General features: G+C 60.3%; 90 protein-coding genes and 4 pseudogenes (2 of these 94 cut by a window edge). 40 read left to right on the top strand and 54 right to left on the bottom strand.

What is annotated here, in order from left to right; all coding sequences use genetic code 11:
• The 4 genes in view from LAC65_RS07505 to LAC65_RS07490 are tightly spaced (at most 49 nt apart) and all read right to left on the bottom strand, a layout consistent with a single transcriptional unit that may run on beyond the window.
• On the bottom strand, nucleotides 1–560 hold the 5' portion of the coding sequence (locus LAC65_RS07505) for a sugar-binding transcriptional regulator (RefSeq protein ID WP_039385931.1). The gene continues 391 nt to the left of window position 1, outside the view; the window shows 560 of its 951 coding nt (coding positions 1–560); it begins with the start codon at nucleotides 558–560; its stop codon lies beyond the left edge, outside the window.
• Between the two features lie 49 nt (nucleotides 561–609).
• On the bottom strand, nucleotides 610–1,572 hold the full coding sequence (locus LAC65_RS07500) for a sugar phosphate isomerase/epimerase family protein (RefSeq protein ID WP_039384364.1): 963 nt from the start codon (nucleotides 1,570–1,572) through the stop codon (nucleotides 610–612).
• Nucleotide 1,573: 1 nt separating this feature from the next.
• A complete protein-coding gene (locus LAC65_RS07495; RefSeq protein ID WP_224144852.1) occupies nucleotides 1,574–3,112 on the bottom strand; it encodes a glycerol-3-phosphate dehydrogenase in 1,539 nt (512 codons plus the stop codon).
• Nucleotides 3,105–4,673, bottom strand: a complete 1,569-nt coding sequence (locus tag LAC65_RS07490; protein ID WP_039385928.1) for an FGGY-family carbohydrate kinase — start codon at nucleotides 4,671–4,673, stop codon at nucleotides 3,105–3,107. The genes LAC65_RS07495 and LAC65_RS07490 overlap by 8 nt, the downstream gene beginning before the upstream one ends.
• Nucleotides 4,674–5,095: 422 nt before the next feature.
• Here LAC65_RS07490 and LAC65_RS07485 point away from each other — a divergent pair, with 422 nt between their 5' ends.
• The 5 genes from LAC65_RS07485 (at nucleotide 5,096) to LAC65_RS07465 (ending at nucleotide 10,355) form a co-directional block, all read left to right on the top strand.
• Entirely contained in the window at nucleotides 5,096–5,746 is a 651-nt protein-coding gene (locus LAC65_RS07485) for a DUF2291 family protein (protein WP_039384362.1), read from the top strand.
• Nucleotides 5,743–7,281: a sugar ABC transporter ATP-binding protein gene (locus LAC65_RS07480; protein ID WP_052246491.1), complete on the top strand. Its 1,539-nt coding sequence runs from the start codon at nucleotides 5,743–5,745 to the stop codon at nucleotides 7,279–7,281. Before LAC65_RS07485 ends, LAC65_RS07480 begins: the two co-directional genes overlap by 4 nt.
• 22 nt (nucleotides 7,282–7,303) lie before the next feature.
• The gene (locus tag LAC65_RS07475) at nucleotides 7,304–8,359 is read left to right on the top strand and encodes an ABC transporter permease (protein WP_039385910.1); all 1,056 of its coding nucleotides are present in this window, start codon (nucleotides 7,304–7,306) and stop codon (nucleotides 8,357–8,359) included.
• A 70-nt stretch (nucleotides 8,360–8,429) separates the two neighbouring features.
• A complete protein-coding gene (locus tag LAC65_RS07470) occupies nucleotides 8,430–9,374 on the top strand; it encodes a D-ribose ABC transporter substrate-binding protein (protein ID WP_039385896.1) in 945 nt (314 codons plus the stop codon).
• 120 nt (nucleotides 9,375–9,494) lie between these two features.
• Complete coding sequence (locus tag LAC65_RS07465) at nucleotides 9,495–10,355, top strand: DeoR/GlpR family DNA-binding transcription regulator (protein ID WP_039384361.1); 861 nt, start codon at nucleotides 9,495–9,497, stop codon at nucleotides 10,353–10,355.
• Nucleotides 10,356–10,464: 109 nt separating this feature from the next.
• Here the strand turns inward: LAC65_RS07465 and LAC65_RS07460 are convergent, their stop codons facing one another.
• The 3 genes from LAC65_RS07460 to LAC65_RS07450 all read right to left on the bottom strand — a co-directional run bounded on the left by LAC65_RS07460 (nucleotide 10,465) and on the right by LAC65_RS07450 (nucleotide 12,829).
• Nucleotides 10,465–11,538 (bottom strand): acyltransferase family protein, encoded by a 1,074-nt coding sequence (locus LAC65_RS07460; protein ID WP_039384360.1) that lies wholly within the window; start codon nucleotides 11,536–11,538, stop codon nucleotides 10,465–10,467.
• Nucleotides 11,539–12,003: 465 nt separating this feature from the next.
• Entirely contained in the window at nucleotides 12,004–12,246 is a 243-nt protein-coding gene (locus LAC65_RS07455) for a hypothetical protein (protein WP_139239670.1), read from the bottom strand.
• A 43-nt stretch (nucleotides 12,247–12,289) separates the two neighbouring features.
• Complete coding sequence (locus LAC65_RS07450) at nucleotides 12,290–12,829, bottom strand: hypothetical protein (RefSeq protein ID WP_039384358.1); 540 nt, start codon at nucleotides 12,827–12,829, stop codon at nucleotides 12,290–12,292.
• 184 nt (nucleotides 12,830–13,013) lie between these two features.
• On the opposite strand from LAC65_RS07450, the gene LAC65_RS07445 reads away from it, so the two are divergent.
• Nucleotides 13,014–14,201, top strand: coding sequence for an esterase (locus LAC65_RS07445; protein ID WP_082032658.1), 1,188 nt, complete (start codon nucleotides 13,014–13,016; stop codon nucleotides 14,199–14,201).
• Here the strand turns inward: LAC65_RS07445 and LAC65_RS07440 are convergent.
• The 5 genes and pseudogenes from LAC65_RS07440 to opgC form a co-directional block, all read right to left on the bottom strand.
• On the bottom strand, nucleotides 14,187–14,621 hold the full coding sequence (locus tag LAC65_RS07440) for an ATP-binding protein (protein WP_052246490.1): 435 nt from the start codon (nucleotides 14,619–14,621) through the stop codon (nucleotides 14,187–14,189). The two genes, LAC65_RS07445 and LAC65_RS07440, sit on opposite strands and share 15 nt — an antisense overlap.
• 10 nt (nucleotides 14,622–14,631) lie before the next feature.
• On the bottom strand, nucleotides 14,632–14,964 hold the full coding sequence (locus LAC65_RS07435) for an STAS domain-containing protein (protein ID WP_039384356.1): 333 nt from the start codon (nucleotides 14,962–14,964) through the stop codon (nucleotides 14,632–14,634).
• On the bottom strand, nucleotides 14,954–16,192 hold the full coding sequence (locus LAC65_RS07430) for a PP2C family protein-serine/threonine phosphatase (RefSeq protein WP_224144851.1): 1,239 nt from the start codon (nucleotides 16,190–16,192) through the stop codon (nucleotides 14,954–14,956). The genes LAC65_RS07435 and LAC65_RS07430 overlap by 11 nt, the downstream gene beginning before the upstream one ends.
• 10 nt (nucleotides 16,193–16,202) lie before the next feature.
• Complete coding sequence (locus tag LAC65_RS07425) at nucleotides 16,203–17,075, bottom strand: hypothetical protein (protein ID WP_039385872.1); 873 nt, start codon at nucleotides 17,073–17,075, stop codon at nucleotides 16,203–16,205.
• A 55-nt stretch (nucleotides 17,076–17,130) separates the two neighbouring features.
• Nucleotides 17,131–18,353, bottom strand: a pseudogene (gene opgC / locus LAC65_RS07420) (OpgC domain-containing protein).
• Nucleotides 18,354–18,667: 314 nt separating this feature from the next.
• On the opposite strand from opgC, the gene LAC65_RS07415 reads away from it, so the two are divergent.
• From LAC65_RS07415 to LAC65_RS07390, 6 genes are read left to right on the top strand one after another with little or no spacing between them, the layout of a single operon-like run.
• Entirely contained in the window at nucleotides 18,668–20,491 is a 1,824-nt protein-coding gene (locus tag LAC65_RS07415; RefSeq protein WP_039384354.1) for a glycosyltransferase family 2 protein, read from the top strand.
• Nucleotides 20,481–21,824, top strand: coding sequence for a DUF3131 domain-containing protein (locus LAC65_RS07410; RefSeq protein ID WP_039384349.1), 1,344 nt, complete (start codon nucleotides 20,481–20,483; stop codon nucleotides 21,822–21,824). Before LAC65_RS07415 ends, LAC65_RS07410 begins: the two co-directional genes overlap by 11 nt.
• A 59-nt stretch (nucleotides 21,825–21,883) precedes the next feature.
• Nucleotides 21,884–23,371: a DUF3131 domain-containing protein gene (locus LAC65_RS07405; protein ID WP_224144859.1), complete on the top strand. Its 1,488-nt coding sequence runs from the start codon at nucleotides 21,884–21,886 to the stop codon at nucleotides 23,369–23,371.
• A complete protein-coding gene (locus LAC65_RS07400; RefSeq protein WP_039384347.1) occupies nucleotides 23,356–24,753 on the top strand; it encodes a DUF3131 domain-containing protein in 1,398 nt (465 codons plus the stop codon). The genes LAC65_RS07405 and LAC65_RS07400 overlap by 16 nt, the downstream gene beginning before the upstream one ends.
• A 10-nt stretch (nucleotides 24,754–24,763) precedes the next feature.
• A complete protein-coding gene (locus LAC65_RS07395; RefSeq protein ID WP_052246488.1) occupies nucleotides 24,764–27,460 on the top strand; it encodes a response regulator in 2,697 nt (898 codons plus the stop codon).
• Nucleotides 27,460–29,664 (top strand): glycoside hydrolase family 2 protein, encoded by a 2,205-nt coding sequence (locus LAC65_RS07390; protein WP_039384344.1) that lies wholly within the window; start codon nucleotides 27,460–27,462, stop codon nucleotides 29,662–29,664. The genes LAC65_RS07395 and LAC65_RS07390 overlap by 1 nt, the downstream gene beginning before the upstream one ends.
• 33 nt (nucleotides 29,665–29,697) lie before the next feature.
• On the opposite strand, the gene LAC65_RS07385 is transcribed toward LAC65_RS07390, so the two are convergent.
• Nucleotides 29,698–30,249 carry a YbhB/YbcL family Raf kinase inhibitor-like protein gene (locus LAC65_RS07385; protein ID WP_039384342.1) on the bottom strand — a complete coding sequence of 184 codons (552 nt, stop codon included), beginning with the start codon at nucleotides 30,247–30,249 and terminating at the stop codon, nucleotides 29,698–29,700.
• A gap of 106 nt (nucleotides 30,250–30,355) precedes the next feature.
• Between LAC65_RS07385 and LAC65_RS07380 the strand changes: the two genes are divergently transcribed.
• A complete protein-coding gene (locus LAC65_RS07380; protein ID WP_039384340.1) occupies nucleotides 30,356–34,765 on the top strand; it encodes an ATP-dependent helicase in 4,410 nt (1,469 codons plus the stop codon).
• Here the strand turns inward: LAC65_RS07380 and LAC65_RS07375 are convergent.
• A complete protein-coding gene (locus tag LAC65_RS07375; RefSeq protein WP_039384337.1) occupies nucleotides 34,747–36,858 on the bottom strand; it encodes an FUSC family protein in 2,112 nt (703 codons plus the stop codon). The two genes, LAC65_RS07380 and LAC65_RS07375, sit on opposite strands and share 19 nt — an antisense overlap.
• 302 nt (nucleotides 36,859–37,160) lie before the next feature.
• Nucleotides 37,161–38,273: a lactonase family protein gene (locus LAC65_RS07370; protein ID WP_039384335.1), complete on the bottom strand. Its 1,113-nt coding sequence runs from the start codon at nucleotides 38,271–38,273 to the stop codon at nucleotides 37,161–37,163.
• A gap of 199 nt (nucleotides 38,274–38,472) precedes the next feature.
• Between LAC65_RS07370 and LAC65_RS07365 the strand changes: the two genes are divergently transcribed.
• The gene (locus LAC65_RS07365; RefSeq protein WP_039384332.1) at nucleotides 38,473–39,498 is read left to right on the top strand and encodes an NADP-dependent oxidoreductase; all 1,026 of its coding nucleotides are present in this window, start codon (nucleotides 38,473–38,475) and stop codon (nucleotides 39,496–39,498) included.
• Nucleotides 39,499–39,608: 110 nt separating this feature from the next.
• Nucleotides 39,609–40,349: a nitroreductase family protein gene (locus LAC65_RS07360; RefSeq protein ID WP_039384330.1), complete on the top strand. Its 741-nt coding sequence runs from the start codon at nucleotides 39,609–39,611 to the stop codon at nucleotides 40,347–40,349.
• 37 nt (nucleotides 40,350–40,386) lie between these two features.
• On the opposite strand, the gene rluF is transcribed toward LAC65_RS07360, so the two are convergent.
• The gene (gene rluF / locus LAC65_RS07355; RefSeq protein WP_039384328.1) at nucleotides 40,387–41,268 is read right to left on the bottom strand and encodes a 23S rRNA pseudouridine(2604) synthase RluF; all 882 of its coding nucleotides are present in this window, start codon (nucleotides 41,266–41,268) and stop codon (nucleotides 40,387–40,389) included.
• 164 nt (nucleotides 41,269–41,432) lie between these two features.
• Between rluF and LAC65_RS07350 the strand changes: the two genes are divergently transcribed.
• Nucleotides 41,433–42,155 (top strand): HPP family protein, encoded by a 723-nt coding sequence (locus tag LAC65_RS07350; protein WP_039384326.1) that lies wholly within the window; start codon nucleotides 41,433–41,435, stop codon nucleotides 42,153–42,155.
• A gap of 8 nt (nucleotides 42,156–42,163) precedes the next feature.
• On the opposite strand, the gene LAC65_RS07345 is transcribed toward LAC65_RS07350, so the two are convergent.
• Both LAC65_RS07345 and LAC65_RS07340 read right to left on the bottom strand, forming a co-directional pair.
• On the bottom strand, nucleotides 42,164–43,135 hold the full coding sequence (locus tag LAC65_RS07345; RefSeq protein ID WP_039384324.1) for a sugar-binding transcriptional regulator: 972 nt from the start codon (nucleotides 43,133–43,135) through the stop codon (nucleotides 42,164–42,166).
• A gap of 68 nt (nucleotides 43,136–43,203) precedes the next feature.
• Entirely contained in the window at nucleotides 43,204–43,977 is a 774-nt protein-coding gene (locus LAC65_RS07340) for a triose-phosphate isomerase family protein (protein ID WP_039385861.1), read from the bottom strand.
• Nucleotides 43,978–44,257: 280 nt separating this feature from the next.
• Here LAC65_RS07340 and LAC65_RS07335 point away from each other — a divergent pair, with 280 nt between their 5' ends.
• Together LAC65_RS07335 and LAC65_RS07330 are read left to right on the top strand one after the other, a co-directional pair.
• Entirely contained in the window at nucleotides 44,258–44,713 is a 456-nt protein-coding gene (locus LAC65_RS07335) for an RpiB/LacA/LacB family sugar-phosphate isomerase (RefSeq protein WP_039384323.1), read from the top strand.
• A gap of 140 nt (nucleotides 44,714–44,853) precedes the next feature.
• Nucleotides 44,854–46,320 (top strand): catalase, encoded by a 1,467-nt coding sequence (locus LAC65_RS07330; RefSeq protein ID WP_039384321.1) that lies wholly within the window; start codon nucleotides 44,854–44,856, stop codon nucleotides 46,318–46,320.
• Nucleotides 46,321–46,384: 64 nt separating this feature from the next.
• Here the strand turns inward: LAC65_RS07330 and LAC65_RS07325 are convergent, their stop codons facing one another.
• On the bottom strand, nucleotides 46,385–48,739 hold the full coding sequence (locus LAC65_RS07325; RefSeq protein ID WP_039384319.1) for a membrane-bound PQQ-dependent dehydrogenase, glucose/quinate/shikimate family: 2,355 nt from the start codon (nucleotides 48,737–48,739) through the stop codon (nucleotides 46,385–46,387).
• A 615-nt stretch (nucleotides 48,740–49,354) separates the two neighbouring features.
• On the opposite strand from LAC65_RS07325, the gene LAC65_RS07320 reads away from it, so the two are divergent.
• The gene (locus LAC65_RS07320) at nucleotides 49,355–50,323 is read left to right on the top strand and encodes a GT-D fold domain-containing glycosyltransferase (RefSeq protein ID WP_039384317.1); all 969 of its coding nucleotides are present in this window, start codon (nucleotides 49,355–49,357) and stop codon (nucleotides 50,321–50,323) included.
• A 187-nt stretch (nucleotides 50,324–50,510) separates the two neighbouring features.
• Nucleotides 50,511–51,839, top strand: coding sequence for an MFS transporter (locus LAC65_RS07315; protein ID WP_052246487.1), 1,329 nt, complete (start codon nucleotides 50,511–50,513; stop codon nucleotides 51,837–51,839).
• 576 nt (nucleotides 51,840–52,415) lie between these two features.
• Here the strand turns inward: LAC65_RS07315 and LAC65_RS07310 are convergent.
• The 14 genes from LAC65_RS07310 to LAC65_RS07245 all read right to left on the bottom strand — a co-directional run bounded on the left by LAC65_RS07310 (nucleotide 52,416) and on the right by LAC65_RS07245 (nucleotide 65,765).
• The gene (locus tag LAC65_RS07310; RefSeq protein WP_039384315.1) at nucleotides 52,416–53,711 is read right to left on the bottom strand and encodes a PQQ-dependent sugar dehydrogenase; all 1,296 of its coding nucleotides are present in this window, start codon (nucleotides 53,709–53,711) and stop codon (nucleotides 52,416–52,418) included.
• Entirely contained in the window at nucleotides 53,708–54,130 is a 423-nt protein-coding gene (locus tag LAC65_RS07305; RefSeq protein ID WP_039384314.1) for a DUF2231 domain-containing protein, read from the bottom strand. The genes LAC65_RS07310 and LAC65_RS07305 overlap by 4 nt, the downstream gene beginning before the upstream one ends.
• A gap of 111 nt (nucleotides 54,131–54,241) precedes the next feature.
• Entirely contained in the window at nucleotides 54,242–55,078 is an 837-nt protein-coding gene (locus LAC65_RS07300; protein ID WP_039384312.1) for an MBL fold metallo-hydrolase, read from the bottom strand.
• Nucleotides 55,079–55,334: 256 nt separating this feature from the next.
• Nucleotides 55,335–55,841: a protein disulfide oxidoreductase gene (locus tag LAC65_RS07295; RefSeq protein WP_113655473.1), complete on the bottom strand. Its 507-nt coding sequence runs from the start codon at nucleotides 55,839–55,841 to the stop codon at nucleotides 55,335–55,337.
• Nucleotides 55,838–56,557, bottom strand: a complete 720-nt coding sequence (locus LAC65_RS07290) for a DsbA family protein (protein ID WP_203025453.1) — start codon at nucleotides 56,555–56,557, stop codon at nucleotides 55,838–55,840. The genes LAC65_RS07295 and LAC65_RS07290 overlap by 4 nt, the downstream gene beginning before the upstream one ends.
• Nucleotides 56,557–58,560 carry a protein-disulfide reductase DsbD family protein gene (locus tag LAC65_RS07285; protein ID WP_039384283.1) on the bottom strand — a complete coding sequence of 668 codons (2,004 nt, stop codon included), beginning with the start codon at nucleotides 58,558–58,560 and terminating at the stop codon, nucleotides 56,557–56,559. The genes LAC65_RS07290 and LAC65_RS07285 overlap by 1 nt, the downstream gene beginning before the upstream one ends.
• 49 nt (nucleotides 58,561–58,609) lie before the next feature.
• Entirely contained in the window at nucleotides 58,610–58,969 is a 360-nt protein-coding gene (locus LAC65_RS07280) for a hypothetical protein (protein ID WP_039384282.1), read from the bottom strand.
• 104 nt (nucleotides 58,970–59,073) lie between these two features.
• Nucleotides 59,074–61,389: a pyrroloquinoline quinone biosynthesis protein PqqF gene (gene pqqF / locus LAC65_RS07275; RefSeq protein ID WP_039384280.1), complete on the bottom strand. Its 2,316-nt coding sequence runs from the start codon at nucleotides 61,387–61,389 to the stop codon at nucleotides 59,074–59,076.
• Nucleotides 61,389–62,528 (bottom strand): pyrroloquinoline quinone biosynthesis protein PqqE, encoded by a 1,140-nt coding sequence (gene pqqE / locus LAC65_RS07270; protein WP_039384272.1) that lies wholly within the window; start codon nucleotides 62,526–62,528, stop codon nucleotides 61,389–61,391. The genes pqqF and pqqE overlap by 1 nt, the downstream gene beginning before the upstream one ends.
• Nucleotides 62,515–62,793 (bottom strand): pyrroloquinoline quinone biosynthesis peptide chaperone PqqD, encoded by a 279-nt coding sequence (gene pqqD / locus LAC65_RS07265; protein WP_039384271.1) that lies wholly within the window; start codon nucleotides 62,791–62,793, stop codon nucleotides 62,515–62,517. Before pqqD ends, pqqE begins: the two co-directional genes overlap by 14 nt.
• Before the next feature lie 4 nt (nucleotides 62,794–62,797).
• Nucleotides 62,798–63,553: a pyrroloquinoline-quinone synthase PqqC gene (gene pqqC / locus LAC65_RS07260; RefSeq protein ID WP_039384270.1), complete on the bottom strand. Its 756-nt coding sequence runs from the start codon at nucleotides 63,551–63,553 to the stop codon at nucleotides 62,798–62,800.
• On the bottom strand, nucleotides 63,547–64,473 hold the full coding sequence (gene pqqB, locus LAC65_RS07255) for a pyrroloquinoline quinone biosynthesis protein PqqB (RefSeq protein WP_039384267.1): 927 nt from the start codon (nucleotides 64,471–64,473) through the stop codon (nucleotides 63,547–63,549). The genes pqqC and pqqB overlap by 7 nt, the downstream gene beginning before the upstream one ends.
• 55 nt (nucleotides 64,474–64,528) lie before the next feature.
• Nucleotides 64,529–64,600, bottom strand: coding sequence for a pyrroloquinoline quinone precursor peptide PqqA (pqqA, locus tag LAC65_RS07250; protein ID WP_010617686.1), 72 nt, complete (start codon nucleotides 64,598–64,600; stop codon nucleotides 64,529–64,531).
• 139 nt (nucleotides 64,601–64,739) lie between these two features.
• Nucleotides 64,740–65,765: a dipeptidase gene (locus LAC65_RS07245; protein ID WP_039384263.1), complete on the bottom strand. Its 1,026-nt coding sequence runs from the start codon at nucleotides 65,763–65,765 to the stop codon at nucleotides 64,740–64,742.
• Nucleotides 65,766–65,915: 150 nt separating this feature from the next.
• Between LAC65_RS07245 and leuA the strand changes: the two genes are divergently transcribed.
• The gene (leuA, locus tag LAC65_RS07240) at nucleotides 65,916–67,628 is read left to right on the top strand and encodes a 2-isopropylmalate synthase (RefSeq protein ID WP_039384260.1); all 1,713 of its coding nucleotides are present in this window, start codon (nucleotides 65,916–65,918) and stop codon (nucleotides 67,626–67,628) included.
• Here the strand turns inward: leuA and LAC65_RS07235 are convergent.
• Together LAC65_RS07235 and LAC65_RS07230 are read right to left on the bottom strand one after the other, a co-directional pair.
• Nucleotides 67,549–68,331, bottom strand: coding sequence for an AraC family transcriptional regulator (locus LAC65_RS07235; RefSeq protein WP_039384257.1), 783 nt, complete (start codon nucleotides 68,329–68,331; stop codon nucleotides 67,549–67,551). The genes leuA and LAC65_RS07235 overlap by 80 nt on opposite strands.
• The gene (locus tag LAC65_RS07230; RefSeq protein ID WP_039384255.1) at nucleotides 68,324–69,196 is read right to left on the bottom strand and encodes an NAD(P)-dependent oxidoreductase; all 873 of its coding nucleotides are present in this window, start codon (nucleotides 69,194–69,196) and stop codon (nucleotides 68,324–68,326) included. Before LAC65_RS07230 ends, LAC65_RS07235 begins: the two co-directional genes overlap by 8 nt.
• 205 nt (nucleotides 69,197–69,401) lie before the next feature.
• Here LAC65_RS07230 and pqqU point away from each other — a divergent pair, with 205 nt between their 5' ends.
• The gene (pqqU, locus tag LAC65_RS07225; RefSeq protein ID WP_175540464.1) at nucleotides 69,402–71,510 is read left to right on the top strand and encodes a TonB-dependent receptor PqqU; all 2,109 of its coding nucleotides are present in this window, start codon (nucleotides 69,402–69,404) and stop codon (nucleotides 71,508–71,510) included.
• 33 nt (nucleotides 71,511–71,543) lie between these two features.
• On the opposite strand, the gene LAC65_RS07220 is transcribed toward pqqU, so the two are convergent.
• Complete coding sequence (locus LAC65_RS07220; RefSeq protein ID WP_039384252.1) at nucleotides 71,544–72,101, bottom strand: isochorismatase family protein; 558 nt, start codon at nucleotides 72,099–72,101, stop codon at nucleotides 71,544–71,546.
• Nucleotides 72,082–72,663 (bottom strand): helix-turn-helix domain-containing protein, encoded by a 582-nt coding sequence (locus LAC65_RS07215; RefSeq protein ID WP_039384250.1) that lies wholly within the window; start codon nucleotides 72,661–72,663, stop codon nucleotides 72,082–72,084. Before LAC65_RS07215 ends, LAC65_RS07220 begins: the two co-directional genes overlap by 20 nt.
• A gap of 95 nt (nucleotides 72,664–72,758) precedes the next feature.
• Between LAC65_RS07215 and LAC65_RS07210 the strand changes: the two genes are divergently transcribed.
• The 4 genes from LAC65_RS07210 to LAC65_RS07195 all read left to right on the top strand — a co-directional run bounded on the left by LAC65_RS07210 (nucleotide 72,759) and on the right by LAC65_RS07195 (nucleotide 80,721).
• A complete protein-coding gene (locus LAC65_RS07210; protein ID WP_039384248.1) occupies nucleotides 72,759–73,937 on the top strand; it encodes a benzoate/H(+) symporter BenE family transporter in 1,179 nt (392 codons plus the stop codon).
• A 150-nt stretch (nucleotides 73,938–74,087) separates the two neighbouring features.
• Nucleotides 74,088–75,416, top strand: coding sequence for an SrfA family protein (locus tag LAC65_RS07205; RefSeq protein WP_039384246.1), 1,329 nt, complete (start codon nucleotides 74,088–74,090; stop codon nucleotides 75,414–75,416).
• Between the two features lie 2 nt (nucleotides 75,417–75,418).
• Nucleotides 75,419–78,361, top strand: coding sequence for a virulence factor SrfB (locus tag LAC65_RS07200; RefSeq protein WP_039384244.1), 2,943 nt, complete (start codon nucleotides 75,419–75,421; stop codon nucleotides 78,359–78,361).
• Complete coding sequence (locus tag LAC65_RS07195; RefSeq protein ID WP_039384242.1) at nucleotides 78,358–80,721, top strand: virulence factor SrfC family protein; 2,364 nt, start codon at nucleotides 78,358–78,360, stop codon at nucleotides 80,719–80,721. The genes LAC65_RS07200 and LAC65_RS07195 overlap by 4 nt, the downstream gene beginning before the upstream one ends.
• Here the strand turns inward: LAC65_RS07195 and LAC65_RS07190 are convergent, their stop codons facing one another.
• The 3 genes from LAC65_RS07190 to LAC65_RS07180 form a co-directional block, all read right to left on the bottom strand.
• Nucleotides 80,722–80,991, bottom strand: coding sequence for a barstar family protein (locus LAC65_RS07190; RefSeq protein ID WP_039384240.1), 270 nt, complete (start codon nucleotides 80,989–80,991; stop codon nucleotides 80,722–80,724).
• 2 nt (nucleotides 80,992–80,993) lie between these two features.
• Nucleotides 80,994–81,455: a ribonuclease domain-containing protein gene (locus LAC65_RS07185; protein ID WP_039384238.1), complete on the bottom strand. Its 462-nt coding sequence runs from the start codon at nucleotides 81,453–81,455 to the stop codon at nucleotides 80,994–80,996.
• 87 nt (nucleotides 81,456–81,542) lie between these two features.
• Nucleotides 81,543–81,890 carry a helix-turn-helix domain-containing protein gene (locus LAC65_RS07180; RefSeq protein WP_039384236.1) on the bottom strand — a complete coding sequence of 116 codons (348 nt, stop codon included), beginning with the start codon at nucleotides 81,888–81,890 and terminating at the stop codon, nucleotides 81,543–81,545.
• 288 nt (nucleotides 81,891–82,178) lie between these two features.
• Here LAC65_RS07180 and LAC65_RS07175 point away from each other — a divergent pair.
• Together LAC65_RS07175 and LAC65_RS07170 are read left to right on the top strand one after the other, a co-directional pair.
• Nucleotides 82,179–83,324: pseudogene (locus LAC65_RS07175) on the top strand (efflux RND transporter periplasmic adaptor subunit).
• Nucleotides 83,325–83,339: 15 nt separating this feature from the next.
• Nucleotides 83,340–86,492: an efflux RND transporter permease subunit gene (locus tag LAC65_RS07170; RefSeq protein WP_039384235.1), complete on the top strand. Its 3,153-nt coding sequence runs from the start codon at nucleotides 83,340–83,342 to the stop codon at nucleotides 86,490–86,492.
• Between the two features lie 81 nt (nucleotides 86,493–86,573).
• On the opposite strand, the gene LAC65_RS07165 is transcribed toward LAC65_RS07170, so the two are convergent.
• On the bottom strand, nucleotides 86,574–87,059 hold the full coding sequence (locus tag LAC65_RS07165) for an RrF2 family transcriptional regulator (RefSeq protein WP_039384233.1): 486 nt from the start codon (nucleotides 87,057–87,059) through the stop codon (nucleotides 86,574–86,576).
• 159 nt (nucleotides 87,060–87,218) lie between these two features.
• Entirely contained in the window at nucleotides 87,219–88,418 is a 1,200-nt protein-coding gene (locus tag LAC65_RS07160) for an MFS transporter (RefSeq protein ID WP_039385840.1), read from the bottom strand.
• A gap of 200 nt (nucleotides 88,419–88,618) precedes the next feature.
• Here LAC65_RS07160 and tus point away from each other — a divergent pair, with 200 nt between their 5' ends.
• Nucleotides 88,619–89,548: a DNA replication terminus site-binding protein gene (gene tus, locus LAC65_RS07155; RefSeq protein ID WP_039384232.1), complete on the top strand. Its 930-nt coding sequence runs from the start codon at nucleotides 88,619–88,621 to the stop codon at nucleotides 89,546–89,548.
• Nucleotides 89,549–89,571: 23 nt separating this feature from the next.
• Here tus and fumC read toward each other — a convergent pair whose 3' ends face one another.
• On the bottom strand, nucleotides 89,572–90,969 hold the full coding sequence (gene fumC, locus LAC65_RS07150; protein WP_039384231.1) for a class II fumarate hydratase: 1,398 nt from the start codon (nucleotides 90,967–90,969) through the stop codon (nucleotides 89,572–89,574).
• Between the two features lie 191 nt (nucleotides 90,970–91,160).
• Between fumC and manA the strand changes: the two genes are divergently transcribed.
• The 3 genes from manA to add all read left to right on the top strand — a co-directional run bounded on the left by manA (nucleotide 91,161) and on the right by add (nucleotide 95,117).
• Nucleotides 91,161–92,345 (top strand): mannose-6-phosphate isomerase, encoded by a 1,185-nt coding sequence (gene manA, locus LAC65_RS07145; RefSeq protein ID WP_039384230.1) that lies wholly within the window; start codon nucleotides 91,161–91,163, stop codon nucleotides 92,343–92,345.
• Between the two features lie 119 nt (nucleotides 92,346–92,464).
• Nucleotides 92,465–93,964, top strand: a complete 1,500-nt coding sequence (locus LAC65_RS07140) for a YdgA family protein (protein ID WP_224144850.1) — start codon at nucleotides 92,465–92,467, stop codon at nucleotides 93,962–93,964.
• A 154-nt stretch (nucleotides 93,965–94,118) separates the two neighbouring features.
• Nucleotides 94,119–95,117, top strand: a complete 999-nt coding sequence (gene add / locus LAC65_RS07135) for an adenosine deaminase (RefSeq protein ID WP_039384227.1) — start codon at nucleotides 94,119–94,121, stop codon at nucleotides 95,115–95,117.
• Nucleotides 95,118–95,153: 36 nt separating this feature from the next.
• Here the strand turns inward: add and LAC65_RS07130 are convergent, their stop codons facing one another.
• The 5 genes from LAC65_RS07130 to LAC65_RS07110 all read right to left on the bottom strand — a co-directional run bounded on the left by LAC65_RS07130 (nucleotide 95,154) and on the right by LAC65_RS07110 (nucleotide 100,804).
• Complete coding sequence (locus tag LAC65_RS07130; protein ID WP_039384225.1) at nucleotides 95,154–96,194, bottom strand: oxidoreductase; 1,041 nt, start codon at nucleotides 96,192–96,194, stop codon at nucleotides 95,154–95,156.
• A gap of 65 nt (nucleotides 96,195–96,259) precedes the next feature.
• Entirely contained in the window at nucleotides 96,260–97,183 is a 924-nt protein-coding gene (gene araC / locus LAC65_RS07125) for an arabinose operon transcriptional regulator AraC (protein WP_039384223.1), read from the bottom strand.
• Between the two features lie 54 nt (nucleotides 97,184–97,237).
• On the bottom strand, nucleotides 97,238–98,224 hold the full coding sequence (gene araH / locus LAC65_RS07120) for an L-arabinose ABC transporter permease AraH (RefSeq protein WP_039384220.1): 987 nt from the start codon (nucleotides 98,222–98,224) through the stop codon (nucleotides 97,238–97,240).
• Nucleotides 98,225–98,241: 17 nt separating this feature from the next.
• The gene (gene araG / locus LAC65_RS07115) at nucleotides 98,242–99,762 is read right to left on the bottom strand and encodes an L-arabinose ABC transporter ATP-binding protein AraG (protein WP_039384218.1); all 1,521 of its coding nucleotides are present in this window, start codon (nucleotides 99,760–99,762) and stop codon (nucleotides 98,242–98,244) included.
• Between the two features lie 58 nt (nucleotides 99,763–99,820).
• Nucleotides 99,821–100,804 (bottom strand): arabinose ABC transporter substrate-binding protein, encoded by a 984-nt coding sequence (locus tag LAC65_RS07110; RefSeq protein ID WP_039384216.1) that lies wholly within the window; start codon nucleotides 100,802–100,804, stop codon nucleotides 99,821–99,823.
• 367 nt (nucleotides 100,805–101,171) lie between these two features.
• Here LAC65_RS07110 and LAC65_RS07105 point away from each other — a divergent pair, with 367 nt between their 5' ends.
• Together LAC65_RS07105 and araA are read left to right on the top strand one after the other, a co-directional pair.
• Nucleotides 101,172–102,857 carry a ribulokinase gene (locus LAC65_RS07105; protein WP_039384214.1) on the top strand — a complete coding sequence of 562 codons (1,686 nt, stop codon included), beginning with the start codon at nucleotides 101,172–101,174 and terminating at the stop codon, nucleotides 102,855–102,857.
• Between the two features lie 12 nt (nucleotides 102,858–102,869).
• On the top strand, nucleotides 102,870–104,372 hold the full coding sequence (gene araA / locus LAC65_RS07100; protein WP_039384213.1) for an L-arabinose isomerase: 1,503 nt from the start codon (nucleotides 102,870–102,872) through the stop codon (nucleotides 104,370–104,372).
• A 505-nt stretch (nucleotides 104,373–104,877) separates the two neighbouring features.
• On the opposite strand, the gene yjfF is transcribed toward araA, so the two are convergent.
• Genes yjfF through LAC65_RS07085 form a run of 3 tightly spaced genes read right to left on the bottom strand, consistent with a single transcriptional unit; the run spans nucleotide 104,878 to nucleotide 108,345 of the window.
• A complete protein-coding gene (gene yjfF / locus LAC65_RS07095; RefSeq protein WP_039384209.1) occupies nucleotides 104,878–105,864 on the bottom strand; it encodes a galactofuranose ABC transporter, permease protein YjfF in 987 nt (328 codons plus the stop codon).
• The gene (gene ytfT / locus LAC65_RS07090; RefSeq protein ID WP_039384208.1) at nucleotides 105,861–106,877 is read right to left on the bottom strand and encodes a galactofuranose ABC transporter, ATP-binding protein YtfT; all 1,017 of its coding nucleotides are present in this window, start codon (nucleotides 106,875–106,877) and stop codon (nucleotides 105,861–105,863) included. The genes yjfF and ytfT overlap by 4 nt, the downstream gene beginning before the upstream one ends.
• Entirely contained in the window at nucleotides 106,870–108,345 is a 1,476-nt protein-coding gene (locus LAC65_RS07085) for a sugar ABC transporter ATP-binding protein (RefSeq protein ID WP_052246486.1), read from the bottom strand. Before LAC65_RS07085 ends, ytfT begins: the two co-directional genes overlap by 8 nt.
• A 49-nt stretch (nucleotides 108,346–108,394) precedes the next feature.
• Here LAC65_RS07085 and LAC65_RS07080 point away from each other — a divergent pair.
• Nucleotides 108,395–109,092 (top strand): IS1 family transposase gene (locus tag LAC65_RS07080; RefSeq protein WP_223429336.1). Its coding sequence is split into 2 segments (ribosomal slippage): nucleotides 108,395–108,644 and nucleotides 108,644–109,092, totalling 699 coding nucleotides; the frame shifts between segments, so codons are not numbered across the junction.
• 128 nt (nucleotides 109,093–109,220) lie between these two features.
• On the opposite strand, the pseudogene ytfQ reads toward LAC65_RS07080, so the two are convergent.
• From ytfQ to LAC65_RS07065, 3 genes and pseudogenes are all read right to left on the bottom strand, one after another.
• A pseudogene (gene ytfQ / locus LAC65_RS07075) lies at nucleotides 109,221–110,063 on the bottom strand (galactofuranose ABC transporter, galactofuranose-binding protein YtfQ); the annotation flags it as partial.
• 16 nt (nucleotides 110,064–110,079) lie between these two features.
• A protein-coding gene (locus tag LAC65_RS07070; protein WP_223429336.1) for an IS1 family transposase occupies nucleotides 110,080–110,777 on the bottom strand; the annotation gives its coding sequence in 2 pieces (ribosomal slippage) (nucleotides 110,080–110,528 and nucleotides 110,528–110,777; 699 coding nt in all).
• Nucleotides 110,778–110,831: 54 nt separating this feature from the next.
• Nucleotides 110,832–110,954, bottom strand: a pseudogene (locus LAC65_RS07065) (sugar ABC transporter substrate-binding protein); the annotation flags it as partial.
• A gap of 619 nt (nucleotides 110,955–111,573) precedes the next feature.
• Here LAC65_RS07065 and ydgT point away from each other — a divergent pair.
• The 5 genes from ydgT to rsxC all read left to right on the top strand — a co-directional run.
• Nucleotides 111,574–111,789, top strand: coding sequence for a transcription modulator YdgT (gene ydgT / locus LAC65_RS07060; RefSeq protein ID WP_039384201.1), 216 nt, complete (start codon nucleotides 111,574–111,576; stop codon nucleotides 111,787–111,789).
• Nucleotides 111,790–111,791: 2 nt separating this feature from the next.
• The gene (locus LAC65_RS07055) at nucleotides 111,792–112,235 is read left to right on the top strand and encodes a DUF2569 domain-containing protein (RefSeq protein WP_039384199.1); all 444 of its coding nucleotides are present in this window, start codon (nucleotides 111,792–111,794) and stop codon (nucleotides 112,233–112,235) included.
• A gap of 123 nt (nucleotides 112,236–112,358) precedes the next feature.
• Nucleotides 112,359–112,940 carry an electron transport complex subunit RsxA gene (gene rsxA, locus LAC65_RS07050; protein ID WP_039384196.1) on the top strand — a complete coding sequence of 194 codons (582 nt, stop codon included), beginning with the start codon at nucleotides 112,359–112,361 and terminating at the stop codon, nucleotides 112,938–112,940.
• A 1-nt stretch (nucleotide 112,941) separates the two neighbouring features.
• On the top strand, nucleotides 112,942–113,520 hold the full coding sequence (rsxB, locus tag LAC65_RS07045; RefSeq protein WP_039384193.1) for an electron transport complex subunit RsxB: 579 nt from the start codon (nucleotides 112,942–112,944) through the stop codon (nucleotides 113,518–113,520).
• Nucleotides 113,513–115,343: the 5' portion of an electron transport complex subunit RsxC gene (gene rsxC, locus LAC65_RS07040; protein WP_039384190.1), read on the top strand. The gene runs 458 nt beyond the window's last position; only the first 1,831 of its 2,289 coding nucleotides appear in the window; its start codon is at nucleotides 113,513–113,515; its stop codon lies beyond the right edge, outside the window. The genes rsxB and rsxC overlap by 8 nt, the downstream gene beginning before the upstream one ends.

The raw sequence follows: 115,343 nt of genomic DNA, 5'->3' as shown, positions 1-115,343 counted from the left end.
TCTTCAGTGTTCGCAAAGAACGGCACCGGCATCATGTAAGACTGCGCGCCGGTTTTGGCGGCGATGCGGTGCATAACATCATGCGGGTTGAGCGCATAGTTGCGCGTCAGGCAGCCCAGCAGCGACACAAAACGCGCCTGTGGTGCCTCAAGGCGCGCCAGCTGATGGATCGCCGCGGAGAGGGTACGGCCATGCCCCAGCCCGAGCGTAATCGCGGGCGCGCCGAGCAGCAGCTGGCGCAGATAGTCCGCGCCAGCCATCCCCAGCGCCCGCACCGGCAGCCCGGTCTCACCCAGATCGGGCGCAACCTGACAAAACCGCAGGCCAAAGTGCTGACGCAGCTTATCCTCCAGCGCCACGCAGTCGAGAATATCGCCATCAATGGTGATTTTTACTGCGCCTTCCGCCACCATGCGCGCAATCAGGCGGTGCGTTTTTACCGAAGGCAGCCCCAGTCGTTTAGCGACCTCAGCCTGAGTCAGGCCGCCTACGTAGTGCAGCCAGGCCGCACGCAGCGCCAGAGAGTCATCACGATCGGCAGAAGCAGGTGCGGATTTCATGTCTTTGTCCATTCAGAGTAGAAGACGACGCGGGCTCCGGCCCGCGTGTTTAGCTGTGCGCTCCGGCGGGCCGGTGCGTCGCCAGATGCAGGTCCGCCACGCCGGTTTCAATATGGCTGGCCCAGAAAGCCACGCTCTCTGCGATCTCCGCCACGGCGCGACTGTCGGTGGGCTCGCGCTCTTTGAAACTCAGCTCCAGGCAGATTTCATTATCCTGCGCGCCACCACGCGCCAGCGCCTCCAGCAGCGGCTGCGGCTGAATACGGCCGCCGTCATTGTACTGCATTGTAAACGGACGATGCCCGCCTTTATCCATCATGCTCTGCTTGATATGAATGATCGGTGAGCAGCGCGGCACCGCTTCGGCCCAGGCGTAAGGATCGTAATCCTGCGGATCGGCCGAGGTCACATCACCGTGATCAATATCCGCCATCATCCACATTGGCAGGGCAAAATCGCGCTGGCTCAGGCGCTGCTGCAGTGCCAGCGCGGCGGGAATGGTTTCGCCAAACTCGCGCGCCACACTCATCGGCTCCCAGAAAAGATATTTCAGCCCCGCCGCGCGCGCATGTTCAGCGACCTCCTGCCAGCAGTCAGTGGCGATATCGATAAGCGTTTCGCGGCGCTCTGCGTCCCGGAAGTCGCGCTGCGTAAAAATGGCAAATTGCGAGCCGATAGCCACACCGCCCAGTTCAGCGGTGATATCCGCAAAGGTTTTGAACCAGTCAATATAGTAGCGGCGCACCGCAGCATCGGGATGACCAAAGTGGTTCAGTCGCCCGTAGGGGCCGGTCATACCGGAGGTGACGCGCACGCCGGTGGCGTTCAGCGCCTGCTGCATACGACGCGTCATTGCGGTTATCGTCGCGGCAGGCCAGCCCGGATTGATAAATTCATGGGTCAGCTGCAGGTCGCGAATGCGGATCTGTTCCGCCACCGTGATAATTAAGTCGTGCGGATCGGCAAAGCGGTTAACCAGCGGATTCGTATTAAGCGAAAGAGTCAGGGCCATATCAGTTCTCCTGTCCGGCACGGGCGCGCAGCGGGATCACGCGCGCGGAAGCCGATTCAAACCAGGTGATGAACGCATCGCGCTGCGCCGGGGTAAGGTGCAGCTGATGTTTAGTGCGCCGCCACAGAATATCCTCCGCCTGCTGCGCCCACTCGTGGTCAGCCAGATAGCGTGCTTCTGCTTCATACAGCAGTCCGCCAAAATGGCGTCCCAGATCGCTCAGCGCCGTTGCATCTGCCAGCAGCTGTGCGATGCGCGTTCCATAAAGACGGGCGTAGTGTTTACGCAGCGGCTGCGGCAGCCATGGCCAGCGCGCTTTGCACTGTTCAAGAAAGGTTTCAAAGTCGGCGTCAGCCATATCGCCTCCCGGCAGCGTGGCCGCACGCGTCCAGTCAGCGCCCATCTGCGGAAAGAAGGGGGCTAGCTTCTGCAGGGCGTGCTCTGCCAGCTTGCGGAATGTAGTGATTTTCCCGCCGAAGACGTGCAGCAGCGGCGCATCCTGCTGGTTATCGAGGTCAAACACGTAGTCGCGCGTCACCGCGGAGGGGTTGCCTTTGCCGTCGTCAAACAGCGGACGCACGCCGGAGAAGCGGGTAATAACGTCAGCCGGGCGCAGCTTAACTTTGAAGTAGCGGTTAACGACGTCTAACAGATACTGTTGTTCCGTATCGTCGGCGGTCACCGCTTCCGCTTTGCCTTCCCACGGAATATCCGTCGTGCCAATCAGCGCTTTATCGCCTTCATAAGGATTGATAAAAATCACGCGCTTATCGGTGTTCTGCACCAGATACGCCTGCTGACCCTCCCAGAATTTAGGCACGATAAGGTGTGAGCCTTTCACCAGACGCACCCGGCGCTGGCTGTGGCTCTGCGTCACGTCGCTGACAATGTCCAGCACCCAGGGTCCCGCCGCGTTGACGATTGCCCGCGCAAACAGCGTGCGGCGCTCGCCGCTGCTGACATCTTCAAGGGTTATCTGCCACTTGCCGGCCAGGCGCTGTGCGGCAACGCAGCGCGTGCGCGGCAGAATGGTTGCGCCACGCTCAGCGGCATCCAGCGCGTTCAGCACCACCAGCCGCGCGTCATCGACCCAGCAGTCGGAGTACTCAAACCCTTTTTTATAGCTGTCGAGCAGCGGGGCGCCTTCGGGATCGCGCGTCAGATCGAGTGAGCGCGTACCGGGCAGTTTCTTACGGCCGCCCAGATGGTCATAGAAGAAGAGGCCGAGCCGTACCAGCCAGGCAGAGCGATCGGAGGGGCTGTGCGGCAGCACAAAGCGCATCGGCCAGATAATATGCGGGGCAGCATTCAGCAGCACTTCCCGCTCAATCAGCGCTTCGCGCACCAGCCGGAACTCATAATACTCCAGGTAGCGCAGGCCGCCGTGCACCAGCTTCCCGGAGCGGGAGGAGGTGCCCTGCGCCAGATCGTCTTTTTCACACATCGCCACCGACAGGCCGCGACCGGCGGCATCGCGGGCGATACCGGCGCCGTTAATGCCGCCGCCAATAACAAACAGATCCAGCATAGTGTCACTCATGATTGACTCCGTTACAGGTATTCAGCGCCTGCCAGCAGGCCGGCAGATCGCTGCGGATCTGCTGATAATGAGGAAACAGCGCGTCATAGCGCTGCATCAGATCGGGCTGCGGCGTTTCCGGCGCGTCAAGCAGCGGGCGGACCCAGGTTTCGGCACACGCGGCCATAGAAGAGAACGCGCCCACTGCAACCGCGGCCATCATTGCCGCGCCGGCCGCGCCCGCTTCTTCACGCTGACTGATACGCACCGGGGCACCGATAGCCGCCGCGAGGATCTGCCGCAGCGGTGCTGAACGCACCGCACCGCCGGTCAGACGGATCTCGCCGGGCCGATCCTGACCCATCGCCTGGTAGCAGTCGCGCGCCGCCATACCAATTCCCTCTACCACGCCGCGCACCAGGTCTCCAAAAGTGTGCTGATAGTGCAGGCCGGTAAAACCGGCACGCGCGCTGGCATTCACGAAGGGACCGCGTTCGCCCGCCAGTGAAATATAGGGATGAAACAGCAGCGTGCCGGGTGTGGTGTGCGTCAGCCAGCTATCAATCTGCGCCACCAGCCGGGCGTGATCGGTTTCGCAGCCAAAGCTCTGCAGCAGGTCTCCGGCGACATTCAGCAGCCAGTCCAGATTCAGCGTCGAGGCCATATTGGTCTGAACCTGCGTGACATAACCGGGCCACGGCAGCGGGATCACGTAGCCGGTCTGCGCCGGATTGAGCCAGACATCATCAACAGTAACGCTGCGCAGATGGACGCCGGTTGAACCCACAATCGAACAGGCGGTATTGGCCTCGCCGGTGTGGACGCCCGCGCCCAGCGCCGTCATCGCCATATCCACATAGCCCAGCACTATCGGGGTCCCGGCCCGCAGGCCCGTCAGCGCTGCCGCCTCGCGGGTCAGGGGATGCGTGGTCTCTGTGCCCTCAACAATCTCCGGCAGCAGATGACGCCGGTGCGTCAGCCCCAGCGCGTCAATCACGGTGTCGTCATAGCCGGCGTGACGAAAGTTGCCAAAGGTAAAACTCGCCTCAGACGGGTCGGTGGCGCGTACACCGGTCAGGTTAAGATAGAGCCAGTCTTTGCAGTGCAGCGCGACGTCAGCCTTTGCCAGCAGTTCAGGAAAGTGCCTGTCCATGTGTGCCAGCTGCGCCCCCTGCTGGCAGGTATTGAGTCCGGTGCCGGTTGCGCTAAAGCGCGCCTGCGCCAGCGGGTGCTGATTCAGCGTGGCCACCGTGGGGGCCGCCCGGGCATCGAGCCAGATCCAGGCGTCACCCACTGGCCGATCTTCCGCATCCACCAGCCAGCTGCCGTCCCCCTGAGCCGTCACGGCTAACGCCACTACGCGGGCGGCCAGGTTGTCGATATGGTCGCCGAGCTGACGCAGGGCGCTGGCCGCATCCTGCCAGGTTTGTGACATCGACTGCTGCGCTGCGCCACCTGCTGCGCGATAATAGCGGTTACGTACCGACGCGCAGGCCAGCTGTTTGCCGGTCAAATCAAAGGCTACCGCCTTGACCACCGAGGTACCTGAATCCAGGCCCACAATGATATCGCCACTCTCCACCGACACCTCCACCTGGTATGTGCTGCGGGCTGCCTGCGATCCCGCCGTATGCCGTGTTAACGGCGTGTGATTATTATGCTGCTGCTAGTGATACTTCTTTTCTCACTTAGATAACATATCTTTCGTATTAAATTTCAATCCAGGTAAAATATTTCATCCCACTTAGCGAGCAGGATCACGAAATCACCGCCCAACTGAGTCACCTCCAGACAACTTATCCTCGCCAGCATCCCTGACATAAGGGAATTTAAACCTTTATCAGCGGTTGCGGTTCAAACAGCGATCCAGATCGCTCTCCTGAAAAAATCGCCGCCGGGCTGTTGACATTTTAGTCACATCAGCACAATTCTCATCACATTAGTTATCACATATATAACACAGCCAGCGTTAATTCCGGGCTGTTAACCCGATGAGGTGTCGTTATGTCTGATGTTTCAGTGCTCGCACACCAGCTTGACCGGCAGCGCAGGCGTCGCCTGCTGCTGACCGCCGTGCTGAGCTGTGCCGTCATAGCCGGCATTGCTCTGGATACCCACGTTGTCAGAACCGACGCCGCCGGGCAGACGCAGCAGGGCTTTTCACCAGACAGCTGGGCGGAACAGCACTTTCCTGAGGTGAAGCAGAGCGTGGAGCGTCGCGCCGTTGCGGCGCAAACGCTGGCCGCAGCGCTGCAGGCGAACCAGCAGGCCGCCGCCGCGCAGTATGGTGTCGGCTCGCCGCTGCCGGTGATCCCGGTCAGGCTGGAGGGCGTGGTGCAGCCGGGAGAGAAGGGGATTTTTCCGCTGCAGGTCGCCGGCGTGCCGGAGAGCCTGAAAGTACGCCTGCAGACCGGGCCGGCCCTGAGCGGTACCGATCTGCGCGACGCCAGCGGCACTATTCAGTTCGGCGATTTTACCAACCAGATTGAGTATCAGAACGCCGGGGCAGCGCTGAACCGCGCCATAAAAAAAAGCGTTCTGGAGAAGCTTGACCGCAACGCGCTGCCGGGCAAGACCGTGGAGGTCATCGGGGTGTTTCGCCTCCTTAATGCCAGTAACTGGCTGATCACACCGGTCAGCGTGGAGGTTAAATGAAACCCTTTCCTGTTAATCCGGCGCTGTTAAAAGGTGAAGTGGTGCTGCAGGCGCGTAACGTCAGCAAGGTGTATGGCTCAACGCATGCGCTAAAAGGCGTGAACTTTGAGATACGCCGCGGCGAAGTCACCACGCTGTTTGGTGAAAACGGCGCCGGCAAGTCGACCTTAATGAAGATTTTATCCGGCGTGATTACGCCAACATCCGGGGAAATTTTGCTCAATGGCGAAAGTAAGCTATTTCACTCCGCCACCGAGGCGCGCGGCTGCGGTATCTCGATTATTCATCAGGAGCTGAATCTCGCGCCCAATATGAATGTCCGTGACAACATCTTCATGGGACGCGAAATCATGGGGGCTACCGGCGTTGACTACGACGAAGAGGCACGGCTGACCCGGCACCTGATGGCGGCGCTCGAAGAGGATATCGATCCGCTGACGCCGGTCGAGAACCTGCGTCTCGGCCAGCAGCAGATTGTGGAGATTGCCCGGGCGCTGTCGGTAAATTCGCAGATCCTGATCATGGATGAACCGACCTCGGCTCTGAGCGCCGCCGAAGTCCGGGTGCTGTTTCAGGTGATCCGCGATCTCACCAGCCAGGGCGTCGCCATCGTTTATATCTCCCATCATCTGGAGGAGGCGCTGGAGATCACCGACCGCGCCGTTGTGCTGCGTGACGGCGTGATGACCGCCTGGGCAGAGCGCAGCGATATCGATCTTGAGTGGATCGTACGCAACATGGTGGGGGAGCATTTCGATCTCGGCTCGCCGCCGCAGGGTTACGCCTTTGGCCCGCCCGCGCTGACGGTTGAGAACCTGACGGTGAAGAGTAAAACCGGCATCCGGCTGGTAGACAACCTGTCGCTGACCATAAAGGCGGGCGAGATAGTCTGTATTTATGGCCTGATGGGAGCAGGGCGCACGGAGCTGCTGGAGTGCATTGCCGGACGTATCGCGCAGAGCAGCGGCGATATCCGGCTGCAGGAGACGGAGATTAGCCGCTTATCTCTGGCGCAGCGTATCGCTATCGGGCTGGCGCTGGTGCCGGAAGATCGGCAGCGCGACGGACTGGTACAGACCATGAGCGTAGGGGAGAACCTGTCGCTGGCCAGCATCGGTGAGTTTGTCCGGGGGCTGATGCTCTCAGCCCGCCGTGAAAAGCAGCTGGTAAGCGATACCATCCGCAACGTCACGGTGAAAACCGCAGGCGGTGACGCGGCAATCGGATCGCTCTCTGGCGGTAATCAGCAGAAAGTTGTGATTGGCAAGATGCTGGCGACGCGGCCCAACGTGCTGCTGCTTGATGAGCCAAGCCGCGGCATCGATATTGGCGCCAAAGCAGAAGTGTTTCGCCTGCTGGCAGAGAGTGCGAAGCAGGGGCTGGCGGTGGTTTATACCACCTCCGAGGTTGGTGAATGTCTTAGCATCGCTCACCGCATCGTGGTGATGAGCAAAGGACGTATCTCCGCCATTTTCGACGCCAGCGTGAGTAAAGAGCGCATCATGGCGGCGTCGGGTGAAGCACTGGTGGCATAACATGAAAAACGGAGTGAAAAGTATGACCGATCAAACGCAAACGCTGGCCACCTCGCCCGCGGCGAATGCCTCCCGCAGTACAAAACAGCTTAACCTGGCCCGCCTGCTGCTGGAGGGGCGCGCCTTTATTGCGCTGCTGGTAATTATCGCGACGTTTTCGTTTCTGTCGCCTAACTATTTCAGCGGAGCTAACTTCCTGACGATGGCGTCACACGTGGCGATATTCGGCCTGCCCGCTATCGGTATGCTGCTGGTGATCCTGAATGGCGGCATCGATCTCTCCGTCGGCTCTACGCTGGGACTGGCTGGCGTAATGGCGGGCTTTATGATGCAGGGCATCAGCCTTGAGGCGCTCGGCGTGGTGCTCTATCTGCCGGTGTGGGCCGTGGCGATCCTGACGCTGGTCGTGGGCGCGCTGGTAGGGCTGGTGAACGGCGTACTGATTGCCATCTGCCGCGTACCCGCCTTCGTGGCCACGCTTGGCACTATGTATGTGGCGCGCGGCATTGCGCTCCTGATGACTAACGGTCTGACCTATAACAAGCTTTCCGGTAGTGAATCACTGGGCAACACCGGCTTTGACTGGCTTGGGTTTAACCGGCTGTTCAATATTCCGGTTGGCGTGCTGGTGCTCGGCGCGGTGGCGCTGGCGTGCGGTTTTCTGCTGAGTCGTACCGCATTTGGCCGCTGGCTTTATGCGTCAGGCGGCAATGAGCGTGCCGCCGATCTCTCCGGCGTGCCGGTGAAACGCGTGAAGATCAGCGTTTATGTGCTGTCAGGCATCTGTGCCGCGATGGCAGGGCTGGTGCTCTCTTCGCAGCTGACTTCTGCCGGTCCGACGGCAGGCACCACCTACGAGCTGACGGCGATTGCAGCCGTGGTCATTGGCGGCGCGGCGCTGACCGGCGGGCGCGGTAACGTGCGCGGCACACTGCTGGGAGCATTCGTGATTGGCTTTCTCTCTGATGGTCTGGTGATTATCGGCGTTTCTGCCTACTGGCAGACGGTGTTTACCGGGGCCGTGATTGTACTGGCCGTGTTACTGAATACGCTGCAGTACGGGCGACGCAGCCGCTGAATTGCGCGCGCCGCTGCGGTGCGCGTTTATCCGTAAAAAAAACCTGTCCCCTGATAATAACGGAGTCACTATGTTTACCAAACGTCTTATTCTTGCCGCTACCGTCGCCATCAGCACCTTTGCTGCACCAGGCTGGGCCGATAAGGGTCTGATGACCATTATCGTCAACGATCCCTCTAACCCTTACTGGCTGACGGAGGGCCAGGTCGCGCAGAAAGCGGCTGAAAAACTTGGCTACAGCGCCAAAGTCAGCGCCCATAAAGGCGATACCAATGCGGAAAGCCAGCTGATTGATACCGCCATCACCAATAAGTCTAAAGCGATCATCCTCGATCCGGCCAACGCTGACGGCTCCATCGGCTCGGTGAAAAAAGCGATTGCCGCTAATATTCCGGTGTTTGTCATAAACGCAGAGCTGAATCAGAGCGGTCTGGCGAAAGCGCAGCTGGTTTCAAACAACGCGCAGGGTGCCGCCGCCGGCGCCATGGAGTGGGTGAAGCAGGTGGGTGACAGCGGTAACTATGTTGAGCTGGTAGGGCCGCCCTCTGATAACAATGCGGCAACCCGCGCCAACGGTTTTGATACCGTACTGTCGCAATATCCCGATCTGAAAAAGGCGGGGCAGGAAGTGGCGAACTGGGATCGCACGCAGGGCTTTAACAAGATGCAGTCGCTGCTGCAGGCGAATCCGGATATCAAAGGCGTGATCAGCGGTAACGATGAGATGGCGCTGGGCGCCATTGCGGCTCTGAAACAGGCCGGTAAACTGGGGCAGATCACGGTCGGGGGCTTTGACGGCACGCCGGACGCGGTCGATGCGGTGAAAGCCGGCACGCTGGCCTATACCGTTATGCAGCCGGTGGCGCTGTTTGCACAGAAAGCGATTGAGCAGGCAGATACCTTCCTGAAAACCGGAAAAACCGGCGCACCGGCTGAAAAACAGCTGTTTGACTGCGTGCTGATCACCAAAGAGAACGCCGGCAACTTCATTTCACCGTTTGTGCTTAAACAATAACCGCAGCAGCCCCGGCTGGCCGCAGCTGGCCGGGGTGCAGGCGATTGGTTATTTGCATTAATGGGTATAACGCGCTGTAATTACAACTAATCCTGCATTTTACTCCTCTCCGGAACCTATATGGCGCATAACCCACACGACACGCTGCCTGGTGTTTTCACGGCGGATACGCTGCCCGGCGACAGTCGCCAGGCACGCCAGCAGGCGCGCCGCCAGCTGATCGCAGAAGCGGTCATGGCCGAGGGCGCCGTGCGAATCGAAGATCTGACCGCGCGGTTTGGCATCAGTCTGATGACCGCACACCGTGATATTGATGAAATGGTCGAACGCGGCCTGCTGCATAAGTCGCGTGGGGTGGTATCGGCTACCTCAACCAGCCTGGTGGAATCGAGCGATATCTATCGCGCCACGCGCCAGCTGGAGGAGAAGCAGGCGATTGCCGAAGTTGCAGCCAGCTATCTGGAGCCAGGGCAGGCGCTGTTTCTGGATGATTCCACCACGGTATTTCAGCTGGTGCGGCAGCTTTACGCGAAAGCGCCGCTGACGGTGATCACCAACTCGCTGACCCTGATGAACGAGCTGCGTAACGGGCGGGATATTACCCTGATGGGGTTGGGCGGGCAGTATCACCCCTGGTGTAACGCGTTTATGGGGCGCATGACGCGCGAAGAGATCGCCTCGCTGCGCGCGGATATCTTTTTTGTCAGCATGTCCGCCATTGTGGATGACGCGGTGTTTCATCAGTCAGCAGAGACGGTAGAGACCAAGCGCGCCATGTTTGAGTCGGCACAGAAGCGTATTCTGCTGATGGATCACACCAAGTTTGGCCGGCGCGCGCTGCATCGCTTTGCCGATTTGCGCGAGTTTGACGTGGTGATTGTGAATCAGGGCACGCCGCTGCCGCTGCTGCGTCGCATGCAGGATAACGGCGTCAACGTGGTGGTCGCACCAATCAAGCGCGCCGCTGGCAGCCCGGAATAAACCGGGCTATTTAACATAATACTAAACCCTCTCATCTGCCAGCCAGGCGTAATCAGCGGGAAAACACCCGACGGGGAGGGATATTCAGCTCTCTGGCACAGCTGTTCAGTCAGCTTTTTTGCACAGAGAACCAGCTGTAACAGCTATCGGCCAGCTTTTTACCTGCGCGGATAGCGTAGCGTTCGACATAGCGAAACAGCAGTGCGGCCAGTGCGATACTGCCGCTTACCGACAGCGCAAAGATCAGCAGCTTTGTGCCTGCACTGGCGTCAGCCGGCAGCTGGTTGAGCAGCACGCGGCGCAGCGGATAGTGCACCAGATAAAGAGAGTAAGAGATGTTGCCGAGGAAATTCAGCACCGGCTGCGGCGCTGACTCTCGTCCGTCACTGAGCAGAATGACGCAAGCCATGATAATGGCGGCGAGCCAGTAGCCGCCGTGCAGACCAAATGGCTGCGGGCCTGTCAATAATGCGATACCTGCCGCGGCGGCGAGCGCCAGCCAGACAATGCGTCGTCCGCGGGTGCGCAGCGCCGGCATGTTGCCGCTGACAACCAGTTCAGCCAGCAGCATGCCGGTAATAAACTCAAATACAATGGTATTGCTGATGAGTTTGATCCACGCCTGCCACCAGGCATTTACCACCAGGTCCGGAGACGCCTGAGAGGAGAGGGTAATGCTGCCGTTATAGGCCAGCTGAAAACCGACGGAGGCAACGATAAACATCAGGCTGCAAACCAGACTGCGCTGACGATAGCTGATACACATCGCCAGCGTGAACAGCGTATAGAACAGCACTTCATAGGTCAGCGTCCACGGTGGTCCCAGCGCGCTATAACCAAATACCGGTCCGGTGCTGCTGTAATCCTGCAGGCAAAAGTAGAGCACGCAGCCCATCTGCTGGAATCCGCGTTCGTTATACACCAGCGTCCACGCCGCCAGCCAGACCAGAAAAAACACCGGCCAGATGCGAAAGAAACGCTTAATCAGAAAAGGCAGCGGACGTTCAGCGGATTGTGCCGTAATAAAGGTCATGATAAAGCCGCTGATGATAAAGAAGATATCGACGCCCAGCGCGCCCGGAATATGCGCCGCCATACCATCCGGTAACAGTAACGCGTTATGCGCAACAACAACCAGCAGCGCGGCCAGCCCGCGCAGATACTGAACAGAAAGGATCTTCATTTAACACATCCTGTGGCCGATCGGGTTGTCCGAGGTACTTTGTCAGAAAGTACCACGATAAAAGATGACGCATGAATACATGCTAATTGAATCCCGCCGGGCGGTCGCCGGATTTATGCGTGAGCCGGGGTCGGGCGCAGGTTCTTTTACCAGGGGGCGGGCGCATGTTCACCAGGAGCGCATTAATGCGCCCCCTACAAAATTCGCCGGAGCGCCCGGATAACACGTCATCATTCAACGCACGCCCATAAAACCCGTAGGGGCGCCATTAATGGCGCCCAGGCCCGCGCGGTTGTCGGATCCGGATCGCATACGGTTTTGTAGGGGCGCTATTAATGGTGCCCAGGTACATGCGGCCGATTCTGTATAAATGTCTATTCTGCGATAGATTACCGGCCACCACCAAAGTGCACATAATGTATATTATGTTAAATGATGGATTTCATCCGCAACGACGCAATGACCTCAGACCTCTGTCAGACCGTTTTCCCTGCTACCCGCCTCACCTCTTCCGTTGAGATCATTAGCCTTCTGCTTTTTCTGCTGCAGTCGCCGCTGCTTATCCTGGCGAATACGCTCCACATACTCTTTCATGTCCGCTGCTTTAACCGGTAACGCTTTCTGCCAGAATGCTGCCGGCACATTATAGCTTTCCGGTTCAGCTGCAAATATTGCCATCAGCTGTTCAACGATACGGTACAGTGCCATCTCATACCGCATCAAAATTCTTCAGGATAACTTTTACGCCGCTCTACGCCACTTCAGCTGACGTGTCGATCAGCGCCTGCAGGCGCTGGCGATAAGCGGTGTCGAACTGCGCCGGCACGCGACGAATATAATCAAATGCGTGTTCAGCCGCCTCACCGCTCAGGCTGGCGAGATGCGCGAGCGCCTCGCAGCTGGGGATTAAGCCTTCCTGGTGCTGATAGCGCGGCGGCAGCGCGGTCCAGATCACCGCATCAAGGCAGCGATCCTGCGCCCAGTCGCTAAGCACACCCGGCGTATGCTGCGGCTGCAGCAGTATGCCGACGCCATCTTCACGCTCATCAGGGATCGCCTCGCGCAGACGCAGTGCCGCCACCGCTTCCGGCAGCGAAACGCTCGCCAGTACTGCCCAGTAAACGTTAACTGGTGCCGCGTTCATACAGAGCGCCGTAGCCAGTTCACCGCCATCGCCAATACGACAGAACTCCACCGGCAGCGCCGGACCATCCGCATGCCACTCGCCGGCCACCGGCAGTTCACCAGGTTTCCAGATCAGTGACCCCCATGCTAAACAGGCTATTTTCACCGCTGTCCCCCTATTAATGATGTTATTTAACGCGTGAGCACCCGTTATTAAAGGTAGCGCAGTTCGCGATTCCCGCTACGCTTCCTGCAAATTGCCTGCAGCTCTCACACTTTTCTCGCCGTTTCTCTCACTTTCAGGCGGCCTGTGCCACACTTGCAATACCGTCTATTGGTAAGGAAAACTGATGCGTTATTCTCTTATTGCCCTGGTCTGCACCGCGCTGTGGAGCGCCGGAGCGGGTGCGCAGCCTCTGCCGCAGCGCCCGCCTGATACGCTGGTCCCTGAACAGTATCTCTCCGCAGTTAACACCGATGACAGCATAACCTGGCGACTCTGGGCACCCTCTGCAAAAGCGGTGGATGTGGTCACCGGCGCCACGCCTGACCGCTATGTCGCGCATCCCATGACTAAGGATGAGCGTGGTATCTGGCGCTTTACCAGTGAACCGCTCGCCCCGAGCCTGTATGAATATTTCTTTAACGTAGATGGCTTTCGCAGCATCGATACCGGCAATTCCCTGCCCAAACCACAGCGACAGGTCAATACCAGCCTGATTCTGGTGCCCGGCAGCCTGCTGGATACGCGTCAGGTCCCGCATGGCGAAATCCATACCCTGACCTGGCACTCAGAGGTGCTGAAGCGCGAGCGACAGCTGGCGGTCTGGGTGCCACCGGGCGCGGCGGACGCCGCGGATCCCCTGCCCGTGCTCTATTTCTATCACGGCTTTGGCGACACCTCGCTGTCGGCGGTAACCCAGGGACGCATCCCGCAAATCATGGATAACCTGCTGGCGGAAGGTAAAATTGTCCCGATGCTGGTGGTGATCCCGGATACGGAGACGGATATCAGCGATGCCATCCCCGAGACCTTTGCGCCCGCCTCCCGGCGTGAAACCTTCTATCCGCGTAACGCGCAGGCAGCCGATCGTGAGTTAACGCAGGAGATTATGCCGCGTATCGCTCAGCGCTACCGCGTGCGCAGCGAGGCTGGCGGCCAGGCGCTGGCGGGCCTCTCTCAGGGCGGTTACCAGGCGCTGGTCAGCGGTATGCGGCATCTGGATCGGTTTGCCTGGCTCGGCATCTTCAGCGGCGTCACCACGGAAACCGTGCCTGACTTTCGTGTTACCGCACAGCTGAAAAAGCCCGCCGCAATCAATCGTCAGCTGCGCCTGTTTGCGCTGGCGGCAGGTGACGAAGATATTATCACCGGCCGGGATATGACCGGACTGCAGGCGCTGCTGGAGCAGCAGAAAATCCGGCATGAGTGGCACAGCTATGCCGGTCTCGGGCATGAGATGGATGTCTGGCGTCCGGCTTATATAGCGTTTGTCCGGCAGCTGTTTAAACCTTCAGACGCCTCAGACGCCCGGTAGCGCCCGCCACAGCGTCAGCTGGTTCTCTGCCGGCTGACGCTGATAACTGACCCGATCCACGCTGGCGTAAATCAGCGGCCAGCCCCGGCCGCCCTCAGCCAGCAGAGCGATGTCATCAAAACCGCGCTGCGCGCGCTCCATAAGTGCCTCAGGCACCGGTTGCCCGCTATCGGACAACGTGACGGTGACGCCCTGCTCATCACAGGAAAAATGCACCCGGTAGTGCTGCTGCGCATCATCCTGATAACCGTGGCGGATAATATTGCTCGCCGCCTCGCACAGCGCCAGATCGAGCGGGTAGATCCAGCTCTCCGGCAGCTGCAGCGGCTGCAGAAAACGACGCAGCGCGTTGCCGAGACGGGTCAGGCTGTTGAGCGTAGCGGGCAGCGTCAGCATCTCTGCGGCCATTGCGTGGTGCATAAGCCCCTCCTTATTGCAGCGTACGCAGCGCCTCTTCGCGATTGGCGCACAGCGTAAAGACCCGGTCCATCCGGGTCAGCGTGAACATACTTTTGATGTTGCTGTTCAGAGCACACAGCAGCAGCTGGCCGCCGTTAAGTGATTTCAGGATAGAGATCAGCGCGCCCAGACAGCTGCTGTCGATAAAATCCACGCGTGAAAAGTCGAGGATGAGCGCGCGCGTGCCCTGTCGCATCTCCTCCAGCACCTGCTGCTTAAAGGGCAGCGCAACGGCGGCGTCCAGTCGTCGTACCACCGGGGTCAGAATGCGGGTGTTATCGACGGTGTCAGATTCAAACTTCATGTGCAGACTCCTGTTCGTCCGGGTTCAGATGTTCAATGACCAGCAGCGAGATATCGTCGCCTGCCGATGCGGTACTGTCAGCGGGCAGGTCACGCCAGCGGTTAAGCTGCTGGTGCAGCGTCTGCAGCAGGCTCTCTGCCGGCTGGCAAGCCTGGCCGGCGAGCAGCGCCTGCAGCCGCGCCATGCCAAACATCTCCTGCTGTGGATTTTCACACTCTGTAATGCCATCGCTGTAGAGGCAGAGCCGCTCGCCGGGGGCCAGCGTAAAACTCACCTCCTCCCAGCTCAGATCGTTAAGCAGCCCGACCGGCGCACCGCCCTCACCGACGATGCGGATTGTGCCATCGCGCGCCACAATCAGCGGTGGCGGATGCCCGGCCTGACAGAGTCGTCCGGCACCGCTCTGACGATCAATCGCGCCATACACCATAGTGAAATAGCTGGTTACGTCGCTGCTTTGCGCCACAAAGCGCTCATTCAGTATCGCCACCACGTCGGCGGGCGGCGTAATCGTCTCGCCGCTATAGAGAAACCGCTCTACCGTACGGCCATGCAGAAACTGGCGCGCCACCGCTACCGACATCATTGCCGCCGACACGCCATGCCCGGAGACATCCACGCTGTAAAAACCGAGCGCCTGCCCGTCCAGCGGAAAAAAATGAAAAATATCGCCCGAAACCCAGGCCGAAGGTATAAACAGCCAGTCGGCAAACCAGCCGGCGTGATGAATGGCGTGCGGCGGTAATATGCTGCGCTGCAGCGCGGCGGCAGCCTGCAGGTCGGTCTCAATCTGCTGCAGCGCCTGCTGCAGGCTCTGATTGCGGCTCTCCAGCGTCGACTCCAGCTGCAGAATGCGCTCTCCGGCATGCAGGCGCGCCTGCAGCTCGACCCGGTTTACCGGTTTACGCAGAAAATCATCCGCACCGGCGGCGAAGCCGGCGCGTAGATCGTCGGTGCTTTCACGTACCGTCAGCAGGATCACATAGATATAACGCTGCCGGAACTGCTGGCGCACCTGACGGCACAGCGTCAGCCCGTCCATGACCGGCATCTCCCAGTCGCTGATCAGCAGATTAACCGGATGCTGCCGCAGCAGCGCCAGCGCCTGCTCACCCTCTTCAGCTTCCAGCACGTGATAGCCCCACTGCCGTAGCAGACCGGCCAGCAGCTTACGCCAGGTAAGCGCATCATCAACAATCAGTACCGACTGGGCGGAAACGGGCTGCATATATACCTTCCTAAAACGGCAGGAACCAGATCAGAGATACCGTGCCTTCACGAAACTTTGCATTCGCACTGCTTCTGCCGGGAAAGCGGGTACCGCTATAGTTGCTGTACTGCAACGAGAACGAGCCAGGCGTATAGCCGGCATAGCCAAAGCTGTAGCTGTAATCTCCGTTCCACGGCTGCTGCTGGCTGGCGTGCGGATACCAGAACGCGGTGGCGCGGACGAAGAAGTGCTGTTTAAAGGTGTAACCGCAGCCGCCCAGCATGACCTGCTTGTTGGCGCGCAAATCGTTATCCGCCAGCGAATAGTAGCGCGGCACCCAGCTGTAGCCGAGCTGGCAGGTCAGCGCATCCCCGTCGTTAATCAGCAGGTGACGCTCAAGGGGTTTGGGCAGCGAAAATTTATAGGCAAACGTAAATGCCCCCTGCTCAAAGTAGGTAAAGCGCTTAGTGCCGGAGGGAAACAGATGGTTATCGCCATAGTTGCTGTAGACCAGGCTAAAGGTGTTGGCATGCCAGTCGTCATAGCCGAAGCTGTAGCGAAAATCGGTGGTGTAGCGGTCAAAATCGGTGATCGGTGCGCGCAGGGTAACGTTAGCAAACCAGTAGCTGTAAGGTGAATACTGCAGGCTCAGGTTCAGCAGCTGATTGATCTTCTTTTTTTGCTGCGCAGATTCAGAGCCGTTCGGGATGGTCAGCCACTGCTCTTTCAGCCCGCTGGAAAAACTCAACGCGCCGGAGAAGGTATCTTTGTTACCGGAAAAGAGTCGTCCCCAGCGGCTGGTAAACACGCCCGCCTGAATCGGTTCACTGCTCTCTGCTCCAGCCCCTTTATCAGAGCCGGTCTCTGCCGCTGAGGCGTCAAGCGTGCCTGCCACCAGCATAATCACACCGCACGTTATCCCTGTCCGCTGCCCGAATTCCATCTGATATCTCCGATCAATTAGGAATAAAACGCCCGCCAATCTCTTTTTTAGCCATCCACCACAGCAGGCCGAGTGCGCCCAGATGGATAGCGGTGTTACGCAGCCACGCCTGCTGCCACAGATCAAAAGTGACAAACTGGCTGACGCCCAGCACCACGAACACGTGCAGGATAAAGGTGTATAGCGAATGCTGACCAAGCGGGATCAGAAACCAGCCCGCCACTTTATTGATGGGCCACCAGCAGCGGGTAAGGATCAGATAGACCAGCAGAATCAGGCAGAAGTCGTTGATGACCCGACACGGTCCCAGCGCGTTCTTGGCGGCGAGATGGTGATAAAACCAGTTAAAATCGGCGGGCGGGATGATGTGCAGCAGCAGCGCCGGCGGCATAAACGGATTGGTATGGTTCTGCGCAACAAACATCATCACCAGCGCATAAATCACCATCAGCGTGATCACCACATAGCCTGCCGGGGTGCGCGCCAGCGAGGTCAGCTCATCTTTAAACCAGCCGCAGCACATGCCCAGCACGTAGATCAGCTGCCACGCCAGTAAGGGAAAGGCGAATTCAAACTCGGAAACCGTCAGCCGCAGCGGCCAGCGCTGGTAAGCGAGATAGCCAAGCAGCGAAGCAGCGAAGCAGCGATAAGCCAGCCCGCGCGTCGCGTCTGCAGCAGCCAGAGGAACAGCGGGCTGACCAGCAGCAGGCAGATATAGAGACCCAGGATCTGCGTCTGATGAGGGCCTATCTGCAGGTAAAGCACAATATTAAACCAGGTCTCTTTGATCTGCGGCGTAGCGGGAAACAGCGCCCAGACCGTACCGGAATAGCGATCGACAAAGTGCGTAACCTCAAAGGTGTTAATCAGCGGCAGCGCGGAGAGCAGCAAAATCAGCAGCACAATGACGATATTCACCAGATAGATCTTCCCGGCCCGCCGCCATAGCGTCCAGCCAATCGTCAGCAGCACCTCTTTTTGCAGCCGCTGCCGGTTGAGCATGCCGAGCATAAAGCCGGAAAGGATGACAAACCCTTCAGCCCCCGTAGTCAGGCCAAACCGCTCCCAGATAAAGATATTGATCGCAGAGAGCAGTTCAGTATGAGCCACGACCATCATCACCAGCGCAATCCCGCGCAGCATATCAATACGCAGATCGCGCCGGCCAGGCACGGCATAACGCCATGTCTGCGGCACGGTGACAGAGGTTGCAGCCGCGGCGACAGTTTCGCTCATAACGCATTAGCCCTGCTGATAAAGGATGAGTAAAAACATTAATATAATATATATTTCAGATGTAAGGAAAAGTGTAGCCCCACTGTGTAATAAATCACCTTTTAGCAAATATAGCGCTAAATAAGCTGTTAAAACCGCAGTTTGCCAGCTATATCTTTTCTTATATCGTCATGTTCTGTAAACGTCAGCAACAGAAAGCCGGACGCAAATAATAAATTTTAGTGATCTGTTTTAATATTATTCATTCATTTAGCTTGCCTTAACGCGTTCACCAGGTCAGATGCCCTTTTTTGCAGGATGTGAGACAGGATGCCATGGACCACTACTTTTCCCGTTTTGAACAGCGTCGTCCCCCTCCGGCGCTGCAGACACCGCGCTGGGTTGTTATCTGCTGGCAGGTGCTGGCCGTTGCCGGACTGATTCTGGGCGCAAACTACATTCGCTGGCGCTGGATGTCCTCGCTGAACCCTGATGCGCTCTGGTATGCGGTGCCGCTGGCGCTGGCAGAGACCTGCGCCTGGTTTGGCACACTGCTGTTCACTATCAACATCTGGCAGGAGAAAGATCCGCCCTGTCCGCCTGCGCCGGAGGAGATTAACCAGTGTCTACTGCCGGCGGAACAGTCCGCATCGCGTCCCATCCGGGTTGACCTGTTTATTGCGACCTACTCTGAAGATCCGGAGCTGGTCAGGCTGTCGATTCAGGATGCCTGTAAGGTGCACTATCCCGTCCCTCTTGACTGCCGGGTGCACGTGCTGGACGATGGCCGCCGTCCGGAGATGCGCGCGGTGTGTGAGCAGGAGGGCGTAAATTACATTACCCGCGACAACAACACCGGGTTCAAGGCGGGTAATATCCGTAACGGCATGGAGCACACTGACGGCGACTTTCTGGTGATCTGCGATGCGGATACCCGGGTTTTCCCCACGCTGCTGGTGCACACGCTGGGCTATTTCCGCGATCCGGACGTCGCCTGGGTGCAGACGCCGCAGTGGTTTTATGACCTGCCTGAAGGTGAGCGTCTGCCGGCATGGCTGCGGCGCCGGACCGGCTGGCCCGGCTGGCTGCTTGGCAGCCTGAGTGAAAAGCTGTTTGGCCCGCTTACCGTGGGCAGCGATCCCTTCTTTAACGATCCGCGTATGTTCTACGACGTGATCCTGCGCCGCCGCAATGCGGCCAACGCGGCGTTCTGCTGCGGTGCCGCCTCTGTCCACCGGCGCGAAGCCGTTATGCAGGCCGCCCTGCGCAGCTACGCGTTTAACGTGGAGGAAGAGATTGCGCGCTTTACGCAGGATATCCGCGATGAGGAGACGCGTCAGGCGCTGTCACAGGCGATGCGACCGCACATTATTGCCGACACGGAGCTAACGCCCTATAAATTCCACGTCTCTGAAGATATCTATACCTCAATCGTACTGCACGGTGACGCCGGTCGCCGCTGGCGTTCGGTGATGCATCCGGGCATTGAATCCAAAATGCTCTCGCCGCAGGATCTGCTGACGTGGATGATCCAGCGCTTTAAGTACGCTGCGGGTTCGCTGGATATTCTGTTTCATGACAAAATTTTCAGCCGCCGCCGCTTTAAGCTGAGCGCGGCACAAACGCTGATGTATGGTACAACGTTCTGGTCCTACCTGGCCTGCATCTGGAACACGGTGTTTCTTATCTCGCCGCTGATCTATCTGTTTACCGGTATTCCGCCGGTGGCCGCTTACTCAACGCCTTTTTACCTGCATTTTCTGCCGTTCTTTATCGTCTCTGAGCTCGCCTTTATGTTCGGCACCTGGGGGATCTCCGCGTGGGACGGTCGCGCCTCTTATCTGGCGTTCTTCTCTGTCAACCTGCGGGCGCTCGGTACGGTGCTGCGCGGGGAAAAAATCAAGTTTCACGTCACGCCAAAGGAGCGGCAGAGCGGGCGTTTTCTCTACCTGGTGAAGCCGCAGCTGGCGATTGTGGCGCTGACGCTGCTCGGGCTTATCTGGGGCGGTATACAGGTAGCGCGCGGCAACGTCGATGACCCTTCGGGTTACGTCATCAACATTTTCTGGGGAGCCGTCAACATTGCGGCGATGCTGCCTATGATTATGGCTGCGCTCTGGACGCCGCCGGCACAGGAGACGGCAGACCATGAGCCTTAAAGCGGGACTCTATAGCGCACGCAGCTATCTCACCATTCTGATCGGCTTTCTGATCGGCTTTGCCATTGTGCTGTGGGTTGAACATCAGATGCCCACCCGCACGGAAACCACCGATGGAATTATCCTCAGCGAAAGTTTTCCCGCGCTGCCGGAGACGCGCGAGCTGACGTTTGAGGAGGCGGTGTGGGCACGCGTGGCGTGGCAATACTTTGTCAATAACACGCAGCCCAACGGGCTGGCTAACGCGGAAGCGGATAACCCCTGGCTGAGCCTGTGGAGCAGCGGCAGCTATCTGCTGGCAACCATTGCTGCCCGCCAGCTGGAGGTGATTGACGCCGCTGAGTTTGACGACCGCATCGGCTCCGCGCTTGAGGCGCTGGGCAGGCTGCCGCTGCAGCCGGATAAACTTCCCGCCGCTTTTTATCAGGCTGAAACCCTGACCCCGCTCGACCAGGATCCGGCGCGCCCCGGCTCCGCTATCGATATGGGCCGTCTGCTGATGCCGCTGCAGATCCTGCTGTGGCGCTATCCGCAGCACGCTGCCGCCGTACAGCAGCTGCTGGCGGGCTGGCAGCTGAATGCGCTGCTGCAGAGCAGCGGTCCGCAGGGTGCCAGCCTGCCGGTCAATCGCTGGGTGATCCGCAGCGACGACCCGCGCGGCAGCTACGGCTACCGTCTCTATGCGGGCAGCGTGCTGCGGCTGATCAACAGCACCGCGGGACTGGCGGTCAGTCAGCCGCCGGACGGACTCAAGATGATTGAGATCGAGGGGCATGCGGTGCCTGATGAAGGGATCCGCACGCCGTGGGGCAAGCAGCCGTCGCTCATCAGCTCGCCCTATCTGCTGACCGGGCTGGAGCAGGGATTTGACGCGCGCAGCGGTGAGATCAGCTGGCGCATTATGCAGATCCTGCAGCAGCGCACCGGCAAACCTGACTCACGGGGGGATATCAGCGCCGACTATGCCGAACAGGCACCCGATTTCAATGCGGCGCTGCCGGGCCGACAGCCGCAGCGCGGCGCACCACAGCATACCGTCGCCCCGCTGCCCAACCAGGCGCTGCTCTCGGTCCGTACCGCCTTTGCCTGGTATGCCCTGTTCCGCAATCGCTGGAGCGACGCGCTGCGCCAGCAGATGCTGCCGCTGCTGGTGCCCGGCAAAGGCTGGCAGGCGGGATTTAACCCTGACGGCAGCGTGAACGCTGCCCTGAATGCCGATACCAACGCGATGGTGCTGGAGAGCCTCTCCTATATCGCCCACGGACAGCTGCTCTGCCTGGGCTGCCTGTCTCAGCCCCCCGCAACCGCACGCAACAAGGAGCAAGAACGATGAAAGTGCTATCGCTACAACACGCTGGCCTGGCGGGGCTGACGCTGCTGCTGACCCTGTGGATGCTGCCGCTGCAGGCGGCCGTCAGCCTGCCCGCCTCCGACTATAAAAGCCGCCACGGCGAGCTGACCGCGCGGGAGATGCAGGTGGCGCGCAACGCCTGGTCCTATTTTGTCGCCAACTATCAGCCCACTACCGGTCTGGTGAACGCGGTGAATAAATACCCCTCCACCACCATGTGGGACAGCGGCTCTTACCTCGCCGCGCTGACGGCAGCACGCGAGCTGGGGATCATTGATAAAGCGGAGTTTGATCGCCGCTTTCTGCAGTTTATCGCCACGCTGAACAAGCTGGTGCTGTTTCAGAACCAGGTGCCAAACAAAGCCTATAACACCATTACCGGGCAGAAAGTCGATTACCTGAACAAACCGGGCGAGATAGGCTTCTCCGCTATCGATATTGGCCGCATGCTGCTCTGGCTGAAGATTATCAAAGAGCGCTATCCGGAACATGGCAACAGCATTGATAACGTCGTGCTCGGCTGGGACTTTACCCACGTGGTGGATGAGTGCGGCACGCTCTATGGCGCCTATCTCGATAAGCAGAAGCAGCCTCAGTACGTACAGGAGGGCCGGCTTGGCTATGAAGAGTATGCGGCGGCGGGCTATCAGCTGTGGGGATTTACCACCTGTCAGGCGAGCCGGCCTGAGCCTTATGCGCTGGCGGATATCTACTGCGTGCTGGTGCCCTACGACTCGCGCGATCCGCGGCTGACCAATCAGCATAACTACGTGGTCACCGAATCCTATCTGCTGCATGGCCTGGAGATGGGCTGGGACAACAGCGACGATCGTGAAGCGCGCCCCAACAACCACTCTCATCCGTGGATGAAGAACTTCGCCGATCGGGTCTATCAGGCGCAGGAGAACCGCTACATGATCACCGGTACCCTGACGGCGCGCTCCGAACACCAGCTCGATAAATCCCCCTACTTTGTCTATGACACCGTCTTCAGCGACGGCTTCAACTGGAACACCATCACCGATAAAGGCCAGTATGTGCCCAATGTGGCGGCTGTTTCGCTGAAGGCCGCACTCGGCATGTGGGTGCTGTGGAACTCCCCTTATACCGATCGCCTGTTTGACGCGATTGAAAACGCCGATGAGAAAGACAAAGGCTACTACGAAGGGCTCTATGAGAATGGCGACGGCCCGATCAAAGAGTTCACCGCCAACAACAACGGCATCATGCTGGAAGCGCTGCTGTTCAAAAAACAGGGCAAGCTGCTGCGCTTTAACACTAACGATGCGCGCAGCCGCAGCTATGCGCCCTCCCTGTGGGAAAAGCGCCTGGTAGATCTGTTTGAAGAGAACAACACGCGTCGCAACCGGCCTTTCCTGGAGGTGACGCCCGGCATAAAAACCTGGTGCGATCAGAGCGGGACCGCCGTGCGCAGCGCACCGAAGTGCAGCGCCTGCAAATGCGCCCGCTGCGACAGCAGTGCGCCCGTTAAACTTCCGCCGGTAGCGACCTCATGCCTAAAACCCTAGTGCGTATCACCGGTCTGGTCGTGGCTCTGCTGCTGGCGCTCGGGGCCTGGCTGCTGCTGCGTCACGAGGGAGACGGCTGGCGCTGGCTGGTGAACGGCGGCTGGCACACCACCGCCCGCACCGGCGCGCTGACGCCTGAAGAGCAGCGCTGGGCCGCGGTGGCCTGGCGCTACTTTGAGAATAACAGCGAGGCGAACAGCGGTCTGGTTAGCGGCAGCGACCGGCGGCCGGTGGTCAGCCTGTGGCAGATGGGCGATACCCTGATTGCGCTCACGGCTGCGCGCGAACTGCAGCTTATCGACGATCGCCGTTTTGACCACCAGCTCAGTCAGCTGCTCGGCAGCCTCAATCGCCTTCCGCTCACCCAGAGCGGCGTGCCCAATCTGCTTTATAACAGCCGGACGCTGTCGATGGTGGGCTACAGCAATACGCCACAGGTGATCGGCTGGTCCTCACGCGACATGGCGCGTCTGATGATGGCGCTGCAGGTGGTCGCAACGTTTCACCCGCAGTACGGGGAATATCTGCAGCGCATTATCCTGCGCTGGAACTTCTGCCCGGTGGTGGATAAGCAGGGCCAGCTCAGTGCGGGCATGTGGCAGCAGCAGCAGATGCGCATCCAGCCAGAGGGGCGGCTGGGCGACAGCGAATACAGCGCCGCTGGTTTCGGGCTGTGGGGCTTTGCTAACCAGCAGTCGCTGCAGCCTCCGGCGCAGCACGTCATTATCGACGGGCTGGCGCTGGATATCGACAGCCGCGATCCCCGCACCACCTGGACGCCCGCCGCCCTTACCACGCTGCCCTGGGTGCTGAGCGGAATGGAGTATGGCTGGCAGCTGCCGGGCGCCGACCGCGCGCAGATCCGGCAGCAGCGCCAGCGCGCCAGCCTGGTCTATCAGGTGCAGGAGCGTCGCTGGCAGCGTCAGGGCATTTTAACCGCCCGCAGCGATTTCGCCCTGAACGTCGCGCCGTGGCACGTCAACGACACCATTTTCGCTAACGGCTACGCCTGGAACACGCTGACCGATGACAATAAATGGGTGCCGACGCTGGCGCAGGTCTCCACCCGCGCGGTATTTGGCCTCTGGGCGCTCTGGGACACGCCGTTTACCGATGCGCTGATGCGCACCACCCGGCTGCAGTACGATCCGGCGCGCGGCTGGTATGAAGGCCGCACCGAGGCGACCGGGGAGTACAACCGCGCTATCACGCTCTCTACCAACGCCACGGTACTGGAAGCGCTGCTTTTCAAAACCCACATGAAGCCGCTGATCGACAGCAGAAATAGCGAGAACCGCCAGTTTTTCCGTCAGCAGCTGGCCGATCCGTTCCGTGTGCCGCAGCGCTGTCTGCCGGTCACCGCCCCGCTGGCCGAAGAATAAGGAGAAACTGATGCCGGAAAGCCTGTTACCCAAAGCGCTCGATTCCCTGCGCGCCGCGGTGCTGATGTATGACGCACAGGAGCGGCTGGTGGCGTATAACCAGCAGGTAGTCTGTTTCTACCCCGGAATGGAGCAGCGGATCCGCGTCGGCATGACGCTGACCGAGCTGGCGCAGGATTTTATCGCTTCCGCCTACATGACAGAGGATGACCGCAGCCGTCAGGCGATGATCGATAACCTGATAAGCCGCTGCCGGCTCGACAATCACAGTGAGATGCGGCGCATCGCTAACCGGCAGGTGTTTGTCCAGCATAACCGCACGCCTGAAGGCGGCATCGTCAGTCTGCATATTGACGTCTCGGGCTATACGCTGATTGACGCATCGCGGCGGCAGCTGCACGCCGACTTTGTGCTGGCGGCAGAATCGACCCAGATTGGCATCTGGGACTGGCAGCAGCAGCACGATCTGCTGCAGGTCAACGATGCGCTGCTCAATATGCTGGGCTATCCGCGTGAAACCTGGCACTACAGCGCCACTTTTCTCGATACGCTGCTGCACCCGGACGATCGCGAGCCGCTGCAGCAGCTGTTTGCCTCCGCCAGCAACAAACAGCTGCCGGTATTTGAACGGGAAATTCGCCTGCTGCACCGCAGCGGCAACTATCGCTGGATGCTGCTCTCCGGTCAGGTAGCCAGCGTCACGGTCAGCGGCGAGACGGAGCGCGTCATTGGCACGCTGCAGGATATTACCAAGCGCAAAGAGGCAGAGCAGCTCTCGCTGCAGGTGATTGCCGCTGCGCACGCGGCCAATGAAGCCAAAAGCGCGTTTCTGGCGAACATGAGCCATGAGATCCGCACGCCGATGAACGGCATTCTGGGTATGACCCAGCTCTGTCTCGACACCCGGCTGACTGCGGAGCAGCGCGAGTACATGACGCTGGTCTATCACTCAGCCCACACCCTGCTGCGCATCATTAACGATATTCTCGACTACTCCAAAATAGAGGCGGGAAAAATTGAGCTGGATGAAGAGCGGTTTGAGATCCGCCCGTTCCTGCACGCCGTGGCGCGGCCGCTGATGCCGGCCGCCAGCGAAAAAGCGCTGGAGCTGCTGATTAACGTCACCCCGGATGTTCCCGCCACCTTTCTCGCTGACACCGTACGCCTGCGCCAGATCCTGACCAATCTCATCAGCAACGCGCTGAAGTTTACCCATCAGGGCGAGGTTGAACTGGCCGTGACGCGCGATGCCACGCACAACCGGCTGCGCTTTCAGGTGCGCGACACCGGCATCGGTATTCCACCGGAGAAGCAGCAGCTTATATTTGAATCGTTCAGCCAGGCAGACACCTCGACCACCCGCAAATATGGCGGCACCGGGCTCGGGCTGACCATCTCTGCCCGGCTGGTGGAGCGGCTGGGCGGTTCGCTGACCGTACAGAGTGAACCGGGGCGCGGCAGCACGTTTACCTTCTCTCTGCCGTTGCCGGCAGAGACAGAGAGCGATCCGGTGCGGCATTCGCCGCGCCTGGCACCGTTACCGGTACTGGTGGTGGATGACAACGCCACTAACCGCCATCTGCTGAGCGACATGCTGCGCAATATGGGTCTGCGGCCCAGCCTCGCCGCCAGCGCCGCCGATGCGCTGGCGCTGCTGCAGGCGCAGCCGGACTTTCCGCTGATCCTGCTGGATGCGCAGATGCCCGATCGGGATGGCCTTGACCTGGCGCGGGAGATCCGGGCAAACCCGCAGCTGGCAACCAGTCAGATTATTATGCTCAGTTCAATGAGCCGGGCGATGGATGCAGAACAGCTGCGGCAGCTCGGCGTGAATAAGTTTCTGGCTAAACCGATCGATCAGCGTGAGCTCTATGACGCGCTGGCGGGTGCCTCCGGGCAGCGCCAGCCCGCCAGCAGTGCGGAAAGTGCGCCGGTCAGCCCCGTGGCCGACCCCGCCACGCAGGCGCTGCGCATTCTGCTTGCCGAGGACAATCTGGTGAATCAAAAGCTTGCCGCCCATTTCCTCACCCGGCTCGGTCATGAGTTCGCCATCGCCGGTAACGGGCTGGAGGCGCTGACGCTGCTGGAGCAGGATGGCTGGGACCTGGTGCTGATGGATCTGCAGATGCCGGAGCTGGATGGTGAAAAAGCGACGCGTCTGATCCGCGAACGTGAAGCCGCCGCATCGCCGCCCCGCCACCAGCGCATCATTGCCATGACGGCGCACGCGATGAAAGGCGACCAGGAGTACTGCCTGCAGAATGGCTTTGATGGCTACGTCGCCAAGCCGGTGAGCCAGGAGATGCTGCATCAGGAGATCAGCCGGGTCATGGCGCTGCCTGACCCGGCGGCAGGCGACACGCCTGCGCCAGCCGGCAACGCCGCCGCGCTGGCGCAGCAGCTTGGGCTGGACGCGACGCTGCTGCACGAACTGCTGCTGCTGTTTGCCGATTCGCTGACGGAGATCGAAACGCAGCTGCTGACCGCGCTGAGTGAAGGCGACTGGACGAGCGCGTCACGCCACTGCCACAAGCTGCGGGGCGAAGCCGCCATATTTGGATTCACAGACTTAACCCATACGCTGCAGGCCGCTGAAACGCAGATCCGCCGGGGTGACGCCATCGATGCCGCCCGGCTGCGCGCAAACCTGATACAAGAGTGTACGCAGGTGCGTCAGCAGCTGCGTGCCCTGCTGGAGGAGAAGTGATGCGTGGTTTACTGCCCCTGTTACTGATAGTCAGCCTGCCCGCTGCCGCGGCCAGTGAGGCGCCGGTCAGCTGGTCGCTGGCCGGCCAATGGCGCGTGCATGACGCAAATATCCCCGGCTTTGAGGGCTGGCGCGAAGCGGACAGCAAATGGCCGACGCTGCGCGTCCCCGCCAACTGGTATAGCGCCGGTCGCGATCATCAGGGCGCGCTCTGGTACCGCCATGAGTTCTCTCTGCCGTCGCTGCAGGCGGACCAGCAAGCAACGCTGGAGTTTGACGGGGTCGATTACCTGGCTGACGTCTGGCTCAACGGCCGGCGGCTGGCGCAGCATGAGGGATATTTCCAGCGCTTTGCTGTCGATCTCACTGACAGCCTGCGCCGCTACAACCGGCTGGCCGTGCGGGTCGACAGCCCGCGCGAGGCGACGCCGGGCACCTGGCCGCTGCACAAGAACCTGATGAAAGGGATCCTGAACCAGCACGATACGCGTCCCGGCGGGGCCTGGAGCGATCGCGGTCAGGAGGCGAACTCCGGCGGCATCTGGGCGCCGGTGCGGCTGCGCATCAGCCGGGGGGCAACGATCGATCGGCTGATCCTGCGTCCCGACTGGTCTCAGGGGCTAACGCAGCCGCAGCTCTCTGCCGGGCTGCACTACCGCGCCCCGGTCGCGGCTGACGTCACGCTGACCCTGCGCGCCGCACCGGATAACTTTCCCGGCCAGGCGTTTGAGCTGCAGCAGCGCGTGCGGCTGGAGGCGACCGGCGATACGCCCGCGCATCTGCAGGTCACGCTGCCGATGCCGGCGGCGCGGCTGTGGTGGCCGGTGGGCTACGGCAAACCCCATCTTTATCAGGTCAGCGCCACGCTCCGTGACGATCGCGGCGTGATGGATCGGCGCAGCAGCCGCACCGGTCTGCGCAAGGTGGAGGCGCTGGAAAATAATCAGGGCTGGCGCATCAACGATCGGCGGGTCTTTGTTCGCGGCACCAATTACATCGGCTCGCCGTGGCTCAGCACCATGAACAAAGCGCGCTATCTGCGCGATTTTACGCTGGTGGAGAAGATGAACGCCAACGCTATCCGCGTGCATGGTCACGTGGCGGGCCGGGCGCTTTATGAGGCGGCTGATGAACGCGGTCTGCTGATCTGGCAGGATGTGCCGCTGCAGTGGGGGTATAATGACTCTGCCGCCTTTGCGGATAACGCGGTGGCGCAGACCCGCACCATGACCGCACAGTTTGGCAACTCGCCGGCTATCGTAGTCTGGGGCGGCCAGAACGAGCCGCCGTTTAACTCGCCGTGGATGGAGAAGCGCTTTCCCGACTGGCATAAAGATCTTAACCGCACCCTGACCCGGCGTGTGGCAGAGGCGCTGGCGGAAGATCGCAGCCGCATTGTGCATCCTTACTCTGCTGTGGAGGAGCACTACTGGGCAGGCTGGTATTTTGGCACGCTGAATAATCTGCTTGAGACGGCGAAAACGGCCACCGTCACGGAGTTCGGTGCGCAGGCGCTGCCCGATCTGGCCACCCTGAAGAGCATCATTCCGCGCCGCGAATGGTGGCCAGCCTCAACCGAACCCGGCGATCCGCTCTGGACGCGCTGGAAATATCACAATTTCCAGCCGATCCAGACGTTTAAAAACGCGGGCATCAGCCGGGGCAAGAACATCCATGACTTTATCAAAAACACCCAGCGCTATCAGGCGCAGCTGGTCGCCGTGGCTGCCGAGAGCTACCGGCGGCAGCGCTTCCAGCCGGTGACCGCGTTGTTTCAGTTTATGTTTGTGGAAACCTGGCCCTCAATCAACTGGGGCGTGGTGGATTACCTGCGTCAGCCGAAAGCGGGCTATTACGCCCTGCAGCGCGCCTACCAGCCGCTGCTGCCCTCTATCGATCCCCATACCCTGAACTGGCAGGCCGCCAGACCTGGCGCGCTGTCACTCTGGGTGATTAACGATCTGCCGCAGGCGTTTCCGGCGCTTACGCTGCGCTGGCGCGCCACTCAGCAGGGTCATCTGCTCGCGCGCGGTGAACGGCAGGTCGCGGCGGCGGCTGATACCGGCAGTAACGTGCTTGATGTGCCGCTCACCCCCGTCAGCGCTACTCCGCTGCGGGTGCAGACCTGGCTTATCGACGCACAGGGTAAAACGCTGGCAGAAAACCAGCTGGAGCTGGAGGTGGCACCCGCCGACGCCAGATAACTGCCCGCCCGGCACGGCAGCGGGCATGGCGGTTTACTCATCGTTGGTAAAGCGACCGACGCGGGTGGCGCCGGCGAGCGCGTGACCTTTAAGCTGAGCGATCAGCGCATCATGCGTCAGCCCGGCCGGCAGCCTGTCCGGCGGCAGATCGGTGGCGATAATCACAAAGTTGTAGTGATGCATGCCGCTGCCCGCAGGCGGACAGGGTCCATAGTAGTGCGCCGTGCCTGGGCTGTTGGTGCCGCCGGTATAACCGGTTCCCCTGCTCAGCTCGCCGCGCGCAAACTGCTGCCGCTCCGCCGGAATGTTATAGGCGACCATATGCACCACGCCCAGCCCTTTCGCACCCACCGGATCGGTCATCAGCAGCGCAAAGCTGCGTGTGCCCGGCGGCGCATCGCGCCAGCTGAAGGCGGGTGAGAGGTTCTCGCCGCTGCACGCCGGATTGCCCGGTTTATTGCCGGCAAACGCCTTCTGCAGCATACCGCCATCCTGAAAATCGGGCGACTGCAGGGTAAATACCGGCGCGGCCAGCGCGCTGACCGGCAGCGCCAGCGCCAGTAACGCCATTTTTACGCTGTTCATAACAAGCTCCCGTAATAAATCGCTGAGCATCAAGTATATAACCTGTTCAGCCGCGCGCGGGCGACTACACTGCTAATCGCGCCCTCTTACCCGCAAGGAGTCCGGGATGTCTGTCCCACCGCTGTCGCACTTTCTACCCGCCACGCGCCTGTGGTTTACACAGACGTTCGATCAGGCGACGCCGGTTCAGCAGGCGGCCTGGGAGGCGATCGCCGGCGGCAGCCATACGCTGGTTGTGGCGCCGACCGGCTCCGGCAAAACGCTGGCGGCGTTTCTGCACGCCATCGATGCGCTGTTTCGCGAGCGCAGTCCGGATGCCGCCGTTGCGCACGAAGAAACCACGCGCGTGCTTTATATCTCGCCGGTTAAAGCGCTGGCCGCCGACGTGGCGCGCAACCTGCAGCTGCCGCTGGCGGGCGTCAGCGCATGTCGTCAGCAGCAGGGCGAGCCGGCCATCACGCTCCGTTGCGGGATCCGCAGCGGCGATACCCCGGCGCGCGAGCGGGCAGCGCTGCGCCGCCATCCGCCCGATATCTTAATCACCACGCCGGAGTCGCTCTATCTGCTGCTGACCTCGCAGGCGCGCGATACGCTGCGCGGCGTCACCAGCGTCATCGTTGATGAAATTCATGCGCTGGCGGGCAACAAACGCGGCGCCCATCTGGCCCTGTCGCTGGAGCGGCTCGATGCGCAGCTGGCCCGGCCGGCGCAGCGTATCGGGTTATCCGCAACGGTAAACCCGCCGGAGACCGTGGCGCGCTTTCTGGCCGGTCGCCGCCCGGTCACTCTCGTCAATCCGCCGCTGCCGCGCCCGCTGCAGCTCCGCGTCACGGTCCCGGTGCCGGATCTCACGGCTCCCCCGCCGCTGCCGGGGAGCGAAAGCGAAGCCGGCGCGCTCTGGCCGCATCTGGAAGCGGGAATACTGGCCGCGGTGCTGCGCCATCACACCACGCTGGTGTTTACCAATTCGCGCGCGCTGGCAGAGAAGCTGACGGCGCGCCTTAACGCCCGCTGGCAGCAGCAGCAGCGCGATGACGCTGCAGAGATTGCACGCGCGCACCACGGCTCCGTTGCCCGGGAGCAGCGCCTGCTGATCGAGAGCGCGCTGAAGAGCGGTGCGCTGCGCTGCGTGGTGGCCACCTCCAGCCTGGAACTGGGGATCGATATGGGCAGCGTCGGACAGGTGATTCAGGTCGGTACGCCGCCGTCGGTCGCCAGCGCCCTGCAGCGCACCGGACGCGCCGGACACCGGCCGGGCAGCACGCCGCAGGGGGAATTCTGGCCCCGATCGCGCAGCGATCTGCTGCAGACGGCGGTGATCGTCACGGCGATGCTGGCGGGCGAAACGGAGCCGCTGACCGTGCCGGAAAACCCGCTGGATATTCTTGCCCAGCAGACCATCGCTGCCGCCGCCATAGCGCCGCTGGAGGCTGGCCGCTGGTTTAAGCAAGTCACGCGCAGCGCGCCTTTTCTGACGCTGTCGCGGCACGATTACGATGCGGTGCTGGCGATGCTGACAGGACGCGACGACACTGACGCTTTCGCCCTGCTGCGCCCGCGGCTGATCCACGATCCGCAGACGGATCGCATCACGGCCCGGCCCGGCGCAAAGCTGCTGGCGATTATGCACGCCGGCGCCATTCCCGATCGCGGCAGCGTCAGCGTGATGCTGCCGGAGGGTGAGGCGCAGGCCGGTACCCGCCGCGTGGGCGAGCTGGATGAGGAGATGGTTTACGGCTCGCGCGTCAATGACATCGTGACGCTGGGAGCCACAACCTGGCGTATTCAGCAGATTATGCGCGACCGGGTGATTGTCACACCGGCACCGGGACGCACCGCACGGCTGCCGTTCTGGCAGGCGGATGCGCCCGGACGCGCCGCATCGCTCGGCGCGGCGCGCGGCCGCTATCTGCGTCAGGCCGCAAACGGCACGGCAGAAGACCCGGCGCTGGACGCGCACGCCCGGCGTAATCTGCAGACGCTGCTGCGTGAGCAACGGATGGCGACCGGACAGCTGCCGGACGATCGCACGCTGCTGATTGAGCGCTGTGCGGACGACAGCGGCGACTGGCGCATTATTCTGCACTCGCCGTGGGGCAGACGCGTACACGCGCCCTGGGCGCTGGCGCTGGCCGATCGGCTCGCGGAACAGCACGGCATAACGGCTGACGTGGTCGCCAGCGACGACGGCATTGTGACGCGTCTGCCGCCGCATGCCACATTTTCACTTTCCGACTGGCTGCAGTTTACGCCGGATGAGTTACAGCAGCGGGTCAGCCGCGCCGTCAGCGGATCGCCGCTGTTTGCCGCCCGCTTTCGCGAATGCGCCGCCCGCGCCCTGCTGCTGCCGGGTCAGCGTGCCGGGCAGCGCACCCCGCTCTGGCAGCAGCGGCTGCGCGCCGCAGAGCTGTTTGACGCCGTGCGGCCGTTCCCGGATTTTCCGCTGCTGCGGGAAACCGCGCGTGAATGCCTGCAGGATGTCTATGATCTGCCCGCGCTGCAGCAGCTGATGGCGCAGATCCGCGCCGGAGAGGTGCAGCTGCGCGAGATGACAACTGACGCGCCCTCGCCCTTCGCTGCCGCGCTGCTGACCGGCCATCTGGCTGACGCCGACCGCCGGGCGGTGCCGCAGGCTGAGCAGCTGGCCGCACTGCTGGCGCTGGATACGTCACTGCTCAGCGAGCTGATCGGGGCGCTGCCGCCAGAGCAGCTGCTGGACGCAAACGTCATTGCGCAGACGGAAGCGCTGCTGCAGCGCCTGACGCCAGCACGCCAGGCTACCGGCGAGGAAACGGTGGTGGATCTGCTGCGCGAACTGGGGCCACTCAGCGCCGGAGAGATAGCCCGGCGCTACCGGGGCGCGTCGCCGCTAGCTGACGTACTGGAGACCCTGCAGCAGGCGGGCCGGATCCTGCCGGTTACGTCTGGTGCGCAGGCCTGTTTTGCGGTCGCAGAAGATGCCGCCCGCCTGCAGGCGCTCTCCGGTGGCGGCAGCGCAGTGCCGGAGAGCGCGGTTCGCCCGCTGCAGGGGCTGGTCAGCCGCTATCTGCAGACACACACGCTGGTAAGAGCCAGCCAGGTCGCCCGGCATTTTGGCCTCGACGCCGGCACGGCAGAGAGGCTGCTGGCGGAGACGCCGGGTGTCGTCAGAAGCGAACCCGCCTCCGGCGGGGTGCAGTGGATCGCCGCGCCGGTATTCCGGCGTCTGCGGCTGGCATCGCTGCAGGCGGCGCGTGAGGCGACCCAACCCGCTGCGCCGGCGGCATGTGTGCAGGCGCTGACGGAGCGCCACGCGCTTACCGCCCCGCTCAGCGGTACAGAGGGTTTGCGCCGGGTGATCGCGCAGCTGGCCGGCGTGGCCCTGCCTGCCGGGCTTTGGGAGAGCCAGATTTTTCCGGCGCGTATCGCTGATTACCAGCCCGCGCTGCTGGATGAACTGCTGGCGAGCGGCGAGGTGCTCTGGCGCGGCAACCGCGCAGCCGGCACGCGACAGGAGCGGGTGGAACTCTGCCCGGCTAACGCCGCTGCCGCAATCATGACGCCACCGGCGGAGACGCAAACCGTGACGATGTCACCTCTGCAGCAGCGGATCGTGGCGCACCTGCAGCAGCACGGCAGCGCAACCTTCCGGCAGCTGCAGCTCGCTGCAGAAAGCGACGCCGGTGAGGGTGCGTCACCGGAAACCGACGCGGCGCTGTGGGATCTGGTGTGGCGTGGCTGGATCACGTCGCAGAGCTGGCAGCCGCTGCGGATGCCGCCGCTGCGCAGCAAACCGCGTCCAGCACGCCGTCGCCGCATGGCCGGACGCCATTTTGGCGCGGCACCCGGCGGCGCCGGGCGTCCGGCCCTGGCCGCCACCGTGACGCTGCCCGGCAGCTGGACGCTGCTGAATATCAGACCGGCGTCCGATACGGTGCGGGCGCTGGCGCTGACCCGCGCCCTGCTGGACCGCAGCGGCGTGGCAACGCACGGCGCCGCCCGCAGCAGCGCGATCCCCGGTGGTTTTCCGGCGCTGCAGCCGGTGCTGCGCGCGATGGAGGATGCCGGACACCTGCTGCGCGGGCGCTTTGTCAGCGGCATAGGGGCCGCGCAGTTCGCTGAGCCGGCGCTGATTGAGCGTATCCGTCAGCTGCAGCGCGCGCCGTCCGCTGCGACGCTGGCGCTGGCTACGCTGGATCCGGCTAATCCGTTTGGCACCCTGCTGCCGTGGCCGCTGACCCTCTCCGGGACGAAACCGCTGCGGCGCAGCGGCAGCTGGGTGGTGCTGTTTCAGGGAGAGCCGCTGCTCTGGCTGCCGCCCGGCGGTAAACAGCTGCATACGTTTATGGCCGGTATATCGCCGGAGATCCTGCAGCAGGCGCTTGGCGCGCTAGCCGCGGCCCTCCGGCGCGAGCCGCGCCTGCGCTTTACGCTGGAGCAGATTGATGGTTCTCCGGCCAGCCAGTCGCCGCTGACGGCGCTGCTGAAACCGGCAGGCTTTGCGCGCGTACCGGGCGGCTACAGCTGGGATGGCTGAGCGCGCAGGCGCAGAGCGTGCTGCTGCAGGGCGGCGCGCTGGCCGGCGGTCGCCTCCGGCCACGCCAGCTGCGGAAACAGATAGAGCCGGACGCTGAACAGATGAAACAGCGGCGTAAACAGGCGTTCATCGTCCAGCGCCAGCGCTTCCAGCTGCAGCAGCAGCAGATCAAGCGTCTGCTGCAGTTCAGCGTGCGGGGCGCTCTGCAGCGACTTCAGCCGCTGCTTCAGAAAGCGTCCCAGCTCATAGAAAAACGCCCCGCTGTCGAGCAGATAATTACCCAGCAGCACCCGGTGCCGCGCGTAGTAATCGAAGCTGTTGACGCCCAGCCACACCTCATTAAGCAGCATACCGGCGCTGCTCATATCCGACTGCGGATCGAGACGCAGACGCGGCAGCACCATGTTGACCTTATCCAGCATCAGGCTGATAAAGCGCTGCCGGGCCGGCAGGGATGAGCCGTTGCGCTCAATCTCCTTAATAAAGCGCAGCAGCTCGCGCAGTCCGCGCCGCACCGCGCGCCGCGCACTCCACGACGGCCGCTTGTTGCGCATAATGGCCGTGGCGATCGCGGCAAACAGGACACCGGTCACCGAGGCGATGGCGTTATTCACCAGCAGCACCAGATCCGGCTTCAGATGGTGACCAAAACCGATCAGTCCCGGGATCTGAATCGCCACGCTCAGGCCAATCAGGTTGGTTGCCGGGCGGGCGATTGTCAGCGCCAGCATAATAAGCCCCGGCGCCATGCAGATTATCAGCGCCTCAAACGAGGTCGCCTGCGGCAGCAGCAGCGCGACATACACCAGGCTGATACCAATGGCGATCAGCACGCCGCGCACGAACAGCTTCATTGAGGTGAGCGGCGTATCGAGGCTGGCGAAAAAAGAGCTCAGGATCGCCGCCATAACCGGGGCAGACGCACCGTCGCGCCACCCGCTTCCCATCCACAGCAGGCAGCTGCCAAAGGTGGCGCAGAAAGCGGTCAGCGCCGAAAGACGGATAAGCCCGCGATCAAAGAAGCGGTGGGTGCGTCTGCCGCGCGCCAGTGCGGTGTCACCCGACAAATCGCTCACCATGCCACTGACGCTCTGATACGCCCCGGCGATGCGCACAAAGTCGATCATGCGCTCCAGCAGCCCGCTCAGCAGCAGGCAGTGTTCCACCGGCAGCTCGCCGGCGCGCCACGCCGCGTTGATCTGCGCCTGCCGGTGGGTCAGCTCCAGCTGAATGCCGATCACATCGCCCGGCGCCTCTCCGTCGCTGAGCCACTGCAGGAACTGCTGAAATCCCTGCGCCACATAGTCAGGCAGCAGGATATTGCGTGCGGCCAGGCGCTGCAGGCGCAGCTCGATGGCGGTCAGCGTCGGGATAAGATAGGAGAGATGCTGATACTGCGCGCTGACTAAGCGGATCAGCCGCCGGGCAGCGTCACCCTCATAGACGCAGTGGGTGATCAGAATTTCCACCTGCTGCGGTGCGGTAGCCATCTGCGTCAGGATCGCTTCCCGCTCGGGCGAGACGGCGCTAACCGGCCCGGAGAGCAGATCGTGACAGAGCCGGCGGCCGGTGAGATACCACTGCGTCACGCTCTGCTCCAGCAGGCTGCGCATGGAGACCGGAAACAGCAGGCCGTGTATCAGGCTGCTGCAGACAATGCCTAAGGTGATCTCTTCAATACGCGACAGCACCGTACTGGTAATGCCCCACGGCGTGTAAACTTCCGGAAACCCCATAATCGCCGCGCTGTAGCCCGCCAGCATAAACACATAGCTTTTGGGCGTCCGATCATGCAGTGAGAGCCAGAGACAGCCGCTGACCCAGAGTGAAATCACCAGGCTGAACAGCAGCGGATGCGCCACCGTCAGCGGAAAAATCAGAAAGATAAACAGGCCGCCCAGCAGCGTGCCGAGCAGACGAAACAGCGATTTAGAGATGGTCGAGGCGGAGTAGAGCTGCGAAGCGACAAACACCGTCGTCAGCGCCCAGGCGGGGCGATCCAGGTTAATCTCCAGCGCCAGCCAGAGCGCCAGAAACGCAGCGAGCGTGGTTTTTAAGGCAAAGAACAGAGCGGGTCGGGTAAGCCACGGCATGTCACAGGGACCAGAAGGCACTAAGTGCGGCGTATCCTGCCAGATTGCTGCCTGCGCTCACGCAGATAACTACGACAAATTGTTTCGTCATCAAAATTTATGCTGGATGATACGCCCCGCGTGTGCGGTTATCCGTTAACGCCGCTTATCGAAGCTGCCGGTGCCGCAGCGACCAGCGTAGTGGCTGCACGGCACCGGAGGGAATCGTCCGGTTAACAGATAAAATGTGTCGGCGATCACATTTCTCAGCTGTGCGGCGGCTCCATAAAATTATTTTGTGCAGACCGCCGCCTGCACAGCCGTCAGTAGTGCACGATCGTCACCCAGTTGGCATCGCTGCCCACCGGCGCTTCACCGGTGCGCGTCAGCGCCCCGCTTTGCGGATCGATGCGGTAACTGCCAATCACCGCGCTCTTCTCGCCGCTGACCACCAGCCCGCGTCCGTCCGGGGTAATGGCAAACCCGCGCGGCTGCTTCTCCACCGGCCAGCTGCCCGCTAACGTCAGCGCCCCGCTCTCTGCATCTACCCGGTAGCCGCTCAGCGTACTGCTGGTGCGCTCGCTGACGTAGAGAAAGCGCCCGTCCGGCGTGAGATGAATATCGGCGGCCCAGATACGCGGCGTGGGATCGCTGTATCCCGGCGGCCGTTCGCGCCCCTCTGCCAGATGATAAGAGGCGGCAACGGCGCTGGGGAATTCAGCAACTTTTACCAGCGCCCCGTTCGCCTCACGCCGGAACTGCGTGATCACCCCGCCCATTTCGCCAATGTTATACAGAAAGCGCCCGTCTGCGGACATTACCGAGTGGCGCGGGCCGTTGTTTTTAGCCGTAGCGACATACCCGCCGCCGAGCGCGGCCAGCGTGCCGCTGTCGCTCAGCGTCAGCTGCAGCACGCGGTCGGTGCCGAGGTTGCCGACATACACCGTTTTGCCGGCTGGATCCGCAATGGCCGAGTGAGCGGCAGGCCCGGTGGCGTACCGGCTCACCGGCGGTGCGCTGAGTGTCGCTTCCGGCGTCAGCCGGTATACATCAACGACGTTACCATCATACGAGGCCGCCAGCAGAAAACGCCCCTGCGGCTCAGCGACGATCCAGGGATAACTGGCGGCGGCGGGCACCTGCTGCTTCTGCGTCAGGTCGCCGCTGCGGCGATCAATCACCCAGCTTGCCAGCTGCAGCGGCTTGCTGCGGATCGCCGCATAAAGATGGGTTTTATCGGTGCTGAGCGCCAGCGGCATCACCTTGCCGTCCGCCGGAGTATGGCCCAGCAGGTGCAGAGCGCCGTGCTGATCCAGACTGTAGCGCGCAATCGTGCCGTCGCCGGCTTCTGAAACATAGACGTAAGTCTGCGCCAGCAGCGGCGTACTGCCTGCCAGCGGCGCCAGCAGCAGCGCGGCGCGTAACGGTTTTATCATAACAATCTCCGGGTCAGGAAATGGCACATGCGAAGCAGCACGGTCCGGGGGGATCTGGCAATCGGTCGCTCTTATATAACACCCTTCCGCGAATGAGTGACAAACTATTGCGGCAGACCGGTCGCGCAATATCCGCTAACGGCAGTGCGCTTATCCTCAGCTACACTTGCCTCACCCGTTTGTCATAAGAGAGGTAACTATGTCGCAACACGCTGTATCAAACCAGGCCTGGCTGCTGGCTTCCCGTCCCGAGGGCGAACCGGTAAAAGAGAACTTCCGGCTGGTGGAACAACCGGTGCCGGAGATCAAAGAGGGTGAGATGCTGCTGCGCACGGTGTGGCTGTCGCTGGATCCCTATATGCGTGGCCGCATGGATGACGGTAAATCCTATGCGCCGCCGGCGGAACTCGACCAGCCGATGGTTGGCGGCACGGTGTGTCAGGTTGAGTCATCAAAGCACAGCGATTTTAAAGCGGGCGACTGGGTGCTGGCCCAGAGCGGCTGGCAGACCTATGCGGTTTCTGATGGCGAAGGCGTGGCAAAGCTCGGCGAGCTGGCTCACCCCTCCTGGGCGCTCGGCATTCTCGGCATGCCCGGTTTCACCGCCTATATGGGGCTGATGGACATTGGTCAGCCTAAAAAGGGCGAAACGCTGGTAGTGGCGGCGGCGACCGGTCCGGTCGGCGCGACCGTGGGCCAGCTGGGCAAGCTTAACGGCTGCCGCGTGGTGGGCGTCGCCGGGGGTGAAGAGAAGTGCCGCTATGCGATTGAAAAGCTCGGCTTCTCCGCCTGTATCAATCACCACAGTGATGACTTTGCCGACCAGCTGGCTGCGGCCTGCCCGGACGGTATCGATATCTATTACGAGAACGTCGGCGGTAAAGTGTTTGACGCGGTATTCCCGCTGCTGAACACCGCTGCCCGCGTTCCGGTCTGCGGCCTCGTCTCGGGCTACAGCAGCCGCGACCTGCCGTCGGGACCTGACCGCACGCCGCTGATCATGGCGGGGATCCTGAAACGCCGTATCCGCATGCAGGGCTTTATCATCTTCCAGGACTACGGCGACCGCTATCCTGAGTTTCTGAAAGCGATGACGCCGCTGGTTGAGCAGGAGAAGGTGCACTATCGCGAGCATGTGATTGAGGGGCTGGAGAATGCACCGCAGGCGTTCTTCGATATGCTCAATGGCAAAAACTTCGGTAAAACCGTGGTGAAAGTCAGCTGATACCTCCCGCCCGGGTGCCGCCACGGCACCCGGTTTTACCTCACGGCAATAACGGTAAAACGCACCGCTACCCGGCCTGCTACGCTCTCTCCCCCACAACAGGAGGCAGCATGAGTTCCATTATCGATCTTTTCGCTCAGCATAAGAGTGAGCGCAGCTATACCGATCAGCCCGTAGAGGATGCGGTACTTGAGCGAATTATTTCAGCGGCGTACTACGCGCCTACCTCGGTCAACTCCCAGCAGGTATCCGTCGTCGTCACCCGCGACGCCGCGCAGCGCCAGCAGATTGCCGCCATTGCCGGCGGGCAGCCGTGGATCGCGAAAGCGCCCGTGTTTCTGACCTTTGTCCTGGATATGCATAAGTCGCGCCTGGCGATAGAAGCCAGCGGCCGTGAGCAGATTGCGCAGCAGAGTATTGAAAGCGTGGTCTCCGGCGCCACCGATGTGGGCATTGCGCTGGGATCGGTCATGGCCGCCGCGCGGGCTGAGGGGCTGGGTATTGTGCCGATTGGCGGCATCCGCCGCGATCCGGAAGCGATGATCGCGCTGCTGGATCTGCCCGACTATACCTTCCCGGTTGCCGGGGTGGTCATCGGCCACGTCGACCAGCCTGCGCACCAGAAGCCGCGTCTGCCGCTGCCGACTTTCCGCCACGAAGAGCGTTATCAGCAGGCGGATCTGCCGCAGCATATCGCTGATTACAACGCGCAGCTGGTGCAGCACTGGCAAACTACCGGCCGCAGCGATGGCGAGAGCTGGAGCGACAGCGTCAGCGGCTACTACCAGCACATTTACTTCCCGCACGTGCTGGTGGCGCTCCATAAACAGGGGTTTGGCACCGATAAATAATCCGATCCGCCCGCAGGCCGGGCGGATAATCCGGGGCTTAACGCCCCTTTTTTTTGCGGCCGGGCTGGGTAAAGCGTTTGCGGTTCGCGCCCTGGCCCCCCGCTTTATCGCCCTGCTTTGCAGCCGCAGCGGGCGCTTTTTTCGCCGGTGACGCCGTTTTTTTCTTCGCCTGCGCCTGCCGGGTTTTAGTATCTTCTGATGACGAATCCTCAATCAGCTTAAACAGATCGATCAGTTCATCATCGGTCAGATCGCGCCACTCGCCGAGCGGAATCCCCTTCAGGCTGACGTTCATGATGCGCGTACGCTCAAGCTTCGTCACCTCATAGCCAAAGTGTTTGGTCATGCGGCGGATCTGGCGATTGAGCCCCTGCACCAGAATAATGCGGAACACAAACGTCGACTCTTTTTTAACTTTGCACTTTTTTGTTACCGTGCCCAGCATCGGCACGCCACCCGCCATGCCCGCGATAAATTCATCAGTGATCGGTTTATCAACCGTCACCACATACTCTTTTTCGTGGTTATTACCGGCGCGCAGAATTTTGTTAACCAGATCGCCGTGGTTGGTGAGGAAAATTAACCCCTGCGAATCTTTATCCAGCCGGCCGATAGGAAACACGCGCTTGCTGTGGTTCACAAAGTCGCCGATATTGTCGCGCTCACCCTCTTCCATGGTGGTAACAATGCCGGTGGGTTTGTTAAGCGCAATCAGCACCAGATCGTCGGCGTCACGCGGCTCAATCAGCTGGCCATTCACCCTGACCTCATCTCCGGCGTACACCTGAGCACCGACGGCGGCGCGTTTACCGTTAATAAATACGTTGCCCTGTTCGATATAGCGATCGGCATCGCGGCGCGAGCAGATTCCGCTCTCGCTGATGTATTTGTTCAGGCGGGTAGATAAGTCAGGCAGCATGGTTCCTCCGAAAAAAAACGGACTATACCTCAACTGCCGCCGTTGCGTAAGGCTGTCGCACCTTCCGCGTACGCGCATAAATCCCTGCAGACTGCAGGGTTGTTTAGCGTCAGACGCCAGGCGACAATCCCCGGCCACTGTTTCTGGCTTCTCACGGATTTTCTATGACACAACCGCAACCGGCGAGCCGACTGGCCTCGCTGCGCCTGTTTCTGGCCCGCTTCTGGCCACATCCCCTGCCCGTGGCGCGCAGACAGCGCCTGCTGGCCAGCCTCGGAGCCGGGCTGGGCCTTATGCTGACGAGTCTCATCAGCCACTGGATGCTGGGTGCGGTAAACCTGTGGTTTGTCGCGCCAATGGGAGCGTCTGCGGTGCTGCTGTTTGGCCTGCCCAATAGCCCGCTGGCGCAGCCGTGGTCGATTATTGGCGGTAACCTCGTTGCCGGCGTTATTGGCGTGACCACGGCACTGCTGATCCCGCAGCCGGCACTGGCGTGCGGAGTAGCCGCCTGTCTCGCTATTGCGGTGATGTTTCAGCTGCGCTGTCTGCACCCGCCCAGCGGCGCGGTGGCGCTGACGGCGATTCTCGGCGGCGGCAGCGTGGCGCAGCTCGGCTACCACTTTGTGCTGACGCCGGTGATGCTTAACTCTGTCTGCCTCGCGCTGCTGGCGATCGTATTTAATAACCTCGCCGGACGCCGCTATCCTCATCCGCTGGCGGCCGCCGAGGCGAAACCGCAGCCGGTGGCGATGCCGGTTCCGCTCACGCGCGACGACCTGCATCAGGCGCTGGAGAGCGGGCCCCTGCTGGATATTGATGAGGACGATCTGCAGCTGCTGCTGCAGCGCGCCGAAGAGATTGCAATCCGGCGCGTTCAGATACGCTAAAGCGCGCTTTAGCGCGCCTGTACCAGGCTCAGCACCGTGCGGATATTCTGCGCCGAGGTCGCGATGATATCGATGGCCCCGGTGCGCAGCGCCCCGAGTATCGCCATCGCCTTGGTATTCTCTGCGGCTATCGCGATCACGCACGGGATCCGGCGCAGCTCATCAATGCTCAGCCCGATCACGCGCTCATTCATGACCGTCTCCACCGCTTCACCGCGGGCGTTGAAAAAGTCATAGCCGGCAATATCACCGGTCACACCCTGATTAACGCTGGCGTCGATAATTTCACGCGGGGTAAACCAGCCCAGCTTCACCATGTAGCTGTTCTCATTCATATCCCCGATCCCCACCAGCGCCACATCCGCTTTACGCGCGCGATCCAGCGTCTCTTTTACCGTACCGTTCTGCATAAAGCTGTCGCGCAGCGCGCGGTTCTCCACGTAGGCGGGGGCATAGAGCGTTTCGCTGCTGCCGCCAAACTTCTTTGCCAGCCGGCGGCTGATGTGATCGGCGTTGATGGCGTCGCCCGGGCGGTGCGTGCCGCCAATACCGCTGATAAACAGGCAGTTGCGGTCGGGCACCTGACCCGGATGATCGGCCACCGCCGCCACGTTACGCCCCTGACCGACAGCGACGATAGCGTTATCTTTCAGCGTCTGCGCCAGATGGGCAGACACCAGCGCGGCTACCTGACGGCGCTGCTCGTCGCTGTCGGCGGAATCCAGCGCAATCAGCGCCCGCTGCAGGCGCGGAAAAGAGCGCTGCAGCTGCTGCTCCAGCCGGGTACTGAAAACCGGATGGTAGCGCACGCTGATTTCCACAATGCCCTCTTCGCGCGCGCGTTTAAGCAGTCGCCCGACCTTGATGCGCGAGATACCAAATTTACGCGCGATCTCCTCCTGCGTGATGGCATCCTGATAGTAGGCGACGGCAATCTCGGTCAGCAGCTCAGCATCCTGACCCGGCGTGGTATTCTCCATCTCTTCTCTGTCCTGTGTAACGCGGTCGTAAGCAGCCGTAAGTTATAGCACTCATCGCGGCCGCCCCGCTATGCTCTGCCACCGGCGAGCGCGCTGGCCTCTTCAATAATCTGCGCCAGCGCCTGCGGGTCGTGAGCAAAGCGGCCAAGAAACAGGCCATCCACATCACTGCCCAGCCGCTGGATCAGACCCGGTCCGGCGCTGCCGCCGTATATCACCTTCAGCGTAATACCGGCGGGCAGCGGCAGCGTCCGCAGCCCGGCGCAGACGGTACGAATATAGCTGTCGGGGGCCGGCTGCGGCGCGCCAATGGCCCACTGGGGTTCATAGGCAAACAGAATCTCGCCCCGCAGGCGATGCGCCGCCGCCTGCGCCAGCGCATCGTTAAGCTCTGCGGCACAGAGCGCAATCGCCTCCGCGGGCGTGCCCTGCTCCGACTCGCCAATACAGAGCACCGGCGTCAGCCCGTGCTGTAGCGATATCGCCACTTTGGCGGCAATCTGCGCCGCATCCTCGCGGAAGTGTCGCCGCCGCTCCGCATGACCGATTTCAGCCAGCGAACAGCCCAGCTCCTGCAGCATGCTGGCGCTGACTTCACCGGTCCAGGCGCCATTTTCCGCCTGGCAAACATCCTGTCCGCCAATGCGTACCGGCGTGCCCGCGAAGATCTCCGCTACGGCAGGGATCGCCGGATAGGCGGGCAGGATAAACAGGCCGACCCTGCCGCTTCTGATCGCCGGGTGATCGGCCAGGCTGGCGACCTCGCGGCACCACGCCAGCGTTTGCTGATAGCCAAAGTACATTTTGAGACTGACACCAAGTAAGCGTTGTGGCTGAGACATCATGCAGCTCCCGGTTATAGCGCGCCCTGACCCTGATGGTCATTTGTTCATATGAACAGTAAATGAATTAATGAACCTGTTTCAATGCGCGTTTAGAGGATCTGTGACCTGGCGCAAGGCCCTGTCGCGCCTTAAAACCTGCCACCTGACTCATCTATCGCGATCGCGCTCACAAAACCACCATATTACAAATGAACATGCATTGAACAAATGTTTAACCCTGTGGCACGCTGTGATCCACGCCTGGATGCAGGCCCTTTTTCTTTACCGGAGAACCGCTATGAAAACGATTGCAATCGGTGCTGATGATGCGGCTGTCGATCTGAAAAATATCATTAAGACGCTGCTGGAAACGCAGGGTTATACCGTGACAGATTTTACCAACGATGCTGATAACGCCCGCCCTATGTACCCGGATGTTGCCTGGGCGCTGGCGACCGCGATTCAGCGGCAGGAGTTTGCGCGCGGCATCCTGCTCTGCGGCACCGGTATTGGCGTAGCCATCGTGGCCAATAAAGTGCCCGGCGTGCGGGCAGCGCAGTGTCACGACACTTTCTCTGCCGAGCGGGCGCGTAAAAGCAATAATGCCCAGATCATGACGCTGGGCGCGCGCGTGGTGGGTCCGGAGCTGGCAAAAAATATTGTGAATGCGTGGCTGGCGGCGGAGTTTGAGGGGGGCGGTTCTGCGGCAAAAGTAGAAAAGATAGATTTTTACGAGCACGCGGCGCAGCGCTGATCGCCCCTTCTGCCCGGCGCGCGGGGTGTTCCGGACAGGGTGAGTGGCGCTCGCTTCAGATTGCGTAACTAATCAGGCAAGCGCAGCGCATGCTGCTACGCTTAAAGGCTGAGATTACCCTTACAAAATCTGGAGATATTATGAGCAGTGATAATCGCAAACCGACCACCACGGATGCGGGCATTCCGGTAGCCAGCGATGAACACTCCCTGTCGGTCGGGCCTGATGGTCCGCTGGTGCTGCACGATCACTATCTGATTGAACAGATGGCCAACTTTAACCGCGAGCGTATTCCGGAGCGTCAGCCCCATGCAAAAGGCAGCGGCGCATTTGGCCATTTTGAAGTGACAGAAGATGTCAGCCGCTATACCAAAGCCGCCGTTTTCCAGCCCGGGACCCGCACTGATGTGGTGATGCGCTTCTCCACCGTAGCCGGTGAACGCGGCAGCCCGGATACCTGGCGCGATCCGCGCGGCTTCTCTATCAAGTTTTACACCACCGAAGGCAACTACGACATGGTGGGCAATAACACGCCGGTGTTTTTTATCCGCGACCCGATGAAGTTTCAGCACTTTATCCGCTCGCAGAAGCGCCGGGCGGATAACAACCTGCGCGATAACGATATGCAGTGGGATTTCTGGACCCTCTCACCCGAATCTGCGCACCAGGTGACCTGGCTGATGGGCGACCGCGGCATTCCGAAAAGCTGGCGCCACATGAACGGCTACTCCAGCCATACCTATATGTGGGTTAACGCCGCTGGTGAAAAGTTCTGGGTGAAATATCATTTTAAAACCGATCAGGGCATTGAGTTCCTGACGCAGGAGAATGCCGACACGCTGGCCGGTCAGGATGGCGACTACCATACGCGCGACCTGTTTAATTCTATCAAAGAAGGCAATTTTCCGAGCTGGACGCTCTATATGCAGATCATGCCGTTTGCAGAAGCGGACAGCTACCGCTACAACCCGTTTGATCTGACCAAAGTCTGGCCGCACGACGACTATCCGCTGATCAAAGTCGGTAAACTGACGCTGGATCGCAACCCCACCGATAACCATGCCCAGATTGAACAGGCGGCGTTTGAGCCGAATAACCTGGTTCCCGGTATCGGCCTGAGCCCGGACAAAATGCTGATGGGCCGTATTTTCGCCTATGCAGATGCGCACCGTGCACGTCTTGGCGTTAACTATAAGCAGATCCCGGTGAACGCGCCGCAGGCGCCGGTCAACAGCTACAGCAAAGATGGTGCGATGCGCATTAATCCGGTCTCCGATCCGGTCTATGCGCCTAACTCCAAAGGTGGTCCGGTGGCCGATGGCGAGCGCTACCCTACCGATTCCACCTGGCAGTCGCAGGGCGATATGGTGCGTTCACCTTATACGCTGCGCAAAGATGACGATGATTTCGGCCAGGCGAATCAGCTGGTGAATAAAGTGATGGATGATGCCGCACGCGATCGTCTGGTAAACAACGTTGCCGGTCACCTGCTTAACGGCGTGGAGGAGCCGGTGCTGTCGCGCGCTTTCACCTACTGGCGTAATATCGACAAAACTATTGGCGATCGTATTGCGCAGAAAGTGCAGAGTGAACGTGCGAAAGCGTAATCTCTGATGCAGCGTCCCGCCGGGCGGCGGGACGCTGGTTAACCCTGGTGTGATACGTCCTTCTTTACTTCAGACGAAACGCCACCATGCTGTCGCCCGCTTTGGTGCCGAGCGATCCGTGCCCCCCCGCCGCGATTACTACATACTGCTTGCCATCTTTACCCATATAGGTTGACGGCGTGGCCTGTGCGCCTGCGCTGAGTTCGGTCTGCCACAACAGCTCGCCGGTGGTGCTGTCATAGGCGCGGAAGAAGTTATCTGCCGTAGCACCGTGGAACACCAGATCGCCAGCGGTCAGCAGCGGCCCACCGTGTGCCACCATCCCCATCGGGAATCCCAGCGGGAAGCGGCCTGGCAGGAAAGTGGTTTTCAGGTTCTTCGTGGTGCCGATACGACGCAGCCACTCCGTTTTCCCGGTTTTCAGATCAACCCCCACCAGGCGGCCCCACGGCGGTGCAATGCAGGGAATACCCAGACCCGACGCGAGCTGCTGAATGTGGATCGCATAGTCGCCGTGAAAGTTTTCATTCCAGTAAGGCTGACCATCTTTGGTGAACAGGCGCTCGGTCGCCGTCTGCGGCGTGCGCTTGATCAGATTATATTTATACGCCAGGCGTACCGGCGCAGCGATCAGCATCTGGCGCTCCGGATCGACCGCGACGGATCCCCAGTTAAAGACGCCAATATTGCCCGGGAACACCAGCGTGCCCGCCTCGGTAGCTGGCGTCCACGGATTGCCATCATAACGCAGACGATGAAAATCGATCCGGCAGGCGATCTGGTCAAACGGCGTAATGCCCCACATCGATTTTTCCGTCAGCGCCTGCGGAATAAAGTTCAGGCTGGAGACCGGCTGCGTGGCGGCAAATTTTTCGCCGGGAACGCCGCCTTCAGTCGAGACTTTCACTTCGTTCACCGGATAAACCGGCTGGCCGGTCAGACGATTCAGCACAAACAGGTTGCCGGTTTTGGTCGGCAGGATCACTACCGGCTGCTTCTGGCCCTGATAATCGATATCCAGCAGTGAAGGCTGTGACGGGTTATCGCGATCCCACAAATCGTGGTGCGAGCTCTGATAGCGCCACTTAAACGCACCGGTCTGCAGATCCAGCGCCACCAGCGTGTCGCGGAACTTCTCGGTGTTACTGTCAGCGTCGCGTTCAATCCCCACTTCATCCGGTGATGCATTACCAAAGGGAACGTAGACCAGGCCATTTTTGACATCGGCGCTCAGCGTTGCCCAGGCAACCGGCGTATCCTGCGGATAGCGCTTATCTGCGGCAATCGACGCGGTCACATCCGGCGTGGCCGGATCGAAATTCCACACCAGGCGGCCACTCTGCGCGTCATAGGCACGAATGACGCCGGAAGGATTGCCTTTCTCAAAGCCGTTATCCATGACCGATCCACCCACGATCACCAGATTACCGGCCACCAGCGGAGCAGACGTCTGCATCAGCGCGTGCGGGCGGATCTCACCCATGTTTGCGCGCAGATCCACCACGCCATCGCGGCCAAAATCAGGGCAGCGCTTGCCGCTGTCGGCATCCAGCGCAATCAGGCGCGCATCGGTGGTGGCGTTGAAGATACGCTTACGGCAAAGCGCAGGCGCACTGCTGCTGGTTTGTGCAACCGGTGCGGCGTAGTAGCTGACGCCGCGGCATGTCTGATGCTGCTGAAGATAAGAGCGGTTTTTCTCCGGCGTATATTTCCATTTCACCGCCCCGCTTTCCGGATTGAGCGCGTGGACTTCATTATGCGGCGTGCAGAGATAGAGCATATCGTTGGCTTTCAGCGGCGTCGCCTCAAACGTATACTCGGTGGCATCGCTCTCCTGACGCATATCACCGGTATGATACTCCCAGGCGACTTCAAGGTTACTGACGTTCGCTTTGCTGATCTGTTTCAGCGCTGAGAAGCGTTGCCCCGCTGGCGTACCGCCATAGGCAGCCCACTCATTTTCTGCGCCAGGCTCGTTTACCGGCTCGCGTGCATTGGTGATGGTACCGGCCTGCGGCAGCGGATCGTAAAAACAGAGACCGATGACGACCAGCACCATAATCGCCACGGTGCCGCCGAGCAGCGGATGAAAACGGCGTTCGCCGCGGGTAAGCGGCCTGACAACCCACGGCATCGCCAGCCACAGGCCGATCACGCCAAACAGGTCGCCGCGCGGGATCCACTGCCACTTATCAAATCCCGCTTCCCAGACGATCCACGCCAGCGTGATCCACATCAGTACCGCATAGAGCGTCAGCGCACTGCGCTGTTTGCGGAACAGTAAAACAGCCGTCAGCAGTAATCCTGCCCCCATCATCGCGTAGAACGCGCTGCCTCCATTGAGTAACAGCTGACCACCCATATAGAGCAGCGCTATCACCAGTATCGCCATTACGATACTGGTGAGTTTTGTTATCATGCCAATCCCTCAGTTTTGTTCATTAATTTATGCCGTTACGACATCGCAGCAATTCCAACAAAATATTAACTTATGTAAGCACTGTGTAAGAACCCGTGAGTTTATGTGTTGTCAGATCCGCTAATGAATCAAGCGTTGCTTAAGGCTTGCCGTCAGCGGCAGGCTCACCATGTGACTGAAATCACGTTTAATTTTGATAGATTTAATTAATCATTGCCGCAGCGATTGCGCACCTTTTGCTAACTCACTGGCATAACAGATGGCGTGAGCGCGTGCACGATAACAGGCCCGGCATCATAAAAATGATTACCGTCAGGCTCGCTGAATGGCTTAAATGAGGGGCAATAGGGCCTGCAGCACGCTTTGATGAAATTGATTAACGGGTCCGCGCAGCCGGTATACGAATTATCCTGGCGTAAATTGCCTGCTGCCATTTAATTTGCCGCTACGCCTGACAATTCTTCCGATTGGTTTTACGTTGAGCTGGGGTTTAATCATTAAATAATGCAGCGTGATTTCAGTTTGGGAATTTCCTCAGCCTCTGTTTTTTCAGGAAGAGTGATATAAATCACCTGACTGCTCTATAGCAGATCCGCAGATAAAAAGAAGGTTATTATGATCAGCGCAGATTCCCTTTATCGTAAAATACGGTTTCCATTTAAATTTACACACGCAGCGTTAAAATTCCCGGTTGCCCAGGCACATGCGCGGCAATATCAGGTGATGTCACCTGAACAGACGATCGATTTGCTGCTCAGTAACGACAGGTTATCCGTATGCCGGTATGGGGATGGAGAACTGGAGATGACACTGTTTAAAAATATTGGCTTTCAGTCATTTGATGAGCGTCTTTCTATCAGACTGAAAGAGATCATGCGGCGCGGTACGCGTGACGATAACCCCTGCCTGCTCTGCATGCCGGATGCTTTTCGCTCCACCCGCAATATGCGTTTTGGCTCAGCCCTGTTCTGGTTTTTTCATAAAGCCTTTTTCTTTCGCCGCTATGAGCCTTTATTAAAAAAAACGTATCAGTATGGAAATACTTCGGTGACGCGTCCTTATCATGATTATATTGATAAACAGCAGGCGACCCGCGTATTTGCTAAATTCAAACAGCTTTTTTACGACAAAAAAATATTGATCGTTGAAGGCAGCGGCACCCGGCTGGGTATCGGCAACGATTTAATGGACGGCGCACGCGAAATAAAGCGTATTACCACGCTAAACCGTAATGCATTTTCAGTCTATAACCAGCTCTATACCAGTGTGCTGGCGCATGCCCGCGAGTATGACTTAGTGCTGATTTCGCTGGGTCCGACGGCGACCGTGCTGGCTTACGATCTCAGTCAGCAGGGGATCCGCTGTATTGATACCGGGCATATCGATATTGAATATGAGTGGATGCGCAGTGCGGCGCGTACCAAAACGGAAATTGCGGGCAAGAATGTCAATGAAGCGGGCGTGTTGCTGAGCGACGATCAGCACGACACGGATGAGCACTATCGTGGTCAGATTTTACTGCATGTCGGATTACCTCAGGAGCCGATGGTGAATGGCGTGATCCTGCAGCAGCCCGTGGTGTAATTCTGCACCCTCAATGCACGCTTAAGCATCCAGTCTGGTGCAGCGCAGCAACCTTTACGTTTCCCGAAGCATAAAGTGCTTGCTGTTCTGCCCGGTTTTATCCCTCTTCGCGCTGATATGACCCGGCTCAGAGATTCTGGCATTACCTTTGCTTACTCATTCCTGTGTTCTTCACAGGAGTTATGCCATGAAAGCCTCTGCTGTCCGCTACCGTATCTTTTCATTATTGTTCCTTATTGCGCTGATTAATTACGTTGACCGCGGTGCACTCTCCTTCGCTGCGCAGGCCATTTCGCAGCAGTTCCATTTCAGTAAGGTCGAGCTGGGCGCCGTGCTGGGGGACTTTGGTTTTGGCTATCTGTTTGGCTCGCTCTGCGGCGGTTTTCTCGCCGACCGGTTTGGCACGCGCAAAGTGTGGCTGATGGCCGGCGTGCTCTGGTCGCTGCTGGAGATCGCCACGGCCTGGGCAGGTGAAATTGGCGTGGCGCTGTTTGGCGGCTCCGCCATCATGGGGTTCGCCGCGCTGCGCGTACTGTTTGGCTTTGCCGAGGGTCCTGCCTACGCGCTGATGAACAAGACAATTGCGCACTGGGCGCCGGATAATGAACGCGGCATGGCGCTGGGTATCGGCCTGCTGAGTACGCAGGTAGGCTCGCTGCTGACCGCCCCCATCGCGGTTGGCCTGCTGCTGCTGACCAACGACTGGCGCATGATGTTTATCCTGCTTGGCGTCTTTTCGCTGCTGGCGATGCTGCTGTTTGCCCGCTACTTCGCCGATACGCCGCAGCGGCATCCGGCGGCGAACGACGCTGAGCGTGCGCTTATTGTACAGGGGCAGCGTGCTGAAGCGCATGATGAGCGCCCGTTACCCTGGTGGCGCTTTTTCACCAGCCGCACGCTGGTGTGTAATGCGCTGGGCTATTTCAGTTTTCTCTATATCACCTTTACGCTGGTCACCTGGCTGCCAAAATATCTGCAGGATAATTTTCATTATGACCTGCACTCGCTCTGGTATATCGCCATGATCCCGTGGAGCGGAGCCTGTCTGACGGTGCTGCTCGGCGGACGCCTCGCCGATCGTTTGCTGGCGCGAACCGGAAATCTGCGGCTGGCCCGCAATGGCTTTGCGGCGATTACGCTCTGCGCCACCGCCTGCTGCTTTATGGCCATCCCGTTTGCCGGTTCGGCGGCCGCGATCATCGCCCTGATGACGCTGGGAAACGCACTCAATGCGCTGGTCAATAATGTTTACTGGTCGGTGGTTATAGACGTTACGCCAAAGGCGTCGGTGGGTGCATTCAGCGGGATGACGCTGGCAATTGCTAACCTGGCCGCCATTATTTCACCCATGCTGTGCGGCTGGCTGGCGGAGTATTACGGCTATAACGCCATGTTTACCGTGACTGCCGTTATCGCCTTTGTCAGTATGCTGGCCATGACATTGCTGCAGCCAGAGAAACGCCTGCAGCCAGCCCCCGCCGTTTCGTCAGCACCGGCCGCCAACGTCATTTTGTAGGGGCGCCATTTATGGCGCCCTGGCGTCCACCTTCACGGGCCGCCTGAGCGGCCACGAAAAAAGGCGGAGGGGTGAGCTCCGCCTTGTTTCAAGTTCCGGTCAGTGCGCCTGACCGGTCAGTTGCAAAAGGGCAACGATGATTTGCAGGATGATCCGGACGATGTCCAGGAGTAATCGTACAAGTTCCATCACTTTCCTTCTCCTCTGACAGGAGCGCGCGCCGTTCAGCGGCCGGGGCCCTGACCCTACCCGCCGGCCGCCTGAGCACATCTGTGAGGAGCGCTGAGCGGCACTCATTGCTAAAGCCACAGGCCAGCACCACCTGGAACCTGCCGGGATTTGACTATCCGCGCCCCTGAGAGTCATCAGAAAGCAACGATACTCCGCCCGCACTCAACACTGTATAACCATACAGTAATTTCCTGAAACTTGAAATATTTCCCGTCACATTTTATGATTCGCTGTGTGAGGAGTGCTGAGCACCCCGTTCGCCGCGCGGTTACCCGCCGCTTAAGCGAACCAAAAAAAAGGATTTGGCTAACCAGCCAAATCCTTTTCTATTTTTACCGGTAAAAATTACTGCGCCGCGCTGATGCGCCAGATCGCATCCCCCGCATCGTCCGCTATCAGTACCCCACCCTGATTATCCGTTGCCAGTCCCACTGGCAGACCACGCACGTTCTTCTCATCGTCCGTCAGGAATCCGGTGACTACCGGCTGTGGCTTACCGACCGGCATGCCGTTTTCAAATTTAACCCATACTACTTTGTAGCCATTAAGCGGCGTCCGGTTCCAGCTGCCGTGCTCGCTGATAAACGCGCCGCCGCGATACTGCGGCATATTGTCCGCGCCGTAGAACAGCAGTCCGAGCGGTGCAACGTGCGAGCTCAGGGCGTAGTCCGGCTTGATCGCTTTCGCCACCATGTCAGGCCGCTGCGGCCGGACCCGGTCATCCACGTGCTGGCCAAAATAGCTCCACGGCCAGCCGTAGAAGCCGTTATCCTGCACGGAAGTCATATAGTCAGGAACCAGATCGGACCCGATTTCATCGCGCTCATTCGCGATCGCCCACAGCTTGCCGCTCTGCGGCTCCCACTGCAGCCCGGTAGGATTACGAATGCCGCTGGCGTAGATGCGGCTCGCCCCGCTGGCTGCATTCACCTCCCAGACCGCTGCGCGCTGATACTCTGCACCCAGTCCGTTTTCGGTGATGTTGCTGTTAGAACCGACGCCGACATAGAGTTTACTGCCATCCTGGCTGGCGAGCAGCGCCTTGGTCCAGTGGTGGTTAAGCTCGCCACCCGGCAGCGCCGTGACCTCCTCAGGCGCGGTACGGATCTCCGTCTGCCCGGTCTGGTAAGGGAACTTCACCAGGCTGTCGGCATTGGCAACATAAAGCGTGTTGCCAATCAGCTGCATACCAAAGGGCGCATTCAGGTTTTCGATAAAGAGATGCTGCTCCCATTTACCGTTGACGTTACGCAGCAGTGAGATGCGGTTACCGCCTGGCGCACCTTTGCCTGAGGATTTCTGCACAAGGCCCATAATAAGCTGCTTCGGCGCCGTGACCGGATTTTTTACCCCGTTGGCCTCAGCCACCAGCACATCTCCGTTTGGCAGCACGTAGAGCTGGCGCGGGTGCATCAGCTTCGCCGGGATCCGCTCTATCTTCAGCCCGTCCGCCACCTTCGGCGTTTCGCCGGTTTTCCACGGCGTCCCCTCCGGCACCTGCATAGGCGGCATGAAAAAGTTCTGCGCTTCAGGCAGCTCGGGATTGGGTCCGGTCTGTTTTTGCGGATCGAGAGAAGATCCGCTGTCGCAGGCGCTCAGTAGCGCAGCAAGACTGACAGCACTCAGAATGCGCAGTTTCATGGACGACCTCCCGGGATACGGCGCGCGCGCAGCGCCAGCTGTACGTTGGCGATCAGCAGCAGCGCCACCACGATGGTCGACAGCGTGACGCCCATGGGCACCACCGCATACGCATCACGGCTATGGATAAAGGCGTTAACTATGGCCACCAGCACCGCCAGCAGCGAAAGCCAGAAATGCGTTTTCTCACCGGCAGTGACGCCGCGAAACAGATGAATCAGGCTGATAATTCGCGGCAGAATAGCCAGCAGCAGACCAAATACAATCAGCCAGCTGGCGGCTTTGGTCCACATCACCACAAAGGTCTGCAGATAGAGGATGTCAAACAGCCAGGCGGCAAAAAAAAAGCCCAGCGGCAGTGGCTCCAGCAAGGCATACAGCGTAATGCCGAACGCCGACTTTCCCGAGGTATGAAACATGGCACGCTCCCTTTAGAGTTTTCAGACGGCGGCGAGCCGACAGGCTTCGCGACGCCGCCAGAGAAATATTAGTAAAGATAAAGGGTAATGCGCAGAAAATGGGCAAAAAAGCTAACAGTTTGGCCGGTAGTGTGCCAGTTCGCGCGCATCGTGGCTGCAAAACAGTGCCACACCGCTTTGGGGCTGCAGCGAGAGTTCGCGCAGCCGCTGCTGATTGATACGCCACGCTTCGCGATCGCTGCACATCAGCCGCTGATAAGCGCGCAGGCCCGGCGTACAGTGGCGCCGGGTGTGATGCATCTCTCCGCGATAAAACCAGGCGTCCCCCCCATGCAGCAGCCAGCCACCGCCGTGGCGGATCGCCACGCCTGCGTGTCCGGCGGTGTGCCCCGGTAGCGGCACCAGCAGGATCTCATCGCTGAGATCGTCAATCGCTCTCACCGCATCAAACCCGAACCAGCGTTCACCTTCGCTGGCGTAGCCGCGCCAGCCATCGTGCGCAGTCCACTGCTGTGGCCGGAAGCGCTGACGCGCCAGCCAGCTCTGCTCACGTCCGCTGCGTACCGTATCAAGCTCGCGCTGCAGAAGATGGATCCGCGCTGCCGGAAAATCACTGATGCCGCCTGCATGATCAAAATCGAGATGGGTCAGAATAATATGACGCACATCTTCCGCCTGAAAACCCAGCAGCTGAATTTGCGCCAGCGCGCTCATCTGCTCACTGTAACGAATATTATTCAGCAGTCGGAAAAAACCAGAGAGCCGGCGTTCCGGATAGCGCATATCATTAATTCCCAGTCCGGTATCCACCAGAATCAGGCCGTGGCGATCGCTTTCAATTAACAGACAGTGACACACCAGTTCAGCAAAGGGGCCACGACTGAAGCCATCAAACAGCGCCCCGCCCAGCGGGCACATGCAACCACAGTTCAGATGATGAATACGCATACTCTCCCTCACTGCGGCGCCCGAAAATATCCCGCCGCGATAATCAAAAATTAGCCTGTTATTCAGGTATGAATTAGTTGCAGCATTATTGCAAAAATTTAATCACTGTCTTAAATAAAGCCAGCCGCAAAAGGATAAAATAAACGCAGCGCCGGAATAATTGTCCGGATAATTATTACTTTCCTGTTTTAAAGATTATTAGGCAACGCAAATTGAACCAGCCATTATTAAAAAAGGCGCCCGCAGGCGCCCTGTGTTATCCGCTGAACTGTTCAGCCCACCATAAACGCAGCAGCAGTCCCCAGCGGCTGCTCCAGCCGCTGGTGGTACTGACAACCCGGCCCTGATAGAGCACGATAAACGTCGGCGTGGCGGCGATTTGCCAGCGCTGACCCAGCTCGCCGCGCGCGTCGTTAACGGCTAACCCCTGCAGGCCTTTTTTTGCCAGCCACCGGGTAACCTGCGCATCAGAACCCGAGCGCAGCGCCACGCTGACTACCGGCACGCCCTGCTGGCTGAGCTTCGCCACAACCGGCGTGGTCAGTTTGCAGACGCCGCACCAGCTGGCCCAGACGTAAACCAGCACCGGCTTCGATGCGCTCAGCCCGGCCAGGCTCTGCTCACCCTGCAGCGTGGTGAGCGGCTGCTGTGCCAGATCGGCAGGCAGCTGCGGCGCGCGCAGCCAGTCGACCGCCAGCATAATCAGCACGCCTGCCAGCAGCAGCCAGAGCGCTTCACGCAGCCAGCGCTTCAGCCGGCTCACGGTGCCGCCTGCAGCGCATCTTTCACGGCCGCCTCCAGCTGGGCATAAGGCACCGCACCGCTGATCAGCTGATTACCCACCAGCGTGGCCGGGGTTCCCTGCACGCCAAGCTGCTGCGCCAGCGTCAGGTTGTGATTAATGGTATCCAGACTCGCTTTGCCCGGTGCCGAGAGGCTGATACCGGTTTTTTTCAGCGCAGCGCTGATGCTGGCCTCGTCGTGATTGCCTTTTTTCGCCATCAGCTTTTCATGCAGCTTCAGAAAGTTTTCTGGCTGCTGCTCCCAGACCGTCAGCGCCAGCCGCGCTGAACTCAGCGAACTTTCGGCACGATAAGGCAGTGGTTTAATGACTACCGCTACCTGCGGATGCGCTTTCAGCAGCGTGGTGATATCACCCTCAAATTTTTTGCAAAATACGCAGTTGTAATCGGTGAAATAGACCAGCGTCAGTGCCGGTTTTTCAGCGCCAATGCGGGGCGAACCGGCATCGCTGAACAGCATATCGCGATTCTTTTCAACCATTTGCGCCACCACATTCTGCTGCTGTCGCGCGGCTTCCTTATCAAAGGCATCGGCGGCCTCAGCCAGTATGGCGGGATTCTGTACCAGCGTTTCGCGGATCAGCGCTTTGATCCGCGCCTCCTGCTCCGGTGTAAAAGGAGCGGCAGCCAGTACCGGTGCGCTCAGCAGCAGCATTGCAAACAGAGATTTTTTCATTATTTTTTCGCCTTACTCAGTGTGGAAAGCACCGCGTCGCGACTCAGCAGCGGTGACAAAATCTGACCCTGCGGCAGCGCCGGGCCATAAATCTGATTAAACGGAATCGCCGCCCGATCGCGCTGGCGCAGAAAGTCGCCAATGGCGGGGTCGGGCTGTGTCCAGTCGCCGCGCAGCAGCACGATATCGTCAGCGCTCAGCGCGGCGCGAACGTCAGGCTGATTCAGCACCCGGGACTTATTGACCTTGCAGGTAATGCACCAGTCAGCGGTGATATCGACAAACACACGCCGGTTCTGCTGCAGCGCCGCGGCGATAGCCTGCTCTGACAGCGGCTGCCAGCGCAGTTCACCGGCATCCTCTGCCGGACGCATCAGCAGGAACAGCGCGCCCGCTACCGTCAGCGCGATGGCGACGGCGCCCGCCTGCTGCAGCGCGCGGCGGCGCAGCAGCCAGATTAGCAGCAGCAACAGCAGCGCGGCGGCCAGCAGGCCTGCTGCACCACTGCCCCAGTGCGGGATCAGCAGCGTAACCAGCCAGAGCGTCGCCAGCAGCATCAGAGTGCCCAGCAGCGTACGCAGATGCACCATCCAGCGTCCCGGACGCGGCAGCCAGCGTGCGACGCCCGGCAGCGCGGCCACCAGCAGCCACGGTACGCTCATGCCGATACCCAGCGCCGCAAACAGCAGCCAGAGCTGGGGCAGTGGCGCGGTCAGCGCATAGGCTACCGCCGTGCCGAGAAATGGCGCGCTGCAGGGCGTTGCCAGCAGAGTGGCAAACGCACCCTGCGCAAAATGCCCCGCTAATCCGTTCCCCTGGTGCGTGGCCAGCCGGGTGTTGAAGGCGGAGGGCAGACGGAAATGCAGCAGATCAAACAGACTGGCGCTGAACAGAAACATGACGCCGGTCATCAGCAGCAGGAATCCGCTGCTCTGGAACTGTATGCCCCAGCCCAGCGCCTGACCGCTCAGGCGCAGCGCGCTCATCAGGAGTGCCAGCAGCAAAAAGGAGAAGAGGATCCCGGCGCTGGAGGCCAGAAACTGCAGGCGCGTCTGGCGGCGCGTCTGACCCTGCTGCTGCACCAGACCGCTGAGCTTGATCGCCATGACCGGCAGCACGCAGGGCATCAGATTCAGCACCAGGCCGCCGAGCAGCGCCAGCAGCAGCACCGACCAGAGCGTCGCGCGCGTCCCGCCGCTCAGCAGGGGCTCTGCCTCAATAGTCACCTGGCTCTGCTGCGCCAGCCCCTTATCACCGATCACCAGCGACAGCTGGCGGCCGCGCAGGTCGGGTGCCGCATCGCCCCATTCATCGGTCACGGCCACGCGCGCGCTGAGCGTGTTGCCCTGCACGCTGATCACCGGTGCTGCCAGCATGCTGCCCGCCGGATAGTCAAAGAAGAGTTCCGGCGTGCTCCAGCCCGCCTGACGTACCGCGCGGATCTGCAGCTCACCGTTAACAAAACTGGCATTGAGCTGGTCAGTCAGGCCGGAGTCAGGCGGAACCTCTCCCATCGCGCGGGCAAAGTCGCGGTCAAACGCCGCCGCGGGCGGCCGGGTCAGATCGAGGCTGAACGGAAAATCCGTCAGGATACAGACGTCGCTGCACGTAGAGAGCGTCAGCGTGCCGGTAAGCGTATCGCTGCCCGGCGGGCGCTGCAGCACGATCGGCAGCGTGACAGTGCCTTTATAGCCCTGCGTGGTCAGCCCGCTGACGTCAAAGCGCGCCGGTACAGGCCAGAACCACTGAGCGCTAATGCCGGGCGTCTGCCAGGCGATGACGGGTGCCACGCCGCCTTCTCCCGGCGTGCGCCAGTAGGTTTTCCAGCCGGGTTCCAGATGAATATCCAGCAGCAGCCGGGTGTCGCCCGCCTGCGGCGCGGCGCGCAGGCGCACCTCAGCGTGGCTGTTTTGCGCGTTGCGCAGCCAGCCGGTATCCGCAGCCTGCGCACTCAGCACGCAGCCTGCCAGCAGGAGCAGCAGGCTCCTGATTAAAACAGTCATGATAAATTCTCCGGTAAATAACAGGGGGTACGCGAAACAGCGTGCGGTGTTATTCCCGGAAGACGCAGAGCGTAAGATGTCGCCGTCGCAGCGGCGGACGGTGCGACTGATGACGCCAGAAGAAAGAGAGGCGTTGCGGAACGGCAAGCGCGGCGACCAGCGCCATGACAAGCATCAGCAGCAGCAGCGCCGCATCAAAGACCGGCGTGCTGGCGCTGAGGGATTTTGCGCTCAGCGCACAGGGCTTGTCACTGCTGGCGGAGGCATCCTGCGCGCCGGACTCACTCAACACGGCAGAGGGGGTAACAGGCTGAACGGGCATACTGAAGCTGCGCTGTACCAGACAAAATGCCAGCACCAGACAGGCGAGTGCCAGGATCCACGTTGCGCGTTGGGGCGATATCATCATGCCGCAGCCTCAGAGAAAAGTGCGGGCATTTTATGTAACGCCGCCGCAAACGCCAAGTTTTGCCGTGTAAACTTTTGTCGGGACAGGCAGCGGCGCCGGCCGGCTCAGTGCCGGTTGATCAGCAGCCGCCAGCGCCGCCGCTGACGCACCAGCCGCCGGAAAAGCTGCTGCATGCGCGGCAGCGTCAGGGCAGAGACCGCCTCAGGCGTCAGGATCGCGCCGCCCGCTTCGCGCCGCAGCAGATCCTGCGCCACCTGCCGGTTAGCGTACGGCTGGCAGCGTTCCCGCAGCGTCTGCTGCCATGCGTGCAGCATTTCGGCATCACACTCGCTCAGCGCCGTCTTCATATCCAGCAGAAAGCGCCGGCAGTGGGCCAGCAGGCGTACCCAGTCGATATCGGGCGACTGCAGTGCAAACAGCAGTCCATCCACATCGGCGCAGCGCTCATAGCGGGCCGTGACCACGTAGCCTATCTGTTGATCCACACGCAGCCGCTGAAAAAAGCGCGGTGCCAGAAACAGCCCCAGCGCCTGCAGCGCCGCCAGGCTGATATCATCCGGCGTCGTCAGGGGGATAAACAGCAGCAGCGCCTGGTCGCGCCCCTGGCAGGCGACGGGCGTAATGCCGCGCCGCAGCGGTGGCGGCGAAGAGGGCGCTATCTGTTGCCTGAGGCTCGCCAGACTCTGGGCGGCGCAGTGATTGAGGTGCCGATCGTGCCCGCACCACGCTGCCTGCCAGCCGCGGACTGCCGCCGGATACAGCAGCTGAAACGGCAGCGTCTGCAGCAGCTGGCGGATAACAATGGTCGCGGGTTCAGGCGGGTCGCCGGCCTCATCCGCTGCGCTCAGCTGCGCCGTGATAGCCGGCAGCAACTGCCAGGCCACGGCGGCGTCGGCCGGAATATCCAGCAGCAGCTGCCAGATCCCCTGCTGCTGCTGCCAGACGCCACGCCCACCCAGATGACGCAGCTCTGCCAGCAATGGCCGCAAACGCCGCTGACAGGCCACTCCTGCGTGGTCAGCCAGCGGCTGGTAGCACGCCGGGCGCAGCAGCAGCGTCTCCGCCGGCTCAACCGGCAGCGCCTGCGGTAACGCGGCTGCGCTGCCGCAAAAACCTGCCGCGGCAGCCTGCAGGGCGCGCGGCGGAAACTGCCAGCGCACCGCCGCCGGTAAGTCACCGCAAAGCACGCTGCTGCTGCAGCGCAGCGTAAATCCCTGCGTGATGCAGGTCAGAGCATCGCTCAGCGGCTGCCGGGTCAGCAGGCGCAGCCGGCCAGCCTGCGTCAGCTGGCGGATCGCCAGGACAAGGTCAGGAGGCAGATCGGCCGCAGGCGCTTCTGCTGCCGCCCGCAGCCGCAGCTGACGCAGCGGCGTCTCAGCGCGGAAGTCGCGCTGCGCCAGCTGCAGATAGTGCTGATGCTGGCGCTGCGTATTGTGCTGCACGGCCTGCAGATGCTGCCAGACGCGCTGCTCTATACGCCGGGTCTGCGCGGGTGAGATCTTCGCTGCACTGAAGCGCAGCGCGAGCAGCGCGTGCCGGGTATCCTGCCACAGCCAGCTGACCTGCAGCGTGTCACACGCGCCCTCACTGCGCAGCTGATGCAGCAGGCCGCCTTCAGCCTCATCGAGCCAGTAGCTGCGCAGCAGAGTGACACTGTCACTAAGTGTGCGATCGAAGGGGGTTAAAAGCGTCAGCCAGAATGCGTTCTCACCCGGCAGCTCAAGCTGCGCGAGCGCATGGCTGCCGGGCTGCCGGGGCACCACCGGCAGCGCCGGTACCTCGCCGCCCGGCAGGCGATCAAAAGCTGCGGCCAGCGTTGCCAGCTCATCCAGCGACTGCGGCCCGGAGAGCCAGAGCTCCAGACTATTTGCCGTAAAGCGGGTCTGATGGAAGTGGCGCAGCGCACGCTGCAGCTCCGTGACGTTGTCACCAAAAGCCGCCCTGCTGCCGGCGCGAAAGCGCCTGAAGCGCCCGCCCAGCGCGTGCAGCAGCGCCGCCTCGCTCAGCGTCTCGCTGTGGCTCTGCAGCAGCTGATACTCAGCATCGATAACGGCGCACTCCTGGCGGATGGCGTCAGGCGCGAGGTTCGGGGCGATCAGCATATCCGCCAGCCGCGTAACGCCGCCTTCCAGCGCGGCGGCCGGCAGCTGAAAAAACCACGCGCTGCGGCTGAGCTGGGTGGTGGCGTTGACCTCGCCGCCCTGTTGCTGCACCCACGGCATCAGGCGCTGGCTGCCACTGAAGCGCGCGCTGTCGCAGAACAGCAGATGTTCGAGCAGATGCGCCAGTCCGGGCCAGCGATCGGGCTCATGCAGGCTGCCGGCCCCGACCTGCACCAGCGCCGCGGCTTCGCGGGCGTCAGGCTGGTGATAAAGGTGGCAGCGCAGGCCGCTGGCCAGCGTCAGGGTGCGCTGCATCATCAGAGACGCTGTTTGACAATCAGCGCAGAGTTGGCCCGGTTGCGGAACTGCAGCTGGGCAATTTTAATATCGCTGCAGTTTGCCTCACGCCGCGCCTCGAGGATCTGCCCGTGATGCGGCGATTTGCTGCAGACCGGATCGGTATTATCAGCGTTACCGGTCAGCATATACGCCTGACAGCGGCAGCCGCCGAAATCTTTCTCTTTCTCATCGCAGGAGCGGCACGGCTCCGGCATCCAGTCAAAGCCGCGGTAGCGGTTAAAACCAAACGAGTCATACCAGATCGACTGCAGGCTCTGCGTCAGTACGGAGGGAAATTCAACCGGCAGCTGGCGCGCGCTGTGACAGGGTAACGCGGTGCCTTCCGGGGTTACGCTGAGGAAGATTGAACCCCACCCGCCCATGCACGGCTTGGGACGCTCTTCATAATAGTCCGGCGTCACAAACAGCAGATTGGTCAGGTTGCCGCTCTCGCTCATGCGCGCCCGGTAGCGCGCCACCGTCTCTTCCGCGCGGGCGATCTGCTCGCGCGTCGGCAGCAGCCCCTCGCGGTTCAGGTGCGCCCAGCCGTAAAACTGGCAGGTTGCCAGCTCAACGTCATCGGCATCCAGCTCGATACAGAGGTCGATGATTTTATCGATCTGATCGATGTTATGGCGATGCAGTACAAAGTTCAGCACCATCGGATAGCCATGCTTTTTCACTGCCCGCGCCATCTCCAGCTTCTGCTGAAACGCTTTTTGCGAGCCAGCCAGCGCGGCGTTCAGCGTTTCATCGCTGGCCTGAAAGCTGATCTGAATATGGTCCAGACCGGCGTCCGCAAAGGCGTCGAGCTTTTTCTCTGTCAGGCCAATGCCGGAGGTGATCAGGTTGGTGTAAAAGCCAAGGTCGCGCGCGGCGCGGATCAGCTCGGGCAGATCTTTGCGTACCAGCGGCTCGCCGCCGGAGAAGCCGAGCTGTACGCTACCCATGGCACGCGCCTGGCTGAACACCTCAATCCACTGTTCGGTGGTCAGCTCTTTCTCCTGCTGCGCAAAATCGAGCGGATTAGAGCAGTAAGGACACTGCAGCGGGCAGCGATAGGTCAGCTCCGCCAGCAGCCAGAGCGGCGCATTGACGGCAGGTTTATTCGGGTTCACGACACTGGATCCATTTCTGTTCAACGGCTGACTGCAGGAAATCTTTCACGTCGTCGCCGACGCCGCCAGCCTCGGGAAAACGGGCGTCAAGCGTGCTGACGATCGCGGCCACATCCTGCTTACCGGTCACCAGCTCCAGGATGGCCGCTGCCGTTTCATTCAGTTTCGCCATGCCTTCCGGATAGAGCACGACGTGGCTCTGCTGCGCGGCTTCCCACTGCAGACGATAACCGCGCCGGAAAGCGGGGATCAGGGTATCTTTCATGCGCTTACACCAGTCTTGTTGTGTGCCAGGCCGCCCGATCGGTGACCGTATGATAAGGCGGACGCTGCAGCACATAGGCCATAGTCATGGCGTCAAGCATCGTCCAGAGAATATCGAGTTTAAACTGCAGGATCTCCAGCATGCGGTTCTGCTGTTCCGCCGTGGTAAAGCGCTCCAGCGCCAGCGCCAGCCCGTGCTCAACGTCGCGGTTAGCCTGGCTCAGGCGGCTGCGGAAGTAGAAATACCCCTCCTCTTTGATCCACGGATAGTGCTGCGGCCAGCTGTCGAGGCGCGACTGATGGATCTGCGGCGCAAACAGCTCGGTCAGGGAACTGCACGCCGCTTCCTGCCAGTCAGCGCGCCGGGCAAAATTGAGATAGGCGTCAACGGCAAACCGTACGCCGGGCAGCACGTGCTGCTCCGACAGCAGCGCCTCACGCGTCAGGCCTACTGCCTCACCCAGCTGCAGCCAGGCTTCAATGCCGCCATCGCCATCGTGACTGCCGTCGTGATCGAGAATGCGCTGTACCCACTTACGCCGCGTGGCCGGATCGGGGCAGTTGGCCATGATCGCGGCATCTTTCAGCGGAATGGTGGTCTGGTAATAGAAACGGTTTGCGACCCAGCCCTGGATCTGCTCGCGCGTTGCCTCACCGTTATGCATCGCTTTATGGTAAGGGTGATGAATATGGTAGTAAGCGCCTTTGGCGCGCAGCGCCTGTTCAAACGCCTCGGGGGTCAGAGCGTCGGTGATCACGATGCGGACTCCTGCAGATGGATCGCCATCCCGTCCTGGCTCACTTCAATGCCCTGCTGCGTCAGAAACTGGCGCTGCGGCGAGTGTTCGTCGAGGATCGGATTGGTGTTGTTAATATGAATAAGAATTTTGCGCTTTGCCGGCAGCGCGGCCAGTAGCGCCATCAGGCCCTGCTCTTCAGCCAGTGCCAGATGGCCCATCGCACGCCCGGTATTTTTGCCGACGCCGGTGGTCAGCAGTTCATCATCCTGCCAGACGGTGCCGTCAATCAGCAGGCAGTCCGCTTTCTGCAGCCACGGCATGATCACCCCATCCGGTTCGCCCAGACCCGGCGCATAGAGCAGCGTCTGTCCGCTGGCGCGGTTTTCTATAAACAGCGCCACGTTGTGCCCCGGCAGCGGCCGGTCGCGGTACGGAGAGTAAGGGGGGGCGTTGCTGAGAATCGGGATCGCAGTAAACTGCAGATCGGGACAGACCGCCACGCTGAACGGCTCAAGCGGCGTCAGCGCATGATGCTTCAGGCCGCCGTTCCAGTGCTGCAGCATGGTAAAGACAGGAAAACCGCTGGTAAGGTCGGCATGCACTTCAGGGGTGCACCATACCTGATGCGGGCAGCCTTCGCGCAGGCTGAGCAGCCCGGTGGTGTGGTCAATCTGACTGTCGGTCAGAATAATACTGCCGATCGCGGTGCCGCGCAGCACCCCTTTTTTCACCAGCTCAGGCGTCTGCGCAATCTGCTGACTGATATCAGGCGAGGCGTTGCATAACACCCAATTTTCTCCGTCATCACTGACGATAATTGAGGACTGGGTGCGCGCCTGCGCCTGAATGGTGCCGTTACGCAGACCGCTGCAGTTGGCGCAGTTACAGTTCCACTGCGGAAAGCCACCGCCTGCCGCTGAACCGAGAACTTTAATAAACATGTGAAAGACCGAAGCAGAAAAAGAGAATGCCCGCACGAGCGGCGGGCAGAGAGTCTTAGCGGTTGGAGATGTACAGTGTCACTTCCAGGCCCAGACGCAGGTCAACAAACTCAGGTTTTTTCCACATAGTGTTCTTCCTCATCAATGAAAACGCAGAGCAGGCTCTGCCATAAATGCCGCTGGCGACTGCAGGCAGTACACCAGGCGCGGCGATGTTGCGCCAATGTCGCGCGGAGATCAACCCTGATTCATCAGGGAAACGCGGTTCAGGCCTGCCAGATCTGACGCAGCACGCGCTGCCAGTTGCCCCACGCGAGCTGTTCAGTCAATGCCTGATCATAGCCGAGACTTTGCAATAGCGCATAGAGCCGCGGTAAACCGGTAACATCTTTTAACGTCGCCGGTACGCTGATGCCGTCAAAATCCGATCCCAGCGCCACGTGATCGCGGCCCATAATAGCGATCAGATGCGCGGCGTGTTTAACAATTTCCGTCAGCGCGGTGCTGTCATCGCGTTTTCCGTCACTGCGCAGGAAGGCGTTGCCGAAATTTATCCCCACCACGCCGCCGCTGTCGCGAATGGCGCGCAGCTGATCGTCAGTCAGATTGCGCGGCTGTGCGCAGAGCGCGTGCGCGTTGGAGTGCGTGGCGACCAGCGGCAGCGTGCTGAGCCGCGCCGTCTGCCAGAAGGCTTTTTCATTCATATGCGAGAGATCGATAACCATACGCTGCTGACAGGCCAGCGTAATCAGCTGCTCCCCCTCCTCCGTCAGCCCGTCACCGCTGTCGGGCGATCCGGGAAACGCGCCGGTGACGCCGTGACCAAAGCGGTTAGGCAGATTCCAGAATGGCCCGATGCTGCGTACGCCAGCCTGATAAAACGCCTGCAGATCTGCGCCGGCACCGTCGAAACCGTCGGCGCCTTCGATATGCGCCACCAGCGCCAGTACGCCATCGCGCCGGCAGGCGGCAATCTCCTCCGCGTTCAGGCAGAGCCGGGCGCGTCCGCCTGATTCCGCCGCCAGCGTTTTCAGAATCGCGAGCTGCTGCCAGAGAATGGTGAGCGGCGGCAGCTGCTCCCCGGCGCGCTCAGGCGCCACCTCGCTGAGATAGCCAGCCGGGGGCACAAACAGCGCAAACAGCCCGCCGCCAAAGCCGCCCTGCTGCATGCGCGGAAAGTCGAGATGCCCGGTTTCTGTACCGGAGAAAAATGCGCGCGCCGGATCGTCGCGATGATGCAGCCAGAGCCGCAGTAACAGGTCGTTGTGACCGTCGAACGTAATAAATGACATAGCCTGCCTGAGCCGGAAACCGTGCCGCTATGCTACGCGCCCGCACCGCTTTCGCCAACCTGTCCGTTTTGCACGCGTGGTTGTCCGCTACGCGCAGGCGGGCAGCGATCCACCTGCGCCACACTACAGGCTCTGCTAAAGGAGACGACGATGCTGACTCACCCTGCTGATAAATATTACCCGACCCCTGTGCTGCCGCTGGCCGATCGCCAGTGGCCGTCGCGCCAGCTCACTCACGCGCCGCGCTGGCTCTCAACGGATCTGCGCGACGGCAACCAGGCGCTGGCGGTGCCGATGGACAGCGCCCGCAAGCTGGCGTTCTGGCAGCTGCTGCTGCGCTGCGGCTTCAGCGAAATTGAGGTGGCCTTTCCTGCCGCATCGCAGACCGACTATGCGTTTGTGCGGGAACTGATCGAGAAAGATCACATTCCGCCCCATGTCACCATTCAGGTGCTCACCCAGGCGCGCAGCGATCTGATCGATCGCACGTTCGACGCGCTGACGGGCGTCCGGCAGGCGATTGTTCATCTCTACAACGCCACCGCCCCGCTGTTTCGCGAGCGTGTGTTCTGCCAGAGCAAAGCGGAGATTGTCGCCCTGGCGTGCAGCGCCGCCCGCCAGATCCGCGACCGCTGTGCCGCGCAGCCTGATACGGCGTGGACGTTTCAGTATTCACCGGAAACGTTCTGCTTTACCGAGCCGGACTTTGCGCTGGAGATTTGTGAAGCGGTAGCGGCGATCTGGCAGCCTGGCCCGCAGCGACCGATGATTATCAACCTGCCCGCCACGGTGGAAGTGAACACCCCTAACGTCTACGCCGATCAGATTGAATACTTCTGCCGCCACTTTAGCCAGCGTGCGGCGGTGACCATCAGCGTACATCCGCACAACGATCGCGGTACCGGCACCGCCTGCGCCGAGCTGGCGCTACTGGCGGGGGCCGATCGCGTCGAGGGCTGCCTGTTTGGCAACGGCGAGCGCACCGGCAACGTTGATCTGGTGACGCTGGCGCTGAATCTCTACACCCAGGGCGTGGCGCCGGGGCTTGATTTCAGCGATATGCAGCAGGTGATTGAGACGGTGACGGCGTGTAATCAGCTGCCGCTGCATCCGCGCCACCCTTATGCCGGTGAGCTGGTCTTTACCGCCTTTTCCGGCTCCCATCAGGACGCCATCCGCAAAGGCTTTGCCGAACGTGCAGCGCGGCAGGAAACCCGCTGGCAGATCCCCTACCTGCCGCTCGATCCGCGCGACATTGGCTGCAGCTATGAAGCGGTGATCCGGGTCAACAGCCAGTCGGGCAAAGGCGGCAGTGCCTGGCTGCTGGAACAGAACCACGGACTGCAGCTGCCGCGCGCGCTACAGCAGGATTTCAGCCAGCGGGTGCAGCAGCAGACTGACACGAACGGCGGCGAGATGACGCATCATGCCCTCTGGCAGCTGTTCTGCCACCACTACGGCCTGACGCAGCCGGCGCGCCAGCTTGACACGGCGGAGAGCCAGAGTGACGAACGGACAACGTGTATCCGCCTGCAGTTTACGACGGCATCGGGCGGGCGCATGCTGAATGGCAGCGGTAACGGCCTGCTTTCCGCCGCCGTCAGCGCGCTGCAGCAGCACTACGGGCGCGCAATCGCCATTGAGGATTACCATGAACATACGCTGGGTAAACGCAGCGACAGTCGCTCGGTTGCCTATATCTGCTGTACTGACGCAAACGGCAAACGCGCCTGGGGGGTGGGAATCGACAGTGACGTAACGCGCGCCTCGCTGCAGGCGCTGCTCAATGCGGCGAACGCCTTTCTGCCGGCGGAAAGTAGCCCGCCGGTGAAACGCCCAGCACGCGGCGAAACATCGCGCTGAACGCACCCGGACTCTCGTAGCCGAGATCCAGCGCCACCCGCAACACGCTCTCTCCCTGTGCCAGCCGCATCAGCGCCTGGCTCAGCCGGGCGCGCCGCAGCCAGTCGCCAAAGCGCAGTCCGGTTTCGCGGCTGAAATGGCGCGACAGCGTGCGCTCTGCCACGCAGAGTTCCGCCGCGGCCTGCGTCAGCGTCCACGGCTCTCCGGCGTTCTGCTGGATCCGGGTACAGAGCGCCAGCAGGCGCGGGCTTTGCGGCATCGGCAGGTCAAACGGCAGCACATTCATCACCCTGATCTCATCGAGGATCAGCTCATAAATGCGTTCGCTGCGGCTGCCGGGAGAGTAGCCCTCCGGCAGCGACAGCGCGCTCACGATCAGTTCACGCAGCAGCGCGGAGATCTGCACCACCTGACAGCTGGCCGGCAGATCAGCGCGCGCCAGCGGATCGATAAACAGCGTGCGGGCAGCGACCTGGCCGCCCGTCTGCAGCGCATGCCGCGTGCCGGCTGGCAGCCAGACCCCGCGGCTGGGCGGCACCATCCAGCTGCCGTGCGCCGTCTCCACCCGTATCACGCCGCTCAGAGTATGGATCAGCTGCGCACAGGTGTGATAGTGCCACGGCTCGCGGGCACCGTGCGCGTAATCGTGCGCAAAGGGTATCAGCGGGCGCCGGGAAAAATCGAAGCTTATCTGTTTACTCATCTCCGCGCTTCAGCCAGGCGTAGACGGAGGCCAGATCCTGTTCGCCGTAGCCCGCCTCCACTGCCTGCTGCCAGAGCTGCGCAATGTTCTCCAGCGCCGGCAGCCGGGTCTCTCCCGCCGCCTCCAGCGCCAGTTTCGCATCCTTCAGTGCCCAGGTAAGCTGCATCTGCGGGGTGTAGTCGTCGCTGGCAATCGCGCCGAGTTTGACCTTCGCGTAGGGGGCCGCCAGCGGACCGCCCTCCAGCACCTGCCACAGATCGTCAGTGCTGAAACCAAACTGCTCTGCCAGCCGCGTGCTCTCGGCCAGGCTCTGCATCAGGCCAATCAGCCAGCTGTTCACCACCAGCTTCATGCGCGAGCTGGCGCCCGCCTCGCCCAGCCACTGCGTGCCTTTGCCGATCGCGGCAAACACCTGTTCTGCATCCTCAGCCCGCGTGCGGTCACCGCTGGCCAGCACCAGAATCTGGGCGTTTTCCGCTGGCGCTTTGGTGCCGGAGACCGGCGCATCAATAACGTTGATATCGGGACGCGCCGCGGCGATCTGTGCGATCAGCGCGTCGGTTGCCGCGACGCCAATGGTGCCCATCTGTACCAGAGTGGCATTCTGCTTCAGCACCGGCGCGATGCGCGCCGCCACGTCGCAGGTGGTATCTCCATCGGCCAGCATCGTGATCACCACATCCGCCTGCGCAGCAGCAGCTTCCGCGCTGCCGCTCAGCTGCAGGCCTGCCGCCTCCAGATCTTCTCCTTTAGACCGGGTACGATTCCAGCCCTGCACGCGAAACCCTTTTTTCAGTAAGCTGGCGGCGAACGCATGGCCCATCGCTCCCAGACCCAGTACGGCTACAACCGGTTGCTGACGCATTTTCTCTCCTGATGATGTAAGCACTTCTCTTTACAGTGACAGAAAGCGTAGTACGCAGCCAGAGGTGCGTGGCGCGACGATAACGTTTTCATCATACCGGCCACGATCCGCGCGGTTTTTTACGCTTTTCAATCAAATGACATAACCGGTAACATACCGCTCACTGAGCTTTTCTGATTTCTCTCTTTTTCTGACGGTTTTGATTATGAATATTGCTTTACTGCGTCAGGCGCTGCTGCTGCCGGCGCTCCTGCCGCTGCCGCTGCTCGCCGCAGATAACGCAGAGCGTACGCTGGTGGTCAGCGCGGCACCCGCGGCCAGCGGCCTCTCTGAACTCGATACGCCCGCTGCGGTAAGCGTCGTGAGCGGCGAGGATATGCGCCGGGCCGCGCCGCGCGTCAATCTGTCAGAGAACCTCGCCAGCGTGCCTGGCCTGCAGATCCTCAACCGGCAGAACTACGCCCAGGATCTGCAGCTCTCGGTGCGCGGCTTTGGCTCGCGCTCAACGTTTGGCGTACGCGGCGTTCGTCTTTACGTCGACGGTATCCCCGCTACCATGCCGGACGGCCAGGGGCAGACATCGAATATCGATATCGGCTCGGTGGCGCACGTGGACGTGCTGCGCGGCCCCTTTTCAGCGCTCTATGGCAACGCATCAGGCGGCGTGATTAACGTTGAAACCGCCAGCGGCGAACAGCCCCCTGTGCTGGAAGCGGGCAGCTGGTACGGCAGCTTTGGCAGCTGGCGCAACAGCATAAAGGCCAGCGGTGCGACGGGAGACGGCACGCAGCCGGGCGACGTCAGCTACACCCTTTCCGCTTCACGGTTTACCACCCACGGTTATCGCGACCACAGCGCCGCACAGAAAAACCTCGGTAACGCAAAGCTCGGCGTGCGCATTGATGAGGTGAGTACCCTGACGCTGCTGTTTAACAGCGTGCATCTGGAGGCGCAGGATCCGGGCGGCCTGACCGACGCACAGTGGCGCGATAATCCGCGTCAGGTTGCCAGTAATGTCTCTCTCTATGACGCCCGCAAAAGCGTGGATCAGACCCAGGCGGGCGTGCGCTATCAGCGCGAGATGAGCGAGCATGACGACCTGAGCCTGATGCTCTGGGCCGGCGAGCGTGAAACCACGCAGTATCAGTCCATTCCGGTTGTGGCGCAGAACAGACCCGGTCATCCCGGCGGCGTGATTGCGCTGACGCGCCACTATCAGGGTATCGATACGCGCTGGACCCATCGCGACGCGCTGTTCAGCGTGCCGGTGACGCTGACCGGCGGTCTCGACTATGAGACCATGACGGAAAAGCGCAAGGGCTACCGCAATTTTACCCCGGACGGCACGCTGGGCGTGCAGGGCGAGCGCCGCCGCGATGAGCGCAACCGGATCTGGAACCTCGATCCCTATTTACAGAGCGCCTGGCAGCTGACGGACGCGTGGTCGCTGGATGCGGGCGTGCGCTTCAGCACGGTCAACTTTACCTCGGACGATCGCTACGTTACCGAAAGCGATCCCGACGACAGCGGCAGCCGTCGCTATCACCGCTGGCTGCCGGCCGCCGCGCTGAATTACGCTATCGATTCGGGCTGGAACGCTTACCTCTCCGCCGGACGCGGCTTCGAGACCCCCACGCTGAATGAGCTCTCCTATCGCACCCGCGGTACCAGCGGCCTGAACCTGGATCTGCAGCCCGCCACCAGCGAGACGCTGGAACTCGGCACGAAAAAACGCCTCGGCAACGGCCTGCTCAGCGCCGCGCTGTTTCAGACCGATACCCGCAATGAGATTGTTTCAGCCGGCAGCTATGAAGGACGCTCAACCTTTAAAAACGCCGGTGAGACGCGCCGCCGCGGCCTGGAGCTGGCGTTCGATCAGCAGATTAGCTATGACTGGCAGCTGAAAGCGGCGTGGACGCTGCTGGACGCCCGTTACCGCAGTAACGCCTGCGGTGACGAGAGCTGTCGCGGCCATCGTATTCCGGGCATTGCGCGTAACATGGCCTATGCAGGCATAGCGTATGCGCCGGAACAGGGCTTTTACGCCGGGGCTGACGTGCGCTATCTGAGCGATATTGCGGCCAATGACGAGAACAGCGTGCGGGCACCCGCCTACACGCTGGCCGGTCTGAACAGCGGCTACAAGTGGCACATCAGCGACTGGACGCTGGATCTGTTTGGCCGCGTGGATAACCTGCTGGATCGCCACTATATCGGCTCGGTGATTGTGAATGAGAGCAACGGACGCTACTACGAACCGGCGCCGGGTCGTAATTACAGCGCCGGTCTTAATGTAAGCTACACCTTTAACTGACCGCCCGGTGCCTAAATCAGGCACCGGCAGGCCTTACTCCGCCAGCAGCGCCAGTACCTCTGCGGTGCTGCCGGTCTCACCCAGACGCGGAAAAATGCGCGTGACGCTGTTTTCATGCGTGTGCGCATCGAGGCAGGTCATGGCGTCGGTGGCCAGCGTCACGTTATAGCCGAGCGCATACGCCTCGCGCGCGGTCGACTCTACGCCAATGCTGGTGGCAATGCCGCACACCACCACCTGCGTGACGCCGCGCTGCTGCAGCTGCGCGTGCAGGTCGGTCTGATGAAATGCACCCCAGGTTTTTTTCGTGATGCAGATGTCATCCGCTTGCGGCTGCATCTCCGGCACCAGATCTGCCCAGTCGGCAGGTAAATCAGCGTCATGGCGCGGCATCTCATTGCGCCCCGGCGCGCCGCCCGCGACGTTAACCCGTACGACCGGCAGACTGCGCGCGTGAAACGCGCCAGCCAGCTCACCGGCGCGCGCAATCACGTCGTCAGCGCTCAGCGGTGCCACCGGCAGACGGACAATGCCGTGCTGCAGGTCAATGATAATCAGGGCGGTGTGTGCATCAAGCGTGGTTAGTGCCATGGGGACTCCTCGTCAGTTCGTTAGCAGAGAGATAGTGTATCAGACTGTGGAAACGCAGCGGCGTGGCGAGCGGATTCGCGTAACTGTGCGGTTTATCGGCGGCAAACTGATACGCCTCACCCGCCCGCAGCCGCTGCGCGCCCTGCTCCAGGCCCAGCAGCAGCTCGCCCTCCAGCACCACCACCTGTTCAATGACCCCGGCCTCGTGGGCAGAGGAGCTGCTCTGCGCGCCGCCGGCGAGCGTCACCTCAAGCAGATCAACCCCTACCCGGCTATCAAACGGCAGCAGCGGGCGAACCTGCATCTGTGCGCTGGCCTCGCTGAATACCGTGGTGCTGGCGGAGTGTGGCGCGCTGCCGTGGATAAAGCGGGAGAATGGCACGTTGAAGCCGGTCACGATCTTCCACAGCGTAGCTACCGTGGGGCTCGATTCGCCGCGCTCAATCTGTCCCAGCATCGCTTTACTGACGCCGGTACGGGCGGCCGCCAGCGTCAGGCTCCAGCCCCGCTCCTGACGCAGCTGCTTCAGCGTCTGGCCTAACTCGTGTTGCAGATTATCCATATCGTCTCCTGAAAGCGTACCCTCCAGTGTATCACTTGTCGCGGCAGGGCACGCGTGCCACAATGTGCGTTATAACGCACAACAGGACGTTTTCTATGCATCTGGCTGACACCCGCTCTCTCCCGTTTATTCCGCTGCTGGTCGCCGGTTTTGTCGCCGTGCTGGTCGGCTACAGCAGCAGCGCTGCCATTATCTGGCAGGCGGCGCAGGCGGCGGGAGCCACACCGGCGCAGACCGCCGGCTGGTTTACCATGCTGGGGCTGGCGATGGGGGTGGCCACGCTGGCGCTCTCGCTGCGCACCCGCCTGCCGGTTATTGCGGCCTGGTCAACGCCGGGTGCAGCGCTGCTGGCGACCAGCGTGGAGGGGCTGAACCTGAATGAGGTCATCGGGGTGTTTGTGGCGGTTAACCTGCTGATCCTGCTGAGCGGCGTAACCGGGATATTTGCCCGGCTGATGCGCTTTATTCCGCCCGCGCTCGCGGCGGCGATGCTGGCGGGTATTTTACTGCGCTACGGCATCGGCACCTTTACCGGCCTGGAAAGCAACGCCGTGCTGTGCGGCACCATGTGCCTGGTCTGGCTACTCTGTCGCCGCTGGCTGCCGCGCTACGCCATTATTCTGGCGCTGATCGCCGGGGCGGGCGTCACACTGCTTCAGCAAAGCGTGATCCTGCCGCCGGACTCCTTCAGCTTTGCCCTGCCGGCATTTGTGATGCCGCACTTTACGCTTGCCGCTCTGACCGGCGTCGCGCTGCCCTGTTTTCTTATCACCATGGCCTCACAGAATGCGCCCGGTATCGCCACGCTGCAGGCGCACGGCTATCAGCCGCCGGTCTCCATGCTGACCAGCTGGACCGGGGCCATCGCGCTGCTCTGCTCGCCGTTTGGCGGCTTTTCGGTCTGCGTGGGGGCGATCTCAGCCGCTATCTGTATGGGCGATGAGGTCGACCCCGATCCGGCGCGCCGCTGGATCGCCGCCGTCTGCGCCGGGGGGTTCTATCTGCTGGCCGGGCTGTGCGGCGCGCTGATTGCAGCGCTGCTCGGCGCGCTGCCCGCCGTGCTGATTGCGACGCTGGCGGGTCTTGCGCTGCTTAATACCCTCGCCGGCAGTTTGCAGCGCGCGCTGCAGGAGCCGGATCAGCGCGACAGCGCCATTATTACCGTGATGATCACCGCCAGCGGCATCTCTCTGGCCGGTATCGGCTCCGCCTTCTGGGGCATGGCGGGCGGCGTGCTGGTCCATCTGCTGCTGACCGCTCGTCGCCGCGGTTAATCCGTAACCACTTCATACCGGAGCCGGGGAAAAACAGCCTGTTTACCCCCTCTTTTCGCGCCTTTGATTTTCCGTATTTGGCTTAAGATCACTTTTACGCCATCAATACACGATGTTTTGCACGTGACCTCCATCGATAAGGGCCAACGAGTGGCAAAAACTTTTCTGCGCAGCGGCAAGCTGGATTCGGTACTGGCTCTGGGTGAGAGCGGCCAGCCGGTATGGATCTCCGCGCTGCAAATTCGCGAAACGCTGCGGCTGCGTCATCAGGATGCGCTCGCCAGCTGTCTCGCTATTCCGCAAGCCAGCGACAGCGGCGATCGCCTTGACTGGTACGCCCCGCACGCGGGTAAGGTCAAATCCTGGCTCGCCGCCAGCGACAGCGAGCGGCGCCGGGCGCTGGAGCTGCTGACGCAGTACCAGCAGGCGCTGCAGGCGCTGAGCGAACGCGCGCGCGCGGCGGACAAGCCGGCGCTGCGTCTGTTTGGTGCGCTGCTGGGCAAAAGCTTTCAGTTTCCCGATCAGCAATATGTCTATCTGGTTGATGCTAAACCGGTGATCACCTTCTGGGGCTTTGTGGATCCGCTGGCGCGCACGCGCGATGACGCCCTTGCCTGCCTGCGCGACACGCTGGAGCTGACGCTGCCGGCGCTGGTAGCAGAACCTGAGCCCTCCGTCATACCGGAGCCGGTGCGTACTGAACCGGTTGCTGAGCCTGAACCAGAAACTAAACCTGAACCTGAAGCCGTTACGGCGTCTGAGCCGGTATCGCCTGAGGCACCGCCGGTGGCAGAACCGGCAGCGCCCGCTCCGGTCCGCCGCCCGTCCCGCCTGCGCCCGCTTGCCCTGCTGCTGCCGGCGGCGGCAGTAGCCGCGGGCGTCACGCTCTGGATGCAGCGCAGCGAAACGCCTGCGCCCGCGGCTGACCTGACGGCAGCCGTAGCCCCCGCCCCGGTCAGCGCGCCGGTTCTGCCCGGCGTACTGGTCAAAGCTGCGACGCTCTCCGCGACGCTGCCGCAGCGTATGGCTGCGGCTCCCGCGGCACCGGCGGACGCCGCACCGCCAGAAATTGTGGCGGAACATACCGAAGCGGCAAAGGCGGATGACCTGGTTATGACCACGGATGACGCCCGCCTCGGCTCGGTGAAATTTATCGACGGCACCTGGCGCGTGACGCTGCGGCAGACCAACCTGCCTACCGGCAAACCACCCAGCCTGCGTTATAAAATCCGCAACGGCAAAGGCACCGCCTGGATCAGTCAGGGCGATAATATTCGCTGTAAAGCGGATATCACCGCTGCGATGACCAGCGCCGGAACCATGGTGGTACGCAGCCGCTATACCGCCAGCTGCAGCGACAAGTCGCGCTATCGCATGCCGGAGCTGATATGCAAAGCGGGCGACGGTATTGCCAGCTGTAACGCACAGTATGGGGCTGAACAGGCCTTCCCGTTGACGATTAAGCGTGAGAGTAAGTAACCATGTTGGCTCCTCTGATTGATGACAAACAGAAAATCACGCTGATTGAAGCGAGCGGCGTGCAGTTTCTCGACTTTGGTCTGCGCCTGCCTTCTGCTCAGGCGCGCCGCCAGTTTGTGCGCCAGACCGCCAACGGTCCGCTGCTGCGCCTGCACGTGGATGGCAATAACGGTAAATTCCTGCTCTACCCGGAGGAGGGAGGCGCGGCCGAGGTCGTACGCCCGGAGTCGGATGTCGCCCTGACCGACTCCCTCGCCCTGCTGGCTAATCAGTGGCTGCCGCTGCCGGTGCTGCGCTGCACCAGCGGTCGCCGCTTTATCGGCGGTCCCGATAACTGGGCGCGCGCCCGCCTTGCGCCGCTCAGCGAACCGGATGCAGCGGGCCATACGCACCGCATTACCCTCGCTTTTGACACCCGGCTGGTAACGGAAGCAGAAGGCGGTGAACAGCTCGGCCTGAGCGCGGCCGACGCGCAGAACGGCGTGAGTTTTGCGCTGGCGTGGCACAACTATGAGCTGGGCGAGTTTCTTGACCTGACCTGGGTCGACGGCTGGCTGCGTGAGACCTTTGTGCAGCGGGCGGTCGCGCTGGAATCGCGCGGGGAGCTGGCGCTGACGCAGGCGCTGCGCGAGTTTGAGTATCAGGCGCATTATCTCAATCTGCTGGAGCTGCTGGGTGAGCAGCTCGATCTGGCGGAGATCGCTATTCAGGCGGCGTCGCTGCAAACCCCGGCGGTCAGTGTGGATCTCATTCTCGATGTCGGCAACTCGCATACCTGCGGCATTCTGGTGGAGGATCACCCGGAAGAGAGCAACGGCCTGCGTCAGACGTATGAGATGCAGCTGCGCGATTTATCGCAGCCGCACCGCGTGTATAACGAACTGTTCGACAGCCGGCTGGAGTTCGCAGAGGCGAGCTTTGGCAAAGCGAGTTTCTCACTGCAGAGCGGGCGCGATAACGCATTTATGTGGCCTTCGCTGACCCGCGTGGGGCGCGAAGCGAGCCGTCTGGCGCTGCAGCGCGCCGGCACGGAAGGCAGCACCGGTATCTCCAGCCCGCGTCGTTATCTGTGGGATGAGGCGCGCTATCAGCCAGGCTGGCGCTTTAACGCTGGCGGTCAGAGCGAAGAGGCGCAGGCTATTGCGCTGCCCTTTACGCTGATGATCAACGATGAGGGAGAGCCGCTGCAGGCGCTGCCGGAAGAGGATCGCCTGCCGGTGTTTTCCGCCAGCTACAGCCGCAGCGCGCTGATGACCTTTATGCTCTGCGAGCTGCTGGCGCAGGCGATGATGCAGATGAACAGCGTTGCACAGCGCCAGCGCATGCCGCAGAGCCAGGCGCCGCGCCAGCTGCGGCATGTGATCCTGACGCTGCCCTCCGCGATGCCCAAGCCGGAGCGGGAGATATTTCGCCGCCGCATGCAGGAGGCGCTCGCCCTGGTGTGGCAGGCGGAGGGCTGGGACACAGCGCCCGCGCACCGCCCGCTGCCGGATGTGCAGATGGAGTGGGACGAAGCCACCTGCGGCCAGATGGTGTGGCTGTTTAATGAAACGCAGGTGAACTTTGCCGGGCGGGCGGAAGATTTTTTCAGCAGTATGGCGCGCCCCGATCGCCCGCGTGAGAGCGATGAGCTGCCGGGCAAAAGCCTGCGCATCGCCTCAATCGACATCGGCGGTGGCACCACCGACCTCGCGATCACCCAGTACCGGCTGGATGATGGCCAGGGCAATAATGTGAAAATTACGCCGCGCCTGCTGTTTCGCGAAGGCTTTAAGGTTGCCGGCGATGATATTCTGCTGGATGTGATCCAGCTCTGGATCCTGCCGGCGCTGCAGCAGAGTCTGCAAAAAGCGGGCGTCACCCTGCCCGAGCCGCTGATGCAGAAGCTGTTTGGCCACGACAGCCGGATGGATGGACAGGCGACGCTGCGTCAGCAGGTTACGCTGCAGCTGTTTATCCCGCTGGCGCAGGCGGTGCTGGAGCGGTATGAGAACTGGGATCCGCTCGACAGCCACAGCGAGATCAACGCGCTGTTTGGCGAACTGGTGCCGCAGCAGCCGGCAGGCGCGGTGCTGGCGTTTGTGAATGGCGAAATTCAGCGCACGCTGGGCAGCGAGAGCCGGTTTGATCTGCTGCAGGTGCCGCTGGTGGTCAGTATGGCGCAGCTGCACGGCGAATTTTTGCAGCACCGTATGGCTATTATCCCGGCGCTGCGCGCCATGTGCGAAGTGGTGTCGCTCTATCAGTGTGATGTTCTGCTGCTGACCGGCCGGCCGTCGCGTTTCCCCGGTATCCAGGCGCTGGTGCGTCACCTGCAGCCGCTGCCGGGCAGCCGTATTCTGTCGCTGGAGGGGTATCACACCAGCGACTGGTATCCGTTTAATAAACAGGGACGTATCGATAACCCGAAATCAACCGCGGCGGTGGGCGCGATGCTCTGCCTGCTGGCGCTCGATCTGCGTCTCAGCAGCTTCTGGTTCCGCGCCGGTGATTTTGAGCCCTATTCGACCATTCGCTATCTTGGCGTTCTGGATGAAAATGCCACGCTCAGCGATGATAATCTCTGCTACAGCGAAATCGATCTCGACAGCAGCAGTTTTGCCCTGGATCGCAAAAGCAGCTTTCGCATTCGCGGCAACGTCTGCCTCGGTTTTCGTCAGCTGGAGAACGACCGCTGGCCGGCGTCGCCGCTCTACAGCCTGAGCATTACCGACCCGCAGCTGGCGCGCAAAGTCGCGGGCGAAAGCGTGCTGCGTATTAAGCTGGCAGCAGAGCCGGGACCAGATAATAACGGGCCGGAGCGGCTGATCCTCAGCGACGCGCGGCTGGATGATGGCACGCGGGTGCCGCTGGAGCAGCTGAGCCTGAAGCTTAATACACTTTCCGGCAGCGGCAATGCCAACGCGCAATACTGGATTGACAGCGGGAGCGTCTGTAAACGATGAGAACGACCAGAAAAACCACCGCCACCCCGGCTAAGCGACTGAGCCTGCTGCGGGAAACGCTGGACAGCGCGCTCGGCTGGATCGATGCCCAGCAGCCGCACTCGCCGCGCCTGGCGCTGGAAGCAGATACGCTGCGCCTGCAGCTGCGCCGCGCGCGCGCTGAGAGCCAGGCGCTGGCGCTGCAGCTGGCGCGTCCGGTTACGCTGGCGCTGTTTGGTCAGTCGCAGGCGGGTAAAGCCTGGCTGCTGAGTGAGATGGTGGGCGACGCGCAGGGTCAGTTGATGACCCGATTCAGCGACAAAGTGCTCAACTATTTTCAGCATATCAATCCCGGTAATCTCGATTTCGCTGCGGCCACGCGCTTTAGTCACCAGCGTGAAGCGACCTCCGGCACGTGGCCGGTTGAGCTGACCCTGCTTAATGAAGCGGAGCTGATCCGATTGCTGCTCGCCAGCGCCCGCATTGAGCGTGACGGCGCGGATATCCGCACCATTGAGACCACGCTGCAGCGCCTGCAGCGTCACCGCCAGAGCGAGCCACAGCCCGGCGCAGAGAGCGACGCGCTCATCACCCTGTGGGGATGGAGCCGCCGTCATCATCGTCACGCGGAAGCGCTGGATCGCCATTTCTGGCCCCAGGCCGCCGAGCTGGCACCCTGGCTGAGCGTTGACGATCGCGTACAGCTTTATGCCCTGCTCTGGCCCGGTCAGCCCGCCCTGAGCGACACGCTGCGTCCGCTGCTGCACCTGCTTCAGCAGCTGCGCCACGCGCCGCGCGTGCTGGCGCCGCTCTCGCTGCTGGTAGATGATGCGCAGCTGCCGGCTGAAAAGCTGATCGGTCACGACGCCGATCTGCAGGAGATGATTGAGGTCTGTCCGGTGGTAGCCAACCGCAGCGGTAAGCCACAGCGGGTCGCGCTCGGCGAGCTGGCGCTGCTGACGCTGGAGCTGACCATACCGCTCAGTTCCACGCCGCGTCAGGCGCTCTATGATGAGGCGGACATGCTGGATCTGCCTGCCCCCGGCACGCTTCCCGATCGCCAGCTGCAGGAGGAGCAGGCACAATTGCGTCTGCGCGATCCGCTGCGTGCGCAGCTGCTGGAGCAGAAGCGTGCCCTGCTGCCCGGTTTTTACGCCACGCGCCAGGGCATTGACCTGATGCTGATCTGCACCGCTGCCAGCCAGCGCCACGACGCCGATCCCGCCGCCAGCGCGCTGCGCGAGTGGCAGATGCAGCAGAGCGTAAGCAGCGGCAGCGAAAAACCGCGTCTGATCTGGGCGATAACCCCTTACGATGCGCGCTATCAGGCGCAGCAGATCAATGTCGACGAGGCGGTGCAGCGTCAGATTGGCCAGCCGGGTCAGAGCTGGGGCTCAATGCTGGCGCAGGATCGCGCAGGCGTCGATCGCATGAGCAGCTGGCTGCAGGAAGAGATGCAGCCCGAGGCGCGTCGCGACCATCTGGCGCTGCTGACGGGCGCGCTGCAGCAGAAAGTCGCGGCCCGGCTGCAGCCGTGGACAGAAGCCAGCGCCTCGCCCGAGCAGGCGCTGCGTAAACAGACCATCGCCGATACGCTGCTGAAATGTCTGCAGCACCGCACCGGCCTGCACGGTGAGCTGCTGGAGCGGCTGCAGCCGTCGCGTGATGCCGTGCGCCAGCTCTGGCTGAGTCAGAGCAGCGGCGCGGTAACGGCGCACAGCGGCAAGCCCGCTGCGGAGCAAAGCTATTTTGGTATCGGCTTTGAGTTCGATCTGTTCAGCGACGCGCCCGCTCCCGCCGGCGAGCCGCAGCATACGAGCGTCCGCAGCGAGCAGCAGTTTCCGCAGCAAGTTCTGACGCTGTGGCTGGCGCATCTGCGCCAGCTGCCTGAGAACCGCAGCCTGCTGACGCTGCTGAACGTCGACAAGCCCACCATGGAGCTGCTGACCGAGGAGCTGATTGCGGCCAGTTTTCGTCTTAAGCTGCTGGCAAGGCTGCAGAGTGCGCTGAATGAGCCGGACAGCAGCACGCATGAAGCACGCACCGATCGTCAGGTTTCGCGCGCCATGACGGTGCTGGGTGATTTTGTCGCCTGGCTCGGTTTTTTACAGCGTCCGGAGAGCGAGCGCCCTGAAAGTCGCGTAAACCGGGGGCAGACGATTTTTTCCCGTCCGCCCGCGCCGAGCGTCAGCTTCTCGTCAGGCCAGCGCCTGACGCGCCTGACGGCTGCGCCCGCTAATCATACGGCGTTCTACATCTATGACTGGCTGGTCGGACTCAACCAGCTGATTGTGGAGAATAATGGTTATACGGGCGGCAGCGATCTGCCCGCCGGCGCGCGGCAGACGCTGTCGGTGCTGCTGCTGCCGCTGCACGCCTGATCAGCGCCAGACCAGGCGCAGCTCGCCCTCCAGCAGCTGCGCCGCCTCCTCAAGCAGCGCCAGTACCGGCGCAAACTCCGCCTGCTGCGCGGCCTGCTCTGCATGTATCAGGCAGATCGTTGCCGGCAGCGCCATGCCGCCGGTCAGCCAGTCCCACAGCGCGTCCAGATTTGCGCCGACAGCAGCAGGCGCACCGCTCTGCGCATTCAGCGCCTGATAAAACGCCGCGCGGTCGCGCAGCGTGGCGAAGTCGATATCTATAGTCAGCACGCTCAGTGCACCTTTCTGAAACTGCGATAGTGATCGCGGGTGAGGTAGATCAGCCCGTCGGAGGAGTAGATCAGACGGTCAGCGCCGCGGCGCCCGCAGCGATAATTGACGTCCGCCTCATACCACTGCCGTCCCACCTGACGCGGCAGCTGCTGTTCGCGATTGCTGAAGCGGTCACCGCCGATGGCGCGTCCTGGCAGAACCTCGCACAGATTGCCTTTATCCGGCTCCCAGCCCTGACGGCGCGCGGCCGCTTTGGTCAGGTAAAAATCGGGCAGACGCTGATGCTGCACCAGCCAGTCCGCAACGCGTTCAGCCTGCGTCAGCGCATCAATGGTGGCAGAAGAAGAAGCCGTGGCGTGGCCAGTCGTGGGATCGGCAGGCGGAGTGCTAACCTGTGGCCGCAGCGCGGTCCAGCAAACAATGACGATCGCCAGCAGGCCGATCCAGCGTAATATTGACATCGCGACACCCCTGAAAAAAGGAGGTCAGCATAGCAGATTCAGGCGGGAAATTGACGCGGGCCAGCGTGGCTGGCCCTGGCGGAGAACTTACTGCATGGCACCGGGTGCATGTGAAGCGTGACGACGCCACGCGCCGGGCGCTACGCCATACTGGCGCTTAAAGCTGCGGTTAAACGACTGCTGTGAATCAAAACCCAGCGAAATCGCTACGTTCAGAATAGGCTCGTTAGTCGTGGTGAGCCGGTCCGCTGATTTTTTCAGCTTTTTCGCCCGGATATATTCGCCCAGCGGATAACCGGTGTGCTCTTTGAACATACGCTGCAGGTGCCATTTGGAGTAGCCCGCCCGGTCAGCCACGGTATCAAGATCCAGCCGTGCTTCGATATTGTTATCGATCCAGTCAATCAGATCGTGCATAAACGCGTCGCTCATCATCCCATTCTCTCCCGTCGCCGTTACGAACAGTATCAGTATCAGTTGCAGTTACACTTTAAGGGTGACTGACTATCGCACTTAATGCAAGTTTTATTATTACATTAAATGCCGCACATAAAGCAGGGTTTTTCTCTCTGCGCTGAGCGCCCGTCAGACCGCACATAAAGTGTATCAGATATTCTTGCAGATGCACTTCGCCGCGACCTACACTCCTCCCGATTAATGCAATCGTTAAAGTTGCATATTTTTACGTCGTCTTTCGTGCTTCATCAACGTGGAATAACAATAATGTCCGGAAAAAAAGACAGGGTTCGTCAGGCTATTAGCCTGGCAGGCACAGCGCTGCTGGCAGGTTTGCTGGCGGGTTGCGATCGCGGCGTGGCGCAAAACGCCCCGCCGCCGCCGCCGGAGGTGAGTGCGGCACAGGTGATCCGGCAGCAGGTCAGCGAATGGGATAACTTCAATGGCCGGATCGAGGCGGTCGAGAGCGTTCAGCTGCGCCCGCGCGTTTCCGGCTATATCGACCGGGTAAACTATCGCGAAGGCGATGAGGTTAAAAAAGATTAGGTGCTGTTCACCATTGATGACCGCAGCTATCGTGCCGCGCTGGCACAGGCTGAAGCGCAGCTCGCCGGCGCGCGGACGCAGGCGGCGCTGGCGCGCAGTGAATCGGATCGTACCGATAAGCTGATCAACAGCCAGGTGGTATCCCGCGAGATCTGGCAGCAGCGTCGTTCGGCCACGCAGCAGGCGCAGGCGAGCGTGCAGGCGGCGGTTGATATGGCCCGCCTCAACCTGAGTTTTACCCGCGTGACCGCCCCGATTGATGGCCGCGCCAGCCGCGCGCTAATCACCGCCGGCAATCTGGTCACCGCAGGCGACAGCGCCAGCGTACTGACCACGCTGGTTTCCCAGGATCGGATGTATGTCTGGTTTGATGTCGATGAGGCGACATTTCTGCACTATCAGCAGCTGGCGCGCCAGGGCGAACAGCGCGGTGCCCTGCCGCTGCAGGTTTCCCTGACCGGCGAACACGGCTATCCGCATCGCGGCACGGTGGATTTTCTGGATAACCAGCTTACTGCCAGTACCGGCACCATTCGCATGCGCGCGCTGCTCGATAACCCGCAGCGCGAACTGACGCCGGGGCTGTTTGCCCGCGTCCGGCTGCCGGGTCGTGCCGATTTCACCGCGCTGCTGATTGATGACAAGGCGATTCTCACCGATCAGGACCGCCGCTATGTCTACATTGTTGATGCCGAAGGCAAAGCGCAGCGGCGCGATATCCAGCCTGGCGATCTCTCTGGCGGACTGCGTATTGTTCAGCAGGGTCTGCAGCCAGGCGATCGCGTGATCGTAAACGGTCTGCAAAAAGTCTTTATGCCCGGCATGCCGGTACAGGCTCACTCAGTCGCGATGCGCCCCGCTCCTTAACCGAGACCCTACTCTATGGATTTCTCTCGTTTTTTTATCGACCGTCCCATTTTTGCGGCGGTGCTGTCGATACTGATTTTTGCCAGCGGGTTAATTGCGATCCCGCTGCTGCCAATCAGCGAATATCCGGATGTGGTGCCGCCCAGCGTGCAGGTACGCGCCGAATATCCTGGCGCTAACCCAAAAGCGATCGCGGATTCCGTGGCGACCCCGCTGGAAGAGGCGATCAACGGCGTTGAAAATATGATGTACATGAAGTCGGTGGCCGGCTCCGATGGCGTACTGGTCACTACCGTGACCTTCCGCCCCGGCACCGATCCCGATCGGGCGCAGGTACAGGTGCAGAACCGCGTGGCGCAGGCTGAGGCGCGTCTGCCGGAAGCGGTACGCCAGCTGGGGCTGACCACCCAGAAAATGTCGCCCACGCTGACGCTGGTTGTGCATCTTTTCTCCCCGCACGGCAAGTATGATTCGCTCTACCTGCGCAACTACGCCACCCTGAAGGTGAAAGATGAGCTGGCACGCCTCCCCGGCGTCGGCCAGATTCAGATCTTCGGCGCGGGTGAGTATGCGATGCGCGTCTGGCTCGATCCCAACAAAGTCGCCGCGCGCGGCATGACGGCCGCAGAGGTGATTACCGCCATGCGTGAGCAGAACGTACAGGTCTCCGCCGGACAGCTTGGCGCGGAACCGACCCGCAAAGCCAGCGATTTCCTGCTCTCTATCAATACCCAGGGTCTGCTGGAGAGCGAAGAGCAGTTTGGTGACATTATCCTGAAAAGCACGGCTGACGGCTCTCTGGTACGGCTGCGCGACGTGGCGCGCATTGAGATAGGCTCCGGCAGCTACGCCCTGCGCTCTCAGCTGAATAACAAGGATGCGGTCGGCATCGGTATTTTCCAGGCGCCGGGCGCGAACGCTATCGATCTCTCCGACGCGGTGCGGGCCAAAATGAACGAGCTGGCCACGCGCTTCCCGGAGGATGTGCAGTGGGCTGCACCTTACGATCCCACGGTGTTTGTTCGCGACTCTATTCACGCCGTGGTGCAGACGCTGTTTGAAGCCATTGCGCTGGTTGTCCTGGTTGTGATCCTGTTTCTCCAGACCTGGCGCGCGTCGATTATTCCGCTGCTGGCGGTACCAGTTTCCGTGGTTGGCACCTTTAGCGTGCTCTGGCTGCTGGGTTTCTCACTCAATACGCTCAGCCTCTTCGGGCTGGTGCTGGCTATCGGCATCGTGGTGGATGACGCCATCGTGGTGGTTGAGAACGTTGAGCGCAATATCGAACAGGGTCTGACGCCGGTGGCCGCCGCGCACCAGGCGATGCGCGAGGTGTCCGGTCCGATTATCGCCATTGCGCTGGTGCTCTGCGCGGTGTTTGTGCCGATGGCGTTTCTCTCCGGCGTGACCGGGCAGTTCTATAAGCAGTTTGCCGTGACCATCGCTATCTCGACGGTGATCTCCGCCATTAACTCGCTGACGCTCTCGCCGGCGCTGGCGGCTAAACTGCTGAAAGCCCATGACGCGCCTAAAGATCTGCCTGGCCGGCTGATTGACCGCCTGTTTGGCTGGCTGTTTCGCCCGTTCAACCGTTTTTTCCAGCGCAGTGCAACAGGCTATGAATCCCTGGTAGGCACCACGCTGCGCCGGCGCGGCGCGGTGTTTGCGGTTTATCTGCTGCTGCTTGCCGGCGCAGGCCTGCTGTTTCACAGCGTGCCGGGCGGTTTTATTCCCACGCAGGATAAGCTCTATCTGATTGGCGGCGTAAAAATGCCGGAAGGCGCTTCGCTGGCGCGCACCGATGCGGTGATCCGCGAGATGAGCGAGATTGGCATGCATACTGACGGCGTCGCCTATGCGGTTGCGTTTCCCGGCCTGAACGCGCTGCAGTTTACCAATACGCCTAACGCCGGCACAGTGTTTTTTGGCCTGAAACCGTTCAGCGAACGGACGCGCAGCGCGGCAGAGATCAACGCGGAGCTGAATGCAAAAATTGCTAAGATTCAGCAGGGCTTTGGCTTCTCAATTATGCCACCGCCGATTCTGGGTCTGGGCCAGGGATCGGGGTATTCGCTTTATGTGCAGGATCGCGGTGGCCTCGGCTACGGCGCACTGCAGGAGGCTATTAACACCCTCTCCGGTGCCGTGATGCAGACGCCGGGCATGATGTTTCCGATCTCCTCCTATCAGGCCAATGTCCCGCAGCTGGATGTGCAGGTCGATCGCGACAAAGCCCGTGCACAGGGCGTGGCGTTACCCGATCTCTTTACCACGCTGCAGGTCTATCTCGGCTCCGCCTACGTGAACGATTTTAATAAATTTGGCCGTACCTGGCGCGTGATGGCGCAGGCGGACGGCGATTTCCGTGACAGCGTTGAGGATATTACTTCGTTGCGTACCCGTAATGACCGGGGCGAAATGGTGCCGGTCGGCAGCATGGTGCATGTCGCCACCACCTACGGCCCCGATCCGGTGATCCGCTACAACGGCTATCCCGCTGCGGATCTGATTGGCGATGCCGATCCGCGCGTGCTCTCTTCCGCGCAGGCGATGACGCAGCTGGAGATGATGTCAGAGCAGATGCTGCCCAACGGTATGAATATCGAATGGACTGACCTGAGCTATCAGCAGGCGACCCAGGGCAACAGCGCACTGATCGTTTTCCCGGTTGCGGTCCTGCTGGCGTTTCTGGTACTGGCAGCGCTCTATGAGAGCTGGACGCTGCCGCTGGCGGTGATCCTGATTGTCCCGGTCACCATGCTTTCCGCGCTGGCGGGCGTCTGGCTGACCGGCGGTGATAATAACGTGTTTGTCCAGGTCGGGCTGGTGGTGCTGATGGGGCTGGCGTGCAAAAACGCTATTCTGATTGTGGAGTTTGCACGTGAGCTGGAGATGCAGGGTAAAAGCGTGACCGCTGCCGCGCTGGAGGCGTGTCGTCTGCGCCTGCGGCCGATTGTGATGACCTCGATTGCCTTTATCGCCGGTACGGTTCCGCTGATTCTGGGTGAAGGGGCTGGCGCAGAAGTGCGCGGTGTGACCGGTATAACCGTGTTTGCCGGGATGCTTGGCGTGACCCTGTTTGGCCTGTTCCTGACGCCGGTGTTCTACGTTACGCTGCGCAAGCTGGTAACGCGCCGCACGCGTGCGGAAAGCGCAACGTCACTTTAAAAGCGGTACAAATGGAAAAGCCCGGCTGAAGCCGGGCTTTTTATATCCTCTTGACCGTCGGACGCGCATGCAGTGCCGGTATCAACGGGTTTTCTGGCAGAGTCCGGCGGGTTCAGCGTCCGGCAGCGGTTCGCAATTGCTGGTATCGTTGCTTTTCAGTTCGTTCAGCGCATCCGCCACGGTGCGCGTCTCCAGCACTTTCAGCGATGCTTCCTCCGCCTCCTGAGCAATCGATTTGAAATACCAGCAGAGGTTGGCGCTGACCAGGCAGCGCGGTGCAACATCCGGCCGCGACGCCCACAGTTTTTTGTCTTCAATGACTGACGTATAGATATCGCGTAGCGTGATCTCTGCTGCGGGCCGGCCCAGGTGAATGGAGCCGGTGCGACCCAGCGTCGAAACAATAATGCCGTCGCGCGTCAGCGGAACCATCAGCTTACGAATAAAGCTGGGATTCGCCTCCAGACCATACGCCAGAATAGCGCTGGTCGAGCGTTTTCCCAGTTGCTCCGCCATCGCGACGCTTAAAACCATCTGCAGAGCTGTCGGGAAGCGATAATCTAACATTTCAATATCCTGAGTTGCGGCTTATCTTTTTGTTTTTATAGCGCGTCAATGAGTGAACAATGAGCAATAAATATAACAAACACTGTTGCTTTTTAGAAGCAACCCCAACCGCACAGGGCACGGATTCCCCATCTGCGGCCCGGTTAGCGCACAAGCTGCTTAGTTTTGCACGGACGACGCCTGCGCCGGTAACTGCTGCTTAAGCAGCGCCACCAGCACAACGTTTATACCCGCCAGCCCACACAGTACCCAGAGAGTCACGTCAGCGCCGGCATGCGCCGCCAGCCAGCCCCCCGCCAGTGGCGTCAGCGCCTGTCCGATCAGCGCCGGGCGCGCCATACGACCGGTGATAACGGCATACTGTTCCGGTCTGACAACGGCCAGCGGCAGCGTACCGCGCACGATGGCCCGCAAACCGTTTCCTGCGCCATAGAGCACCATAGCGATCAGCGCCATTGCCGGAAACAGCGCCAGCAGCAGCAGCCCTGCTGCCACCAGTCCCACAGAGAACAGCGCGGTCCATATGGGATGACTACGTTTAAACATTACATCCAGAAGCCGCGATCCAATCTGACAGGGACCGAGAACGGCACTCAGCGCCAGCGCTGCGCTCAGCGAATAGCCCCCGGACTGAAGCAGCGTAATAAGCTGAACCGAGATGGCGGTCATAATAACCGAAGCGAGGGTAAAAATGGCGCACAGCAGCCAGAAAAGTCGCGGCGAGAGCGCGCTCTGCAGAGTGTCAGAGATCGCGCCGGTCCGGCCTCCCCTGCTCCCGGTTTGCGTGACCGGCGCCGGCAGCGCATAGCGGTAGGCGGGAAAGACCAGCAGAGTAAGCAGCGCAGCAATGATGAAACAGGCATCACGCCAGCCGGCGAGCGCAATCAGCCATGCCGTTCCCGGCCAGACCAGCGTGGTGCATAAGCCCGAAATCAGCGTCACGCCGGTGATAGTGCTGCGCGCCTGTCCGCCATAGAGCGTGCCGAGCGTTGCAAACAGCGCATCGTAAAGGCTCATTGCCATTCCTGTGCCAATCAGCAGCCAGGCGGCAAAAAACCAGCCAGGCTGGTAGCTCATCCCCATCACCACCAGCCCTGACGCCATTACCACACCGCCGCCTGCCAGTATCAGCGGCCCGTAACCACGGGCAATCAGTCGTCCGCTGAGTGGCGCCAGCAAGCCGGAGACCAGGATGCCGAGCGACAGCGCCCCATAAACCCACTGCTGAGCCCAGCCGGTTTCAGCGATAATCGGCGCTGCCATCACCGCCATCAGGTAGAACGACCCGCCCCAGGAAAGGATCTGAACCGCACCCAGCGTAATAATGGCGGGTATCGCGGGTTTTGAATGATAGTGCACGGGCGCTTTCCGTATCAGATAAAGCATTGTTATATCATGGATATTCTGCAGGCTGAACCTTCTTCTTGTCAGGCCATTATTGGTCTCCGGGGCTGATTCTGGTAAAACTTAAATTTTAAAAGTTTGTTGTAACTAAACTGGAAGCTTGTCAGCGGCGCAGGCACAGGTACATTAAGTATGTTGTAACAAAGGAGAAGATTATGGCTCGCTACGATTTAGTCGCTGATTTACATGAGTGCGTTAACACGCTGGAACAGCGCCTTGGTGCGCTGCGCACCAGCATTGAGCAGCAGCCGCTGCTGGTGGCGCGCGTGTTCAGCCTGCCGGCAATTGAAAAAGGGCACGAACATGATGAGATTGACAAAATAGCGGTGACGCAGCATCTGGGCAAAAGCGCGCGTGAGATGGCCCTCACCCACTACTGCCGGCTGTTTATGCAGCATCAGTCAGAAAAGATCAGTACCAAAGCGGCCGTGCGGCTGCCGGGAGCAATCTGTATTGAGGCGGACGAGCAGGCCGCTGAGCAGATCACGCAGCAGGTCAGCGAAATCAACGCGCTTAAACAGCGGCTGGAGCAGCTCATCACCGTAGAGTCCGGCTTGCCGAGCGAGGCCCGCTTTGAATTTGTGCATCAGCATCTGCGCGGGCTGATTACGCTGAACGCCTATCGCAGCGTGCCCCTGCTCAATGCGCCGGATACGCTGCGCTTTGGCTGGGCGAACAAAAACATTATTAAAAATCTGACGCGGGAAGCCGTTATTGAGCAGCTGGAACGCAGCCTGAAAGCGAATCGCGCTCAGGCTCCCTGGACGCGTGAGCAGTGGGCAGAAAAAGTGCAGCTGGAGCTGGAACTGGTGCGATCGCTGCCCGCAGGCGCAAAGCTGAAAATCAAGCGGCCGGTTAAAGTGCAGCCTATTGCCCGCGTCTGGCGCGCCAGTGAAAAGAAACAGACGCAGCTGGCCTGCCCCTCTCCGCTGCTGGTGCTGTGTCGTGATAAAACCCAGGTGCCGGTGCTGGGCGAACTGCTGGATTATGATGCAGAGAATATCGCCCACCGCTATAAGCCGCTGGCGCAGCCGCTGCATCTGATCATCCCGCGCCTGCACCTCTGGAGCGACCGCCTCGCCTGATGAAGCGGCCGCCACCTGCAGGATTACGCTTTCATGCTGCCAACCATCTCTTCCGGGCGCACCCAGGCATCAAACTGCGCCTCATCGAGATAACCGAGCTGCAGCGCGGCTGCTTTAAGCGTCAGCCCCTCTTTATGGGCCTTTTTGGCAATTTCGGCTGCTTTATCATAGCCAATGTGCGTGTTCAGCGCGGTCACCAGCATCAGCGACTCATTCAGCAGCTGATCGATACGCTCCCGCACCGGTTCAATACCGGTTGCACAGTGATGATTAAAGCTGTCCATGCCGTCGGCCAGCAGCCGCACCGACTGCAGGAAGTTATGGATGACCATAGGACGGAATACGTTCAGCTCAAAGTTGCCGGACGCGCCGCCCATATTGATCGCTACGTCGTTACCCAGCACCTGACAGCAGAGCATGGTCATCGCCTCGCACTGGGTCGGATTGACTTTGCCCGGCATAATGGAGCTGCCCGGCTCATTTTCCGGGATACTGATTTCGCCGATGCCGCAGCGCGGGCCGGATGAGAGCCAGCGGACGTCGTTGGCAATTTTCATTAGCGACGCCGCCAGACCTTTCAGCGCGCCGTGCGCGTGCACCAGCGCATCGCAGGTCGCCAGCGCTTCAAATTTATTGGGTGCGGTGATGAACGGCTGACCGGTCAGCGCGGCCAGCGCCTGCGCCACGCGGACGGCATATTCAGGATGCGTATTCAGGCCGGTGCCTACGGCGGTGCCGCCCAGCGCCAGCTCGGTCAGATGGGGAATGCTGTTTTCAACGTGCTTCAGATTATGCTCCAGCATCGCCACCCAGCCTGTGATCTCCTGTCCCAGCGTCAGCGGCGTGGCATCCTGCAGGTGCGTACGGCCAATTTTCACAATATCACTGAATGCATCCGCTTTACCGGCCAGCGTGGTTTTCAGCACCTCCAGCTGCGGAATGAGCTGCTCGCGCAGTGCCGTAACGGCCGCCACGTGCATAGCGGTAGGAAAAACGTCGTTAGAGCTCTGGCTTTTATTGACATCATCATTAGGGTGCACCAGCCGCGCCATACCGCGCTCGCCGCCGAGGATCTCGCTCGCGCGGTTAGCCAGGACTTCATTCATATTCATATTGGTCTGCGTGCCGGAGCCGGTCTGCCAGATCGCCAGCGGAAACTGATCGGCGTGCTGGTTTGCCAGCACTTCATCCGCCGCGCGGATAATTGCTGTCGCGCGATCGTCCGGCAGCAGCTGCAGATCGCGGTTAACCTCTGCCGCTGCCCGCTTGGTCTGCGCCAGCGCGCGGACCAGCTCAACCGGCATTTTCTCGGTTGAGATACGAAAATGCTCCAGCGAGCGTTGCGTCTGTGCGCCCCAGAGTTTATCTGCCGGCACATCAACAGGACCCATTGAATCTTTTTCAGTGCGACTGGCTGCCATAGCCCTCTTCTCCTTTCTCAGTAGTGAAAGCAATCCCCGGGCGCGGCCTCTTACCGCCCCGCTTCAGGCCGGATTGTTATCCGAATCAATAAAACAGTATGCGGGCACATCGCGTTTCCTGCACACAGGTCGCGCTAATTGCTGAAATTTTCTGCTTTACTGGGCAATAACTGTTCAGCTGAGGGCGCAACATGCATAAATTGAACAACTCACTGCAGTACTACGACTGGGGCAGCACAACGGCGTTAACGGAACTTTATGGTATTGCCGATCCGCAGGGCCGGCCGCTGGCAGAGCTGTGGATGGGCGCGCATCCGAAAAGCCCGTCCACGCTGATTGTTGACGGCCGGCACGCCTCGCTGCGCGATTTCATTGCGCGCGATCCGGTCGCCATGCTGGGAAGCGCCGTTGCCGACCGGTTCGGTGAACTGCCGTTTCTGTTCAAAGTGCTCTGCGCGGCGAAAGCGCTCTCGGTGCAGGCGCATCCCGATAAGCGCGCAGCTGCCGCCGGTTTTGCCCGTGAAAATGCAGCCGGCATTGCGGTGGATGCGCCGCAGCGCAGCTATAAAGATGCCAGCCATAAACCGGAACTGCTCTATGCGCTGACCCCTTTTCAGGCGCTGAACGGCTTCCGCGAGCGGCCCGAAATGGTATCGCTGCTGAGCGCGGTAGCGGGCGCCCATCCGCAAATCGGGCACTTTATTGAGCAGGCCAGCCCGGACGCCCTTGCCCGCCTGTTTGCCACGCTGTTCTCGCTGCAGGGGGATGAAAAAAGGCGCGCGCTGGCGATCCTCTGTTCAGCGGCTGCGGCACACGATGAGGAGCCGTGGCTGACTGTGCGGCAGCTGGCGGCTGATTACCCGGATGATAACGGCCTGTTTGCACCACTGCTGCTTAACCTGCTGCTGCTGCAGCCCGGCGAAGCGATGTTTCTCTCTGCCGGCACGCCGCACGCTTACCTGCAGGGCACTGCACTCGAGGTCATGGCTAACTCAGATAATGTGCTGCGCGCCGGCCTGACGCCAAAATTTATCGATATGCCGGAGCTGCTGGCTAACCTGAACTTTACCCCCTGCGCCGCCGATACGCTGCGGCTGCAGCCTGAGCGCGATGCGCAGGCGCTCTGTTTCCCGGTGCCGGTTAATGATTTTTCCTTTGCCATCCACCTGCTTTCTGCCGTAGCGCAGCCGCTGGCACCGGCCAGCGCCGCCCTGCTGTTCTGTATTGAGGGAGAAGCGCGGCTCGCCAGCGCGGATAGCCAGCTTGTCCTGCAGCCAGGCGAATCCTGTTTTGTCGCCGCCAGCGAGCCCCCGGTTGCGGCCTCAGGCAGCGGACGCCTGGCGCGCGTCTTCAGTATGCTTACTGCAGACGGCTGACGCTGCGCGCGTTAACTGCTATTCTTTCAGACTATTACTTTAAACGCCTGCGGGCGTTTTTCTTCACCCGGCGCGTCACCCCGACGGGACGCGGACGCAAGGATAAGGATGACTCAGCGATGAAAAAGACTCAGGTTGCAGCAGGTGTGATTGTCGCGCTCGGTGTGGTTTGGACCGGCGCAGCGTGGTTTACCGGCAAGCAGATTGAGAGCCACAAGGATGAGATGCTGCAACAGGCCAACAGCCAGATTAACGCCTGGTCCCCCAACAGCCGCCTGACGCTGAGCTATCAGGACTATCAGCGCGGCCTGTTCAGCAGCAGCACGAAACTGGTTGTGCAGGCGAGCTCCCAAACGGTGGATAATCCGCTGCTTAAGCCGGGCCAGACCATTGTGCTGAATGAGACCATCGATCACGGTCCTTTCCCGTTTGCGCAACTGAAGCGCGGTAATATTCTGCCCGCGATGGCCTCGGTGCATTCCGAGCTTGCCAATACCGATGCGGTGAAAAAGCTGTTCGCGCTGACCGACAGTAAATCACTGGTTGCCGCCGATACGCGCATTGGCTACAGCGGGGCTACCGACACTGCACTGACGCTGCTGCCGGTGGATTACAGCAACGCGCAGACCGGTGACCGGCTGGCCACCAACGGCGGCAAGCTCGACGTCAGCGCCGACAGCAAAGGCGATAAAGTCAGTCTGAAAGGTGAGTTCTCCAGCATCGCCGTCACCAGTAAAAACCAGCTGGAGCAGCCGGTGCTGTTTACGCTTAACGGTCTGGCGCTGGGCGGTGATACTCACCTGAGTCCGGAAGGCGTGCGCGTGGGCGATCAGACCATCACGCTGGATAAACTGGAAGCCAGCATCAACGGCCAGCAGGGAATGACGCTGCAGAAAATTGACGGCAAATCCTCTTTTGATAATAAAGAGGGCAAGATTGGCGGCACTATCGATTATAAAGTGGGCGATATCAACCTGCAGCAGCAGCCGTTTGGTGAAGCGCGTCTGGCGATGAAGTTTTCGCAGTTTGATGCCCAGGCGGTGAAAACCTTCTCCGACACCTACAACGCGCAGATGCAGGATCTGCTGCGCCAGCCGGGTGTTGCCGACGATCCGATTCGCTATCAGGCCAGCGTGCAGACCATTCTGCGTAACAATCTGCCGCTGCTGCTGAAAGGTGCGCCGGCGGTCAGCATTGCCCCGCTGAGCTGGAAAAATGATAAGGGTGAGAGCACGTTCAACCTGAATATCGGCTTCAACGATCCGGCCGCCGTCAGCGGCGAGGCGCAGAGCCTGGGTGCCGCGGTAGATCGCATGCTGAAAACGCTGGATGGCAAACTGAATATCAATATGCCGATGGCGACAGAAGCGATGCGTCATGTCGGCCTGGCCGAAGGATATCAGGGCGATGATGCGCAGAAGCTGGCGGATCAGCAGGTCAAAGGCGTGGCTGCGATGGGCCAGATGTTCCGTCTGACGCAGCAGCAGGATAATAACATTGTGACCAGCCTGCAGTATGCAAACGGGCAGGTAACGATGAACGGCGACAAGATGTCACTGGAGCAGTTCCTCTCCCGCTATATGCTGGGTATGCCAACCAGTGAAGGCATGCCGCAGTAACCGGCACTGTGCGCCGCTTCATCCTGCGGGAAGAAGCGGCGCTTTACCGCTTTAATATTCACCATCTGCACCCTGCTTTGCGCAAATCGCTGGCGCAGTTGCGCAAGATATTTTTATAATGCTCTGCACTTTATTCCTGACAAGCGAGTGCGCCATGATCGACCAGCAGCTTCCTCTTACCGATATTCACCGCCACCTTGATGGCAATATCCGCGCCCAAACTATTCTCGATCTCGGCCGCCAGTTTAATCTCTCTCTGCCCGCCAGCTCTCTTGACGCGCTGCGTCCCCACGTGCAGGTCACCGCGAACGAGCCCGATCTGGTGAGTTTTCTGCAAAAGCTCGACTGGGGCGTCAAAGTGCTGGGCGATCTTGACGCCTGCCGCCGCATTGCGCTGGAAAATGTCGAAGATGCGGCGCGTGCCGGTATTCACTATGCAGAACTGCGCTTCTCGCCGGGCTATATGGCGATGACCCATAACCTGCCGGTGGCGGGCGTGACAGAAGCGGTGATTGACGGCGTACGCGCAGGCGTGAAGCAGTACGGTGTGGATGTTAATCTGATTGGCATTATGAGCCGCACCTTTGGCGAAGAGGCGTGCCTGCGCGAGCTGGAAGGATTACTGGCCCATCGCGACGGTATCACCGCCGTGGATCTGGCCGGCGATGAGCTGGGCTTCCCCGGCAGTGAGTTCCTGAGCCACTTCAACCGGGCGCGTGACGCTGGCTTCCGTATTACCGTACACGCCGGCGAAGCGGCGGGTCCGGAGAGTATCTGGCAGGCGATTCGTGAACTGGGCGCGGAGCGTATCGGTCACGGCGTTAAAGCGATAGAGGATCGTGCGCTGATGGATTTCCTGGCTGAGCAGCGCATCGGCATCGAATCCTGCCTGACCTCAAACATTCAGACCAGCACCGTCTCCTCGCTGGAGAAACACCCGCTGAAAGCGTTTCTGCAGCATGGCATTCTGGCCACGCTGAATACTGACGATCCGGCGGTTCAGGGCGTGGAGCTGGCGCATGAATATGAGGTGGCGGCCCCTGCAGCCGGCCTCTCTGCGGCAGAGATCCGCCAGGCGCAGGAGAATGGCGTGGCGATTGCGTTTCTGAGCGAAGCGGAGAAAACGGCGCTGCGCCAGCGCGTAGCGGGCTAAGGCTGAACACGCGCCGCCGCTGGGCGGCGCGCAACATCAGCGTGGTGACATCGTCTGACGCTTCTCTGCAGACTGCAGACCCAGCTCAATCAGCTCCATGACCTGTATCGCCTCTTCAGCCCGCACCGGGTTCTGCCCCGTGCCGGCTATCGCATCGCGGATTGCCGCATAGTAGGCCGGATAGTTACCCGGCTGCGTCAGCAGCTCCTGCTCCACCAGCATATCGCCTTCTGCCAGCGTCAGCGTGCCGTTGCGCATGTCGTAGCCCCACTCCTGCTGCGGCGGTCTGGCACCCGATTTCAGACGATCCTCCTGCGGATCGAGGCCATACTTTACGTAGCTGCCACGCGTGCCGTGTACCACAAAGCGCGGTGACTCTGCTGCCACCAGCATGCTGGCGTGTAGCACCACGCGACGCGTCGGATAGGTCAGCACCGCATGAAAGTAGTCAGTGGTTTGCGCGCCAGGGCGCAGCTCTGCCATGTCCACGTTGATCGCCACCGGCATGCCAAACAGCTGCAGCGCCTGATCCAGCACGTGCGGGCCGAGGTCAAACCAGATACCGCTGCCCGGTCCTTTCATTTCGCGCCAGCGCTGGCGCACTTCCGGGCGGAAGCGGTCAAAATGCGACTCCAGATAGCGTACCTCGCCCAGCGTGCCCTCGCCGAGCAGCGTTTTTAGCGTCAGAAAATCGCTGTCCCAGCGGCGGTTATGGAAGACCGACAGCAGCAGCCCTTTCGATTTTGCCAGCTGATCAAGCTCACGCGCCTGCGAGAGCGTGACGGTAAAAGGCTTGTCGACGACCACATGCTTGCCGGCATTCAGGGCCGCTTTGGCCAGCGGAAAGTGGGTGTCATTGGGGGTGGGGATCATAATCAGCTGCAGGGTGGGATCGTCCAGCAGCGCCTGCGGATCGGCAACGACCTGTACAGAGGGCCAGTCAGCGTGCACTTTACCGGCATCGCTGCTGGAGATCGCTGCCAGTTCCATTTCAGCTGTTCCGGCGATTAAAGGGGCATGAAAGGTTTTACTGGCAAAGCCATAGCCTATCAGGCCGACACGTAGTTTATCGCTCATTCTCACTCCTTTTGTCATATACCCGACTGATTTAAGACGAATCAGCCGGTGAGAACAAGGCGGAATCAGCTGAAAGAGATCGCCCGGCCGGGTTCCGGCCAGTTCTGCTGTGCTTCAAGCGCGTCGTGCGCATCCTGGCTGCGGCGGCGAAAATCACTCGGGCTGACGCCTGTGCGTTTGCGAAACACGCGTGAAAAGTAGAGCTGATCGTCATAGCCCACTTCCCGCCCCACGGAGGCGATAGGCTCCTGCGTGGTCTGCAGCAGCAGCTTGGCGCGGATCACCCGCTGGTCTTCTCGCCAGCGCAGCAGATTAATGCCCATCTGTTCGCGAAACAGATGCGCCAGCCGCGAAGGAGATAAACAGACATGCCGTGCCACCTCCTCAATTTTGACTTCGCTGGCAAGATGGTTGGTCACGTACTGGCAGGCTTCAATTACGCGCGGATCGCGAATCTGCTGATGGCTGCGCGGATCCTCTTCCACCGCGCGCAGCAGCAGACGCTCCAGCAGGTTCATGGCCAGCTCTTCAGCAAAGCGGCGACCGGAATTGTGGGTCTGCTCAATACTGGCAAACAGGCGATCAAACTCGCCGCATAACGCTTCAGTCAGGCGCAGCCGGCCCACGCCCTGCTTCTGCTCCTGCCACTCCAGCCAGTCAATCCAGTAGGCGCGCGGCCGGAAATAGACCCAGCGATGGTGCCAGCACGGGCTGTCGGGCGACCGTCCATAATAATGGGGTGTTTTCGGCTGAAACAGCAGCAGATCGCCCGGCTCACAGTCAAAGGCGGATTCGCCGTCAAAAACCCGGCCTTTACCGCGAATGGTGAGGTTAAGAATATAGCCCTTCATCCCCAGCGGGCGGTCGATAAAAAAATCGAGCGGCTCCTGCGCGTTAATCGGCGTGAGTCCCGCGACCAGCCAGGCGTTAAACGGATAGCCCGGCAGCAGGGGGTTCTGTTGTTCACTGGGGGGTTCGCGATGGTACATAGTGCCCTCACTCTCTGCATGACGCGCGGCGCAACACCCGTTGCGCCGACGGAATCAAACGGCTCTGTTTTTCTGTTTGTAGCGATCGAAAATCACTGCGGCTAACAGTATCAGACCACGCACGACATACTGTGAGAATGGCGAGATATTCAGTAAATTCATCGCATTCTCTACGGTACCCAGGATCAGAACCCCCGCCACCACATATGAAATTTTACCGATGCCGCCTTTCAGCGAGACGCCGCCCAGCACGCAGGCAGAGATCACAATCAGCTCATAGCCCAGCGAGGTCATGGGCTGACCGCTGGTCATGCGCGAGGCCAGAATAATGCCCGCCGCCGCTGAAACCAGCCCGGAAAGGATAAAGATAATGATGCGGGTCCGCACCACCGGCACGCCAGCCAGCCGGGCGGCTTCTTCATTGCCGCCAATCGCCAGCGTGTTGCGGCCAAAGGTGGTTTTATTCAGCAGGAAGCCAAACGCGATCATGGTGGCAATCGTGAGCCAGATAGGCGCCGGCACGCCGAGCCAGTTGGCATAGCCCAGCGCAAAAAAGCGCTCATCTTCAATCCCTACCGCTTTACCGTCAGAGAAGATATAGGCCAGGCCGCGCACAATCTGCATCGTTGCCAGCGTGGTGATCAGGGCATTAATTTTCAGCCGGGCGATAACAAATCCGTTAACAAAACCGGTTGCCATGCCAAGCAGCAGCCCGGCAGCCACGCCAATCCACAGGCTTTCGGTCATGTTGATCACCACCGCCGTCACTACGCCGGCGCAGGCGATAACCGAGGCGATGGAGAGATCAAAGTCGCCCGATGCCAGGCAAAACAGCATGCCGCAGGCCACCATGCCGGACATCGACATCGCCAGGCCCAGCCCTTTCATATTGATAAAGGTGCCGAAGTTCGGCACAAAAATGGCGCAGACAATAAACAGCAGTGCAAAAACCACCAGCATGCCGAAATTATCCCAGATACGCCCCAGCTGCAGGCCGCTGCGCTGCACCGGTGGCGTGTTGGAAGTGGTAGATGAAGCCATTGTTGCTCTCCTGTACATCAGGCCACGGCGGCCGTTTGAGGGGTTTTCGGCATCGCCAGACTGAGCGTCAGCTGTTCGGTTGCCGTGTCGTGCGTCAGTTCTCCGGCAATTTCACCTTCGCGCATGACAATAATGCGGTCGGCGAGGCCCATGACTTCGGGCAGATCGCTCGATGCAAACAGCACCGCAATCCCTTTGCCTGCCAGTTGATAAATCAGGTTGTAGATCTCATGTTTTGCGCCAACGTCAATACCGCGCGTCGGCTCATCCAGCATGATCACGTTCATCTCTTCTGAGAGCCAGCGGCCCAGAATGGCCTTTTGCTGGTTGCCACCGGAGAGATTCATGATCAGCTGGTGCGGGCCAGGCGTTTTGATATTGAGCGAACGGATGTGGCTTTCTGCATTTTTCGCCTCCCAGCCGGGCCTGATCAGGCAACCCGCCGTGAGGTTATGCCGCCGCGCGCTGATATTGATGTTCTCCCGCACGGAGTGCACCGGAATGATGCCTTCCGCTTTACGATCTTCGGGACAGAGCATAATGCCCGCCCGGATGGCGTCGATCGGCTGACGGATCGCGAGCGGCCTGCCATCAAGTGAAACCGTGCCGCTACGCAGCTGCGTGGCGCCAAACAGCCCTTTCATCAGCTCGCTGCGTCCGGCGCCCACCAGACCAAACAGTCCTACAATTTCTCCGGCGCGCACGCTGAACGAGATGGGCATGCGCACCCCTTTCGCCTCGACCTGGTCGAGCTGAAGACGCACGGCGCCCAGCTCGCGGGGCGCATAGCCATAGATGTCACCCAGGTTGCGCCCGACCATCGCCTCGACCAGATCGTCATGATGGGTATTGGGCATATCCGTAAAGGTGCGCACATAGCGGCCATCTTTAAACACGGTAATCGCATCGCTCAGGGCAAAAATCTCCTCCATGCGGTGCGATACATAAAGCACCACCCGTCCTTCAGCGCGCAGCTGACGGATAACGCGAAACAGATGCTCAATTTCACGGGCTGAGAGTGAGCTGGTCGGCTCATCAAAGGCGATAATGCGGGCGTTGCGCGCCAGCGCCTTGGCGATCTCCACCATCTGCCACTGCCCCAGCGACAGATATTTCAGCGGCATGCCGGGATCGATATCCATCCCGAGATTTTTCAGCTGCAGGCCCGCTTCGTAGCGCAGCAGCTTGCGGTTTACCAGGCCGCGTTTATGCGGCAGCTGGCCGAGATAGATATTCTCTGCCACGCTCATTTCCGGCACCAGGTGTAGCTCCTGGTAGATAATGGCCACGCCGGCATCCAGCGCCTCAACCGTATTACTGAAGCGCTTCGCCTCGCCTTTGATGCGGATTTCACCGCTCGTGGGCTGGTAGCTGCCGCTGAGAATTTTCAGCAGCGTCGATTTTCCCGCGCCGTTTTCGCCCATCAGCGCGTGCACCTCACCGGCGCGGCACTCAAAACCGATATCCTGCAGGGCTTTTACGCCAGGAAAGGTTTTGCTGATGCCATGAAAAGAGAGAAATGCCTGATCGGTCTCCATGGATACTCCTGATAGTGCCTGTCGGATTTCAGGTGCGCATAAATGCGCACCCTGTGCGTTACATCAATCCTTTCTTCGCCAGTTCGGTTTTGAAGTTATCGCGGGTGATCAGCACCACATCTGTCACCTCAGTAAATCTGGCGGGCTCTTCGCCTTTAGTGACCCAGTTGTAGAGCATCTGGCTGCTCTTATAACCGTGAACGTCCGGGCTGGGCAGCAGCGAACCATAGAAACCGGTCGCAGAGCCTTTAGAGAGTTCGCTGATCGCATCCACGCCGTTGATGCCGATACCAATCACATCTGCTGCTTTAAAGCCCTGACCTTCTGTGGCGCGCACGCCGCCCAGCACGGTGTTATCGTTCATACCGACAATCAGCCAGTGTTTGACTTCCGGGTGCTGCACCAGCAGGGAGTTACCGGCATCAAACGCGCCGGGGATATCGTTGGATTTGGTAGGAACCTGATAAATCTGCTTCTCAGGGAAGCCTGCTGCTTTAATGGCCGCCATAGAGCCGCCGGTACGACGACGCGCCGTATCCAGCTCGTTAGCAGTGATCGCCATCACCGCGGTCACTTTCACGTCCCAGCCGCGCTTCTGCATCTCTTTATAGAGTTCCTGACCCTGGCGTTCGCCGATCTTCGTGGCCGCCATCATCACCAGCGGAACAGTCTCCATTGGCTTGCCTTTCGCTGTGACAAACTGGTCATCTACCGCGATCACTTTCAAATCGTAGCTGCGCGCCTTTGCCATAATGGCCGAACCGAGTTTGGGATCGGGGGTGCAGATGACAAAACCTTTTGCGCCGCTGGCCGCCAGGCTGTCGATGGCGTTAAGCGTTTTTTCACCATCCGGTACAGCAATTTTAATCACCTCAAAACCCAGATCTTTGCCCGCTTTGTCGGCAAATTTCCATTCGGTCTGGAACCACGGCTCCTCTGGCTGTTTAACGAGAAAACCGAGCTTCATCGTCTCGGCGATAGCGGAATGTGACATAACCGCGGCGAGGCTGACGGCCGCCAGCGCTTTAGTGAATTTATGCATGATGCTCTCCGGCACAATGGTGTTTTATCGCTGTTATTAACGTTTTTATGTAAACGCTACCATCTGAATTCTGCTTTTGGGTACAGCGCAAAATCAGCGCGTTAGCTCAAGAGTTGCTGAAAGGCTGTGCAAACGCTGGGCTAGTTGTAGCGAGAAACGCGGCGCAAAATGTAGAGCGGTATCACATAGCAAAACGAAGGCAAAAATATCCATATATTCAGCAAAATTAACCGGTGCCTGACTTTTGCGGCCGATCACACAACCTGTCCGATGACAGAAAAGTACATATTCTCAGCCGCTGATGACTAACGGCTTATGGCATTGCCTCGCAGGATAGAACCCAGACAACTCACACAGGAGAATCCCGATGGGTGCTGGCGCCATAACAATTGGGCTGGATTTTGGCAGTGACTCAGTGCGTGCGCTGGCGGTTGACTGCCACAGCGGCAAAGAGCTGGAAAAAGCGGTGGTCAACTATCCGCGCTGGGCGCAGGGCCAGTTCTGCGACGCGCACGCCAACCGGTTTCGTCATCATCCGCAGGACTATATCGATGCGCTGGAGCAGGCGCTGGTCAGCGTGATTCAGGCATTAACGCCCGCGCAGCGCGCCGCGGTTGCCGGGATCGGCGTGGATACAACCGGATCAACACCGGCCCCTGTCGATCGCAACGGCAATGTACTGGCGCTGCGTCCGGAATTTGCGGCGAATCCCAACGCCATGTTTGTGCTGTGGAAAGATCACACCGCGATTGAGGAAGCTGAAGAGATCACCCGTCTCTGTTACAGCGGACGCTTTACCGACTACACCCGCTATATCGGCGGCATTTACTCATCCGAATGGTTCTGGGCCAAAATCTTACACGTCTCGCGGGAGGATGCTGCCGTGCGGGAAGCTGCGGTCTCCTGGGTTGAACTCTGCGACTGGGTGCCGGCTCTGCTCAGCGGTACGACTGCCCCCGATAAGCTGCGCCGCGGACGCTGCGCCGCCGGGCATAAATCGCTCTGGCATCCGGAGTGGCAGGGCCTGCCGGACGTGGCCTTTCTCAACGCGCTTGATCCGATACTGACAGAACAGCTCGACTCGCCGCTGTTTACCGATACCTGGACCGCGGACCTGCCGGTGGGCACGCTGAGCGCTGAATGGGCTGCCCGTCTTGGGTTATCTAAACAGGTGGTCATCTCTGGCGGCGCCTTTGACTGCCATATGGGTGCGGTTGGTGCCGGTGCTCAGCCCTACACGCTGGTTAAAGTCATCGGTACATCGACCTGTGACATTCTGATTGCAGACAGCGAAACCGTCGGCGATCGCGCTATCCGGGGCATCTGTGGCCAGGTTGACGGCAGCGTTGTTCCCGGCGCTATTGGCTGCGAAGCGGGGCAGTCTGCTTTTGGCGATATCTACGCCTGGTTCAGCCGCCTGCTCGGCTGGCCTCTGCAGCAGGCTGCGCAGCGCCACCCTGAACTGCAGCCGCAGCTGGCTGCGCTGCAACAGGATCTGATCCGCGAACTCACCGAAGCGTGGGCCGCTAATCCGCAGCTCGATCATCTGCCGGTGGTGCTGGACTGGTTTAACGGACGCCGCACCCCGGATGCAAACCAGCGGCTGAAAGGTGTGATTACCGATCTCAACCTGGGCACCGATGCGCCGGCGCTGTTTGGCGGCCTGATCGCTGCCACGGCTTTTGGTGCACGAGCCATTATGGAGTGTTTTGAGCAGCAGGCGATCCCGGTAAAAAGCATCCTGACGCTGGGTGGTATCGCCCGCAAGTCCCCTGCCATTATGCAGGCGTGTTGTGATGTGATGAACCGTCCGCTGGATATTGTCGCCTCAGACGAGTGCTGCGCGCTGGGCGCGGCAATTTTTGCGGCCGTGGCGGCGGAAGTCTATCCCGACGTACCTGCCGCTCAGCAGGTGATGGCCAGCCCGGTTGCTGTCACGCTGCAGCCCGACGCACAGCGCGTAGCGGCATATCAGCAGCTTTATCAACGTTATCAAAACTGGTGTGAGGCAGCTGAACCACAGTACGCGCCGCGCACCCTATCCGCACAGTAAAGGAGTGGTTTAATGGAACAGCATAACGCACAGCACGTGTGGTTTGTTATCGGTACACAGCACCTCTACGGCGCGGAAACGTTGCGCCAGGTGGAAGAGCACGCCCGTCAGGTGATGGAAGGACTTAATCAGGCTGGCACGCTGCCGGTGCCGCTGGTGCTGCAGCCGCTGGTTAAATCGCCGGATGAAGCGCTGGCGCTCTGCCGGGCAGCCAATCACGACAATCAGTGCGTCGGCATCATCACCTGGCTGCACACGTTTTCGCCGGCAAAAATGTGGATCGGCGGACTAAGCGTTCTGAATAAGCCCCTGCTGCAGTTCCATACTCAGTTCAATGCAGAGATCCCGTGGGACAGCATGGATATGGATTTTATGAACCTGAACCAGACCGCACACGGCGGCCGCGAGTTCGGTTTCATCGGCGCCCGCATGGGATTGCAGCATAACGTCATCACCGGCCACTGGCAGGATCGCACCAGCCAGCAGCGTATCGGCCGCTGGATCAACGCCGCGCTGGCAAAACAGGCCAGCCAGCAGCTTAAGGTTGCCCGCTTTGGCGATAATATGCGGGAAGTAGCCGTAACCGAAGGCGATAAAGTTGCCGCACAGATCCAGTTTGGCTACGCCGTTAACGGCTGGGGCGTGGGTGACCTGGTTGAGGTGATCAATGGCGTCAGCGACGGTGACGTCAGCGCGCTGATCGATGAGTATGAAAGTCAGTATCTTTTCAGCGAGGCGGCAGCCGTTAACGGCAACAAGCGGCAGAACGTGCTGGACGCAGCGCGCATTGAGTTGGGCCTGAAGCGCTTCCTGGAGGATGAAGGATGTAAAGCGTTCACGACCAACTTCCAGACGCTGCACGGTATGACGCAGCTGCCGGGACTGGCGGTGCAGCGTCTGATGGGCCAGGGCTATGGCTTTGCCGGCGAAGGAGACTGGAAAACCGCAGCGCTGCTGCACATTCTCAAAGTGCAGGCGGGCGCACGTGCCGGCGGCACCTCTTTTATGGAGGATTACACCTATCACTTCTCTCCGGGTAACGATCTGGTGCTGGGTTCGCACATGCTGGAGGTCTGCCCTTCCATTGCCAAAGAGGAGAAGCCGCTGATTGACGTTCAGTTCCTGGGAATTGGCGGTAAGGCCGATCCGGCGCGTCTGATTTTCTCAACGCCTGCCGGGCGCGCGATCAATGCCAGCGTAATTGATCTTGGCGATCGTTTCCGCCTGCTGGTTAACGTAGTGGATGCGATTGAACAGCCTGAACCACTGCCGAAGCTGCCGGTTGCCCGCGCGCTGTGGCGCGCTCAGCCGTCGCTGGCAACTGCGTCAGAAGCGTGGATCCTCGGCGGCGGTGCGCACCATACGGTATTCAGTCAGGCGCTGGATCTGGAGGATATGTATCTCTACGGCGAACTGAACGGAATTGAAGTGATGGTGATCGATGAAGAAACCCGCCTGCCTGCGTTTAAGGACGCGCTGCGCTGGAACGAAGTTTATTACCGTTTAGCCCGCTGATTCCGGTTACTGATCCAACGCTAAGCCGCGCATCGTCGCGGCTTTTTAATGCCTGAAATTCCCGGTTTAAACCGGCCAGGGAGCCGATCTCGGCCAGGGGCGCATGAATGCGTATGGCCAGGGAGCCGATCTCGGTCAGGGGCGCATGAATGCGCCCCCTACGGGGAGAATGGTGATGCTGTGCTGTAGGGGCGGCATTTATGCCGCCCTGGTTGCAGCGGATACCTGATGTGTGAAGATTGGGCTCTGGCAACGAGCGAGAATGCTGGCAGGCCGGTGAAGCCCGGGGCGAAGAGCAAAGCGTCCGCGCCAGGGATGGCGCGGACGATCGGCAGGACGCCGGGTTCCTTTGCGATCGCCCCGGGCTTTACCGACCGTGGTAGTCGGCCAGGGGGCGTATAGCCCGGGAGCCGATCTCGGCCAGGGGCGCATTAATGCGCCCCCTACGAGGCAGAATGGTACTGAATGCGCCCCCTACGAGGAAGAATGGTGCTAAATGCTTCCCCTACGGGGTGAGGCGTTTTACCGGGGCGTTTTGCTGGCGATCCCACATTACGGTTAACATGCGCTGCAGCGCAATAAAAGCAAACAGCAGGATGCCGATAGCAATCTTGGTCCACCACGAACTTAGCGTGCCGTCGAAATTAATCCACGTCTGGATCAGTCCCTGAATCAGTACCCCAAACAGCGTGCCGAGCACGGTGCCAACGCCGCCGGACAGCAGCGTACCGCCAATCACTACCGAAGCAATCGCATCCAGCTCTACGCCAAGCCCGGCCAGCGCGTATCCGGCGGAGGTATAGATAGAGAACACAATACCGGCCAGGGTCGCCAGCGTCGTAGAGAGCATATACACCTTAATGGTCGTCGCTCGGGTCGAAACGCCCATCAGCTGCGCCGAGGTAAGATTGCCGCCAATGGCGTATACCTGATTTCCGAACCGGGTACGGTGCGCCAGAATAATCCCTCCTGCGACCACCACCAGCATAATTACCGCCAGCAGGCTCAGCCGCCCGCCGCCGGGGATTTTCCAGGCCAGGCCTGACAGCGTGGCGTAAAGAGGATGATCAATCGGAATAGAATTCTCTGACACCAGGTAACTGCAGCCGCGCAGAAAAAACATCCCTGCCAGCGTAATAATAAACGCCGGGATCTTCAGCGCATCAATCAGCCAGCCCATCATGGCGCCAAACAGCGCCCCCAGCGCAAGAATCAGGGCAAACGCCAGCAGCGGATCAAGGTGGAAATCACCGATAATGCGGGCCAGAAACACGCCGGTAAAGGCGATTACCGCGCCAACGGAGAGGTCGATCCCGCCGGACAAAATCACAAAGGTCATGCCTACGGCGATAATGCCAAGAAAAGCGTTATCCGTCAGAATATTGCAGATAACCCGTGTTGATGCGAAGCCCGGAAACTGGCTCAGACAGAACAGATACCCCGCCACAAACACCAGCAGCGTAATCATCAATGGCAAATGACGCTTTATCATTTTGAACGCCTCCCCTTCAGCATGGCGATAAACCGCGGCGACTGCAGCAGCAGCACGCACATCACAACCACCGCTTTCACCACCTGGTTCAGTTCCGGCGGGAACCCTGACAACAGGATCCCGGTATTCATCGACTGGATAATCAGTGCGCCAATCAGCGACAGCACCAGATTAAAGCGACCGCCCATCAGCGAGGCTCCGCCAATCACCACGGCCAGAATGGCATCCAGCTCCAGCCACAGGCCGGCGTTATTGGCGTCAGCACCCCGGATATCAGCCGCGACAATCAGCCCGGCCACCGCTGCACATAAGCCGCTAATCACATAGGTCGACATCACCACCAGCCAGCCGTTAACGCCTGCGTTACGCGCCGCGCGCAGGTTGATACCTACCGCTTCGATAAACAGGCCCAGCGCTGTTTTGCGCGTCAGCAGCCAGACAGCCAGCGCCACCAGCAGCGTGATCCACACCGGCACCGGCAACCAGAGCAGCGAACCGCTGCCAAACCACGCCAGGCTTTCGCTGTTAAACGTCACGATCTGCCCCTGCGTAATCAGCTGCGCTACGCCCCGCCCCGCTACCATCAGAATAAGCGTGGCCACAAACGGCTGGATTTTCAGCAGCGCCACCAGCACCCCATTCCACAGACCACATAGCAGACCGGTGCCGAGCGTTGCCAGCACAATCACGCCCAGGCTATGTCCGGCAACGGTCAGCGTGGCTGCGGTTGCGCCCGCAATAGCCATTACCGCGCCCACAGAGAGATCGATCCCGCCGGTAGCGATGACCAGCGTCATGCCCACGGCGAGCAGCGCTACCGGCGCGGCGCGGTTCAGAATATCGATCGGGCTGCCAAACAGACGACCATCCTGAATATGAATGGCAAAAAAGTTATTCGCCACCAGGCTGTCAATCAGCAGCACCAGAATCAGTGCCACAAGCTGTGGCATACCCGGAGGCAGCTTCAGCTTACGTCTTTCAGGTTTTGACTGTGTCATAGACGATTCAGGCATGTTGTGCACCTCCCTCGGCGATCGCGTTCACAATGGACGCCACGGAGAGCTGCTCGAGTGGGATTTCAGCCACCTGCTTCAGATCGCGCATAATCAGGACGCGATCGGCGTAGCCAACCAGCTCTTCCAGTTCAGAAGAGATGACCAGCAGCGCCAGACCATCCGCGCAGAGCGACTCGATCAAACGAATAATCTCAGCGTGCGCACCGACATCGATGCCGCGCGTTGGCTCATCCAGGATCAGAAACTGCGGTTTGGTCACCAGCCAGCGCGACAGCAGCACCTTCTGCTGATTGCCGCCTGACAGCAACTCAATCGGCTGGTCGGCATGCGGCGTACGGATGCCGAGGCTTTTAATGAAACGTTCGGCAATGGCCTGCTGCTCGCGGCGCTTAATCGGACGCAGCCAGCCGCGCTGCGCCTGCAGCGCCAGAATAATATTCTCGCGCACGGAAGCCGCACCAATAATGCCATCCGTTTTGCGATCTTCAGGACAGAATCCCATCCCGAGGCGGGAGGCCTGTGCCGGCGTGCGAATAGTCTGCAGCTTGCCTTTAATACGCGCGGTGCCGCGATCGGCACGCCGGATGCCAAACAGCACCTCTGCGGTTTCAGTACGGCCTGAGCCGAGCAGACCCGCCAGACCAACCACCTCACCCGGCCTGACCTGCAGGCTGAAAGGTTCAATAGTGCCTTTCCTGCCATAATCTTCAAACGCCACTACCGGCTGATCGCTGCGCAGGGTGCTGCCCTGTCGCTGCAGCGCGGTCTCCAGCAGCTCGCGCCCCAGCATCAGTTTAATCAGCTCTATCTGCGGTAGCGAAGCGGTATCACGCGTGGCGATAAACTGACCGTTGCGCAACACGGTAATGCGATCGGTAATTCGGTAGACCTGGTCAAGAAAGTGGGTTACAAAGATCAGACTCATGCCTCTGGCACGCAGCTGCGCCATGAGCGTAAACAGCATCTCTACTTCACTGGCGTCCAGACTGGCCGTAGGCTCATCCAGAATCAGTATCTGTGCCGACAAATCGACCGCGCGGCAGATAGCGATAATCTGCTGCATGGCGACAGAGTAATGTCCGAGCGGGCGCGTCACATCCAGCGCAAAGCCGTAATTGCGCATCAGTGTATCCGCATCACGGTTCATTTTCCGGCGATCGACCATGCCAAAGCGCTTTGGCTCACGGCCGATATAGAGGTTATCTGCTACCGACATATTTGGCAGCAGGTTAACTTCCTGATAGACCGTACCGATCCCGGCGCGCTGCGCATCCGCCGTACTGTGGGGCGTGATTGCTTCTCCGTTAAGGGTGATGCTACCGGCATCGCGTGAATAGACGCCGGTCAGCACTTTAATCAGCGTTGATTTGCCGGCGCCGTTTTCACCCAGCAGCGCCATAATCTCGCCTTTGCGGATAGTGAATGACACATTATCCAGCGCTTTTACGCCGGGAAATCCGGTGATGCTGCCAACTTACTGATTTAGTGTATGATGGTGTTTTTGAGGTGCTCCCGTGGCTTCTGTTTCTATCAGCTGTCCCTCCTGTTCAGCTACTGACGGGGTGGTGCGTAACGGCAAAAGCACTGCCGGACATCAGCGCTATCTCTGCTCTCACTGCCGTAAAACATGGCAACTGCAGTTCACTTACACCGCTTCTCAACCCGGTACGCACCAGAAAATCATTGATATGGCCATGAATGGTGTTGGATGCCGGGCAACCGCCCGCATTATGGGCGTTGGCCTCAACACGATTTTACGTCACTTAAAAAACTCAGGCCGCAGTCGGTAACCTCGCGCATACAGCCGGGCAGTGATGTGATTGTCTGCGCTGAAATGGACGAACAGTGGGGCTACGTCGGTGCTAAATCACGTCAGCGCTGGCTGTTTTACGCGTATGACAGGATACGGAGGACGGTTGTGGCGCACGTCTTCGGTGAACGCACTCTGGCCACACTGGAGCGTCTTCTGAGCCTGCTGTCGGCCTTTGAGGTCGTGGTATGGATGACGGATGGCTGGCCGCTGTATGAATCCCGCCTGAAGGGAAAGCTGCACGTAATCAGCAAGCGTTACACTCAGCGAATTGAGCGGCATAACCTGAATCTGAGACAACATCTGGCAAGGCTGGGACGGAAGTCACTGTCGTTCTCAAAATCGGTGGAGCTGCATGACAAGGTCATCGGGCATTATCTGAACATAAAACACTATCAGTAAGTTGGAGTCATTACCGGAAATCCTTTACTGATGCCGCTCAGCGTGAGCAGCGGTGTATCATCAATGGTGCTCATCAGGCTCTACCTCGCTGATGTCAGCAGAGCCGCCCCGCAGGGCGGCTGCGGGGATCAGTAACCCATGTTTTTCTTTTTATCGAGTTCTGTCTGGGCATCCGCCGGCAGGAAGAGCTTCGACTCCGTTTTAATGATTTTAGGCGGCATGGTGCCATCTTTCTTAAACTTCTCCAGCGCATCAAACGCCGGGCCAGCCATATCCGGCGTCAGCTCGACGTTGGCATTTGCCTCACCGGCCAGCATCGCTTTATAGATATCCGGTACGCCATCGATTGAACCAGTCAGAATATCTTTGCCCGGCTTCAGGCCCGCTTCTTTTATCGCCTGAATGGCACCGATTGCCATATCATCATTGTGGGCATAGACCATGCAGATGTTTTTGCCGTTATTTTCAGCTTTAATAAAGCTCTCCATCACCTCTTTACCTTTACTGCGGGTAAAGTCACCAGACTGGGAACGGATCACCTTAATGTTGTTATGTCCGGCTATCGCTTCGGCAAACCCTTTTTTACGATCGATGGCCACACTGGCGCCGACCGTTCCCTGCAGCTCTACGACGTTACACTGCTTGTCGCCCACGGTTTTCACCAGCCAGTCGCCAATCAGCTTGCCTTCCAGCACGTTGTCCGCCGTCACCACAGCCATATAGAGAGATTTGTCCTTAACAACAATGGCGCGATCCAGCAGGAAAACCGGAATTTTGGCATCTTTTGCTTCTTCAAGTACCGGTTCCCAGCCGGTCTGCACCACCGGCGCGATGAAGATGGCGTCCACCCCCTGAGCAATAAACGAACGTACTGCTTTAATCTGGTTTTCCTGCTTCTGCTGACCATCAGCAATTTTCAGCGTAATGCCGCGCTTTTTAGCCTCGCTTTTTGCGACGCTGGTTTCGGCAGCAGGTAATGACTCCAACTTACTGATAGTGTTTTATGTTCAGATAATGCCCGATGACCTTGTCATGCAGCTCCACCGATTTTGAGAACGACAGTGACTTCCGTCCCAGCCTTGCCAGATGTTGTCTCAGATTCAGGTTATGCCGCTCAATTCGCTGAGTGTAACGCTTGCTGATTACGTGCAGCTTTCCCTTCAGGCGGGATTCATACAGCGGCCAGCCATCCGTCATCCATACCACGACCTCAAAGGCCGACAGCAGGCTCAGAAGACGCTCCAGTGTGGCCAGAGTGCGTTCACCGAAGACGTGCGCCACAACCGTCCTCCGTATCCTGTCATACGCGTAAAACAGCCAGCGCTGACGTGATTTAGCACCGACGTAGCCCCACTGTTCGTCCATTTCAGCGCAGACAATCACATCACTGCCCGGCTGTATGCGCGAGGTTACCGACTGCGGCCTGAGTTTTTTAAGTGACGTAAAATCGTGTTGAGGCCAACGCCCATAATGCGGGCGGTTGCCCGGCATCCAACACCATTCATGGCCATATCAATGATTTTCTGGTGCGTACCGGGTTGAGAAGCGGTGTAAGTGAACTGCAGTTGCCATGTTTTACGGCAGTGAGAGCAGAGATAGCGCTGATGTCCGGCAGTGCTTTTGCCGTTACGCACCACCCCGTCAGTAGCTGAACAGGAGGGACAGCTGATAGAAACAGAAGCCACGGGAGCACCTCAAAAACACCATCATACACTAAATCAGTAAGTTGGCAGCATCACCTCGGCAGCACACCAGCCCGATTCTGAACCAACCTGCGAGAATCCCACTGTCATATCAGCGGCCAGCACCGGCGTGCTGAGCGCGGCGCTTACCATGGCGGTCAGGAGTAAACGTTTCCACATAGTTTTCATTCCTCTGAAGGGAGTGTGTAGTCGGGGTACAAACGCAGATTAAGCCTGACGTAATTCAGGTAAAACTAGCGCGACATAACTCACAAAACAGAATGATTTAAAGGGGTTACGCCTAAATAGCATCATCAGCTCGCGGCAGGTTTATGGATAAAACAGCTGAGTTTTAATATCCGAAGGGGCAAATAACTGTAATAAACAGAACTGGTTAGATTTGAACGGGCTGGAAGCGATTACAACCGCTGCGTAAAGAATGGTTATGCTGTTGTTCATAAAGCAATAAGCAATTTTGTGATAACCCGCACACTCTATCAGCGGCTACGCTGGCTTAATTATTTTATTTTGCATTTAAGACTTAATTACCGGCGAAAAATAAATGCAATAAATGTTGCCGTTATCATCTGTTAGATTTTCTCACAGCATCGGAAATAAGGTGTCTGTGAAATAGATGTTTGGCTGTTATACCCCGAAACATTACTCAAAAAATCGCTGCTGATGAAGTAATTACTCCACTTGGTCTGAATTTTAAATTTTTTTAACACCGATATATAGACAGCAGCAGCGCGCTCCCTATACTTGAGCCTTCTTTCGTTCTTTCTGTTCAATGGCAATCATGACTGCGCTGGATTACCTGCTAAAATTTCGCAAAGTGAATAATCTTGAGAGTCTGGAAAAACTCTACGATCATCTCAACTATTCGCTGACTGATGATAACGACATCATCAATATGTATCGTGCTGCCGATCATCGCCGCGCTGAACTGGTCTCTGGTGGCCGATTATACGATCTGGGCTGCGTGCCTAAATCAGTGTGGCGCTATGTGGTTTAATTATGTCTGAATCTGTTCACTCACCGCGCATTGGGGGCTGGCTGTTACTGCCGCTGGCCTGGCTGATTATGACCATGCTAACCAGCGCGCTGGTTGTCGCGCTTTATCTGCGCCCCCTGTTTGACAGCGAGCTACGTACCACGCTGTTTTCACACGCTAATCTGCTGTTATCACAGTGGCTGGTCTCCCTGCTGACGGCCGCTGCGGTCTGGCTCTACAGCATCTGGGTATGCTGGATATTCTGCAGACGTTCGCGACGCCTGCCACGGCACTACACCATCTGGCTGCTGATGACCGTCGTGCTGGCGCTGAAAACCTTTGCGTTCACGCCGGTTGCAGACGGCAAAGCGCTGCAGACCCTGCTTCTGACGCTGCTGGCCGCGGCCCTGTTTGTGCCCTACTTTAAGCGCTCCCGACGGGTTAAACAGACCTTCACCGCTCTGTAATGATGCGTTATTCGTCAGGAATTTAATTCTGCGTGCTCTCAGAGCTGCTCTCGCCGGGGTAAAGGTTGAGATGTAGCTCTCATTTCCGGATAATAAACGCCTTTAGGCTTCCCGGGTTAAACCATGACCGATTACTTGCTTCTCTTTGTTGGCACAGTGCTGGTGAACAACTTCGTGTTGGTCAAATTCCTCGGCCTTTGCCCGTTCATGGGCGTGTCAAAAAAACTGGAAACGGCCATTGGCATGGGGCTTGCCACTACGTTTGTTATCACGCTCGCTTCGGTGTGCGCGTGGCTGGTTAACCATCTGATTCTGATCCCGCTGGATCTGGTTTATCTGCGTACGATGGCCTACATCCTGGTAATTGCCGTAGTGGTGCAGTTCACAGAAATGGTGGTGCGGAAAACCAGTCCGTCACTCTACCGGCTGCTGGGGATCTTCCTGCCGCTGATCACCACCAACTGTGCGGTACTGGGTGTGCCATTACTGAGCGTCAATCTCAACCATACGTTTCTGCAGGCTGCGCTCTATGGCTTTAGCGCCTCGCTGGGTTTTTCACTGGTGATGGTGCTGTTTGCCGGCATGCGTGAACGTCTGGTGCTGGCTAACGTGCCGGCACCGTTCAAAGGTAACTCTATCGCCCTGATCACCGCTGGCCTGATGGCGCTGGCGTTTATGGGCTTTACCGGTCTGGTGAAATTCTGATATGACCGCTATCTGGATAGCAATCGCTGTACTCAGCGCGCTGGGGCTGATTTTTGGTGGCCTGCTCGGCTACGCTTCGCGCCGTTTTGAAGTTGAAGAAGACCCTATTGTCGAACAGATTGATGCCGTACTGCCACAAAGCCAGTGCGGTCAGTGCGGCTACCCCGGATGTCGTCCCTATGCGGATGCTGTCGGCAACAACGGGGAAGCGATTAACAAGTGCGCCCCGGGTGGCGAGCAGACCATGCTCAGGCTGGCGGAGCTGCTGAACGTTGAGCCGCAGCCACTCGATGGCGGTGCCGAAATCCTTACGCCGGTGCGCACCGTGGCGTGGATCGACGAAGAGAACTGTATCGGCTGCACCAAGTGCATTCAGGCGTGTCCGGTGGATGCGATCGTCGGCGCCACGCGCGCCATGCATACCGTGCTCAGCGACGTCTGCACGGGCTGCGACCTGTGTGTGGCTCCCTGCCCGACTGACTGCATTGAAATGCGCCCGGTCGCCACCACTCCAGCAAGCTGGAAGTGGGATCTCAACACCATTCCTGTAAAAGTGATCCCGGCAGAACATCATGCTTAATCTGTTAAATCTGTTTCGCAAAGAGAAGCTGTGGGATTTTCAGGGCGGTATTCATCCGCCGGAAATGAAAACACAGTCTAACGGTATGCCGCTGAGCACGCTGCCGCTGCCGCTGCCTGAACAGTTTGTTATTCCCCTGAAACAGCATATTGGCCATGAAGGTGAGATCTGCGTCTCGCCAGGCGATCGCGTGCTGCGCGGCCAGCCGCTCACCTTTGGCAGCGGACGCATGCTGCCGGTACACGCGCCAACCTCAGGCACTATAGAGGCTATCGCGCCACATATGACGGCGCACCCGTCCGGGCTCTCAGAGCTGTGCATTTTCCTGCGCGCTGACGGTGAAGATCGCTGGATTGAACGTGATGCGCAGCCCGACTACCGTGCGCTGAGCCGGGAAGAGGTTATCCGACGCATTCACAGCGCCGGCGTAGCGGGCCTGGGTGGCGCCGGGTTCCCCACCGCCACTAAACTGCGTGGCGGCCTGCAGGGTGTCAAAACGTTAATCATCAATGCCGCAGAGTGCGAGCCTTATATCACCGCTGACGATCGGCTGATGCAGGATTACGCCGCTGAAGTGCTGGAAGGCTGCCGGATCCTTGCCTGGGTACTGCAGGCGGAACGCGTTCTGGTGGGTATTGAAGATAACAAACCTGAAGCGATAGCTGCCCTGAAACAGGCGCTGCGCGGCGAGCGCGATATTGAGATCCGGGTTATCCCGACAAAATATCCCTCTGGCGGGGCCAAACAGCTGACCAAAATCTTGACCGGGCGGGAAGTGCCGCACGGCGGACGCTCAACCGATATTGGTGTGCTGATGCAGAACGTCGGCACCGCCTGGGCGGTTAAGCGTGCGATCGTTGATGGTGAACCCATCACCGAGCGCGTGGTCACGCTGACCGGCGACGCGATTGCGCAACCGCGCAACGTCTGGGGGCGTCTTGGCACCCCGGTGAGTCATCTGCTGCGTCAGGTCGGTTTTCAGCCGGGGCCGCGTCAGATGGTGATCATGGGCGGGCCGCTGATGGGCTTTACCCTGCCTTCCCTCGACGTGCCGGTTGTGAAAATCACCAACTGTATTCTGGCGCCTGCCGCCAGCGAAATGGCTGCGCCGCAGGAAGAGCAATCCTGCATTCGCTGCAGCGCCTGCGCCGACGCCTGTCCGGCGAAGCTGCTGCCGCAGCAGCTCTACTGGTATAGCCAGGGCGGCGATCATGAAAAAGCGCGCGCGCATAATATCGATGACTGTATTGAATGCGGGGCCTGCGCTTACGTTTGCCCGAGTAATATTCCGCTGGTTCAGTATTACCGGCAGGAAAAAGCTGAGCTGCGTGCCATCGATCTTGAAGCGAAGCGCACGGCGGAGGCTAAGGCACGCTTTGAGGCGCGTCAGGCGCGGTTAGAACGTGAGAAACTGGCGCGCGAGGCGCGTCATGAAGAGGCGAAGCAGCGCGTTGCACGCAGCGATAACGGTGAACGCGACGCCGCTGCTGCACGTATTAAGGCGCGTCAGGCGAAAACGCCAGAGCAGGAACTGGCCGAACGCGAAGCGCGTCACGCACAGGCGCTGGCGCAGCAGGCAGCAACCCAGGCAGAGACGCAGCCGGTTACCCGTCAGACAGGCGACCCGCGTAAAGCGGCGGTGGAAGCCGCGATTGCCCGGGCGAAAGCGAAAAAAGCGGCTCAGCCAGAGAGCGAGACTGCGGCAGAGAGCGACCCGCGTAAAGCGGCTGTGGAAGCCGCGATTGCGCGGGCAAAAGCGAAAAAGGCGGCAACCGAGCGTCCTGAGGCCACTCCTGCTGCGATGCCAGCAGCAGAGGCACCTG

It is taken from the genome of Pantoea eucrina (assembly GCF_020079945.1).
Lineage (GTDB): Bacteria > Pseudomonadota > Gammaproteobacteria > Enterobacterales > Enterobacteriaceae > Pantoea > Pantoea eucrina.
Note: the sequence above shows the minus strand (reverse complement) of the source record. Positions and strands in the feature narration are given on the sequence as shown.

Excerpts from the sequence above, each read along its gene's own strand:
- LAC65_RS07340 (WP_039385861.1), bottom strand. The coding sequence starts at position 43,977 with ATGTCTCAGCCACAACGCTTACTTGGTGTCAGTCTCAAAATGTACTTT.
- rsxA (WP_039384196.1), top strand. The coding sequence starts at position 112,359 with ATGACCGATTACTTGCTTCTCTTTGTTGGCACAGTGCTGGTGAACAAC.
- LAC65_RS07140 (WP_224144850.1), top strand. The coding sequence starts at position 92,465 with ATGAAAAAGACTCAGGTTGCAGCAGGTGTGATTGTCGCGCTCGGTGTG.
- LAC65_RS07370 (WP_039384335.1), bottom strand. The coding sequence starts at position 38,273 with ATGATAAAACCGTTACGCGCCGCGCTGCTGCTGGCGCCGCTGGCAGGC.
- LAC65_RS07245 (WP_039384263.1), bottom strand. The coding sequence starts at position 65,765 with ATGTCATTTATTACGTTCGACGGTCACAACGACCTGTTACTGCGGCTC.
- araH (WP_039384220.1), bottom strand. The coding sequence starts at position 98,224 with ATGGCTTCATCTACCACTTCCAACACGCCACCGGTGCAGCGCAGCGGC.
- LAC65_RS07105 (WP_039384214.1), top strand. The coding sequence starts at position 101,172 with ATGGGTGCTGGCGCCATAACAATTGGGCTGGATTTTGGCAGTGACTCA.
- LAC65_RS07215 (WP_039384250.1), bottom strand. The coding sequence starts at position 72,663 with ATGGATAATCTGCAACACGAGTTAGGCCAGACGCTGAAGCAGCTGCGT.
- LAC65_RS07180 (WP_039384236.1), bottom strand. The coding sequence starts at position 81,890 with ATGATGAGCGACGCGTTTATGCACGATCTGATTGACTGGATCGATAAC.
- LAC65_RS07380 (WP_039384340.1), top strand. The coding sequence starts at position 30,356 with ATGTCTGTCCCACCGCTGTCGCACTTTCTACCCGCCACGCGCCTGTGG.
- LAC65_RS07290 (WP_203025453.1), bottom strand. The coding sequence starts at position 56,557 with ATGAAAAAATCTCTGTTTGCAATGCTGCTGCTGAGCGCACCGGTACTG.
- LAC65_RS07325 (WP_039384319.1), bottom strand. The coding sequence starts at position 48,739 with ATGATAACAAAACTCACCAGTATCGTAATGGCGATACTGGTGATAGCG.
- LAC65_RS07430 (WP_224144851.1), bottom strand. The coding sequence starts at position 16,192 with ATGCAGCCCGTTTCCGCCCAGTCGGTACTGATTGTTGATGATGCGCTT.
- LAC65_RS07285 (WP_039384283.1), bottom strand. The coding sequence starts at position 58,560 with ATGACTGTTTTAATCAGGAGCCTGCTGCTCCTGCTGGCAGGCTGCGTG.
- LAC65_RS07425 (WP_039385872.1), bottom strand. The coding sequence starts at position 17,075 with ATGCTGGTGGCAGGCACGCTTGACGCCTCAGCGGCAGAGACCGGCTCT.
- rsxB (WP_039384193.1), top strand. The coding sequence starts at position 112,942 with ATGACCGCTATCTGGATAGCAATCGCTGTACTCAGCGCGCTGGGGCTG.
- LAC65_RS07185 (WP_039384238.1), bottom strand. The coding sequence starts at position 81,455 with ATGTCAATATTACGCTGGATCGGCCTGCTGGCGATCGTCATTGTTTGC.
- ytfT (WP_039384208.1), bottom strand. The coding sequence starts at position 106,877 with ATGCCTGAATCGTCTATGACACAGTCAAAACCTGAAAGACGTAAGCTG.
- LAC65_RS07480 (WP_052246491.1), top strand. The coding sequence starts at position 5,743 with ATGAAACCCTTTCCTGTTAATCCGGCGCTGTTAAAAGGTGAAGTGGTG.
- LAC65_RS07350 (WP_039384326.1), top strand. The coding sequence starts at position 41,433 with ATGACACAACCGCAACCGGCGAGCCGACTGGCCTCGCTGCGCCTGTTT.
- LAC65_RS07415 (WP_039384354.1), top strand. The coding sequence starts at position 18,668 with ATGGACCACTACTTTTCCCGTTTTGAACAGCGTCGTCCCCCTCCGGCG.
- LAC65_RS07475 (WP_039385910.1), top strand. The coding sequence starts at position 7,304 with ATGACCGATCAAACGCAAACGCTGGCCACCTCGCCCGCGGCGAATGCC.
- pqqB (WP_039384267.1), bottom strand. The coding sequence starts at position 64,473 with ATGTTTATTAAAGTTCTCGGTTCAGCGGCAGGCGGTGGCTTTCCGCAG.
- LAC65_RS07385 (WP_039384342.1), bottom strand. The coding sequence starts at position 30,249 with ATGAACAGCGTAAAAATGGCGTTACTGGCGCTGGCGCTGCCGGTCAGC.
- leuA (WP_039384260.1), top strand. The coding sequence starts at position 65,916 with ATGCTGACTCACCCTGCTGATAAATATTACCCGACCCCTGTGCTGCCG.
- LAC65_RS07280 (WP_039384282.1), bottom strand. The coding sequence starts at position 58,969 with ATGATGATATCGCCCCAACGCGCAACGTGGATCCTGGCACTCGCCTGT.
- LAC65_RS07395 (WP_052246488.1), top strand. The coding sequence starts at position 24,764 with ATGCCGGAAAGCCTGTTACCCAAAGCGCTCGATTCCCTGCGCGCCGCG.
- LAC65_RS07305 (WP_039384314.1), bottom strand. The coding sequence starts at position 54,130 with ATGTTTCATACCTCGGGAAAGTCGGCGTTCGGCATTACGCTGTATGCC.
- LAC65_RS07335 (WP_039384323.1), top strand. The coding sequence starts at position 44,258 with ATGAAAACGATTGCAATCGGTGCTGATGATGCGGCTGTCGATCTGAAA.
- rluF (WP_039384328.1), bottom strand. The coding sequence starts at position 41,268 with ATGCTGCCTGACTTATCTACCCGCCTGAACAAATACATCAGCGAGAGC.
- LAC65_RS07360 (WP_039384330.1), top strand. The coding sequence starts at position 39,609 with ATGAGTTCCATTATCGATCTTTTCGCTCAGCATAAGAGTGAGCGCAGC.
- fumC (WP_039384231.1), bottom strand. The coding sequence starts at position 90,969 with ATGGCAGCCAGTCGCACTGAAAAAGATTCAATGGGTCCTGTTGATGTG.
- LAC65_RS07055 (WP_039384199.1), top strand. The coding sequence starts at position 111,792 with ATGTCTGAATCTGTTCACTCACCGCGCATTGGGGGCTGGCTGTTACTG.
- LAC65_RS07460 (WP_039384360.1), bottom strand. The coding sequence starts at position 11,538 with ATGAAGATCCTTTCTGTTCAGTATCTGCGCGGGCTGGCCGCGCTGCTG.
- LAC65_RS07315 (WP_052246487.1), top strand. The coding sequence starts at position 50,511 with ATGAAAGCCTCTGCTGTCCGCTACCGTATCTTTTCATTATTGTTCCTT.
- LAC65_RS07495 (WP_224144852.1), bottom strand. The coding sequence starts at position 3,112 with ATGAGTGACACTATGCTGGATCTGTTTGTTATTGGCGGCGGCATTAAC.
- LAC65_RS07365 (WP_039384332.1), top strand. The coding sequence starts at position 38,473 with ATGTCGCAACACGCTGTATCAAACCAGGCCTGGCTGCTGGCTTCCCGT.
- LAC65_RS07405 (WP_224144859.1), top strand. The coding sequence starts at position 21,884 with ATGCTGCCGCTGCAGGCGGCCGTCAGCCTGCCCGCCTCCGACTATAAA.
- LAC65_RS07300 (WP_039384312.1), bottom strand. The coding sequence starts at position 55,078 with ATGCGTATTCATCATCTGAACTGTGGTTGCATGTGCCCGCTGGGCGGG.
- LAC65_RS07320 (WP_039384317.1), top strand. The coding sequence starts at position 49,355 with ATGATCAGCGCAGATTCCCTTTATCGTAAAATACGGTTTCCATTTAAA.
- LAC65_RS07220 (WP_039384252.1), bottom strand. The coding sequence starts at position 72,101 with ATGGCACTAACCACGCTTGATGCACACACCGCCCTGATTATCATTGAC.
- LAC65_RS07170 (WP_039384235.1), top strand. The coding sequence starts at position 83,340 with ATGGATTTCTCTCGTTTTTTTATCGACCGTCCCATTTTTGCGGCGGTG.
- LAC65_RS07440 (WP_052246490.1), bottom strand. The coding sequence starts at position 14,621 with ATGCACCACGCAATGGCCGCAGAGATGCTGACGCTGCCCGCTACGCTC.
- add (WP_039384227.1), top strand. The coding sequence starts at position 94,119 with ATGATCGACCAGCAGCTTCCTCTTACCGATATTCACCGCCACCTTGAT.
- LAC65_RS07500 (WP_039384364.1), bottom strand. The coding sequence starts at position 1,572 with ATGGCCCTGACTCTTTCGCTTAATACGAATCCGCTGGTTAACCGCTTT.
- LAC65_RS07390 (WP_039384344.1), top strand. The coding sequence starts at position 27,460 with ATGCGTGGTTTACTGCCCCTGTTACTGATAGTCAGCCTGCCCGCTGCC.
- LAC65_RS07310 (WP_039384315.1), bottom strand. The coding sequence starts at position 53,711 with ATGAAACTGCGCATTCTGAGTGCTGTCAGTCTTGCTGCGCTACTGAGC.
- ydgT (WP_039384201.1), top strand. The coding sequence starts at position 111,574 with ATGACTGCGCTGGATTACCTGCTAAAATTTCGCAAAGTGAATAATCTT.
- LAC65_RS07485 (WP_039384362.1), top strand. The coding sequence starts at position 5,096 with ATGTCTGATGTTTCAGTGCTCGCACACCAGCTTGACCGGCAGCGCAGG.
- LAC65_RS07400 (WP_039384347.1), top strand. The coding sequence starts at position 23,356 with ATGCCTAAAACCCTAGTGCGTATCACCGGTCTGGTCGTGGCTCTGCTG.
- tus (WP_039384232.1), top strand. The coding sequence starts at position 88,619 with ATGGCTCGCTACGATTTAGTCGCTGATTTACATGAGTGCGTTAACACG.
- LAC65_RS07195 (WP_039384242.1), top strand. The coding sequence starts at position 78,358 with ATGAGAACGACCAGAAAAACCACCGCCACCCCGGCTAAGCGACTGAGC.
- araC (WP_039384223.1), bottom strand. The coding sequence starts at position 97,183 with ATGTACCATCGCGAACCCCCCAGTGAACAACAGAACCCCCTGCTGCCG.
- LAC65_RS07435 (WP_039384356.1), bottom strand. The coding sequence starts at position 14,964 with ATGAAGTTTGAATCTGACACCGTCGATAACACCCGCATTCTGACCCCG.
- LAC65_RS07200 (WP_039384244.1), top strand. The coding sequence starts at position 75,419 with ATGTTGGCTCCTCTGATTGATGACAAACAGAAAATCACGCTGATTGAA.
- LAC65_RS07455 (WP_139239670.1), bottom strand. The coding sequence starts at position 12,246 with ATGGCACTGTACCGTATCGTTGAACAGCTGATGGCAATATTTGCAGCT.
- LAC65_RS07470 (WP_039385896.1), top strand. The coding sequence starts at position 8,430 with ATGTTTACCAAACGTCTTATTCTTGCCGCTACCGTCGCCATCAGCACC.
- pqqD (WP_039384271.1), bottom strand. The coding sequence starts at position 62,793 with ATGAAAGATACCCTGATCCCCGCTTTCCGGCGCGGTTATCGTCTGCAG.
- LAC65_RS07230 (WP_039384255.1), bottom strand. The coding sequence starts at position 69,196 with ATGCGTCAGCAACCGGTTGTAGCCGTACTGGGTCTGGGAGCGATGGGC.
- LAC65_RS07345 (WP_039384324.1), bottom strand. The coding sequence starts at position 43,135 with ATGGAGAATACCACGCCGGGTCAGGATGCTGAGCTGCTGACCGAGATT.
- LAC65_RS07410 (WP_039384349.1), top strand. The coding sequence starts at position 20,481 with ATGAGCCTTAAAGCGGGACTCTATAGCGCACGCAGCTATCTCACCATT.
- LAC65_RS07110 (WP_039384216.1), bottom strand. The coding sequence starts at position 100,804 with ATGCATAAATTCACTAAAGCGCTGGCGGCCGTCAGCCTCGCCGCGGTT.
- araG (WP_039384218.1), bottom strand. The coding sequence starts at position 99,762 with ATGGAGACCGATCAGGCATTTCTCTCTTTTCATGGCATCAGCAAAACC.
- LAC65_RS07465 (WP_039384361.1), top strand. The coding sequence starts at position 9,495 with ATGGCGCATAACCCACACGACACGCTGCCTGGTGTTTTCACGGCGGAT.
- yjfF (WP_039384209.1), bottom strand. The coding sequence starts at position 105,864 with ATGATAAAGCGTCATTTGCCATTGATGATTACGCTGCTGGTGTTTGTG.
- LAC65_RS07445 (WP_082032658.1), top strand. The coding sequence starts at position 13,014 with ATGCGTTATTCTCTTATTGCCCTGGTCTGCACCGCGCTGTGGAGCGCC.
- pqqF (WP_039384280.1), bottom strand. The coding sequence starts at position 61,389 with ATGATGCAGCGCACCCTGACGCTGGCCAGCGGCCTGCGCTGCCACCTT.
- LAC65_RS07130 (WP_039384225.1), bottom strand. The coding sequence starts at position 96,194 with ATGAGCGATAAACTACGTGTCGGCCTGATAGGCTATGGCTTTGCCAGT.
- LAC65_RS07375 (WP_039384337.1), bottom strand. The coding sequence starts at position 36,858 with ATGCCGTGGCTTACCCGACCCGCTCTGTTCTTTGCCTTAAAAACCACG.
- LAC65_RS07165 (WP_039384233.1), bottom strand. The coding sequence starts at position 87,059 with ATGTTAGATTATCGCTTCCCGACAGCTCTGCAGATGGTTTTAAGCGTC.
- LAC65_RS07210 (WP_039384248.1), top strand. The coding sequence starts at position 72,759 with ATGCATCTGGCTGACACCCGCTCTCTCCCGTTTATTCCGCTGCTGGTC.
- araA (WP_039384213.1), top strand. The coding sequence starts at position 102,870 with ATGGAACAGCATAACGCACAGCACGTGTGGTTTGTTATCGGTACACAG.
- LAC65_RS07235 (WP_039384257.1), bottom strand. The coding sequence starts at position 68,331 with ATGAGTAAACAGATAAGCTTCGATTTTTCCCGGCGCCCGCTGATACCC.
- pqqU (WP_175540464.1), top strand. The coding sequence starts at position 69,402 with ATGAATATTGCTTTACTGCGTCAGGCGCTGCTGCTGCCGGCGCTCCTG.
- LAC65_RS07330 (WP_039384321.1), top strand. The coding sequence starts at position 44,854 with ATGAGCAGTGATAATCGCAAACCGACCACCACGGATGCGGGCATTCCG.
- manA (WP_039384230.1), top strand. The coding sequence starts at position 91,161 with ATGCATAAATTGAACAACTCACTGCAGTACTACGACTGGGGCAGCACA.